At 68.1% G+C, this 110483-nt stretch carries 120 protein-coding genes and 3 tRNA genes (2 of these 123 cut by a window edge); 66 read left to right on the top strand and 57 right to left on the bottom strand.

All coding sequences use genetic code 11. The features are described 5' to 3' along the window. Positions 1–622: the 3' portion of a diphthamide biosynthesis enzyme Dph2 gene (gene dph2 / locus U5918_RS00920; RefSeq protein ID WP_335998776.1), read on the top strand. The gene continues 434 nt to the left of window position 1, outside the view; only the last 622 of its 1056 coding nucleotides appear in the window; its start codon lies beyond the left edge, outside the window; the stop codon is at positions 620–622. 156 nt (positions 623–778) lie between these two features. Then, entirely contained in the window at positions 779–1852 is a 1074-nt protein-coding gene (locus tag U5918_RS00915) for a hypothetical protein (protein WP_335998774.1), read from the top strand. A 9-nt stretch (positions 1853–1861) separates the two neighbouring features. On the opposite strand, the gene U5918_RS00910 is transcribed toward U5918_RS00915, so the two are convergent. Next, positions 1862–2797, bottom strand: coding sequence for an alpha/beta hydrolase (locus U5918_RS00910; RefSeq protein ID WP_335998773.1), 936 nt, complete (start codon positions 2795–2797; stop codon positions 1862–1864). A gap of 154 nt (positions 2798–2951) precedes the next feature. Between U5918_RS00910 and U5918_RS00905 the strand changes: the two genes are divergently transcribed. Then, positions 2952–3839, top strand: a complete 888-nt coding sequence (locus U5918_RS00905) for a hypothetical protein (protein ID WP_335998771.1) — start codon at positions 2952–2954, stop codon at positions 3837–3839. Positions 3840–3881: 42 nt separating this feature from the next. On the opposite strand, the gene U5918_RS00900 is transcribed toward U5918_RS00905, so the two are convergent. Then, on the bottom strand, positions 3882–4583 hold the full coding sequence (locus U5918_RS00900; RefSeq protein WP_335998769.1) for an SOS response-associated peptidase: 702 nt from the start codon (positions 4581–4583) through the stop codon (positions 3882–3884). Positions 4584–4644: 61 nt separating this feature from the next. Beyond that, positions 4645–5586, bottom strand: coding sequence for an alpha/beta hydrolase (locus U5918_RS00895; protein WP_335998768.1), 942 nt, complete (start codon positions 5584–5586; stop codon positions 4645–4647). A 215-nt stretch (positions 5587–5801) separates the two neighbouring features. Between U5918_RS00895 and U5918_RS00890 the strand changes: the two genes are divergently transcribed. Next, positions 5802–6425, top strand: a complete 624-nt coding sequence (locus U5918_RS00890; protein ID WP_335998767.1) for an METTL5 family protein — start codon at positions 5802–5804, stop codon at positions 6423–6425. Here the strand turns inward: U5918_RS00890 and U5918_RS00885 are convergent. Together U5918_RS00885 and U5918_RS00880 are read right to left on the bottom strand one after the other, a co-directional pair. Further along, on the bottom strand, positions 6422–8104 hold the full coding sequence (locus U5918_RS00885) for a rhomboid family intramembrane serine protease (RefSeq protein WP_335998765.1): 1683 nt from the start codon (positions 8102–8104) through the stop codon (positions 6422–6424). The two genes, U5918_RS00890 and U5918_RS00885, sit on opposite strands and share 4 nt — an antisense overlap. A 43-nt stretch (positions 8105–8147) precedes the next feature. After that, positions 8148–9368 carry an acyl-CoA dehydrogenase family protein gene (locus U5918_RS00880; protein WP_335998763.1) on the bottom strand — a complete coding sequence of 407 codons (1221 nt, stop codon included), beginning with the start codon at positions 9366–9368 and terminating at the stop codon, positions 8148–8150. Positions 9369–9564: 196 nt separating this feature from the next. On the opposite strand from U5918_RS00880, the gene U5918_RS00875 reads away from it, so the two are divergent. Further along, positions 9565–10641 carry a phosphotransferase family protein gene (locus U5918_RS00875; RefSeq protein ID WP_335998762.1) on the top strand — a complete coding sequence of 359 codons (1077 nt, stop codon included), beginning with the start codon at positions 9565–9567 and terminating at the stop codon, positions 10639–10641. Positions 10642–10670: 29 nt separating this feature from the next. Here U5918_RS00875 and U5918_RS00870 read toward each other — a convergent pair whose 3' ends face one another. After that, positions 10671–12005 (bottom strand): outer membrane protein assembly factor BamB family protein, encoded by a 1335-nt coding sequence (locus U5918_RS00870; protein WP_335998760.1) that lies wholly within the window; start codon positions 12003–12005, stop codon positions 10671–10673. A gap of 62 nt (positions 12006–12067) precedes the next feature. Between U5918_RS00870 and U5918_RS00865 the strand changes: the two genes are divergently transcribed. From U5918_RS00865 to U5918_RS00855, 3 genes are read left to right on the top strand one after another with little or no spacing between them, the layout of a single operon-like run. Continuing rightward, complete coding sequence (locus U5918_RS00865; RefSeq protein ID WP_335998759.1) at positions 12068–14428, top strand: PAS domain-containing sensor histidine kinase; 2361 nt, start codon at positions 12068–12070, stop codon at positions 14426–14428. Then, positions 14425–14868 (top strand): response regulator, encoded by a 444-nt coding sequence (locus U5918_RS00860; protein WP_335998758.1) that lies wholly within the window; start codon positions 14425–14427, stop codon positions 14866–14868. Before U5918_RS00865 ends, U5918_RS00860 begins: the two co-directional genes overlap by 4 nt. Before the next feature lie 2 nt (positions 14869–14870). Further along, positions 14871–15977 (top strand): hybrid sensor histidine kinase/response regulator, encoded by a 1107-nt coding sequence (locus U5918_RS00855; protein WP_335998756.1) that lies wholly within the window; start codon positions 14871–14873, stop codon positions 15975–15977. Between the two features lie 4 nt (positions 15978–15981). On the opposite strand, the gene U5918_RS00850 is transcribed toward U5918_RS00855, so the two are convergent. After that, positions 15982–16401, bottom strand: coding sequence for a DoxX family protein (locus U5918_RS00850; RefSeq protein ID WP_335998755.1), 420 nt, complete (start codon positions 16399–16401; stop codon positions 15982–15984). A 139-nt stretch (positions 16402–16540) separates the two neighbouring features. On the opposite strand from U5918_RS00850, the gene U5918_RS00845 reads away from it, so the two are divergent. Next, positions 16541–16894 (top strand): winged helix-turn-helix transcriptional regulator, encoded by a 354-nt coding sequence (locus U5918_RS00845; protein WP_335998754.1) that lies wholly within the window; start codon positions 16541–16543, stop codon positions 16892–16894. Positions 16895–17123: 229 nt separating this feature from the next. Here the strand turns inward: U5918_RS00845 and U5918_RS00840 are convergent, their stop codons facing one another. After that, positions 17124–18320 (bottom strand): MFS transporter, encoded by a 1197-nt coding sequence (locus tag U5918_RS00840; protein ID WP_335998753.1) that lies wholly within the window; start codon positions 18318–18320, stop codon positions 17124–17126. Positions 18321–18406: 86 nt separating this feature from the next. Further along, positions 18407–18781 carry a tautomerase family protein gene (locus tag U5918_RS00835; RefSeq protein WP_335998751.1) on the bottom strand — a complete coding sequence of 125 codons (375 nt, stop codon included), beginning with the start codon at positions 18779–18781 and terminating at the stop codon, positions 18407–18409. 168 nt (positions 18782–18949) lie between these two features. Here U5918_RS00835 and U5918_RS00830 point away from each other — a divergent pair, with 168 nt between their 5' ends. Continuing rightward, a complete protein-coding gene (locus tag U5918_RS00830; protein ID WP_335998750.1) occupies positions 18950–20773 on the top strand; it encodes an SLC13 family permease in 1824 nt (607 codons plus the stop codon). A gap of 270 nt (positions 20774–21043) precedes the next feature. Here U5918_RS00830 and U5918_RS00825 read toward each other — a convergent pair whose 3' ends face one another. Both U5918_RS00825 and U5918_RS00820 read right to left on the bottom strand, forming a co-directional pair. Further along, positions 21044–21517 (bottom strand): universal stress protein, encoded by a 474-nt coding sequence (locus tag U5918_RS00825; RefSeq protein WP_335998749.1) that lies wholly within the window; start codon positions 21515–21517, stop codon positions 21044–21046. Between the two features lie 50 nt (positions 21518–21567). Beyond that, positions 21568–22599 carry a tyrosine--tRNA ligase gene (locus tag U5918_RS00820; protein WP_335998748.1) on the bottom strand — a complete coding sequence of 344 codons (1032 nt, stop codon included), beginning with the start codon at positions 22597–22599 and terminating at the stop codon, positions 21568–21570. 104 nt (positions 22600–22703) lie between these two features. Here U5918_RS00820 and U5918_RS00815 point away from each other — a divergent pair, with 104 nt between their 5' ends. After that, positions 22704–23165: a DUF7960 family protein gene (locus U5918_RS00815; RefSeq protein WP_335998746.1), complete on the top strand. Its 462-nt coding sequence runs from the start codon at positions 22704–22706 to the stop codon at positions 23163–23165. A gap of 54 nt (positions 23166–23219) precedes the next feature. Here the strand turns inward: U5918_RS00815 and U5918_RS00810 are convergent, their stop codons facing one another. After that, positions 23220–24326, bottom strand: a complete 1107-nt coding sequence (locus U5918_RS00810; RefSeq protein WP_335998745.1) for an Mrp/NBP35 family ATP-binding protein — start codon at positions 24324–24326, stop codon at positions 23220–23222. 137 nt (positions 24327–24463) lie between these two features. On the opposite strand from U5918_RS00810, the gene moaA reads away from it, so the two are divergent. Beyond that, positions 24464–25444, top strand: coding sequence for a GTP 3',8-cyclase MoaA (moaA, locus tag U5918_RS00805; RefSeq protein ID WP_335998743.1), 981 nt, complete (start codon positions 24464–24466; stop codon positions 25442–25444). Between the two features lie 13 nt (positions 25445–25457). On the opposite strand, the gene U5918_RS00800 is transcribed toward moaA, so the two are convergent. Continuing rightward, positions 25458–26249 carry a hypothetical protein gene (locus tag U5918_RS00800; protein WP_335998741.1) on the bottom strand — a complete coding sequence of 264 codons (792 nt, stop codon included), beginning with the start codon at positions 26247–26249 and terminating at the stop codon, positions 25458–25460. 298 nt (positions 26250–26547) lie between these two features. Here U5918_RS00800 and U5918_RS00795 point away from each other — a divergent pair. From U5918_RS00795 to U5918_RS00715, 17 genes are all read left to right on the top strand, one after another. Continuing rightward, positions 26548–26632: transfer RNA gene (locus U5918_RS00795), tRNA-Ser, on the top strand. Positions 26633–26652: 20 nt separating this feature from the next. Further along, positions 26653–27192, top strand: coding sequence for a 30S ribosomal protein S13 (locus U5918_RS00790; RefSeq protein ID WP_335998740.1), 540 nt, complete (start codon positions 26653–26655; stop codon positions 27190–27192). Further along, entirely contained in the window at positions 27192–27722 is a 531-nt protein-coding gene (locus U5918_RS00785) for a 30S ribosomal protein S4 (protein WP_335998739.1), read from the top strand. Before U5918_RS00790 ends, U5918_RS00785 begins: the two co-directional genes overlap by 1 nt. 3 nt (positions 27723–27725) lie before the next feature. Next, positions 27726–28118, top strand: a complete 393-nt coding sequence (locus U5918_RS00780; protein ID WP_335998737.1) for a 30S ribosomal protein S11 — start codon at positions 27726–27728, stop codon at positions 28116–28118. 3 nt (positions 28119–28121) lie between these two features. Further along, entirely contained in the window at positions 28122–28889 is a 768-nt protein-coding gene (locus tag U5918_RS00775; RefSeq protein WP_335998736.1) for a DNA-directed RNA polymerase subunit D, read from the top strand. A gap of 117 nt (positions 28890–29006) precedes the next feature. Next, a tRNA-Leu gene (locus U5918_RS00770) sits at positions 29007–29091 on the top strand. A 122-nt stretch (positions 29092–29213) separates the two neighbouring features. After that, positions 29214–29564, top strand: coding sequence for a 50S ribosomal protein L18e (locus U5918_RS00765; protein ID WP_335998734.1), 351 nt, complete (start codon positions 29214–29216; stop codon positions 29562–29564). After that, positions 29561–29998, top strand: coding sequence for a 50S ribosomal protein L13 (locus tag U5918_RS00760; RefSeq protein ID WP_335998732.1), 438 nt, complete (start codon positions 29561–29563; stop codon positions 29996–29998). Before U5918_RS00765 ends, U5918_RS00760 begins: the two co-directional genes overlap by 4 nt. Beyond that, on the top strand, positions 29992–30390 hold the full coding sequence (locus tag U5918_RS00755) for a 30S ribosomal protein S9 (RefSeq protein ID WP_335998731.1): 399 nt from the start codon (positions 29992–29994) through the stop codon (positions 30388–30390). The genes U5918_RS00760 and U5918_RS00755 overlap by 7 nt, the downstream gene beginning before the upstream one ends. A 12-nt stretch (positions 30391–30402) precedes the next feature. Next, complete coding sequence (locus U5918_RS00750) at positions 30403–30597, top strand: DNA-directed RNA polymerase subunit N (protein ID WP_335998730.1); 195 nt, start codon at positions 30403–30405, stop codon at positions 30595–30597. Positions 30598–30600: 3 nt separating this feature from the next. After that, on the top strand, positions 30601–30777 hold the full coding sequence (locus tag U5918_RS00745; protein ID WP_092658968.1) for a DNA-directed RNA polymerase subunit K: 177 nt from the start codon (positions 30601–30603) through the stop codon (positions 30775–30777). Beyond that, the gene (eno, locus tag U5918_RS00740; protein WP_335998729.1) at positions 30774–32024 is read left to right on the top strand and encodes a phosphopyruvate hydratase; all 1251 of its coding nucleotides are present in this window, start codon (positions 30774–30776) and stop codon (positions 32022–32024) included. The genes U5918_RS00745 and eno overlap by 4 nt, the downstream gene beginning before the upstream one ends. After that, complete coding sequence (rpsB, locus tag U5918_RS00735; protein ID WP_335998728.1) at positions 32021–32860, top strand: 30S ribosomal protein S2; 840 nt, start codon at positions 32021–32023, stop codon at positions 32858–32860. The genes eno and rpsB overlap by 4 nt, the downstream gene beginning before the upstream one ends. Positions 32861–32936: 76 nt before the next feature. Then, positions 32937–33308 (top strand): DUF5518 domain-containing protein, encoded by a 372-nt coding sequence (locus tag U5918_RS00730; protein ID WP_335998726.1) that lies wholly within the window; start codon positions 32937–32939, stop codon positions 33306–33308. Positions 33309–33347: 39 nt separating this feature from the next. Further along, a complete protein-coding gene (gene mvk / locus U5918_RS00725) occupies positions 33348–34343 on the top strand; it encodes a mevalonate kinase (protein ID WP_335998724.1) in 996 nt (331 codons plus the stop codon). Further along, complete coding sequence (locus tag U5918_RS00720; protein WP_335998722.1) at positions 34340–35095, top strand: isopentenyl phosphate kinase; 756 nt, start codon at positions 34340–34342, stop codon at positions 35093–35095. The genes mvk and U5918_RS00720 overlap by 4 nt, the downstream gene beginning before the upstream one ends. 138 nt (positions 35096–35233) lie before the next feature. Beyond that, entirely contained in the window at positions 35234–36271 is a 1038-nt protein-coding gene (locus tag U5918_RS00715) for a hypothetical protein (RefSeq protein WP_335998721.1), read from the top strand. Positions 36272–36419: 148 nt separating this feature from the next. On the opposite strand, the gene U5918_RS00710 is transcribed toward U5918_RS00715, so the two are convergent. Both U5918_RS00710 and U5918_RS00705 read right to left on the bottom strand, forming a co-directional pair. Beyond that, positions 36420–39059: a hypothetical protein gene (locus U5918_RS00710; RefSeq protein WP_335998720.1), complete on the bottom strand. Its 2640-nt coding sequence runs from the start codon at positions 39057–39059 to the stop codon at positions 36420–36422. Positions 39060–39296: 237 nt separating this feature from the next. Further along, positions 39297–40430 carry an acyl-CoA dehydrogenase family protein gene (locus U5918_RS00705; RefSeq protein ID WP_336003266.1) on the bottom strand — a complete coding sequence of 378 codons (1134 nt, stop codon included), beginning with the start codon at positions 40428–40430 and terminating at the stop codon, positions 39297–39299. Between the two features lie 142 nt (positions 40431–40572). Here U5918_RS00705 and U5918_RS00700 point away from each other — a divergent pair, with 142 nt between their 5' ends. The 14 genes from U5918_RS00700 to U5918_RS00635 all read left to right on the top strand — a co-directional run bounded on the left by U5918_RS00700 (position 40573) and on the right by U5918_RS00635 (position 54496). Then, on the top strand, positions 40573–41382 hold the full coding sequence (locus U5918_RS00700; protein WP_335998719.1) for an SDR family oxidoreductase: 810 nt from the start codon (positions 40573–40575) through the stop codon (positions 41380–41382). Positions 41383–41700: 318 nt separating this feature from the next. Continuing rightward, the gene (locus U5918_RS00695; protein WP_335998717.1) at positions 41701–43050 is read left to right on the top strand and encodes a ribonuclease J; all 1350 of its coding nucleotides are present in this window, start codon (positions 41701–41703) and stop codon (positions 43048–43050) included. Beyond that, positions 43047–44090, top strand: coding sequence for a geranylfarnesyl diphosphate synthase (gene idsA3 / locus U5918_RS00690; protein ID WP_335998716.1), 1044 nt, complete (start codon positions 43047–43049; stop codon positions 44088–44090). Before U5918_RS00695 ends, idsA3 begins: the two co-directional genes overlap by 4 nt. A gap of 54 nt (positions 44091–44144) precedes the next feature. Beyond that, positions 44145–44669, top strand: coding sequence for a DUF8173 domain-containing protein (locus tag U5918_RS00685; RefSeq protein ID WP_335998714.1), 525 nt, complete (start codon positions 44145–44147; stop codon positions 44667–44669). 42 nt (positions 44670–44711) lie between these two features. After that, positions 44712–45437 carry an MBL fold metallo-hydrolase gene (locus tag U5918_RS00680; protein WP_335998713.1) on the top strand — a complete coding sequence of 242 codons (726 nt, stop codon included), beginning with the start codon at positions 44712–44714 and terminating at the stop codon, positions 45435–45437. Between the two features lie 62 nt (positions 45438–45499). Then, the gene (locus tag U5918_RS00675; RefSeq protein ID WP_335998712.1) at positions 45500–47215 is read left to right on the top strand and encodes a glutamate--tRNA ligase; all 1716 of its coding nucleotides are present in this window, start codon (positions 45500–45502) and stop codon (positions 47213–47215) included. 112 nt (positions 47216–47327) lie between these two features. Beyond that, complete coding sequence (locus U5918_RS00670) at positions 47328–48029, top strand: hypothetical protein (protein WP_335998711.1); 702 nt, start codon at positions 47328–47330, stop codon at positions 48027–48029. A gap of 72 nt (positions 48030–48101) precedes the next feature. Continuing rightward, a complete protein-coding gene (locus U5918_RS00665; protein WP_335998709.1) occupies positions 48102–48431 on the top strand; it encodes a 4Fe-4S dicluster domain-containing protein in 330 nt (109 codons plus the stop codon). Between the two features lie 140 nt (positions 48432–48571). Further along, entirely contained in the window at positions 48572–49432 is an 861-nt protein-coding gene (locus tag U5918_RS00660) for an electron transfer flavoprotein subunit beta/FixA family protein (RefSeq protein WP_335998707.1), read from the top strand. Between the two features lie 2 nt (positions 49433–49434). Beyond that, positions 49435–51096, top strand: a complete 1662-nt coding sequence (locus U5918_RS00655; protein ID WP_335998706.1) for an electron transfer flavoprotein subunit alpha/FixB family protein — start codon at positions 49435–49437, stop codon at positions 51094–51096. Next, positions 51089–52756 carry an FAD-dependent monooxygenase gene (locus tag U5918_RS00650; protein ID WP_335998705.1) on the top strand — a complete coding sequence of 556 codons (1668 nt, stop codon included), beginning with the start codon at positions 51089–51091 and terminating at the stop codon, positions 52754–52756. Before U5918_RS00655 ends, U5918_RS00650 begins: the two co-directional genes overlap by 8 nt. A gap of 16 nt (positions 52757–52772) precedes the next feature. Next, positions 52773–53168, top strand: coding sequence for a DUF8055 family protein (locus U5918_RS00645; protein ID WP_335998703.1), 396 nt, complete (start codon positions 52773–52775; stop codon positions 53166–53168). Positions 53169–53221: 53 nt separating this feature from the next. Then, entirely contained in the window at positions 53222–53641 is a 420-nt protein-coding gene (locus tag U5918_RS00640) for a DoxX family protein (protein WP_335998701.1), read from the top strand. A gap of 120 nt (positions 53642–53761) precedes the next feature. Next, entirely contained in the window at positions 53762–54496 is a 735-nt protein-coding gene (locus U5918_RS00635; protein ID WP_335998699.1) for a GNAT family N-acetyltransferase, read from the top strand. Here the strand turns inward: U5918_RS00635 and U5918_RS00630 are convergent. From U5918_RS00630 to tmcA, 3 genes are all read right to left on the bottom strand, one after another. Further along, on the bottom strand, positions 54493–54648 hold the full coding sequence (locus U5918_RS00630) for a DUF8014 family protein (RefSeq protein ID WP_335998698.1): 156 nt from the start codon (positions 54646–54648) through the stop codon (positions 54493–54495). The genes U5918_RS00635 and U5918_RS00630 overlap by 4 nt on opposite strands. Positions 54649–54718: 70 nt before the next feature. Beyond that, positions 54719–55231 carry a DUF456 domain-containing protein gene (locus U5918_RS00625; protein WP_335998697.1) on the bottom strand — a complete coding sequence of 171 codons (513 nt, stop codon included), beginning with the start codon at positions 55229–55231 and terminating at the stop codon, positions 54719–54721. Next, positions 55228–57465, bottom strand: coding sequence for a tRNA(Met) cytidine acetyltransferase TmcA (gene tmcA, locus U5918_RS00620; protein WP_335998695.1), 2238 nt, complete (start codon positions 57463–57465; stop codon positions 55228–55230). The genes U5918_RS00625 and tmcA overlap by 4 nt, the downstream gene beginning before the upstream one ends. A gap of 91 nt (positions 57466–57556) precedes the next feature. Between tmcA and U5918_RS00615 the strand changes: the two genes are divergently transcribed. The 6 genes from U5918_RS00615 (at position 57557) to U5918_RS00590 (ending at position 60760) form a co-directional block, all read left to right on the top strand. Continuing rightward, complete coding sequence (locus tag U5918_RS00615; RefSeq protein WP_335998693.1) at positions 57557–58585, top strand: NAD(P)H-dependent flavin oxidoreductase; 1029 nt, start codon at positions 57557–57559, stop codon at positions 58583–58585. Positions 58586–58767: 182 nt separating this feature from the next. Continuing rightward, on the top strand, positions 58768–59130 hold the full coding sequence (rpl7ae, locus tag U5918_RS00610) for a 50S ribosomal protein L7Ae (protein WP_335998692.1): 363 nt from the start codon (positions 58768–58770) through the stop codon (positions 59128–59130). 10 nt (positions 59131–59140) lie between these two features. Then, a complete protein-coding gene (locus U5918_RS00605; protein ID WP_129070490.1) occupies positions 59141–59371 on the top strand; it encodes a 30S ribosomal protein S28e in 231 nt (76 codons plus the stop codon). Beyond that, positions 59371–59778, top strand: a complete 408-nt coding sequence (locus tag U5918_RS00600) for a 50S ribosomal protein L24e (protein WP_335998690.1) — start codon at positions 59371–59373, stop codon at positions 59776–59778. Before U5918_RS00605 ends, U5918_RS00600 begins: the two co-directional genes overlap by 1 nt. Continuing rightward, positions 59779–60258: a nucleoside-diphosphate kinase gene (gene ndk, locus U5918_RS00595; protein WP_335998688.1), complete on the top strand. Its 480-nt coding sequence runs from the start codon at positions 59779–59781 to the stop codon at positions 60256–60258. Between the two features lie 73 nt (positions 60259–60331). After that, complete coding sequence (locus U5918_RS00590; RefSeq protein WP_335998687.1) at positions 60332–60760, top strand: hypothetical protein; 429 nt, start codon at positions 60332–60334, stop codon at positions 60758–60760. Positions 60761–60779: 19 nt separating this feature from the next. On the opposite strand, the gene U5918_RS00585 is transcribed toward U5918_RS00590, so the two are convergent. Continuing rightward, positions 60780–61391 carry a metal-dependent hydrolase gene (locus U5918_RS00585; protein WP_335998685.1) on the bottom strand — a complete coding sequence of 204 codons (612 nt, stop codon included), beginning with the start codon at positions 61389–61391 and terminating at the stop codon, positions 60780–60782. A 115-nt stretch (positions 61392–61506) separates the two neighbouring features. Here U5918_RS00585 and U5918_RS00580 point away from each other — a divergent pair, with 115 nt between their 5' ends. Next, entirely contained in the window at positions 61507–61890 is a 384-nt protein-coding gene (locus U5918_RS00580; protein ID WP_335998683.1) for a hypothetical protein, read from the top strand. Positions 61891–61919: 29 nt separating this feature from the next. On the opposite strand, the gene U5918_RS00575 is transcribed toward U5918_RS00580, so the two are convergent. Beyond that, on the bottom strand, positions 61920–62141 hold the full coding sequence (locus tag U5918_RS00575; protein ID WP_335998681.1) for a hypothetical protein: 222 nt from the start codon (positions 62139–62141) through the stop codon (positions 61920–61922). An 84-nt stretch (positions 62142–62225) separates the two neighbouring features. Here U5918_RS00575 and rbcL point away from each other — a divergent pair, with 84 nt between their 5' ends. Continuing rightward, on the top strand, positions 62226–63479 hold the full coding sequence (gene rbcL, locus U5918_RS00570) for a type III ribulose-bisphosphate carboxylase (RefSeq protein WP_335998680.1): 1254 nt from the start codon (positions 62226–62228) through the stop codon (positions 63477–63479). 12 nt (positions 63480–63491) lie between these two features. On the opposite strand, the gene U5918_RS00565 is transcribed toward rbcL, so the two are convergent. The 3 genes from U5918_RS00565 to U5918_RS00555 all read right to left on the bottom strand — a co-directional run bounded on the left by U5918_RS00565 (position 63492) and on the right by U5918_RS00555 (position 66961). After that, the gene (locus U5918_RS00565; RefSeq protein WP_335998679.1) at positions 63492–64376 is read right to left on the bottom strand and encodes an ATP-dependent ribose-1-phosphate kinase; all 885 of its coding nucleotides are present in this window, start codon (positions 64374–64376) and stop codon (positions 63492–63494) included. Positions 64377–64388: 12 nt separating this feature from the next. After that, on the bottom strand, positions 64389–65345 hold the full coding sequence (locus U5918_RS00560) for a ribose 1,5-bisphosphate isomerase (protein ID WP_335998678.1): 957 nt from the start codon (positions 65343–65345) through the stop codon (positions 64389–64391). Positions 65346–65416: 71 nt separating this feature from the next. Further along, positions 65417–66961 (bottom strand): alkaline phosphatase family protein, encoded by a 1545-nt coding sequence (locus tag U5918_RS00555; protein WP_335998676.1) that lies wholly within the window; start codon positions 66959–66961, stop codon positions 65417–65419. Between the two features lie 119 nt (positions 66962–67080). On the opposite strand from U5918_RS00555, the gene U5918_RS00550 reads away from it, so the two are divergent. Genes U5918_RS00550 through U5918_RS00535 form a run of 4 tightly spaced genes read left to right on the top strand, consistent with a single transcriptional unit; the run spans position 67081 to position 69974 of the window. Continuing rightward, positions 67081–67755 (top strand): glycosyltransferase family 2 protein, encoded by a 675-nt coding sequence (locus U5918_RS00550; RefSeq protein ID WP_335998674.1) that lies wholly within the window; start codon positions 67081–67083, stop codon positions 67753–67755. 2 nt (positions 67756–67757) lie between these two features. After that, a complete protein-coding gene (locus tag U5918_RS00545; protein ID WP_335998672.1) occupies positions 67758–68108 on the top strand; it encodes a DUF2304 domain-containing protein in 351 nt (116 codons plus the stop codon). Then, the gene (locus U5918_RS00540) at positions 68101–68949 is read left to right on the top strand and encodes a polysaccharide deacetylase family protein (protein ID WP_335998670.1); all 849 of its coding nucleotides are present in this window, start codon (positions 68101–68103) and stop codon (positions 68947–68949) included. The genes U5918_RS00545 and U5918_RS00540 overlap by 8 nt, the downstream gene beginning before the upstream one ends. Next, a complete protein-coding gene (locus U5918_RS00535) occupies positions 68946–69974 on the top strand; it encodes a lysylphosphatidylglycerol synthase transmembrane domain-containing protein (RefSeq protein WP_335998668.1) in 1029 nt (342 codons plus the stop codon). The genes U5918_RS00540 and U5918_RS00535 overlap by 4 nt, the downstream gene beginning before the upstream one ends. A gap of 7 nt (positions 69975–69981) precedes the next feature. On the opposite strand, the gene U5918_RS00530 is transcribed toward U5918_RS00535, so the two are convergent. The 24 genes from U5918_RS00530 to U5918_RS00415 form a co-directional block, all read right to left on the bottom strand. Beyond that, a complete protein-coding gene (locus tag U5918_RS00530; RefSeq protein ID WP_335998666.1) occupies positions 69982–70827 on the bottom strand; it encodes a formate/nitrite transporter family protein in 846 nt (281 codons plus the stop codon). A gap of 85 nt (positions 70828–70912) precedes the next feature. Next, the gene (locus U5918_RS00525; protein WP_335998665.1) at positions 70913–72706 is read right to left on the bottom strand and encodes an ArnT family glycosyltransferase; all 1794 of its coding nucleotides are present in this window, start codon (positions 72704–72706) and stop codon (positions 70913–70915) included. Positions 72707–72751: 45 nt separating this feature from the next. After that, positions 72752–73816 carry a methionine synthase gene (locus tag U5918_RS00520; protein WP_335998663.1) on the bottom strand — a complete coding sequence of 355 codons (1065 nt, stop codon included), beginning with the start codon at positions 73814–73816 and terminating at the stop codon, positions 72752–72754. Next, complete coding sequence (locus tag U5918_RS00515; RefSeq protein ID WP_335998661.1) at positions 73813–74808, bottom strand: 5-methyltetrahydropteroyltriglutamate--homocysteine methyltransferase; 996 nt, start codon at positions 74806–74808, stop codon at positions 73813–73815. Before U5918_RS00515 ends, U5918_RS00520 begins: the two co-directional genes overlap by 4 nt. A gap of 59 nt (positions 74809–74867) precedes the next feature. Next, positions 74868–75455, bottom strand: a complete 588-nt coding sequence (locus tag U5918_RS00510; protein ID WP_335998659.1) for a HemK2/MTQ2 family protein methyltransferase — start codon at positions 75453–75455, stop codon at positions 74868–74870. Beyond that, a complete protein-coding gene (locus tag U5918_RS00505) occupies positions 75452–76750 on the bottom strand; it encodes a mechanosensitive ion channel family protein (protein ID WP_335998657.1) in 1299 nt (432 codons plus the stop codon). The genes U5918_RS00510 and U5918_RS00505 overlap by 4 nt, the downstream gene beginning before the upstream one ends. Further along, positions 76747–77622 (bottom strand): 16S ribosomal RNA methyltransferase A, encoded by an 876-nt coding sequence (locus tag U5918_RS00500; protein WP_335998656.1) that lies wholly within the window; start codon positions 77620–77622, stop codon positions 76747–76749. Before U5918_RS00500 ends, U5918_RS00505 begins: the two co-directional genes overlap by 4 nt. 34 nt (positions 77623–77656) lie before the next feature. Next, positions 77657–78253, bottom strand: coding sequence for a DUF655 domain-containing protein (locus U5918_RS00495; RefSeq protein WP_335998654.1), 597 nt, complete (start codon positions 78251–78253; stop codon positions 77657–77659). 106 nt (positions 78254–78359) lie between these two features. After that, positions 78360–78716 (bottom strand): RNA polymerase Rpb4 family protein, encoded by a 357-nt coding sequence (locus U5918_RS00490; protein WP_335998653.1) that lies wholly within the window; start codon positions 78714–78716, stop codon positions 78360–78362. After that, positions 78713–79003, bottom strand: a complete 291-nt coding sequence (locus U5918_RS00485; RefSeq protein WP_335998651.1) for a 50S ribosomal protein L21e — start codon at positions 79001–79003, stop codon at positions 78713–78715. Before U5918_RS00485 ends, U5918_RS00490 begins: the two co-directional genes overlap by 4 nt. Before the next feature lie 113 nt (positions 79004–79116). After that, a complete protein-coding gene (locus U5918_RS00480) occupies positions 79117–79383 on the bottom strand; it encodes an elongation factor 1-beta (RefSeq protein ID WP_335998649.1) in 267 nt (88 codons plus the stop codon). 49 nt (positions 79384–79432) lie between these two features. Beyond that, the gene (locus U5918_RS00475) at positions 79433–79612 is read right to left on the bottom strand and encodes an HVO_2753 family zinc finger protein (RefSeq protein WP_335998647.1); all 180 of its coding nucleotides are present in this window, start codon (positions 79610–79612) and stop codon (positions 79433–79435) included. 49 nt (positions 79613–79661) lie between these two features. Then, entirely contained in the window at positions 79662–80312 is a 651-nt protein-coding gene (locus U5918_RS00470) for a DUF2391 domain-containing protein (protein WP_335998645.1), read from the bottom strand. Positions 80313–80317: 5 nt separating this feature from the next. Beyond that, entirely contained in the window at positions 80318–81217 is a 900-nt protein-coding gene (locus tag U5918_RS00465) for a 3-hydroxyacyl-CoA dehydrogenase family protein (RefSeq protein WP_335998644.1), read from the bottom strand. 51 nt (positions 81218–81268) lie between these two features. After that, entirely contained in the window at positions 81269–82702 is a 1434-nt protein-coding gene (locus U5918_RS00460; protein WP_335998642.1) for a zinc ribbon domain-containing protein, read from the bottom strand. After that, positions 82699–83880, bottom strand: a complete 1182-nt coding sequence (locus U5918_RS00455; RefSeq protein WP_335998640.1) for a thiolase domain-containing protein — start codon at positions 83878–83880, stop codon at positions 82699–82701. Before U5918_RS00455 ends, U5918_RS00460 begins: the two co-directional genes overlap by 4 nt. A gap of 128 nt (positions 83881–84008) precedes the next feature. Next, positions 84009–84866 (bottom strand): DUF8054 domain-containing protein, encoded by an 858-nt coding sequence (locus U5918_RS00450; protein WP_335998638.1) that lies wholly within the window; start codon positions 84864–84866, stop codon positions 84009–84011. Positions 84867–84915: 49 nt separating this feature from the next. Continuing rightward, the gene (locus U5918_RS00445) at positions 84916–85287 is read right to left on the bottom strand and encodes a Cdc6/Cdc18 family protein (RefSeq protein WP_335998636.1); all 372 of its coding nucleotides are present in this window, start codon (positions 85285–85287) and stop codon (positions 84916–84918) included. A 111-nt stretch (positions 85288–85398) separates the two neighbouring features. Next, on the bottom strand, positions 85399–86499 hold the full coding sequence (locus tag U5918_RS00440) for an Mrp/NBP35 family ATP-binding protein (protein ID WP_335998635.1): 1101 nt from the start codon (positions 86497–86499) through the stop codon (positions 85399–85401). 52 nt (positions 86500–86551) lie between these two features. Beyond that, entirely contained in the window at positions 86552–86788 is a 237-nt protein-coding gene (locus U5918_RS00435) for a hypothetical protein (protein WP_335998634.1), read from the bottom strand. After that, positions 86788–88113, bottom strand: coding sequence for an NrfD/PsrC family molybdoenzyme membrane anchor subunit (gene nrfD / locus U5918_RS00430; protein WP_335998632.1), 1326 nt, complete (start codon positions 88111–88113; stop codon positions 86788–86790). Before nrfD ends, U5918_RS00435 begins: the two co-directional genes overlap by 1 nt. Next, on the bottom strand, positions 88110–89354 hold the full coding sequence (locus tag U5918_RS00425; protein ID WP_335998629.1) for a 4Fe-4S ferredoxin N-terminal domain-containing protein: 1245 nt from the start codon (positions 89352–89354) through the stop codon (positions 88110–88112). The genes nrfD and U5918_RS00425 overlap by 4 nt, the downstream gene beginning before the upstream one ends. A gap of 241 nt (positions 89355–89595) precedes the next feature. Beyond that, on the bottom strand, positions 89596–90885 hold the full coding sequence (locus U5918_RS00420; RefSeq protein WP_335998628.1) for a sensor histidine kinase: 1290 nt from the start codon (positions 90883–90885) through the stop codon (positions 89596–89598). A gap of 66 nt (positions 90886–90951) precedes the next feature. After that, complete coding sequence (locus tag U5918_RS00415) at positions 90952–91611, bottom strand: helix-turn-helix domain-containing protein (protein ID WP_335998624.1); 660 nt, start codon at positions 91609–91611, stop codon at positions 90952–90954. Positions 91612–91771: 160 nt separating this feature from the next. On the opposite strand from U5918_RS00415, the gene U5918_RS00410 reads away from it, so the two are divergent. From U5918_RS00410 to U5918_RS00390, 5 genes are all read left to right on the top strand, one after another. Continuing rightward, positions 91772–92659: an NOP5/NOP56 family protein gene (locus tag U5918_RS00410; protein WP_335998622.1), complete on the top strand. Its 888-nt coding sequence runs from the start codon at positions 91772–91774 to the stop codon at positions 92657–92659. After that, positions 92652–93287, top strand: a complete 636-nt coding sequence (locus U5918_RS00405) for a fibrillarin-like rRNA/tRNA 2'-O-methyltransferase (RefSeq protein ID WP_335998620.1) — start codon at positions 92652–92654, stop codon at positions 93285–93287. Before U5918_RS00410 ends, U5918_RS00405 begins: the two co-directional genes overlap by 8 nt. A gap of 59 nt (positions 93288–93346) precedes the next feature. Further along, a complete protein-coding gene (locus tag U5918_RS00400) occupies positions 93347–94429 on the top strand; it encodes a glutamate--cysteine ligase (RefSeq protein WP_335998618.1) in 1083 nt (360 codons plus the stop codon). A gap of 49 nt (positions 94430–94478) precedes the next feature. Then, entirely contained in the window at positions 94479–95000 is a 522-nt protein-coding gene (locus U5918_RS00395) for a winged helix-turn-helix transcriptional regulator (RefSeq protein WP_335998617.1), read from the top strand. A 61-nt stretch (positions 95001–95061) separates the two neighbouring features. Next, positions 95062–95559: a phosphopantetheine adenylyltransferase gene (locus tag U5918_RS00390; protein WP_335998616.1), complete on the top strand. Its 498-nt coding sequence runs from the start codon at positions 95062–95064 to the stop codon at positions 95557–95559. Position 95560: 1 nt separating this feature from the next. On the opposite strand, the gene U5918_RS00385 is transcribed toward U5918_RS00390, so the two are convergent. Next, positions 95561–95869, bottom strand: a complete 309-nt coding sequence (locus tag U5918_RS00385; RefSeq protein ID WP_335998615.1) for a transcription initiation factor IIB family protein — start codon at positions 95867–95869, stop codon at positions 95561–95563. A gap of 142 nt (positions 95870–96011) precedes the next feature. Between U5918_RS00385 and U5918_RS00380 the strand changes: the two genes are divergently transcribed. Further along, complete coding sequence (locus tag U5918_RS00380; RefSeq protein WP_336003265.1) at positions 96012–96476, top strand: MOSC domain-containing protein; 465 nt, start codon at positions 96012–96014, stop codon at positions 96474–96476. A gap of 2 nt (positions 96477–96478) precedes the next feature. Here U5918_RS00380 and U5918_RS00375 read toward each other — a convergent pair whose 3' ends face one another. Continuing rightward, complete coding sequence (locus U5918_RS00375; RefSeq protein WP_335998614.1) at positions 96479–97840, bottom strand: DolP-mannose mannosyltransferase; 1362 nt, start codon at positions 97838–97840, stop codon at positions 96479–96481. Positions 97841–97962: 122 nt separating this feature from the next. Here U5918_RS00375 and U5918_RS00370 point away from each other — a divergent pair. Beyond that, positions 97963–98047 (top strand) — tRNA-Leu (locus U5918_RS00370). Positions 98048–98323: 276 nt separating this feature from the next. Here U5918_RS00370 and U5918_RS00365 read toward each other — a convergent pair. Continuing rightward, entirely contained in the window at positions 98324–99085 is a 762-nt protein-coding gene (locus U5918_RS00365) for a LamB/YcsF family protein (protein WP_335998613.1), read from the bottom strand. A gap of 175 nt (positions 99086–99260) precedes the next feature. Here U5918_RS00365 and U5918_RS00360 point away from each other — a divergent pair, with 175 nt between their 5' ends. Next, positions 99261–99884, top strand: coding sequence for a universal stress protein (locus U5918_RS00360; RefSeq protein WP_335998611.1), 624 nt, complete (start codon positions 99261–99263; stop codon positions 99882–99884). An 88-nt stretch (positions 99885–99972) separates the two neighbouring features. Continuing rightward, the gene (locus tag U5918_RS00355; RefSeq protein ID WP_335998609.1) at positions 99973–101040 is read left to right on the top strand and encodes an mRNA surveillance protein pelota; all 1068 of its coding nucleotides are present in this window, start codon (positions 99973–99975) and stop codon (positions 101038–101040) included. A 16-nt stretch (positions 101041–101056) separates the two neighbouring features. Here the strand turns inward: U5918_RS00355 and U5918_RS00350 are convergent, their stop codons facing one another. Then, positions 101057–101833: an MBL fold metallo-hydrolase gene (locus U5918_RS00350; RefSeq protein WP_335998607.1), complete on the bottom strand. Its 777-nt coding sequence runs from the start codon at positions 101831–101833 to the stop codon at positions 101057–101059. Between the two features lie 63 nt (positions 101834–101896). After that, entirely contained in the window at positions 101897–102691 is a 795-nt protein-coding gene (locus U5918_RS00345) for an HpcH/HpaI aldolase family protein (RefSeq protein WP_335998605.1), read from the bottom strand. Positions 102692–102791: 100 nt separating this feature from the next. Here U5918_RS00345 and U5918_RS00340 point away from each other — a divergent pair, with 100 nt between their 5' ends. Both U5918_RS00340 and U5918_RS00335 read left to right on the top strand, forming a co-directional pair. Beyond that, the gene (locus U5918_RS00340) at positions 102792–105584 is read left to right on the top strand and encodes an ATP-dependent helicase (RefSeq protein WP_335998604.1); all 2793 of its coding nucleotides are present in this window, start codon (positions 102792–102794) and stop codon (positions 105582–105584) included. A 169-nt stretch (positions 105585–105753) separates the two neighbouring features. Continuing rightward, the gene (locus U5918_RS00335) at positions 105754–105888 is read left to right on the top strand and encodes a DUF7331 family protein (RefSeq protein ID WP_335998603.1); all 135 of its coding nucleotides are present in this window, start codon (positions 105754–105756) and stop codon (positions 105886–105888) included. Between the two features lie 255 nt (positions 105889–106143). Here the strand turns inward: U5918_RS00335 and U5918_RS00330 are convergent, their stop codons facing one another. The 5 genes from U5918_RS00330 to U5918_RS00310 all read right to left on the bottom strand — a co-directional run. Continuing rightward, entirely contained in the window at positions 106144–106485 is a 342-nt protein-coding gene (locus U5918_RS00330; RefSeq protein ID WP_335998601.1) for a hypothetical protein, read from the bottom strand. A gap of 151 nt (positions 106486–106636) precedes the next feature. Next, on the bottom strand, positions 106637–106960 hold the full coding sequence (gene sugE / locus U5918_RS00325) for a quaternary ammonium compound efflux SMR transporter SugE (RefSeq protein ID WP_335998600.1): 324 nt from the start codon (positions 106958–106960) through the stop codon (positions 106637–106639). 39 nt (positions 106961–106999) lie between these two features. Further along, positions 107000–108238, bottom strand: a complete 1239-nt coding sequence (locus tag U5918_RS00320; protein WP_335998599.1) for a lactate racemase domain-containing protein — start codon at positions 108236–108238, stop codon at positions 107000–107002. Between the two features lie 47 nt (positions 108239–108285). Continuing rightward, positions 108286–108858, bottom strand: coding sequence for a hypothetical protein (locus U5918_RS00315; RefSeq protein WP_335998598.1), 573 nt, complete (start codon positions 108856–108858; stop codon positions 108286–108288). A 49-nt stretch (positions 108859–108907) separates the two neighbouring features. Then, positions 108908–110483, bottom strand: partial view of an AAA domain-containing protein gene (locus U5918_RS00310; RefSeq protein WP_335998597.1) — the 3' portion only. The gene runs 1187 nt beyond the window's last position; the window shows 1576 of its 2763 coding nt (coding positions 1188–2763); its start codon lies off the right edge, out of view — the gene reads right to left on this strand; its stop codon occupies positions 108908–108910.

Here is a 110483-nt window from a genome sequence, read left to right as displayed (position 1 = left end):
GCTCGTGACGACGGCCCAGCACATGAACAAGTTCGAGGAGATGCGCGAGTGGCTGGAAGACCGCGGCTACGAGGTCCACACCCGCCGCGGCGACGACCGGCTGACCCACGAGGGGCAGGTCCTCGGTTGCAACTACGCGAGCGCGGACGTCGACGCCGACCAGATCCTCTACGTCGGCGGCGGGAAGTTCCACCCCCTCGGGCTGGCGATGGAACACCCGGACAAACACGTCGTCATCGGCGATCCGGTCAACAACGTCGTCACCGTCGCCGACCCCGAGAAGTTCCTGAAACAGCGCTACGCCTCGGTCCACAAGGCCATGGACGCCGAGGAGTGGGGTGTCATCTTCTGCACCAAGATCGGGCAGGGCCGCTGGGACCAGGCCGAGGAGATCGTCGCGGAGAACGACAACGCCTACCTGATCACGATGGACGAGGTGACGCCCGACCGGCTGACGAACTTCGGGTTCGACGCCTACGTCAACACGGGCTGTCCGCGGATCACGACCGACGACGGCCCGCAGTTCAAGCGGCCGATGCTCACCCCCGGCGAGTACGAGATCGCGATCGGCGAAAAGCCCCTCGACGAACTCTCCTTCGACACCTTCCACGGGACCTGGTGAGGCACGCGCGCGAGCGGGGCGGCTGAGGGAGCGGAAACCACTCGTAGCCAGGTCGCGACCAATCGAGTTCCGGCAGGCGAGAGAGCGACGGGGAGTTACGACGACGGCGACCCAGCCGGCAAGAGCGCCTACACCGCTGGCCGTGGCACGCCCGCCGTGGTTCGCACAGGAATACTCTGCGTGGTCGTCCTGCTCGCGGTCGGCGGGGTGGCCGCCATCGGATCGGCAGCCGAGCAGCCGGTCGCGGCCGGCGACGACCTGTCACGACAGGAAACGCCCGACGAAACGCCGACGGATGCTGCGGAAGCGGACGAGGAGGACCCGCTCGCGCCCCTCCCCGAGGAGACCGTCGAGAACGGATCGGTCAACCTGACGGCGCTATACGAAACCCACAGCGAGGAGTTGCGATCGGAGGGCTACCGGGCGACCGAGAACGGGACCCTCGAGACGAACGGTACGATGACGCACTCGATGAACGTGTCCTCGGCGGCGACGGCCGGCAACCGCTCGCTGGTCGTCACGAACACGACGATATTCAACCAGACGAGACAGACCGCGGTCTGGACCGACGACGACGAGCGGTTCGTCCGCATGGTGCGGGACGGCAACGTGACGTATCTGACGATGCCGACGCGGAACGCGAGTGCGGCCGGGAACGGTAGCCAGCAGGGCCCGAACGGCACGGCACAGCCGATGCAACCCGGCGGGATGGCCGGGGCCGGCCACGGAGCGATGGGTCCCGGACAGGACGTGCCCGGGAGCGTCCTCCTGGCGCTCGAAAACGCCACTGGCGAGTTCACCGTCGCGGAGGAACCCCTCCCCGAGGCCGACACCGGACCCGATACGGTCACGCTGACGGCGCCGCTCGAGATGGAAGGCCCCAGCATCGACGCCACCGGGAACGTCACGCTCGCCGTCGACGACCGTGGCGTCGTCAGGGCCGTGAACGCGACCGGCGAGGTCCCGGCCCGAAACGCGACGATGTCATACCGGCTCACCGTCGAGCAAGTCGGCGTGACGAGCATAGACGAGCCCGACTGGCTCTCCGAAGCGCGAGACGAGGCACGGACGCCCGCCGGACCGGGAATGCCGGGACCAGGGATGGGCCCGGGGATGGGACCGGGAACTGATCGCGGCCCAGGACCGGAACGGGGTCCAGGACAGGGACCAGGACCGGGAACTGATCGCGGGCCTGGTCAGGGGCCCGGACCGGGGCCCGGCGGACGGTAGGAGAGCGGACTAGAACGCGTCGGCGAGGTCAACGCCGATCCGTTCGACGACGTCAGCCGCCGCGTCGACCATGCCGACCATCCCGAGGAAGCCGTGGATCATGTCCTCGTAGTGGTAGTGGTCGGTCGGGACGCCGTTCGCGTCGAGGTGGTCGGCGTAGGCGACCCCCTCGTCCCGGAGCGGGTCGAAACCGGCGGTGACGACGGTGGCGGGCGGCACGTCAGAGAGGTCCCGCGCCAGGAGCGGCGCGAAGTACTCGTTGCGGAGGTCCCGCCGATCCGTCACGTAACAGTCGACGAACCACTCTATCGCCGCCGACTCGAGGAAGTAGCCCTCGGCGTTCTCCGCGTAGGAGTCGAAGTCGTGCACCGCCGGCGAGGCGACCATGGGATAGGCCAGTAACTGGTGGACGACGTCTGGACCGCCGCGGTCCTGGAGCACGAGCGTCGTCGCGGCCGTCAGATTGCCGCCCGCGGAGTCGCCGCCGACGGCGATCCGATCGGTGTCGAGATCGACCTGCTCGCCGTGTTCGGCGACCCACTCGACCGCGGCGTAGGCGTCCTCGACCGCAGCGGGGAACGCGTGCTCGGGTGGGCGGCGGTAGTCCACGGACAGGACCGCACAGTCCGCGGCGTTGGAGAGGCTGCGGCACTGGTTGTCGTGGCTCTCGACGTCGCCGAGGACCCAGCCGCCGCCGTGGAAGAAGACGAGCACGGGGTGGGGACCGTCGCCCTCGGGCAGGTAGAGACGGACGGGGAGCGCCCCGCCCGGGCCCTGGATCTCGAAGTCCCGGACGTCGTCCACGTCGGGGCCGTCGGTGAGGGTCGTCGCGCCGCGGAACTGCTCGCGGGCGTCGGCGACGGAGAGCGCGTGGACGGGCGGGATCGGTTCGCCCTCGATGATGTCGAGGATGTTCTGCGCGTGCTGGTGGGGCGCGTCTGCCATGCCTCCACCGTCTCTCAGCCCTCATTTAAAGATGAATCACTCCGAAACGTGTCGCGTTCGACCCCAAACCGACGAGGATCCCGCAACCAGCTAGCGAGGAGTCGGCGGCCGACACGCAGAATGTCATTCAACCTCGGGGCTTTTGTTATCGAACGTGTCACGGACGCCACTCGTAACGGTCGGCATCGTCGTGCTCGCCGCCCTGGCCGTCGCGGTCGTGCTCGCGGCCGGGACGGCGCTGGTGGCCGCGGCGGGGCAGCTCGCCGGGGACATCGCGCTCGACGAGTCCGCGGTCGACGACGGAGCGAACGACACCGATCCGGCGAACCGCACGATCCCGGGGATCGAAGACGACGGGACGGCCAACGTCTCGTCCGTCCTCGAATCCCACCGCTCGATCCTCGTCGACAGCGGCTACCTCGCGGTGACGAACGCGACGCTCTCCAGGAACGGGAGCGTCGTCGCCACGGAGGACCAGTCGATTCGCTCGTCTCCCAACGCCTCTCGCGTGCGCGTGGAACGGGATCGACGGGGCAACGACGGCGCTGACGCGACCACCGGCGACCCCGCGGCCAGCACCACCGTCTGGTCGAACGACAGCTACACCGTCACGCGCGAACGCAGCGACGGCCGGGAACGGGTCAACGTCGAGGGACGGGTCCCGATGGGCGCCGTCCCGCCGACTGCCGGGCCCTTCACCACCGCCTTCGGTCGCGTCGACGGGGAGTTCACCGTCACCGACGACCGCGTGATCGACGGCCACCGTCTGGTCACCATCGAAGCGCCGCTCGAACCGACGACGAACGACACCGACCCCGGTCGGCTCCGGCTGACGGTCGACGATCGCGGCGTGGTTCGCAACGGCAGCGCGACCTGGGAGCGGCCCGACGGCCGGATCGAACTCTCCTATCGCCTGGTCTCGCTGGGCGTCGAGGACGTCTCGAAGCCCGGCTGGGCCGAGACCGTCATGAACGAGTCCGATCACCCGACGAACGGGACCGCGACCGCCTCGGAACGGGAGTCGCCGATCGCGGCCGGGTGACGCACGGGAACCGACGGCCGGCGATTCGGTCGCCCGAGACGGTCACTCCGACCCGAACTCGCCCAGTCCCGACTGCTCGTGTCCGAGGGGCTCGATCACGCCCGGATCGTCGTTCCCGGGGTTATTGACGCGCGTCGAGATCTCGTACGCCGCGAGGTCGTCGTCGGGATACGGACGACACAGTTCCTCTCGTTCGTCGGGCCCAGCCTCTAGCCACTCGGACTCCTCGTTTGCGGGGAGGACCACCGGCATCCGGTCGTGAATCGGCGCCAGCAACTCGTTGGGATCGGTGGTCAGGATCGTCACGCAGGAGACGGTCTCGTCCTCGCTCTCGCCGTCGCCCTCCCAGACCTCCCAGAGCCCGGCCATCGCGAACGCCGGGTCGTCCTCGCGGTGGATCCGGTAGGGCCGTTTTGGCCCGCCGTTTCGCGCCTGCCACTCGTAGAACCCCGACGAGAGGACGAGGCAGGGCCTGGACTCCCATGCCTTCTGGAACGCGGGCTTCTCCGACGCGGTTTCGGACCGGGCGTTGATCATTCCCGTCTCGGGTTCGTCGGCCCACGACGGAATCAGCCCCCAGTGGAACCGCCGGATCTCCCCTGCATCGTCGTTCGCGATGACTTCCAGGCCGTCCCCGGGCGCGATGTTGTACCGCGGTTCGTAGCCGCCGTCGGCGACGATCCGCGCGTCGAAGCGCCGCTCGAGGTCGTCCCGGTCGACGAAGAGGGAGGTTCGGCCGCACATACGTCCCGTTTCGGGGAGCGGGGCCTTCAACCTTCGACCGTTCGGGTGCGACGCGATCGGGCTAGAAGGATTCCTGCAGATCGGCCGCCAGAGCCTCGACGGCGTCCTCGGCGGCGTCGACCACGCCGATCATGGTCGCGAAGCCGTGGATCATGTCGTCGTAGTGGTGGCTGGAGACCGCGACGCCCTCGTCGTCGAGGCGGTCGGCGTAGGCGTAGCCCTCGTCGCGGAGCGGGTCGAACTCCGCGGTGACGATCGAGGCTGGCGGTACCCCCGAGAGGTCGTCTGCGAGCAGCGGGGCGAAGTACTCGTTGCGGAGGTGGATCTCGTCCTGGACGTACCGCTCGACGAACCACTGCATGCTCTCGGTCTCGAGGAAGTAGCCCTCGGCGTTCTCCTCGTACGATTCGAATTCCGGTCCGACGTCCGGCGAATTCACGGCCGGATAGATCAGGGCCTGGTGGGCGAGGTCGGGGCCGTCGCGGTCCTGCGTCATGAGGGTCACCGCCGCGGAGAGATTCGCGCCAGCGGAGTCGCCGCCGACGGCGATGCGATCGGTGTCGACGCCGACGTGCTCGCCGTGCTCGGCGATCCATTCGACTGCGGCGTAGGCGTCCTCGACGGCTGCGGGGAAGGGGTGTTCGGGCGCGAGGCGGTAGTCCACGGACAGGACGGCACACTCCGCGGCGTTCGCGAGCGACCGGCAGAGCGCGTCGTGAGTCTCCAGGCTCCCGATGACGAACCCGCCGCCGTGGAGGTACACCAGGACCGGATGCGGCCCGTCGGCGTCTGGTTGGTAGAGCCGAACCGGAAGCGCGCCGTCAGGGCCGCCGATCTCGAAGTCCTCGACGGTAGCCACGTCCTCGGCGTCGCCGCGCATCGCCGCCATCGCCTCGAGCTGGTCTCGGGCTTCCGCGACCGACACCGCGTACGTCGGCGGCACCGGCTGGTCGTCGATCATCTGCAGCACGGCCTGTACCTGTGGATGGGGCTCGTCTGCCATGCGGGTGCGAACACACCCCGTGACTGTTAACGTTATCCCGATCTGAGCTTACGTCGTAAGTCCGAGCGGGCGATGGGGGACCGACTGTTTCCCGGACGATACCGGCGGAATAACTATTGCGCATAAACGAAAACTTTTCAATGAACGCAGTGTATCTGACTGGTAGCGATGTGCACAGGTGTCTGCCGGACGGACGAGCGAGGTGAGCGGCCCCCATGAGCACGAAGAGCGGGCTGGCCCAGCGGCTGGCGATCGTCGCCGGGTTCGAGAACCCGTCGGCCTCGCTGGAGCAGTACCGGACGCCCCCGGAACTCGCCGCGCACCTGGTCCACACGGCGGACCTGCAGGGCGACGTCGAGGGCCGGACCGTCCTCGATCTCGGTTGCGGGACTGGGATGCTGGCCCTGGGGGCCGCGCTGCGCGGCCCGGACCGCGTCGTCGGCGTCGACGTCGACCCCGCGCCCCTGGCGACCGCCCGGGAGAACGAGCGGAAGGTCGCCTCGACCTCCGCCGTCGAGTGGCTCCGCGCGGACGCGACCCGTCTCCCGCTCCGACCGGACGGACCGACGACAGTCGTCATGAACCCGCCGTTCGGCGCGCAGGCGGGCAACGAGCACGCCGACCGCGCGTTCCTCGAAACCGCCGCCGAGGTCGCGGACGTCTCCTACTCGATCCACAACGAGGGCAGCGACGAGTTCGTCGAGGCCTTCGCCGCCGACGAGGGCGGCGAGGTCACCCACGCCTTCCGCGCGACCTTCGAACTCCCCAACCAGTTCGACCACCACACCGACGAGTCGCGGACCATCGACGCCGAAGTGTTCCGCATCGACTGGACCTAGCGCTTCCCGGCGATTCGCACCCGCGTGTCGTTCCGATGGGCGTAGAGGTCGCCCCCGGCCGTGCGGTTGAACCGCAACCCGCCAGCGGTGCGGTTCGCCCCGACCGAGGGGAGCGGAGTACGTCCTAGCTGATCGCCGTCCGCGGTGACGGTCAACCCGAACCCGTCTCTCCCGGAGCGGAACGTGACGTGGCGGCCGTCGATCCGCGGTCGCGCCGTCGACGGATCGGACGCGAAGGCCAGCCGGCGGTCGCCCTCGTGGCGCAGGAACACGGCGTAGACGGAGTCGTTGCCGACGGGGTTCCAGCCCGTCCGGTTCGCGACGACTTCCTCGCGAGTGCCCGGGCTCCCGAGGACGACCGTCGCGCGACCCCGCGAGGCTAGCTCGCGTTTGCCCACCACAGTGTAGAAGATGTGCCGGCGCTCGCTGGTGACGACGACGCCGCTCGTGTTGATCGTCCCACCGTCGCCGAACGGCCCGACGGCGAAGGAGGACGCGTACTCGTCGGTGATCCCCTCGGCGTAGGTGACCTCGTACCCGTCGACCGATACCTCGCCGTCGACGCCCTCGTCGAGGACGAAGAAGCCGGACCAGACCGCCAGCAGGGCGAGGGAGACCACCAGCGCCCCGAGGACGATCGCCGCCAGTTCGTGCGTCCGCAGGTCGACCGGTAGTTCCCGGTCGATGGCTGGAAGTCCGAGCGCGTCCACGAGCGGGTCCGGTCGGCGGTAGGCGACGCTCGCGACGACGAGCGCGGCCAGCAGGAAGACGAATACGACGCCGGCGGCCCGGAAGAGCACGAACCGCTCGCCGCCCAGGGGGGCGTAGAGCTGCCAGAGGCCCTGCACGACGGCGAAGACCAGGAACGCGAGCCAGAGCCGCGCGGGCCCGGGCAGCCGATCGCGCCGGGCCGCGAGGTACCCGCCGAGACCCACGCCGAGGAGGACCCCGAACAGGTGTCCCTGGATCGCGACGTTGGCCCAGCCCGGCGAGGTGAACACCTCTCTCGGCCCGGACACCGTGACGGGGTTCTGCACCGCCTGCATCACCACTCCGACGACCGACCTGGCGACGAGGGCGACGATCGTCGCGACGGGGTACGACACCAGCGCGAACCCGGCGACGGCGAACACGACTCCCGAGAAGCCGATCGTGGGGCCGAAGGCGAAGACGCCGGTCAGGAGTCCGACGGCGACGGCCGCGGCGGGGACCGCAAGGACGCGCACGAGCGGATGCTCCCGGAGACTGCCGAACGATTGGCTCCCGCGCTGTCGGGGGAAGTGCCCCCACGCGTACTCGGCGATGGGTCCGAAGAGCAGGGTCGCGAGCAGGTTCGACGTGACGTGGTTCAGATTCGCGTGGGCGAACGGCGAGGTGACGATCCCGAGCGGGTAGAAGTACGACCAGCTGATGAACGGGATCGCGAGCGGGTCGTTCGGGTGGGTGGCTCCCGCCTGGACGAGGAGGTAGAACGCACCGACGCCGGCGACCGTCAGCAGGGTCCCCCACGGGACGCCCAGGACGAAGCGGCGGCGGAGCGCGTGGCCCCAGCGACCGCGGGGGCCTTCGAACCTGATCGCGAGCCCGAGCGAGAGCAGTGCGGCCACCAGGACGGAGAGCGTCCACGCCCATCCCGGGACCGCCGACACCGACGAGAGCTGCGCGACGGCGGGCGACATATACAGCATCTGACGCGGGCCTCGTTTAGGCCTACCGGACGCCTCAGAACCGCGGCAGGTTCTCCAGTTCGCCCTCGGGGACGTTCTCGTCCTCGAAGGCCTCGCGGGCGATCGAGCGCTTGTGGACCTCGTCGGCCCCGTCGATGATGCGGAACGCGCGCACGGACTCGTAGAAGTCGGCCAGCGGGAGGTGGCGCGAGATGCCCGAGGCACCGCAGGCCTGGACCGCCAAATCGATCGTGTCCTGGACCACGTTCGCGGTGTAGTACTTGCTCATGGCGACCTCGATGCGGGCCTGTTCGCCCCGGCGGATCTTCTCGGCCGCGTGCCGGGTCATCGTCCGCGCCGCGTGGAGTGCGGTCTCCTGCTCGGCGATGGCGAACCGCTGAGCCTGTTTCTCCGAAAGCTGCTCGCCGAAGGCCGACCGCTCGCCCATGTACTCCTTGGCGATCCCGAGCGCGCGCTCGGCCATCCCCGAAAATCGCATGCAGTGGGTCAGCCGCGCGGGGCCGAGTCGCTCCTGTGCGATGGCGAAGCCCTCGTTCTCCGGGCCCAGCAGGTTCTCTTCCGGGACTCTGACGTTATCGTACCGGATCTCCGCGTGGCTCTCGTGGACGACCGACGGCCCGAGGTGGGGCGTCGCCTCGACGATCTCGACGCCGTCGGCGTCGATGGGCACCAGGATGATCGACGTGCCCGAGTAGGGGTGGGCGTCCATGTCTGTCCGGGCCATCAGCAGGAGGAGGTCGGCCTCGTCGCCCTGCGTCGTCCACCACTTGTGGCCGTTGATGACCCATTCGTCACCGTCCTTCTCGGCGGTGGTCTGCATCATCTTGGGGTCCGAGCCCGCGCCCTGCATCGGCTCGGTCATCGAGAAGCCCGAGCGGATCTCGCCAGCGACGAGGGGTTTCAGCCACTCCTCTTTCTGCTCCTCGGTGCCGAACATCTCGAGGGTGTGCATGTTCCCCTCGTCGGGCGCGTCGACGCGCATGGCCGCCTGGCCGAGCAGGCTCTTGCCGGCCTCCTCGAACAACGGGAGCACGTCGCGGAAGTCGTATCCGCCGCCACCGTACTCCTCCTCGATCTGCGGGCAGTAGATACCGTACTCTTTGGCCCTCTCGCGAAGGGTCGCGATTCGCTCCTCTGGGACCGGGCCGTCGCCCAGGTACTCCCGCTCGACCGGAATGACTTCCGTCCTGACGAACTCGCGTGCTTGCTCCCTGAGTCGCTGTGCCGTCTCCGAATCCTCGTACTCGACAACCATACCACCCCTTTCGGACACAACAATGTAAAACATCCCCAAGCGGCCGGAGATCGAACCGCACCGGTTGTCCCCCGGACAGATGCACGGGTGGGACGCCCGCCCTCCGCCAACCCCCACTTATTCATACGTGGGCCGCAATCGCCCTAACAATGTTAGTACACGAGATCGAGGCGACTGGCGACGGGGTGACGGCGCAGTGAGCGACGAGAGCGACGCGTACTTCGACCGGATCGTCGACGTGAACGCGCTGGCCGAGTTCCTCGAGGACGAACTCGGCCCCGTCGAGGACTACGACGTGCGCCGCCACCAGGAAGGCCACTCCAACGAGACGCTGTTCGTGACCTGGGGCGACCGCGAACTCGTCATCCGCCGCCCGCCGCCGGGCGAGACCGCCGACAAGGCCCACGACGTGCTCCGGGAGTTCGAGGTCGTCGACGCCCTCCAGGGGACGGACGTCCGCGTGCCGACGACGGTGGCCGCGACCGACGATCACGCCATCATCGGGTCGGACTTCTACGTGATGGAGCGGGAGGACGGGACCGTCCTCAGGGGCGCCGAGCCAGACCGGTTCGCCACGCCCGAGCACCGGGAGGCGATCGGCGCTGAACTCGTCGACCGCCTGGCCGAGATCCACGAGGTGGACTACGAAGCCGTGGGCCTCGGCGACTTCGGCTACCCCGAGGGGTTCACCCAGCGCCAGGTGAAACGCTGGAGCGAGCAGTTCGAGTGGGCCTTCGAGGTGACGACCGACGAGCGCGAGGTGCCCGTGATCCGCGACGTGATGGCGTGGCTGAAGGACAACGCGCCCGAGGACCACCCGCAGACGCTGGTCCACGGGGACTACAAGCTCGACAACGTGATGTACGCGCCCGGGACGCCGCCCGAGATCGCGAGCATCTTCGACTGGGAGATGTCCACGCTGGGCGATCCCTTCACCGACCTCGGCTGGATGCTGTCGTACTGGTGGGAGGCGAAAGATCCCGAGCCGCCGGAGTCCCTCGACACGCTGTCCTCGACCTTCATGGCCGAACCGGGCTACCTCACCAGGGAAGAACTCGTCGACCGCTACGAGGACGCGACCGGATTCACCTTCGAGAACGAGCGCTTCTACCGGGCGCTGGCGGTCTACAAGCTGGCGGCGCTGGGCGAGATGTTCTTCCGCCGGTACCTCGAGGGCAACAGCGACGACCCGATGTACCCGAAGATGCGCGACGGCGTCCCCGCGCTGGCCGCCCGCGCCCAGCGGATCATCGACGGCGACGAACAGCTGTAGCGGCGAGCGCTCACCGTCCTCCGGTTTCCCTACTCGAGTGCCAGTAACGCGTACGTCTCCTCGGCCACTTGCGCTACCACGTAGAGCGTCCCGTCGTCGAGTACCGGTCCGGGCCCGACGCGCCCGATGAACTCTCGCTCGAAACGCAGCGCGGGACCGCCAGCGGCGCTGTCACCCGGTGTGGGGTCGAGCGCCCGGAGCCGATCACCGCCGACGAACACGGTGTCCCGCCCGAAGGCCGGAGCGGTGTGTCGCCAGTCGCCGATCTCCAGTTCCCACCGTTTGTCACCGGACTCGGGGTCGACCGCGAGAATCTGAAATCCGTTCGCCGCGAGCACGAGGCCGTCCACGAGACACAGTCCCCGCTCTACCATTCTCGTCTCGGCCTCCCAGCGAACGTCCCTGGCAGAACCCTCCACGTCGAGTGCGTAGGTCGTCCCGTCGCGGCAGGGGACGTATATCGAATCGGTGTCGGTGGTCGGCGGCGCGGTCGGTGGGGCGGGTAGCTGCCACCGCCAAACGCCGGACCCTCCGTCGCCGAGCAAGTAGACCATCCCCGCTTCGGTGGCGAGGACCGCACCGTGACCCATCCAGACTGCCGCGTGGTCGCGAACCCCTCCGAATACCTGGCGTCGCCACAGGACGTCGCCGTTCGCAGGGTCGAGTGAGAAGACCCGTTCACCGGCTCCACAGACCAGTTCGTCTCCGGCATGCGTGGAGGGCGCAGAAACACGCCCTCGACCCTCGGGCCGGCGCTCCCAGAGACGGTCGCCGCTCTCGGCGTCGAGCGCCCGGACAGCGTCGCCGGTGGAGACGTACGCGACTCCGCCCCGAACCAGCGGAACCGTCTCCGCGTCTGGGTCCGTCCATAGCTCAGATCCGTCACTCGAGTCCAGGACCTGCAACGCTTCGGGATTGACCTGAAACACCCGACCACCGGACACGACGGGTTCACGGTACGTGGTCTGAGGCACCTCGACGCGCCACCGTTCCGTCACGTGGTCTACGGGCGCTCGGCCGTCCCCCACAGATCGAGTGTTCGCGGCGTTACAGCCGAAACTCGACCACTCGCCGTTCGCTCCCGAAACGCTGTCCTCGGGATTCGGGAGCTCGTCCACACCGGAGGGCGGAGGGTCGTCGGGGTCGGGAGATCCCAGTAGCGACGAGCAACCGGCCAGCGACGCGGCAGCGACGGCGACGCCGGTCAGATAGGTTCGCCGGTCACGAGCCATTTTCCCGATAATGTAGGCATAGTAATAAAAAGACGGCGGATTAGCGTATACGGGTGCACAGACGAAAGAACACCGCAGCCAGAGGCACGAAAAGAGATCGCGACGAACTGTGCCCGCTACGAACTCGCCCATCCAGTTATCACATCCTGATATCGGTGCGGTAGAACGTTGTATAACGAGATTGAGGGGAGCCCATGGACCAGCACGAAGTGGACGAACAGACCGGGCCCGCCTCCGAGGGGCGGCCGGCGCGGGACCGGCGGCTCGAGGCGGTGTTCGAGGCGACGGGGACGTTCATCGGGGTCCTCGACCCGTACGGGACGATTCTCAGAGTGAACAAGGTCGCCCGGGAGTTCGCCGCCGTCGAACCGTCGACGTACGTCGGCGGACCGTTCTGGGAGGGCCCGTGGTTCGAACACGACGACGCGCTGCAGGAGCGGATACGGGCGGCGATCGAGCGCGCCGGCGAGGGCGAGGACGTCGAGTTCGAGGCGACGCAGATCTCGCCCGACGGCGAGCAGATAGACATCGACGGCACCGTCAGTCCGGTCACGGACGAGGACGGGCGGGTCGAATCACTCGTCGCGCAGGGCATCGACGTGACCGAGCAGCGGCGACGCGAGGAACGACTGGCGGCCCAGCGCGAGCGCATGAACACGCTACTCAACAACGCGCCGGTGGTCCTGTTCGCGCTCGACCCGGACGGTGAGTTCACCTACTCCCGGGGCAACGCGCTCGACAAACTGGGACTCGAACCCGGCGAGGCCGTCGGACAGTCGGTGTTCGAGATGTTCGCGGAGGCACCCGACGTCATCGACGCCGTCGAGCGAGCCCTCGAGGGCGAGCGCGTCGAAACCCAGGCTCAGCAGGGAGACCTCTACTTCCACACCGTATACCAGCCGGTCTTCGACGACCGGGGGGAGCTCGAACAGGTCATCGGCATCTCCCGGGACGTCACCGAGCTTCGCGAGCGCGAGCGGGAACTGGAGGCGTGGACCGACCGCCTCCAGACGGTCCTCGACAACGTGCCGCTGGCGCTGTGGACCGCCGACACCGACGGGATGATCGAGATGTCGCAAGGCCAGGGGCTGGCCGGCATCGGCGTGGAGCCCGGGGAGCTGGAGGGCCAGAACATGTTCGAGGTCTTCGCCGGGCAGGAGGCGTTCCTCTCGGACTTCGAGGCGGCGACCGCCGGCGAGGAACACACAGCCGTTCACGACATCGGTCCGGTCATCGCGCGGACGTGGTACCGACCGATCGTCCGGGACGGCGCCGTCGAGAAGGTCATCGGGGTGAGCATCGACATTACCGACGAAAAACGACAGGAGCGGCGCATCGAGGCGGTCAACGAGGCCACGAGCGAACTGATCGCAGCCGAGTCCCAGCGAGCGGTCGCGGACATCGTCATGACGCTCGCGACGGAGCTGCTCGACATGCCCCTCTCGGGGATCTACGCCACCGACGACGGGAGCGACGACCTCGTCCCGGTTGCGGCGACCGACCGCGTCCAGACCATGATGGACGCGGAGACCCCGACCGAGGCGCTCCCGAACGTCACTCCCGGTTCCGTCGAGATGGAGACGTTCCGGACGGGGAGCGCGCGCGTCGTCGAAGACTACGCCACGCTCGAAAACTCCGAGATGCCGGATAGCCCGCTCGGAACGCTCGTCATCGTCCCGCTGGGCGAGTACGGACAGCTTCACGTCGGCACGCCCGAGGTGTCGGTCCCGACGGAGGCGGAGCTGAACATCATCGAGATCCTGGCCCGGAACGCCGAAGCCGCACTGGAACGGGCGGAACGCGAGGCGGAACTCGAGGCCTACCGGGCGGAGCTCGAACAGTCGAACGAGCGGCTCCAGGAGTTCGCCCACATCGCCTCGCACGACCTGCAGGAGCCGCTCCGGATGGTGTCGAGTTACGTCGACCTGCTCGCGGTCGAGTACGGGGACGAACTCGACGACGAGGCCGACGAGTACATCGACTTCGCCGTCGGCGGCGCGAACCGGATGCAGTCGATGATCGAGGACCTGCTGCAGTACTCCCGGGTCTCGACCGACGCGGACGAGTTCGAGACGGTGGACGCGGCGGCCGTGGTCGAGGAGACGATCCAGAGCCTGGAATTCGCCATCGACGACGCGGACGCGACGGTCGACGTCGAACCGCTGCCGACGGTCGAGGCAGATCGCGACCAGCTCGGACAGGTGATCCAGAACCTCGTCAGCAACGCCCTCAGCCACGCCGGCGAGTCGCCGACAGTGACCGTCCGGGCGACGGAGGCGGACGATCACTACCGGTTCGAGGTCGCGGACGACGGCCCCGGCATCCCTGAGAACCAGCGCGAACGCATCTTCAAACTGTTCCAGCAGGGGAGCCGCGACGGCGACGGCGGCACCGGCATCGGACTGGCCGTCTGCGACCGGATCGTCTCTCGCCACGGCGGCGACATCTGGATCGAGTCCGAGGAGGGCGTCGGCGCGACGTTCTGTTTCACCATCCCGAAGAGAGGAGAGACCGAGGACCGACTGGCCGCGGTCGCGGGAGGTGACGCGCGATGACGCCGGAGCAGCAGACGCCAATCGAGGTGTTGCTGGCCGAGGACAACCCCGGCGACGTCAAACTCACGGAGAAGGCCTTCGAGCGGGGCAACGTCATCAACAACCTCAACGTCGTCAACGACGGCGTCGAGGCGATGTCGTACCTCCGCCAGGAGGGGGAGTACGAGGACAGTCCGCGTCCGGACCTCATCCTGCTCGACCTGAACATGCCCCGGATGGACGGCAAGGAGGTCCTCGCGGAGATCAAGGAGGATCCGGATCTGAAACGCATCCCGGTCGTGATCCTCACCAGTTCGGAGGCGGAAGAGGACATCATCAACTCCTACGACCTGCACGCGAACGCCTACCTGACGAAGCCGGTCGACTTCGACGGGTTCCTCGAGGTCGTGAACACCATCGAGGACTTCTGGCTGACCGTCGTGAAGGTCCCGCCCGAGTGACGATGTCCGGCACCAGCACCCAGCCGACGGACGTCCTCGTCGTGGAGGACAATCCCGGTGACGCCAAACTGCTGCGTCACCACCTCCGGGAGAGCACGCTCACCGGCGACGGCACCGGCCCGGAGATCACCCACGTCGAACGCCTCGACGCGGGCTTCGCGGAACTGGCCGAGGGGAGTTACGACGTGGTCTTCCTGGACCTCGGACTGCCCGAGAGCGACGGCATCGAGACGCTGGAGCGGTTCGTCGACCGCTACGACGCGGTCCCGGTCGTCGTCCTCACGGGCCTGAACAACCACGAACGGGCCGTCGAGGCCATCCAGCGTGGCGCGCAGGACTACCTGGTCAAAGACGAGATCGACGGGGACGCGCTCGCCCGGTCGCTCCGGTACGCCATCGAGCGCAAGAAGAGCGAGCGCGAACTCCGCAGGCAGAAAGAACAGATGGAGTTTTTCAATTCCATCCTCCGCCACGACATGCTCAACGGGCTGGAGGTGATCAAGATGCGGGCGGAACTCCTCGAACGCCGCAACGAGGGCCAGGTCACCGAGGACGCCGGCACCATCGTCGAGTGGACCGACAACATCATCGACCTGACCCGGAAGGTCAAGTCGGTGCTGGACACGCTCACCGACGACTCCGATCCGGAACTCCAGCCCGTCGACATCGTCCCGATCGTTCACTCCCAGGCCGAGCGCGTCCGCGGGATGGACGGCGACGTGACCATCGACGTGGACGTCCCCGACGACGCCCGGGTCGTCGCCGACGACCTGCTCTCGGAAGTCGTCGGCAACCTCCTGAGCAACGCGGTGGAACACGGCTCGACGAGCCCAGACTCCGAAACGCATCGGCGATCCGTCCGCATCGAGGCCGACGTGACGACCGCCGACGGCTGTGTGGTCCTCGAAGTGCGCGACGACGGCCCGGGCGTCCCGGACGGGACGAAAGAGCGCGTGTTCCGGCGGGGCGAGACCGGTGACCAGTCGGGCGGGACCGGCTTCGGCCTCTACTTCGTCCACTCGATGGTCTCGGTCTACGGCGGCGAGGTCGACATCGAGGACAACGAACCGTCGGGCACCGTCGTCAGGGTCGAACTCCCGACGGCCTGAGGACCTAGAAGAGGCCGACGTTCAGCGCGTAGGGCCAGTTCGCGCTCCCGAGCGCGAGGAAGACCAGCGCGCCGCCCAGCAGCGCCACGTTCTTGAGGAAGTTGATCATCTCGTCCTGCTGGTCCTCCTCGGCGGCCGCCCAGAAGTCGTGCATCGTGGGCGTGGTCACGAGCAGGAACAGCACGAGCGCGCCGGCGCCGAGGACCGGGTACGCCCCGAGCACGAGGGCCAGTCCACCGAACAGCAACATCCCACCGGTGAACGGTACGGCGAGTCCGGGCGCCGGGATACCCTTGAACTCGGCGTAGCCGCTCATCTCGTCGGCGTTCGTGAAGTGGTTGAGCCCCATGAACGCGAGCACCGCACCGAAGAGGACGCGGCCGACCAGGAACGCCTCGGCGGCGCCAGCCGTCTCGAAGACCATCAGACCGTCACCGCCGTCGTCGCGGTCAGTTTCGATCCGATACTCGATAACATCGTGTTACCTGATTTCGCCACACTACCTGGTTTCGATGCGAACCTATTTAGCCGTTCCCGGACATAGGAGTTAGCAGGTAACACCGATGTCAGGAGAAGACCACCCTGGTCCGTGCCCCATCGTCCGTTCCATCGAACAGATCGGTTCCCAGTGGCGACTGGTCGTCCTCCACGACCTCCGCGAGGGGGAGAAGCGGTTCAACGAACTCAAGCGTTCGACCGGTGCCAGCTCCCGCACGCTCTCGCGCGTGCTCGACGACCTGCAGGAGACGGGCTTCGTCTCCCGGCGACTCGAAGAGGACGCGCCCGTCGCGACGTACTACGAACTGACGGAGAAAGGCGAGTCGCTGTGTCCGGTCTTCGACGAGATCGAGAACTGGGCCGACGAGTGGCTCGTCCCCAAGGCCGACCCCGACGCGGACCCCGCGACCGCCGATTGACGGCTGACAGCCGTCAATCGAGCCCTCGGTCGCTTGGCTCCCGAGGACGCCGACTGACGAACGAAGTGAGCCAGTCGAGCCCCGTCTCGCTTGGCTCGACGGGACGCCGATTGACGGCCAACGGCCGTCGATCCAGCCCTCGGTCGCCTGGCTCCCGGGGCCGGGCTCGACTGAGGCGCTTCGCGTCCGGTATCCCGCGATTCGCGACCGGACGACGCTGTCCCCGCTTTCACTCGCGCATCGCCGTCTCGTCGCTCGCGGGTTCCAGTCGAACGCTGTGCGCGAGGAATCCGGTCGCGGCGACGGTCCCGGCAGCGAGTAGCCACCACGATCCCCGATAGCCGACGGTGTCCGCGAGGTAGCCGAACGCCGGTGGGGCGACGATCGAGCCGACGACGAGCGCGAGCTGGCCGCCGGCGGTCGCACCGCCCATCTCGTCGGGCCCGACCAGCGTCGCCATGTAGGAGTAGTAGACCCCGGTATTGCCGAGGACGAAGAAACCGAGCGCGGAGAAGGCGACGACGGCCCCCCACGCGCTGTCGGTCGCGGGGACGACGACGAACAGTCCGGCGCCGGCGACTGCCTGTCCGAGCAGGATCGCGCCGATTCGCCGCTGCGGGTCGCCCGGTAGATTGTCGCTCAGCCACCCACCGACGAGACGGCCGGCGCTGCCGAACAGCTGGACCAGCGCGAGCACAACGCCCCCGAAGGCGATCGAGGCGCCGATCGCCTCGTGGACGTAGAGGACGGTGTACCCTGTCGTCGTGAACAGCGCTGCGCCGAGGAAAAAGCCCGCGGCGACGAGCGCGCGGTACGGCCGGTTGCGCGCGAGGGCTCGAAAGTCCGGGTACTCCGCCGTTCCACCGCCCTCTGTGCCGCGATAGGCGAGCGCGAAGACGGCCGCGACGACGAGTCCGAACCCGGCGGCGAGGAGGAACCCGGCCTGCCAGAACAGGACGCCCGCGAGGCCGGTCACGAGCAATGCGCTGACGCCGCTCCCGGCGGTGACGCCGACCTGTTTGACACCCATCGCCAGGTTCTGGCGCCCCGCGGCGACGGCGTCGTAGACGGCCTTGTTCGTCCCCGGGATGGCCGTCGCGTACGTCGACCCGAGGAAGAAGGCCGCCGCGAGCAGGAGGCCGTACGTGGGAGCGCCCGCGACCGCCGCGGCCCCGGCGGAGAGCCCGACGAGACCGATCACGAGGGCTCGCTTCTCGCCGAACCGGTCGATCAACGAGCCGACGGGAAGCAACCAGACCGCGTACCCGAGCGTGAGCGCCGCCAGCACGAATCCGACCGTGAACCGCGTGAGGCCGAAGGCGTCCCGGAAGAACGGCGTCGCGGCGAACACCGTGTAGTAACAGATACTCGCCGCGACCTGCCAGAGCGACACGAGCGAGACGGTCCACCAGTAGGACCGGTCCATCGACTACCACGACCGTTCTCGACGCCTTTCACTGTCCCGGAGACGGCGATCGGTTCCGGGTGGTGCTCGTCCGGTGCCCGACTCGATCACTCGCCGTCCCACTCCCCACCGACGCGGTCGACGCCCATCATCGACTCGCCGGGGTGCTCGGTGAACACGGCCTTCAGGTTCTCGTCGGGCACGTCGAAAGTCTCGCCGAGGTACGCGAACGTTTCGAGGGCGAACGCGCGCTTGCGGTCGAACGACCGCCCCTGCCGGATCTCGGCGTCGAGGAACAGGAGCGGGCCGTCGACCGCACGGCCGAGGTGGAGGTCGGCCGGCTCGCGCTCGCGGATCGTCACCGCGACGTGACCCGCGGTCGTCGCCATCTCCTCGGTGTAGACATCGGTCACCCGCTCTGCAAGGGCTGACTTCTCCGCGGCCGACAGCGAGAGGGTCGTGTCGAACTGGAGCAGCGGCATACCCTACCATGTGCCGATCGCGGAGTAAGCGTTCCGACGGCGGGCCCCGCGAGACGTGGATCCGGGCGGTCCCCTCGGCTCGCCGACCAAGGCTCGGGGCACCCGCGGACCGTCACGCTCCGGGGGGTGGCAGTACTGTTTTCACCGGCATCAACGAATCATACGCTCATGGCAGACTCGCAAGGGTACGCCGAACGATTCTGGAACTACGTCTGGCGGCTCGACCGAGACACGAGGTCCGCCCTGCGAATGCGCCCGACTGCCCTGCTGGATCGCTCGAAACTCTCCCCCGAGGAACGGAAACTCGCCGACCGCCTCGCGAGCGACGGCGGCCTGGAGCCAAACCCCGGAGAATCCGACGGCGCCGGATCGAGAGGGAGCGGTGCCGGCGACGGCGGCGGTGGCGGTCCGCCCGACGGCGGCGGAGACGGGGACAGCGGGGACGGTGACGACGGCTCGGCGTTCGACGTCGGCGGCACGTACGAACGTCGGCAGAAGGTGGGACTCGTGCTCGGACCGGTCCTGTTCGCGGCGATTATGCTCCTTCCGTCCCCGGAGGGGCTGTCCCCGGCCGGGCAGGCGGTCGGCGCGACCACGGCCTGGGTGGCGGTGTGGTGGATCTCCGAGGCCATCCCCATCCCGGCGACGTCGCTGCTCCCGATCGTTCTGTTCCCGCTGACCGGGGCGCTGGACGTCGACGCGGCCACCGCGCCCTACGCGAACGACCTGATCTTCCTGTTCATGGGCGGGTTCTTCATCGCGATGGCGATGCAGCGCTGGGATCTCCACCGGCGGATCGCGCTGCGGACCATCAAGGTGATCGGGGGCGGCCCGAAGCGGATCATCCTCGGGTTCATGATCGCGACGGCGTTCCTCTCGATGTGGGTCTCGAACACCGCGACGGCGATGATGATGACGCCGATCGGGCTCGCGGTGATCCTCCAGACGAGCGACCTCGTCGACCGGACCGACGCGGACGTCCCCACGGCCCAGGGCGAGTTCCGGTTCGGCACGGCGCTGATGCTCTGTATCGCCTACTCGGCCTCGGTCGGCGGCGTCGGCACGATCATCGGCACCCCGCCGAACCTCGTGCTGGTCGGGGCGATCAACGAGACGTTCGGCCAGTCGATCTCGTTCGCCCAGTGGATGCTCTACGGCGTCCCCATCGCCGCGCTGGGGGTCGCGATCATCTGGGTGTACGTCACCAGGTTCCTGCTGCCGCCGCGGATCGACAGGCTCCCCGGCGGGATCGACGTCATCGACGACGAACTCGCCGCGCTCGGGCCGATGGATCGCGAGGAGAAACTCGTACTCGGCGTCTTCACCCTGACCGCGGCGGCCTGGATCTCGCGGTCGTTCGTCCTCGAACCTCTCGTGCCCGGGATCTCGGACAGCGTGATCGCCATCGCGGGCGCGCTGGTCCTGTTCCTGATCCCTGCCCGCGAGGACGACGGGTCGTTCACCTTCTTGCTCGACTGGGACACCGCCGTCGGCATCCCGTGGGGGATCATCCTCCTGTTCGGCGGTGGACTGTCGATCGCGGCCGGGTTCGAGGAGTCGGGACTCGCGGTGTGGATGGGCCAGCAACTGGGTGCCCTCGAGGGCGTCTCGATGCTCCTGGTCATGGGCGTCGTCGTCGTCCTGACGATCTTCATGACCGAAGTCACCTCGAACACGGCGACCACCGCGATGCTGATGCCGATCATGGCCTCGCTCGCGGTCGGCCTCTCGATCCACCCCTACGGGATCATGATCGGCGCGGCGACCGCCGCGTCGTTCGCGTTCATGCTCCCCGTCGCCACGCCTCCGAACGCCGTCGTCTTCGGCTCGGGGTACATCACGATGCCCCAGATGGCCAAGACCGGGTTCGGACTCAACCTCATCGGCATCCTGCTCGTCATCGTGCTCTCGCTGACCTGGCTCCCGCTCGTCTGGGGTATCGACGTCGGCCAGCTCCCGCAGTGGGCCGGACTGATGATCCCGTCCTGGTGACCGGACCACACCGCCGGTCGTCCGCCGGGTGCCCCCGAGTCAGTCCGGATGGCTCTGTTTGAGGTGATCGTCCCGGGCCACCTCGGTGTCGAAGGTCTCCCCGCACACGGGACAATCGAACCCGCCGTCGGATCCGTCTGCGTCGGACATACACGGAAGATGCGACCCGAACGGAAAAACGTCCCTCCGAATCGGTCGACAGCCGCCACCCGGTCGCCGCCCCTCGCGGTCTCCGTTCCGGTACCCGGTCTACTCGTCGTCCGCTACCGCCTACGACTCCGTTACCCGCTCCGGCACCACGGTGACCGGTCGGTCGCTGTTCAGCATCACCGCCTGTGCGACGCTGCCGAACAGCACTTTCCCGACCAGCGACTGTCCGCCGACCCCGAGGACGATCGCGTCGCTGTCGAGTTGCGCCGCGAGGTCGAGGATCTCCTCGGCCGGGTCGCCGGTCCGCTCGTGGACCGCTACCTCCACGTGGCTCGATTCGAGGCGGTCGACGGCGGTTTCGACCGCCGATGGGAGCCGATCGGTCTCGCCGACCTTCTCGGCCATCTCCTCGGCATAGGTCTCGCTGAACGTGTCGCCGGCGGCCCACTCGGTATCGGCCGTCGACACGTCATCGTGGACGTGGACGACATCGACGGCCAGGTCGCTCGCCGCCGCGGGGAGTTCGAGGACGGTCTCGACCTGTGCACGCGCTCGCGACTCGTCCGTCGCGATCGGGAGCAGTACGCGGTACATGCCTCGCAATTCGGGCCTCAGCAGTAAAGGCGTTCACCGCGCGTCGGTCGTCACTCGTCGTTCTCGGGGTAGGCCTCGGCCAAAAGTTCCGGCCGGTCCGTCAGGCGCTCGCGGATCGGCGCGATGGCGTCGTCGATGGCGTCCGCCGCCGCGTTCTTGAGGTCCTGTGGGTGGAGGTCGCCCTCGACGTAGTCCGATTCGAGGGCGTCGTACGTCTCGAAGACCAGATCCCCGCCGTACTCCTCGGGCCGCTCGACGACGAAGTCCTCGCCGCGCTCCTCGAGGATGGGGAAGACCAGGTAGCGCACGTACTCCAGCACGCCGTTGTCCTCGACTTCTCCCTGCGGGCAGTACGCGCCGTTGATCTTCTCGGCCACCTGCTCGGGGTCGTCGGTGAGGTTGATCTTCGAGGTCGCGTCGGAGGCGCTCATCTTCCCGCCCGAGAGGCCGGAGAGGAGCGGCGCGAACAGACAGACCGGCGCCTCGCCGCCGTGCTCGGGGAGGATCTCGCGGCCCAGCATGTAGATGCCGCGCTGGTCGATCCCGCCGTAGGCGATGTCGGCGTCGAGGAACTCGACGTCGAGGTTCTGCATGAGCGAGTAGATGAGTCCGCCGAGGTTCGGGCTCTCGCTCTCGCGGACGACCTCGCTGCCGGCCCGCTGGGCGCGGGCGACGGTCGTCTCGGCGGCCATCCGGTACATCTCCATCGTGTAGTCCTCGTCGAGCTGGAAGTCCCGGCCGCGGACGAACTCGACCGTCTCGGGGTCACCGCCGGCGGATTCGAGCATGGCGCGGATGGACTCCTCGTAGTACTCGCTGCGGGCGTCGAGCAGGTCCCAGGGCGACTTCTCGCTATCGAGGTGGGCATGCAGGTCCGCGATGAGGACCGTGACGTCGACGCCGGCTCGCTGGAAGTCAGCGAGTTTGCGGATCGTGGTGAAGTGGCCGATGTGCATCTCGCCGGTCGGGGCGTAGCCGATGTAGGCCGTCGGCTCCCCCTCGAGTAGTTCCGCCAGTTCGTCTTCGGTGACGACCTCCTCGGTGTAGCGCGTCAGCAGGTCGAGCCGGTCGGCCGTGTTCATACCCACGAGTCCCGGTGCCGGCGATTAAAACCTTGTCAGTCGGCGCGGTGGCGGTCCGGTTCGGACGGGACAGACACAAGCAGGCCCAGCCCCTAGCCGGCGGTATGTACACGGGGAAGACGAAGCAGCCGTGCTGTCTGTGCGGGAACCCCGACACCGCGTCGCGGCTAGACCTGCCGCCCCGGGCGGTGCAGTTGCTCGACAACAGCGGCCCCATCGCCTGGCAGGACATCGTCGGGGAGGTGTCGATCCACTTCTGTGCAAGCGACTGGGAGACCGTCGTCGATCTCGTCCTCGACGCAGGCATGAGTCCGCTCTCGCGGTGTAACGCCGCCCGAGCGGACTTCGACCTGCGCGAGGACTTCGAGGCGCTGCTCAACGAGGTGCGCGACGAACCCGACCAGGCCCCGCTGGAGCGGGAGATGCGTGAGGAGAGCCGCCGCGTGATCGAGGCCTACGACGAGGACGATCACCTCGACGTTCGCGATCTGGTGGAGGCCCGCGTGATATCGTGGGCGCTGGCGGACCTCGCCGACGGAGCGAATCGCGCGGCGGCGGACGACTGAGCGGCGGTCGTCCGAAATTGCCGCCGTCAATGCCCGTGATTGTCCTGGTAGCCGTCAGTGCCCGTGATCGTGCTGGTGGTCGTGACCGTGTTCGTGATCGTGTTCGTGATCCGGCGTCGAGCGTTCGACGGAGAGGCCGCGCCGGTGGACGATCCCCTGCATGTTCGCGGTGTCGGCGGCGAACTCCCGGAAGGCCTCCCCTGTCTCGCTGTCCTCGTCCAGAACCGTCGGTTCGCCGTCGTCGCCGCCCTCCCGGACCCGCTGGTCGAGCGGGATCGATCCCAGGAATGGCATCTCGGCCTCGTCGGCGAACTCGCGGCCGCCGCCCTCGCCGAAGATGTGGTGTTCTGAGCCACAGTCCGGACACTGATAGGAGGCCATGTTCTCCACGATGCCCAGCACGGGCGTGTCGTGCTTGCCGAACATCTCGAGGCCCTTGCGGGCGTCGTCGACGGCCACGTCCTGGGGCGTCGTGACGATGACGGCGCCGGTGACGGGGACGCTCTGGAGCATCGTCAGCTGGGTGTCGCCGGTGCCCGGCGGCAGGTCGATCACCATGTAGTCCAGCGCGCCCCACTCGACGTCCTCCCAGAGCTGGGTGAGCACCTTGTGGACCATCGGGCCGCGCCAGATGACGGGGTCGTCCTCGCCGACGAGGAAGTCCATGCTCATCAGCTTCATCCCGAACTTCTCGACGGGGACGAGCTTCTCGTCCTTCGTCGCCTTCGGGCGCTCTTCCGTGGCGACCATCCGCGGGACGTTCGGGCCGTAGACGTCTGCGTCGAACAGGCCGACGCGGGCGCCCAGTTGCGAGAGCCCGGCGGCCAGATTGACGGCGACGGTGCTCTTGCCGACCCCGCCCTTCCCGGAGGCGACGGCGATGACGTTTTTCACCTGGGGCAGGATCTGCTCCTCGGGGTCGATGCCGCTGTCGACCTCGGCCGAGAGTTCGATCTCGAGGCCCGTGTCCGCGAGGGCCTCTCGCACGTCGTCGGCGATGGCCGTCTCGGTCGGTGAGTACGGCGCACCCAGCGCGAGCGAGATGTGAACCGTCTCGCCGTCGAGCGTAATGTCGTTGACCAGCCCGAGCGAGACGATGTCGTCGCCCAGGTCCGGATCCTCGACCGAGCGCAGGCGGTCGCGTACGTCGGCTTCGTCCATACCCCGTGAGACGGGCCGGTGCGTCGATAAGAGTTGTGAACTCGGGAACCGAATCCGCCGATCGCGTAACGGAAACCAGTTACATGAGCCCCGCGATCGACGGCGGATTTAAGCACGCGGCCGACCGAGCCCTGGACATGCTGGTCGACCAGTTCGGGCGCGAGGTGTCGGGGGTCCGTGTGTCGCTCACGGACCGGTGTAACTTCGACTGCGTCTACTGCCACAACGAAGGACTGGGTGACACGCGCGGCCCGATGGACCCGCGGGACGACGAGATGACGACCGACGACGTGGTCCGCTTTCTGGAAGTCGCCGCCGAGTTCGACGTCGAGGCCGTCAAGTTCACCGGCGGCGAGCCGATGTTGCGCGAGGACCTGGAGGAGATCGTCCGCCGCACCCCCGACTCGATGGAGACCTCGCTGACGACCAACGGCACGTACCTCCCCGGCCGCGCCACCGATCTGGTCGACGCCGGTCTCGACAGGGTGAACGTCTCCCAGGACGCCCTCGACCAGGAGGCGTTCAAGCAGGTCACCCAGAGCGGCGAATACGCGGCCGTGATCGAGGGGGTGGAGGCCGCCCTCGACGCGGGTCTGGACCCGGTGAAGCTGAACATGGTCGTCTTCGAGGCGACCGCCGGCTACGTACCCGAGATGGTCGACCACGTCGCCGAAAACGACGGGCTCCAGCTCCAGTTGATCGAGTACATGCCCGAACTGGCCGGCCGCCCGGAGTGGGCGATCGACATCGACCGCGTCCACGGCTGGCTGGAAGAGCAAGCGACCGTCGTCGAACACCGGGACATGCACGACCGACGGCGCTACTGGATCGGGGGCGGTCCCGACGACGACGAGGGCGGTATGGTCGAGATCGTCGACCCCGTCGGCAACGCGGAGTTTTGCGCCAACTGCCATCGCGTGCGCGTCACGCACGAAGGATACCTCAAGGGCTGTCTGAACCGGAACGACGACCTGCGGTCGATGGGCGAGATGACCAAGCCCGAGATCAGGGAGACGTTCCGCGAGACGGTCGCAGAGCGCGTGCCCTACTACGGCGAGTACATGATCGAAGGGGAGGACGGCGAGTGGACGATCAACGAGGAGTACATCGGCGTCTGACCGCCCATCGTTTTCAGACCGGTCTGCGATCGACGTAGAGGAATCCCAGCGCGACGGCGAACAGCCACTTGCAGACCTCGTAGCTCACGCGCCGGGCGAAGGGGTAGTTCAGCGTCGGCCCGGTGCCCTGGGAGAGCCACGTCAGGAGCGCGAAGACGGCGACGAGGGCGCCGAGGAGGGCCATCGCGAGCGCGCCGGCCCAGAACAGCGCGCCGACGACGGTCCAGCGGGCGGTTTTCACCGCGCGCCAGCCGAGGCGACCGGCGAAGGTCGGGCGAGCGCGGTCGATCACCGTGGCGGGGACGACGAGCGTCGAGGACACCAGCAGGTAGATGAGCAGCGGATACAGCGGCACGAGATAGAGTTCGAGGTGCCCGGTCGTCTGGACGCCGGGGACGACCGACGCGACGTCGCCCCGGAGGAGGGCGGAGAGCGTGACCGCGCCGAGCGCGATCGGCAACAGAGGGACGGCGACGACGACCGAGCCGACGACGGTCCCCTGGACGAATCCCACCGGCGTCTGCGGCGCTGCACCGGTCCAGTCCGCCATGGTCAGGTAGGTGACGGCGAGCACCGGGCAGGCCAGGCAGAACTCGGCGACGAGCAGTTCGAGGGGCGACAGATAGGTGGCGGCCACCGCGGTCAGGACGCCAGTCGCCAGGTAAAGCGTCGACAGCGCCGGCACGTCGACGAGGAAGCGACCCGTCCGCACGCCCAGCGAGGCCGCGTGCACGGCCGGGTCCGGCAGCGACGAGACGGCGGTGCGGTACCAGGTCCAACACGTCTCGGCCAGGGGCGCCGTCATGGTCGGTCGGCGGCGGGTTCGGGCGCCACCCCGGTGTGCGTGCCCGTTCGAACCCCAGTCATCGACTGGCGATTCGATCCGATTCCGTATAAGAACGTTCCTTCAAATAACAGGTCACTGAAGGAGAGTGCCGGACGCCGCGGGTCGGGACCGTACCGTCGGGTGCCGTCCGTGGTGGCGATCCGTTGCGTTTAAATAGACCCTCGAATAACCTCCGGGTACAGATCGTGTAGGGGCAGCGGCCCCGAGTCCGTTTCGAGACCGGAGGTCTCGCGGGCGGCAGTACAAAAGACAGCGGGTCGTGGTAGCCAAGTCTGGCCCAAGGCGCAGGGTTGCTAACTCTGTGGCGTCAAGCCTCCGGGGTTCGAATCCCCGCCACGACGCTCACCGTAAACGGTTACACATGAGTGCAGAAGACCCACCCGAGGACGAGAACGCGGAGGAAGAGGAGGAGGACATCCGCTACTTCGTCCGTATCGGACAGACCGACCTCGACGGGACCAAATCCGTCGAACGAGCACTGACAGACATGAACGGCATCGGCCACCGGGCCGCCCGGATCATCATCGAAAAGACCGACATCGACCGCCGCGAGGTCTTCGGCAAACTCGAAGACGAGGAGATCGAAGAGATCGTGGGCCTGGTCGAGGGCTACGCCGACGAGGTGCCCGAGTGGATGACCAACCACCAGTCGGACTACTTCTCGGGGGAGACGACCCACGAGATCGGCAACGAACTCGGCATGACGCGCCGGCAGGACATCAACCGGATGAAGATGATCGACTCCTACCGGGGCGTCCGCCACAAGCGCGGGCAGAAGGTCCGCGGCCAGCGCACGAAGTCCACTGGACGTACCGAGGGGACCATCGGCGTCAACGTCGAGGCTATCAAGGAAGAGCAGGCCGAGGAGGCCGCCGCCGAAGAGGAGGGAGGTGAAGAGTAATGCCACTCGGAACGAAGACCAAACTCTACGAGACGCCGAACCACCCCTTCCAGGGTGAACGTATCGCCGGCGAGCACGACCTCGTCGCCCGCTACGGGCTCAAGAACAAAGAAGAGCTCTGGCGCGCCCAGTCGGAACTGCGTTCCTACCGGCGCGAGGCCCGCCAGCTGCTCAGTGCCGCACAGGGCGACACCGAGGGCGACGCCGAGGCCGCCGAGAGCGCGGAATTCCTGGCCCGCCTGAAGAAGCTCGGCATCCTCGACGAGGAGGACGGGCTCGACGACATCCTGTCGCTGGACGTCACCGACGTGCTGGAGCGCCGGCTCCAGACCGTCGTCTACCGCAAGGGCCTGGCCAACACGGCCCGGCAGGCGCGGCAGTTCATCTCCCACGGACACGTCACGATGGAGGGCAGCCGCGTCACGGAGCCCTCGTGCAAGGTGGCCGTCGCGGAGGCCGACACGGTCGAGTTCGACAGCACGAGTCCGCTGACGGACGAACTCCACCCCGAACGCGCGGAGGAACAGTAAACCATGGCTGAGGAAGGACCTGACGACATCTGGGGCATCGCCCACGTGCACGCATCGTTCAACAACACGATCATCACGATCACCGACCAGACCGGCGCGGAGACGCTCGCGAAGTCTTCGGGCGGGACGGTCGTCAAACAGAACCGCGACGAGGCCTCGCCGTACGCGGCCATGCAGATGGCCGAGACGGTGGCCGAGGACGTCATCGCGCAGGGCGTGGAAGGCGTCCACGTCCGCGTTCGCGGTCCTGGCGGGAACCAGCAGACCAACCCCGGTCCGGGCGCGCAGGCGACCATCCGGGCGCTGGCTCGCGCCGGCCTCGAGATCGGTCGGATCGAGGACGTGACGCCGATCCCGCACGACGGAACACGCGGCCCGAAGAACAGCGGGTTCTAACACATGGCACCGGACTACGACGTGGAGTTCATCGACCGGGGCGACCGCGACAGGAAGGCGCGCTTCCTGGTCCGCGACGTGAGCCCCGCGTTCGCGAACGGAATCCGGCGGGCGATGATCGCCGACGTGCCGACGCTCTCGATCGACGAAGTGCGGGTCATCGAGAACTCGTCGGTCATGTTCGACGAGCAGATCGCGCTCCGACTCGGGCTGGTCCCGCTGACCACGCCCGACGATTACGAGATCGGTGAGACGGTCACGCTCGCGCTGGACGTCGAGGGACCGGGGACCGCCTACTCTGGCGACCTGGTCAGCACCGACGACCGCGTCGAGCCGGCCGACAAGAACGTCCCGATCATCGACCTGAAGGATCCCGAGGGCTCGGAGACGCCCCAGCGCCTGGAGATCGAGGCCGACGCCGTCTACGACGTCGGTCGCGAGCACGCCAAACACCAGGGCGGTGTGGCGGTCGGCTACCGCCACCTCCAGACGGTGGAGGTCGTCGGCGACGCCGACGAGTACGGCGACGACGACCCGCACATCCTTCGCGGCGTGATCGAGGAGGACGGCGAGTTGATCCCGACGGAGGAGTTCGACCACGACCTGACCCAGCGGTATCCGGGGAAGGAGGTCGAGGTGACGGACGTCCCCAACGCCTTCGTGTTCCAGGTCGAGACCGACGGTTCGATGTCGGTCGACGAGCTGGTGACCCAGGCGGTGGACACGCTCCACGGCCGGGCTGCGGAACTCAAAGACGCGGTACAGCTATAATGAACGACACTGCCCCTTCCACCCGACATGACGCCCCCCGTCCCCTGAAGAGCGGCCGGGCCGATCAGTGGACAACCGAAAGCGGTTTGAAGGGGCAGTCGGAACTGACTGACGCGAGCAGGGATAGCCAAGTCAGGCCAACGGCGCAGCGTTCAGGGCGCTGTCCCGTAGGGGTCCGCAGGTTCAAATCCTGCTCCCTGCATTGTTCGGCTCGCCAGGATCGGCGAGCCGTGATAACGCGCGGAGGGGATTTGAGCCTCGAGAGACCGTCGGTCTCTCGGTGGTTCAAATCCTGCTCCCTGCACTTCTCTACGGAGGTAGGTTATGAGTAAGACGAACCCGAGACTCAGTAGTCTCATCGCCGACCTGAAGTCGACCGCCCGCGACGCGGGCGGCGAGGTCTGGGGCGACGTCGCGACGCGACTCGAGAAGCCGCGTCGGACGCACGCCGAAGTCAACCTGGGCCGCATCGAGCGGTACGCCAGGGAAGACGAGACAGTCGTCGTGCCCGGGAAGGTTCTGGGCAGCGGCGTTCTCCAGAAGGAGGTCACGGTCGCTGCCGTGGACTTCTCCGGCACGGCCGAGACCAAGATCGACCAGGTAGGCGAGAGCATAACGCTAGAACAGGCACTCGAACGCAACCCCAACGGCGCAGACGTGCGGGTGATTCGATGAGCGTCGCCGAATTCGACGCGGACGTCGTCGTCGAAGCTCGCGACTGCATCCTCGGCCGGGTCGCCAGCGAGGTGGCCCAGCGCGCGCTCGACGGCGAGCGCGTCGCGGTGGTCAACGCCGAGCGAGCGGTCATCACGGGCAACGCCGAGGACACGATGACGACCTTCCGCAAGCGGCGGGAGGTCGGCTCGGACCGCGGGCCGTACTACCCGAAACAGCCCGACCGGATCCTCAAGCGCTCGATCCGCGGCATGCTGCCGTACAAGAAAGACCGCGGGCGCGAGGCGTTCGAGAACGTCCGGGTCTACATCGGCAACCCCCACGACGAGGACGCGGAAGTCGTCGAGGGGACGTCGCTGGATCGGCTCTCGAACATCAACTTCGTCCAGCTGGGCGAGGTCAGCGAAGAACTCGGAGCGAACGTCACATGGTAACCAACACGTCAGGCAAGAAGAAGACGGCCATCGCACGCGCGACGGTCACGGACGGCGAGGGCCGGGTCCGGGTGAACGCCCAGCCCGTCGAACTCGTCGAGCCGGAGCTGTCGCGACTGAAGATGCTGGAACCGTTCCGGATCGCCGACGACGACCTGCGCGACGACGTCGACATCGACGTCCAGGTCGAGGGCGGCGGCAAGAGCGGCCAGGCGGACGCGGTGCGGACCGCCATCGCTCGCGGACTGGTCCAGTACCACAACGACGCGGAACTCCGGGACGCCTACATGGAGTTCGACCGGTCGCTCTTGGTCAACGACGTGCGCCAGAGCGAACCGAAAAAGTGGGGCGGCCCGGGCGCTCGGGCGCGCTACCAGAAATCATACCGCTGAGGTGATCCAGATATGATGGTACCGGTCCGGTGTTTCACCTGTGGTAACGTGGTCGGCGAGCACTGGGAGGAGTTCAAGGCCCGCACCAGGGAGGACGACGAGGACCCGGAGATGGTCCTCGACGAACTGGGCGTGGAGCGACACTGCTGCCGTCGCATGCTCGTCTCGCACAAGGACCTCGTCGACATCGTGGCACCGTATCAGTAACACATGGCGGGACAGGACAACAGATACGAGAAGGCACGCATCATCGGCGCGCGAGCGCTGCAGGTGGCCTACGGCGCACCGGTGCTCATCGACACGGAGCAGACCCAGCCGATCCTCATCGCGGCCGAGGAGTACGACGCCGAGGTCCTGCCGTTCACCGTCAGGCGGGGTGAACAGTGACGGTGATCGCCGACGTGTCGCTGCGCCGGATCCTCGACTCCCGCGGGAACGCGACTGTCGAGGCCGAGGTCACGACCGAGAGCGGCGGGTTCGGCCGCGCGGCCGCACCCAGCGGCGCCTCGACCGGCGAGTACGAGGCCATCGAACTCGAGGCCGGCGAGGCCATCGCGTCGGCGCGCGACCTCGCGGTGCCGCGACTCGTCGGCGAGACCTTCGCCGGCGACCAGCGCGGCGTCGACCAGGCGCTGCACGGCGCGGACGGCACGGACGACTTCTCCGAGATCGGCGCCAACAGCGCGGTCGCGATCAGCATGGCCGCGGCGAAGGCGGGCGCGGACACGCAGGGAATCCCCCTCTACCAGCACCTCGGCGGTGCGTTCCGGGGGCGGAACTTCCCGATCCCGCTGGGCAACGTGGTCGGCGGCGGCGAACACGCCGCTGACGCGACCCACATCCAGGAGTTCCTGGCCGCACCCGTCGGCGCGCCGAGCGTCGCCGACGCGGTGTTCGCCAACGCGGCGGTCCACCAGGAGGTCCACGACATCCTGACCGAGCGGGACCTGCCCGCCGGGAAGGGCGACGAGGGCGCGTGGGCGCCCTCGGTGGACGACGCCGAGGCCTTCGAGATCGTCGACGAGGCCACCGATCGAGTGACCGACGAACTCGGCTTCGAGGTCCGGATGGGGCTCGACGTCGCCGGTGCGGAGCTGTACGACGCCGACGAGGGCGTCTATCGCTACGGCGATCGCACGCGCGACACGGCCGAACAGATCGACTACGTCGCGGATCTCGTGGACGAGTACGAACTCGTCTACGTCGAGGACCCGCTCGACGAGAACGACTACGAGGCCTTTGCCGACCTGACCGATCGGGTCGGGGATAGCGAGGCGCGCAGCGCCTCGGGAAGTCGAGCGGCGAAGCCGCGAGACCAGACGCTGATCTGCGGCGACGACCTGTTCGTGACCAACACGGACCGGCTCGCCGAGGGCATCGAGCAGGGTGCGGGCAACAGCATCCTGATCAAGCCCAACCAGATCGGCACGCTGACGGACGCCTTCGACGCCATCGAACTGGCGGTCGAGAACGGGTACGCGCCGGTCGTCTCCCACCGGAGCGGAGAGACCGAGGACACGACGATCGCACACCTCGCCGTGGCGACCGATGCACCGTTCATCAAGACGGGCGCGGTCGGCGGCGAGCGCACCGCGAAGCTGAACGAGCTGATCAGAATCGAGGACAACGCATGAGTGGAAACGACGAAGAGGGTCTCGACGCCGCCGAGTCGGAGGTCGACCCGGAGCCGACCGGCGAGGCCGGTGCGGAGCCGGAACCCGACCCCGACGCGGCCGACGCCGAGGCCGACGACGAGGAACAGACCCCCGACACCGAGTCGGGCGAATCCGAGGACCCGGTCGAGGACGCGGCCGACGCGGCGGCCGACGACGAGACCGAGGAGGCAGAGGCGGAGCCGAGCCTTGACGAGGACGTCATGCCCGACGAGGAGGCGGACCTCCTCATCCCGGTCGAGGACTACCTGGCGGCTGGTGTCCACATCGGGACCCAGCAGAAGACGAAGGACATGGAGCGGTTCATCCACCGCGTCCGGACCGACGGGCTGTACGTCCTGGACGTCTCGATGACCGACCAGCGGATCCGCACGGCCGCGGACTTCCTGGCGGGCTACAACCCCGAGCAGGTGCTCGTGGCCTCCTCGCGCCAGTACGGTCGCTTCCCGGCCGAGAAGTTCGCCGACGCCGTGGGCGCACGCGCCCGCACCGGCCGCTTCATCCCGGGCACGCTGACCAACCCCGACTACGAGGGCTACATCGAGCCCGACGTCGTAGTCGTGACCGACCCCATCGGCGACTCGCAAGCTGTGAAGGAGGCCATCACGGTGGGCATCCCGGTCATCGCGATGTGTGACTCCAACAACCAGACGAGCAACGTCGACCTCGTGGTCCCCACGAACAACAAGGGGCGCAAGGCGCTGTCGGTCGTCTACTGGCTGCTGGCCAACGAGACGCTCGACCGCCGCGGTGCCGAACCGGCCTACGCCCTCGAGGACTTCGAGAGCGAACTGTAGATTTCGTCGCGAGACGGCCGTTTTTCCGATCCGTCGGTTCATCAAGAGCTTTGAGGCAGCCATTCGAGCACCAGGTATGGCCAGCGATCAGACGATGAACGCCATCATCGGTGGCGTCGTCACGATAGTCCTCTCGTTCACCGGCTTCTCACCGCTGCTGGGCGGCGCGGTCGCCGGCTACCTGAACCAGCGAGACGGCGTGCGCGTCGGCGCGCTCGCCGGAGTGGTCGCGCTCGTTCCCTTGCTTCCCCTGCTCTTCATCGTCGGCGGGTTCCTCGGGATCTTCTCGCTGGCCGGCGGCATGGGACCGGGATCGATGGGTGGCATGGGCCTGATCGGCCTGTTCTTCGGTCTCTTTGCCTTCGCGTTTTTCTCGGCCGTGGTCGTCGGTATGTCGGCGCTCGGGGGGTACCTGGGCGAGTACCTCTACGCCGAGGACGTGCTCTGAACCCGGTAGTTCCATTACCCGAGAGTGGAATGGGCGGATATGGTCGTTTCCAGCGCACCGGGGAAGGTCTACCTCTTCGGGGAACACGCGGTGGTGTACGGGGAGCCGGCGGTGCCCTGCGCGATCGAACGCCGGGCCAGGGTCACGGTCGAGGAACGCGACGACGACGCCCTCCGCGTTCAGGCGACGGACCTGAGCCTGGACGGGTTCACCGTCGAGTACAGCGGCGAGTCCAGCGACCGGCCCGATATCGACGTCCCGGAATCGCTCGTCGATGCGGCGATCGGGTACGTCGACGCCGCCGCGGCGCAGGCGCGCGACGCGGCCGATCGGCCGGACGCGGGCTTCGACATCACGATCGAGAGTGAGATTCCGCTGGGGGCGGGGCTGGGCTCGTCGGCCGCGGTCGTGGTCGCGGGGATCGACGCGGGGACGCGCGAACTCGGCGTCGAACTCTCGGCGCGCGAGATCGCCGAGCGCGCCTACAGGGTCGAACACGACGTGCAGGACGGGCAGGCCTCGCGGGCGGACACGTTCTGCTCGGCGGTGGGCGGCGCCGTCCGGATCGAGGGCGACGACTGCCACGCCATCCGTGACGTGCCGAATCTTCCGTTCGTCATCGGCTACGACGGCGGGGCGGGCGACACGGGCGAACTGGTGGCCGGCGTCCGCGCGCTGAAGGACGAGTACGACTTCGCGGCGGACACGGTGTCGGCGATCGGTGACGTCGTGCGCCAGGGCGAACGGGCCCTGCAGGCCGGCGATCTCGAAGAGCTCGGTCAGCTGATGGACTTCAATCACGGCCTCCTGGAGGCCCTCGGCGTCTCGTCGCGTTCGCTGGACGAGATGGTGTGGGCGGCCAGGGAGTCCGACGCGCTCGGGGCGAAACTCACCGGCGCCGGCGGCGGCGGGTGTATCGTCGCCCTGGACGAGAGCGAGGAGGCCCGCACGGCGCTGTCGTACACGCCGGGCTGTGAGGAGACGTTCCGGGCGGAACTGGACACCGACGGCGTCCGCGTCGAGGAGGGAGCGTGACGGTCGTCGTCAAACTCGGCGGCAGCGTCGTCACCGTCAAGGACGACCCCGAGACGCTGGACGAAGGAGCGATCGAACGTGCAGCGGCCGCCGTCGCGGGCACCGACGAGGACGTGGTCGTGGTCCACGGCGGGGGAAGCTTCGGCCACCACCACGCGACTCGCCACGGCGTCACCCGGACCGAGGGGACCGGGGACGCGAACGCCGTCCGGGAGATCCACGGCGCGATGAACCGATTGAACGACGCGATCGTCGACGCGCTGGCCGACGCCGGCGTCCCCGCGGTCCCGGTCCATCCGCTGTCGGCCGGGAGCCGTGACGAGGCCGGGGGACTCGGACTGGAGACCGAACAGGCCGGGACGATGCTCGGCGAGGGCTTCGTCCCGGTGCTCCACGGTGACGTGATCGCTCACGCGGGATCGGGGGCGACCATCGTCAGCGGCGACGAACTGGTGGTCGCGCTCGCGATGGGGCTGGACGCCGACCGGGTGGGCCTCTGTTCGGCGGTTCCGGGCGTCCTCGACGCGAACGACGACGTGATCGACCGGATCGACGCGTTCGAGGACGTCGCGGACGTACTCGGCGGCAGCGACGCGGCCGACGTGACCGGCGGGATGGCGGCGAAGGTCCGGACGCTGCTCGACCTGGACACGCCCGCCTCGGTCTTCGCGCTCGACGATCTCGCGGACTTCCTGGCTGGCACCGACCCCGGGACCCTCATCGCGGGGGCGGACGAACCGCCCGACAGCTAGCCGGTTACGGGAGACGTGTTTCTCCGATGAGACGCGGTCGAATCGACGGGCGAATCCGACCGATGGCCGGACGGCGCGCCCGTACGGGGGTCGAAACGTTGCGTACTCTTATTGGAGATTGGTACCAACTGGAGCGACATGACAACTGTCAGAATCGTCGACGGGCTCGCGTACGGGTTCCGGCTCGTGGGCCTGGTCTTCGCGCTGCTGGTAGTCAGCGGCGCCCTCGTCGCCCTCGGCGGGTTGCTGGCGACCGGTGGCGAGGTCGCGCTGTCGGCGACGTCGCTCGCCCTCGGGCAGCCACTCTTCCTGGCCGCGGGCGGGTTCTTCTCGCTGGCCGGGCTCGTGGTCCTCTACGCCGGGTCGGTCGGCCTCGTCCACAAACTGATCGCCGACAGTGTCACCGCAGGCGTCGAGAACTCCGAGGGATCGTTCGCAACGGCCGGCGCGGCGACCGAGGTCGAGGAGGTGACGGAGTCGACGGTCGACGAGGGTCCCGCGGCGCCTGCTGACTCGACGGACGAAGAGACCGCCGCCGAGGGGGGTTCCTCAACGAGCGACGAGCCGGCGACGACCGCGGACACGGGGTCGGCCGCCGACACGGCGTCGACCGACGACGGAGTCGAGACCGAACCAGCCACCGACGAAGGGGAAGCAACTGCGGTGGACGAACCGGAACAGGACCCCGCACCGGAGCAGTCGGCCGAGAAGGTGGATCCGGCCTCGATCGACCTGGTGGACGACTCGGGAGGCTCCGATCCCGAGCCGGCACGGGACGAGCACGCCGAGTCCGCCGGTGCGGCGACGGCCGAGGACCCCGACGACGGCGGGCGCGAGCCTCCGACTTCCGAGGACATCGACCGGGCCGTCAGCGAGGCGACGGAGGCCGACACCGACTGGGAACCGCCCGCCGAGCCCGACGAGGAACGGATCGACGACTCGGACGATCCCTTCGGCGAGTCCGGGGATGCCTTCGAGACGGGGGGCGCGGACGCCCACGACGTGATCGAGGACGCTTTCGAGGAACAGTCCGGCGAGGACGCCTTCGAGCCCGCCGACGCGGACGACGAGCCGACGGTCATCGACGACGCGATCGAGGACGGGGACGTCGAGGACACGACGGACGAACCCGGCGACTGGGAACCGCTCGACGAGAGCGACCTGAAAGACGACTGAGCCGGGCAGTTCGGACCTGCGGTGGCTGTGGCTATTCTGGGTTGGAACGGACACCGAGTAGCGCGGGCGGTGTCGGCGACAACGAAAACGAGCGTCGAAAGTCGATCAGCGTCGGACGAGGCGCTGGCGGGAGCGACCTCGTGCGGGATTACTGGTTCGTGATCACGTGGTAGAGGCAGTCCTCGTGGATCACGGCCCCGTCGACGGTGAGCTGTGCGCAGTTCTGCACGCCGTCGGAGCCGCCGGGGAACTGATTGGCCGGCGCGACGTCGACGGTCAGCGTGAGCACCGGGAGACAGTTCCCGGGTGCGATCCCGCCACTGTTCGGGTGCGTCGCTGTGACGACCCCGTTGGTGACGGAGACGCTCCAGCCGCTCCCGCTCCCCGAGACGAACGTCATGCCGTCCGGGAGGTCGTCGGTCACTCTGATCCGACTCTCACACTGCTGGTTGCTCGGGTTGCAGACCCTGATCTCGTAGGTTCCCTGGTTCCCGTAGGTGAACTGGTTCGGCGCGACCTTCTCGACCTCCAGTTCGTCACAGCCGACGTTCGTCTGGGTGACCGGCACCTGGACGCAATCCCGATCGAGGTCCGGATCCACGTTCTCGCCTTCGAGTCTGGCGCAGTTGCGGATGGCGTCGCCCGTCTCGTCCATAGACCCGACCGCGACCTCGAGGGTGACGGTCGGCAGACAGTCGCCGGGCGCGAGCCCGGCGGCGTTTTGATGTTCGAGTTCGACGAGCCCGCTGGACGGGCTGTCGAACGTCCAGCCGTTGCCGGACGCACCGACGTAACTGGTCCCGCCGGGCAGTTCGTCGACGACGCGCACGGGCTCGGTACAGCGACCGTCGCCGTCGTTGCAGACGGTGATCTGGAACTGGGTCGTGTCCCCCGGTGCGACCTCCGAGCCGTCGTGGCGCTTGCGGATCGAGAGGAGGCAGTTCCCGCTCCCGTCCGGATCGATCGGAACCTGCACGCAGTCCCGGTCGAGGTCGGGGTCCGCGTCCTCGCCCTCGAGCCAGGCACAGTTGCGGACGGCGTCGCCGACTTCGTCGATCGAGCCGACCTCGACCTCGATGGTGATGGTCGGCAGACAGTCGCCTGCCGCCAGTCCGCCCGCGTTCGCGTGCTCGGCTTCCACGACGCCGTTGTTCTCGGTGACCGACCAGCCGGTGCCGGAGGCACCGACGTAGCTGACCCCGTTGGGCAGGTCGTCGACGACCCGCACCGGGTTGACGCAGGGGCCGTCGCCGTCGTTGCACACGTCGATCAGAAATTCGGTCGTGTCACCGTGTGCGACCGCGGCGCCGTCGTGACGCTTGCGGATCGAGAGGTCACACTTCCCGTCGCCGTCCGGATCGATCGGGATCTGCACGCAGTCCCGGTCGTTGGCTGTGTTACTGTCGCCGTATTTGAGATGGGCGCAGTTGCGGATCGCGTCACCGACCTCGTCCATCGACCCGACCTCGACTTCGACCGTGATCGACGGCAGGCAGTCGCCGGCGGCGAGGCCGCTGGTGTTCGGATGCTCGGCCGTCACGACGCCGCCGGTCTCGGTGACGCTCCAGTCGGTTCCGGACGCGCCGACGAACGTCACGCCGTTCGGGAGGTCGTCGACGACGGTCACGATGCCGCGGCAGAGCTCGTCGCCCTCGTTGCAGACGTCGATCTGGAACGCCGTGGTGTCGCCGGGTGCGACGGCGGCGCCGTCGTGGGATTTTTCGATCGACAGGTCACACGGCTCACCGAGCGGGGGCCTGACGGGAACCCTGACGCAGTCCTGCTTGTAGGCCGCGTCGGCGTCGCCCTGCCGGACGGTCGCGCAGTTCTCGATGACGTCACCGGTCTCGTCCATCGATCCGACCTCGACCTCGACGGTGAGCGTCGAGAGGCAGGCACCGGGTGCCAGCCCGTTCGCGTTCGGGTGTTCGGCGGTGACGGTGCCGCCGGACTCCGAGGCGGTCCAGTCGGTGCCGGACACGTCGACGTACGTCGTGCCGCTCGGGAGCGCGTCCTCGACGGTGACGGCCTCCTCGCAGTCGCCGTCGCCCTCGTTACAGACGGTGATCTGGAACTCGGTCGGCTGTCCGGCCGTGGCGGCGTCGCCTACGTGTTCCTTCCTGATCGAGAGGTCGCACTCGCCGTCGTCCACGGGCTCGTCGCAGTCACAGAACAGGTCCGCGTGGACGAGCAATCCGCTGACGGTCGCGTTGTTCCGAACGTTCGCACGGAGCGTGTACTGTCCGGCGGTCACCGGCTCGATCACCGGGCCCTTCAGCGTCGTGTGGCCGGCGCCCTGATCGAGTTGCGTCGTTCCGGACGGGCCGTCGAGTTCGATCGTCGCCTGGTCGTCGACGGACCAATTGTGAATGCGAAGCTCACACTGTCCCTCTTCCCAGGTGTCCGGCACCTCGAAGTCGATCTCGTAGACGTAATCCCCGTTGGGATCGACAGTGGTCGGCCAGCCGCCGGTCCCATAGGGGTCGATCCAGTTCGCACTGGTGAGCGTGACCCACTGATTGACCGGCTGGACGCTGATCGCCTGGCCTGTCGTGTTGTCGGGTGACGCCGTCACCCGCCAGTCGGTGTCCGTCACGCCGAACGCGTCCTTCGTGAAGTCGGTCGTCCCCGTGCTGAGGTCCACGTGACGATCCCGGCACGGCGGATCGTCGTGGATACAGCCGGCCAGCGCCAGCGCACCGCCCGCCCCGACCGTCTGGAGCGCGCGACGGCGCGTGATCCGGTCCCCCGGGGAGTCCCGACCGTCCGGTGAGTCTCGGTCACTCATCGGTTACCCATCCCCCGATCCGTCCGAGCGTTGCCCCGGGACGATTCGGGTGCGGCGTCGTCTCGTCGCTGTACACCTGCTGTCCGCTATGTGCGTATATCATCGAATACCTACGATCAGTCAATCTCGTGCCGGACGCCCGAGCATGACGAAAGACCGATACCTATTATTGTCTACCTTGCTATATAAATGTATCTGAAATATTCTTTCTCCGACCCATCCTTGTCTTGCGGGGAGTCACAGATCCAGTAGCTCTTTCGCGATGATGTTGCGCTGGATCTCGCTGGTCCCCTCGCCGATCTGGTAGAGTTTGGCGTGGCGATACTGGCGCTCGACCGGGTAGTCGCGGGTGTAGCCGTTGCCGCCGTGGAGTTGCATCGCGTCGCTGGCCACCGCCTCTGCGACCTCGGAGGCGTAGAGCTTGGCCATGCTGGCGAGTTTCGTGGGTTTCTCGCCGCGGTCGATGCGCGCGGCGGCGTCGTAGGTCAACCGCCGGGCGTTCTCGACCTGGATCGCCATGTCCGCTACTTTGTGCTGGACGGCCTGGAACTGCTGGATCTTCCGGTCGAACTGGCGTCTTTCCCCGACGTACTCGACGGCCTCGTCGAGACAGCGCTGGGCGATCCCGAGCGCCTGGGCGGCGATGCCGACCCGCTCCTCCTCGAAGAACTCCATGAGCTGGTAGAAGCCCGCGTCCTCGTAGCCGACGAGGTTCTCCTCGGGGACTCGGACGCCGTCGTACCGGAGCTGGACCGTGTTCGAGGCGTTCCAGCCCATCTTGTGGATCTCCGACTCCACCTCGAACCCGTCGCGGTCGGTCTCGACGATGATGGCCGAGATGCCAGCGTGACCCTCCACGCCGGTCCGGCACATCGTAAGGACGTAGTCGGCGATGCCGCCGTGGGTGATGAAGGTCTTGACGCCGTCGATCACGTACTCGTCGCCCTCCTTCTCTGCGGTAGTCTCGATGCTCGCCGCGTCGCTCCCGTGGTCAGGTTCGGTGTTTCCGAGCGCGCCGATCAGTTCGCCCGAGCAGACGCCTTCGAGGATCCACTCTTTCTGTGCCTCGGTACCGTACTCGGCGATCATGCGCGTGCCGAACTCCGTGCCGATGGCGGCGAGCATCCCGGCGTCGGCGCGGGCGATCTCCTCGGCGAAGATCGAGGCCTCGACCTGCCCCATCCCGGCGCCGCCGTACTCCTCGGGGATCGAGACGCCGATCAGGCCGGCGTCGACGGCCGTCTCCCAGACGGCCTCGGGCCACTCGCCGCTCTCCTCGTGCTCGCGGGCCACGGGTTCGATCTCGTTCTCGGCGAACTCGCGGGCGGTCTGTCGGACGGCCCGTTGCTCCTCGGTCAGGGAGAAATCGATCATAGGCACGCGACGGCAGTAAGTGTGTTAACTGTTTCCGAGTGTCAAGAACTGGTGCGGCGTTCACGCGGCCTGTCGCGTGGAAACGTATCACAAGGAATTAGAAATGCATTTACCGTGTGTCTGCGGGGATGGAGAGGAGATGACAGGGTTCGATCCGACGCCGCCCAGTACCGACGTGTTCGCCGACGACCTGCTGGCGGGCGAGACGGCGCTGATCACCGGCGGGGGGACGGGCATCGGCGAGGAGATAGCGCTGGCGATGGCCGACCACGGCGCGGACGTGGCGGTCGCCAGCCGGGACATGGAGCACCTGGAACCGGTCGCGGCGGAAATCGAAGCGAGGGGCCAGCAGGCCTGTGCGACGACGGTCGACGTCCGCGAGGAGGAGCGCGTCGACGCGATGACCGAGACGGTGCTCGACGAACTGGGCGAGATCACGATCCTTGTCAACAACGCGGGCGCGAACTTCGTCACGCCGACCGAGGAACTCTCGGCCAACGGGTGGCGGTCCGTCGTGGGAACCATCCTCGACGGCACGGCCTACTGCTCCTTCTCGGTCGGCGAGCACATGATCGAGAACGGCGGGGGGTCGATCGTCTCGATGGGCGCGACCAACTCCGTCTTCGGCGCGCCGTACCACGCACACTCCGGGGCCGGGAAGGCCGGCGTCCACAACCTGATGCAGTCACTGGCCAGCGAGTGGGCGAAGTTCGGCGTCCGCGCGAACACCGTCGCCCCGGGGATCATCGAGACCGAAGGCATCGCCGGCGCGGTCGGGGGATCGCTGCCCGAGCAACTGCTCGACGATCTGGCGGCCGACCGGTTCGGCCAGCCCGCCGACTGCGTGCCGCTGGTCCTCTTTCTGGCGAGTCCCGCGGCGAACTACGTCACCGGCAGTTACTACGCGGTCGACGGCGGGCACCTCCTCCACCAGTCGCCCCTGGAGTGAGCGCGCCGGGAGTTCCGACAATTTCTGTGGGCCAAACCCAACAGTTTTAAAAGCAGGCGTCAAAAGGCCGAGTAACCGAGCGCACGGCCGCCCTGTTACGGACGCGGCGGCCGGCAACACATCGAGCGGTTCGGTGTGTCCGGAACGGGACTCTCTCCCGACCGTCGGCGCGCGGCGGGGGCCACGAACGTGGCCCGCCGCCGGACGGATCGCCGACGGTACGGGAAGTCGCTAGCTTTCGGACCCTTTCGAACGGCCGTGGTTTGCCGGTCGGCGCAGTCGTCCGTGTTCGCGGCGGCACGTCTCGGAGACACAACCATGGAAATCGAAATTGCGACAATCGGCGGCTACCAGGAAGTCGGCCGGCAGATGACTGCGGTCCGGGCGGGCGACGACGTCGTCGTCTTCGACATGGGTCTGAACCTCTCGAAGGTCCTGATCCACGACAACGTCGAGACCGAGCGGATGCACAGTCTCGATCTGATCGACATGGGCGCCATCCCGGACGACCGGGTCATGTCCGACCTCGAGGGCGACGTGAAGGCCATCGTGCCGACCCACGGTCACCTCGACCACATCGGCGCCATCTCGAAACTGGCCCACCGCTACGACGCACCGATCGTGGCGTCACCGTTCACGATCGAACTGGTCAAACAGCAGATCGAGGGCGAGCAGAAGTTCGGCGTCGAGAACGACCTCCAGAAGATGGAGGCCGGCGAGACGATGCAGATCGGCGAGCGAAACGAACTCGAGTTCGTCAACGTCACCCACTCGATCATCGACGCGATCAACCCCGTCCTCCACACGCCGGAGGGCTCGATCGTCTACGGACTCGACAAGCGCATGGACCACTCGCCGGTCATCGGCGACCCCATCGACATGAAGCGCTTCCGTGAGATCGCTCGCGAGGACGGCGGCGTCCTCTGTTACATCGAGGACTGTACCAACGCCGGCAGCAAGGGCCGCACCCCGAGCGAGGCCGTCGCTCGCCGACACCTGAAGGACGTGATGTACAGCATCGAGGACTACGACGGCGGCATCGTCGCCACGACGTTCTCGAGCCACATCGCACGCGTCTCCTCCCTCGTGGAGTTCGCCGAGGACATCGGCCGCCAGCCGGTCCTGCTGGGCCGTTCGATGGAGAAGTACTCGGGCACCGCGGAGCGCCTGGACTTCGTCGACTTCCCGGACGACCTTGGGATGTACGGCCACCGGAAATCCGTCGATCGTACCTTCAAGCGGATCATGAACGAGGGCAAGGAAGACTTCCTGCCGATCGTGACGGGCCACCAGGGCGAGCCGCGCGCGATGCTCACCCGGATGGGCCGCGGCGAGACGCCGTACGAACTGGAGGACGGCGACAAGGTCCTGTTCTCGGCACGGGTCATCCCGGAGCCGACCAACGAGGGCCAGCGCTACCAGTCCGAGAAACTCCTCGGGATGCAGGGCGCCCGGATCTACGACGACATCCACGTCTCGGGCCACCTCCGGCAGGAGGGCCACTACGAGATGCTGGACGCGCTCCAGCCCCAGCACGTCATCCCCGCTCACCAGTCGCTCGAAGGGTTCGCGCCGTACGTGGACCTGGCGGAGAACATGGGCTACAATCTCGGGCGCGACCTGCACGTGACCCGTAACGGGAACCTGATCACGCTCGTCGACGAATGACGACCCCACGCGCGGACCAGGCGGCGGTCGAGCAGGCGATCGCGACGCGCCGCGAGCGCGTCAACGACGCCATCCCCGAGCAACTGCCGATCATCCGCCCCGAGCGCCTCTACGAGGCCTCGCGCTACCTGCTGGACGCGGGCGGCAAGCGCCTGCGCCCGACGATCCTCCTGCTCGCGGCCGAAGCCATCGCCGACGCGGAACCCCTGGCCGAGGACTACCAGGCGTTCCCCGCCCCCGACGGCCCCGTCGACGTGATGTCGGCCGCGGTCAGCATCGAGATCATCCAGTCGTTCACCCTGATCCACGACGACATCATGGACGACGACGACATGCGTCGCGGCGTGCCGGCCGTCCACCGCGAGTACGATCTCGAAACCGCGATCCTGGCCGGCGACACGCTCTACTCGAAGGCCTTCGAGGTCATGCTGGAGACGGGCGCGCCCGACGAGCGATCCGTCCGCGCGCTGTCCGAACTGGCGACGACCTGTACCAAGATCTGCGAGGGCCAGGCCTTCGACATCGACTTCGAGTCCAGGAACGCCGTCGAACCCGACGAGTACCTTGACATGGTCGAACTCAAGACCGCGGTGCTGTACGCCGCGGCCGCCAGCGTCCCGGCGATGCTTTTGGGTGACGACGACGCCGTCGACGCCCTCTACGGCTACGGGCTGGACATCGGCCGCGCGTTCCAGATCCAGGACGACCTGCTGGACCTGACGACGCCGAGCGAGAAACTCGGCAAGCAGCGCGGGAGCGACCTAGTCGAGAACAAGAAGACCCTCGTCACGCTGCACGCCCGCGAGAACGGCGTCGACGTGGACGGCCTCGTGGACGCAAACAGCGTCGAGACCGTCGACGAGCGGGAGATCGAGGCCGCCGTCGAACAGTTGCGGGCCGCGGGCAGCATCGAGTACGCCCGCGAGACCGCACACGGCCTCATCGACAGCGGGAAGGCCAACCTCGAAGTGCTGCCCGACAACCCCAGCCGCGACCTGCTGGGCGGGATCGCCGATTACCTGATCCAGCGGGAGTACTGAGCGCCGACGCCCCGGCGACAGCTTTTCTTTCGGGCGCGACACGATAGACGTACGATGAATCTCGTCGCGACGGCGTCGTGGCTGCTCTTGCAACTGGGAGACCTGACGAACGCGGTCTCGGTGGACGTCGACCTCGATCCGGCGGTCGGACTCCTCTCGAGCGCTGTCGGGAGCTTCCTGCTGACGGTCGCCGTGGGCGCGATCATGGTGGCGCTGGCCCCGGCGTTCACGGAGTCGAAGATGGAGCGTATCCGCGCCGAACCGCTCGGCTCCTTTCTCTACGGGTTCACCTGCCTGGTCTTCGTCGTCCTGGTGACCATCGTCCTGGTGATCACGATCATCGGCATCTTCGTCGCGATCCCGTTCCTGCTGGCGACCATGGCCATCTGGGCGGTCGGCTCGGCCATCGCCTTCCTGGCCATCGCCGAGCGACTCGTCGATTCGGAGGACGGGTGGCTCCGGCCGCTGCTGGTAGCGGGCGCGCTCAACGGGGCGTTGGCGCTCTCCGGCATCGGCTGGCTGCTGTCGTTCTGCGTCGGCGCGGCCGGGTTCGGCGCCGTCCTGCGGGATTACCTGTGAAACCGTCGGCGGAATTATACCGCTTCGCCACTGCGGAGACGTATGGCTTCGATCCGACTCCTGCGACACGCGACGCTGCTCGTCGAACTGGACGGGACGACGCTCCTCGTCGATCCGATGTTGAGCAGCCCCGGCGAGATCCCGCCGATCCCGAACTCGCCCAACGATCGCGAGAACCCCCTCGTGGCGCTCCCCGAGGTCGACCTCGATTACGACGCCGTCCTCGTCACCCATCGGCATCGGGACCACTTCGACGACGCCGCGGCCGAACAGTTGCCCGCCGACGTCCCGATCCTCTGCCAGCCGGTCGAGGCCGACGCGTTCGAGAACGACGGGTTCGAGGACGTCCGACCGGTCGAGGATTCGATCTCCTTCGAAGGTATCGAACTCGTCCGGACGCCGGCCCGACACGGCCACGGCGACCTGGCCGAGCAGATGGCTCCGGTGTCGGGGTTCGTGCTCGCAGGGGAGGAGACCCTCTACCTGGCGGGCGACACGGTCTGGTACGATGCGGTCCCGGAGACGATCGACGCGCACGACCCGGACGCGGTGGTCGTGAACGCCGGGGCGGCCCAGTTCGTCGAGGGGGAGCCGATCACGATGACACCCGAGGAGGTCGGCGAGGTTCGGGCGCACGTCGACGACGACGTGCCGGTGATCGCCGACCACATGGACGCGATCAACCACTGTCTGGCGACCCGCGAGGATCTGGCGGCGGCGGTCGACGACGTCACGATCCCGGCGGACGGCGAGCGGATCGAGCTCTGAGGCCGGGCGGAGTCGGTTCGGAACGGCGGAGTTTTGAGGGGCGCCGCCCGAATCTGGAGCAAATGGACGACGAGGTACGCGAGCGAGTGAAAGAGGAGGCCGAGAAAAACGCCCTCTTCAACGCGCTCAAACACGACAGCGATCCGCAGGTCGGTGCGATCATGGGGCCGCTCATGGGGGAAAACCCCGAGTTCCGCGAACACGGCGACGAGATCCCCGAGTTGATCGGCCCCGTGGTCGGCAAGATCGGAGGGATGTCGACCGACGAGCGCCGGGACCGCCTCGAAGAACTCGATCCCGACCTCGTGGCGGAACTCGACGCCGATGACGAGGAAGACGAACACGACCTCCCGGATCTACCGAACGCCGACGACTACGACGAGATCCGACTGCGCGCCGCCCCGAACCCGAACGGCCCGTGGCACCTCGGTCACGCCCGGATGCCGTCGGTCATAGGCACCTACAAGGATCGGTACGACGGATCCTTCCTCGTCCGGTTCGACGACACCGACCCCGAGACCAAGCGCCCGGACCTCGACGCCTACGACGAGATCCTCGACGCCATCGACTACCTCGGCTTCGAACCCGACGACGTCATCCTCGCCAGCGACCGCCTCGAGACCTACTACGACCACGCCCGCGAACTGATCGACCTGGGTGGGGCCTACACCTGCTCCTGTCCACAGGGCGAGTTCTCCGACATGAAGAACTCCGGCGAGGCCTGTCCCCACCGCGAGAAAGGCCCCGAGGCCTCGCTCGAGGAGTTCGAGGCCATGATCGACGGCGAGTACGCGGCGGGCGAGAAGGTCCTGCGGGTGAAGACCGACATCGAACACAAGAATCCCGCGCTCAGGGACTGGGTGGCCTTCCGGATGATCGACACGCCGCATCCACGTGAGGAGGCCAGCGAGTACCGCTGCTGGCCGATGCTGGACTTCCAGAGCGGGATCGACGACCACCTCACCGGAATTTCCCACATAATCCGCGGGATCGACCTGCAGGACTCGGCCAAGCGCCAGCGGTTCGTCTACGACTACTTCGACTGGGACTATCCCGAAGTGATCCACTGGGGCCACGTCCAGGTCGACGCCTACGACGTGTCGATGAGCACGTCGACGATCAAGGAGCAGATCGAGGCGGGCGAACTCGACGGCTGGGACGACCCGCGCGCGCCGACGCTCGCCAGTCTCCGGCGGCGGGGCATCCGCGGGCAGGCCATCGTCGACGCGATGATCGAACTCGGCACCTCGACCTCCAACGTCGACCTGGCGATGTCTTCGGTCTACGCGAAAAACCGCGAACTGATCGACGACGAGACCGACCGGGCCTTCCTCGTACGCGACGGCGAGCGCTTCCCGGTCGAGGGCGGCCCCGACGCCGCGCACCCGCCGGTCCACCCCGAACACGACGACCGGGGCGAGCGCGACATTCCGGTGGGCGAGGCCGTCCTGCTGGAACCGGAAGACGTTCCGGCCGAGGGCGAGCGCGTCTGGCTGAAGGGCTTCGGCCCGGTTCGTCTCGACGACGGAACCCTCCACCACACCGACGAGGACATCGACGTGGTCCGCGAGGGCGACGTGCCCGTGATCCACTGGGTGCCGGCCGACGAGAGCGTCCCCCTTACCCTCCGGACGATGGACGGCGACGTGTCCGGCCGGGCCGAACCCGGTATCGTGGACTACGACGCCGGCGAGACGGTCCAGTTCGTGCGGATCGGATTCGCACGGATCGATAGCGTCTCAGCAGAGGACAGCGTCGCGTACTACGCCCATCCCTGAGCGGCGAGCGAGTCCGCCGGATCGCCCTCGGAAGCCGGTCCCGATCTCGCTCACCATTCGTTTCGATCCGTATATTTATAACGTAACACAGGTCAATCTTTCAACTAGACACATGTCGACGCGAGACGTCGGAACGAAGTGGGATCGGTGGCTGGACGTGGCACTCGTCGGCTGGCCGGTCGGGTTCAGTCTCATGGCGCTCGCCGGAATCGTCTACGGGGTGGCCATCGCTGGGGACGGAAATAGCGTCCTCGGTGGCATGGCCGGCATCATGGGCGTGCTCCTCGTCGGACTGCCCGTCCTCGGGGTGGCGTTGGGGGTCGTCCTGGCGGTGAGCCTGTACATGGACGCGAGTAGCCTCGGGGAGACGGGGATCGAGTGGGTTCCCTCACCCGTGCTGTACGCCATCGGCGGGCTCTTGATCCCGCTGGTCGGGTACAACTACCTCTGGCGTCGCTACAAGTATCTGCCGCGGAAAACGCACGAATCCGTCTGGTGGTACGCGACGGTGATCCTCGGTGGGATCAGCGCCGTCCTCTCGCTCGTCGGTCTCGTGGACGGTGTCGGGATCGGGATGGCAGTCGGCTTCCCCGCGGCGATCGTGCTCTCGGGGCCGGTCGCTGCGACGATCTACATGGACGCGCGATTCCTCCACGAGAAGGCGGCCAGAGAGCAATCCGGCAAACTCAACCCCGCAAACTACCTCCTCGGGATGTGGTTCGCCACGCTGATCGGCACCGCCCTGCTTCCGATTCAGGTGCTCGTCCTCGGGTACTACGCGTACAAGCGCCAGCAGATCGCGGGTCTGCGCTGATCGCTGGACCCGCCACGTGGCGTTCGGTCTAACCTTTAAGTACTTGCCCGCGAAGCTAGCCATTAGATACCAATGGCCATCGATCCGGAGTTCGAACAGAACAGGGAGGTAGCGGAGGAACACGAGGGCCACCAGGTGTGGGGACCCGTCGAAGAGCCGGAGACGCTGGGCATTCACGGGACACACGTCGCCGTGGACTTCGACATCTGCATCGCGGACGGCGCCTGTCTCGAGGACTGCCCGGTCGACGTGTTCGAGTGGGTCGACACGCCGGACCACCCCGAGAGTGAGATCAAGGCCGACCCCGCGAAGGAAGAACAGTGCATCGACTGCATGCTCTGTGTCGACGTCTGTCCCGTCGACGCCATCGACGTCGATCCCGGTCGCGCCGGTCGCATCTGAACGGACACCCTGCCGCCTCGTTTTCCCCCCGGAGAGCGACTGATACACCCTTCTACGGTTCTCAATGGGCCGGAAAAAGCACAATACCAAAATAGCAGGAAGACAGTGGTAGAGATGTTCACCCAACAGGCGCGATATCTATGCACACACTAGTACTCACGAAAGGCGTCCCGGACTTCCGGGAAGGACAGGTGTCGTTCGACGAGGACGGACACCTCGAGCGCGGGAAGACACCGACGGTGATGAACCCCAACGACAAGCACGCGCTGGAGGCGGCCCTCCAGACGAAGGTCCGTCACGGCGGCACCGTCTCGCTGATGAGCATGGGCCCGCCGGGCTACAAGGAGGTCCTCGAAGAGGGCATGCGTGACGTCTACGCCGACGACCTCTACCTCCTCTCGGACCGCGAGATGGGGGCGGCCGACACCTGGGCCACCTCGATCACCCTCTCGACGGGGATCGACCACCTCGACGAGGAACCAGACGTCGTGTTCGCGGGGTTCAAGACCGCGGACGGGGAGACGGGCCACACCGGACCCCAGACCTGCTGGTGTCAGGACTGGCCCATCGTCACTCACGTCGTCGCGCTCGACATCGACGAGGAGGAGGGAACCCTGCGGGCCAAACGGCTCGTCGAGGGCGACGTCGAGGAGATCGAGACGGTCGAGGCGCCCCTGCCCTGCTTCGTCGTCGCGGACCCGGAGTTCGAGCCGACCTACCGGAAGGCCGATCACCGGCTCCGGCACAAGGACCTCCGCGCGGAGACCGAGCAGCGCGCCGAGGCGCTGGATCTGGACGAGGACGTCACGGTCTGGAACCAGGAGGCGCTGAACCTCGACCCGGACTTCATCGGCCTGGACGGCTCGCCCACCATCGTCTCCGGGGTCGACCCGATCCCGAAGGCGCCCTCCGAGCGGGAGGCCACGGTGATCGAACCCGGTGACGAGGAGGGGATGGAATCGCTGTTCGAGGAACTGCAGCCCTACGCGGAGGCCGACTGACCATGGAGATCGATCCGACCGAACACGACATCGCCGACCTGGGACCGAAGATCAAAGACGTCGACGACGCCGACGAACTGCGCGCGATGCTCGAGGCCGAGGAGGACGGCGAGGACCGCGCGCCAGTGAAGACGCTCATCGAGGACCGCCTCGAGAAGGTCGAGGGAGACGACGAGGACGTCGATCCGAGCGACGCCGACCTCGACGACATGACCGTCGCCGACGTGGCGAACATGGTCCGGGACATCGAGGACGTCGAGGTCCTCGAGGACCTGCTGGAACGCGAGGAAGCGGGCCAGGACCGCAAGACGGCAAAGAGCCAGATCGAGGGTCGCATCGACGACTTGCAGGGGAGCGACGACGGCGAGAGCGAGGAAGTGGTGATCGAGGACCCCGAGGAGAAGTACCCGGAACTCGACCACCCGACGGCGGACAAGAAGCACGTCCGCGCGCTCGAAGGCGGCGACTATCGGGACATGTGGGTCTACTGCGAGACCCAGCAGGGGCAGTTGATCGACGTCTCGAAGGAGATGCTCGGGAAGGCCCGTGAACTCGTCGACGGGTACAACGAGCAGTACGACGAATCGGAGTCAGTCATCGCGGTCCTGATCGGCGACGGCGTCGGCGACCTGGCCGAGGAGTGCATTACGTACGGCGCCGATCGGGTGCTCTACCACGAAGACGAGCGCCTGACCAGGTTCCGACACACGCCCTACACGGAGATATTCTGTGACATGGCGCGCAACGGCGGCCACCCGTTCGGCCGCGAGGACAGGGCCGAGGACGACTGGCGCGAGTACGACGAACCGCGCTACACGGTCTTCCCGGCGACCAACAACGGCCGGGACCTCTCGGCGCTGGCCCAGGCCGAATTCGACTCGGGGCTGGCCTCTGACTGTTCGGACCTGTTCATCGAGGCCGCCAACATCTCGAACCCGGCGAAGACCGGCAAACCCGGCGAGACGGTCGAGTTCCAGCGGGTGCTCCACATGAAGCGCCCGGACTTCTCCGGGTTCGAGTACTCGACGATCCTCTGTCTGGACAAGCCCGGCCGGGAGTTCCACCCGCAGGGGGCGTCGGTGATTCCCGGCAGTTTCGACGTGCCCGATCCCGACCCCGAACGGGAGGGAGAGGTGATCGAACACGAGATGCCCCTCGACGAGGACTGGTTCCAGGTCGAGGTCACCGACCACGACCAGCTCGAGGGCGGCGTCGATCTCACCGGGAACGACGTGATCGTCGCGCTGGGCCGTGGTATCGGCGACCGGCCGACCGAGGGGATCGAACTGGGCCTGGATCTGGTCGACCAGTTCGAGGAAGCGGACCTCGGACTCTCCCGGGGGGTCATCACGGCCTCCTACCAGTTCGCTGGCCACGTCGAGCAGTACGTGGCCGAGGAGCGACAGATCGGCGAGTCCGGCCAGGAGGTCGAACCGGACGTGTACATCGCCGCGGGCATCTCCGGGGCCGTCCAGCACAAGGTCGGGATGGACGAATCGGACACGATCATCGCGATCAACACCGACCCCGAGGCCGACATCGTCGGCTTCTCGGACTACTTCGTCGAGGGCGACCTCTTCGAGATCCTGCCCGAGCTGACCGACTCCCTGGAGAAAGGCGAACTGGACCTGAAGGCGCTGGCTGGAGGTGCATCTGATGACTGACGACTACGAACACTACGAAGCCGTCGTCGTGGGAGCCGGTCCCGGCGGCGCGGCCGCGGCGGCGACGCTGGCACAGAACGACGTGGAGACGCTGGTCCTCGAACGCGGGGTGGAGGCGGGCTCGAAGAACGTCTCGGGCGGCCTGCTCTACGCCGAATCGTCCGCGCCGTACACCATCGACGGCCTCTTTCCCGAGTTCCGGGCCGAGGCGAGCGAACGGCCCGTCACGGAGTACTACCTCCACAACGTGGCTGGCCGCAAGGTCGAGACGATCGACCTGACGGACCTCCACGAACACGACACGGAGTGGTCCGACGCGGTCCTCCGCCGCCAGATGGACGGCTGGCTCGAAGACCGGGTCCACGAGATGACCCGCGAGACCGGTGGCGGCCTGCTGACCGACGTCCGCGTCGACGGCCTGCTCCGGGAAGCCGGCGAGATCGTCGGCGTCACCTGCGAGGAACTGGATCCGATCAAAGCCGACACCATCATCGCCGCCGACGGCGTCAACTCCGAACTGGCTCGCGACGCCGGCCTGATGGACTGGGAGGACCCCGAGGAGTGGTTCCAGGGGGTCAAGGCCGTCGTCGACATGCCCGAGGACGCCATCGCGGAGCGGTTCGGCGTCGACGAAGACGAGGGCGCGGCCCACCTGTTCTCGGGCGACCTCTTCGAGGACGTCCGGGGCGGCGGCTTCTGCTACACGAACGAGGACTCGCTGTCCATCGGGACCGTCTTCCACCTCGATTCGCTGGTCGCCGAGGCGGCCGAACCCCACGAACTGCTCGACGCGCTGCTCACCCATCCGTTGCTGGACCAGTGGCTCCAGGGCGACTACGAGGAACTGGAGTACGGGGCGAAACTCGTCCCGGACTCGAAGAAGGTGGCCAACCCCTCGCCCCACCGGGGGCGGCTCATGCTCGTCGGCGACGCCGCGGGGCAGATGCAGGCCCAGGGGCCGATCATCAAGGGGATGAACCACGCGGTGTCGGCGGGCGCGCTCGCCGCTGAGGCGTACGTCGAGGCCGACTCCCGTGGCCGAGCGACCGAGGCCGGCCAGCGCTACGAGACGAAACTCCGCGACGAGGGCGTCATGAAGAAGCTCCGGCCGACGCAGTACACGGCCGCGAGCGCCGTCGCCGAGCGGGGCGCGGTCGCGTCGGTGACCGACCGGCTCGTCGACTCGGCGGTCGGTCGGCTGGGAATCAGGGCGGCAGACCGGCTGGGCGTCCTCAAGCGCGCGTTCAACTCGCCGTTCGTGATGGCGGTCATGCCCGACACGAAGACGCCGTACGTGACCGCGCCGACGGTGATCGCAGAGACGCTCGGGACGCCGGTCGACGGCGACAACGAGATCGAGCCGCCGGACCTGGCCGACCGCATCGGCGACCTGACCTACGACGTGGGCGACCCCCACATCGAACTCCTCGACAACTCCTTCGAGGCCAGCGGGGCGGCCGTCGCGGCGTGCCCGGTCAGCGCCAAGGACTTCGGTGGGGGCTGCTACCGCGACGAGAAGGTGCAGACGAACGGCCACGAGGAACACCTCGTGAGCCTCGACACCCAGCCCTGCGTCGAGTGCGGCACCTGCGCCATCGTCGCCGACACGGAGTGGGAACACCCCGCCGGCGGCAAGGGCGTCGAGTACAACCAGGGCTGAGGTTCGATCTCGCTCGATGGCAGACCAGCACTCGTCGTATCACCGCCGCATCGAATCGGTCGTCGAACGCTATCGGGCGGACCGGGCCGCGTTCGAGCCCCCGACCGACCCACCGGCCGCCGACGCGGCGATGGAGTACTGCCGCGAGGGGGTCGGCCCGGCGGTCATGGTCTACGTGGACGCCCGCGCAGGCGACGAGGACGTCCGCTTCACCGAGCGGGAGTTCGACCTGCTCCACGAGGCGCTCAACGGTTACCTCTCCCTGTACGCGGCCTGCTACGGCGTCGAGACGGCCCCCGACACGACCGTCCGCGAGGCCGCGGAGTTGCTGCTCGACACCCACAACGTCGGCGACGTGGCCGCGGTGCTGACGGGCGTTCCCGAGCGGACCGGGTCCGGAGACGGGGAGTGAAGACCCGAATCGAGATGCGAAGACCCAAACCCGAACGGTCGCGATGACCTGACGTGTCGACGTCGACTATCGGGGTCGGGCGGGCGAAAACGCCGCTCGTCTACCTCATGGGGACCGCCTACGTGATCGCCGGGGTGTTGCACTTCCTCGTTCCGGAGCTGTACGTGCAGATCGTCCCGCCGCAACTCCCGTGGCCCACTGGCCTGGTGTACCTCTCCGGCGTGGCCGAAATCGCGCTCGGGATCGGCGTGATGGTTCCGCGAACGCGCAGGATCGCCGCCTGGGGGCTCGTGGCCCTCCTGCTCGCCGTCTTCCCCGCGAACGTCTACATGGCGATGTCGGGCGTGGTGATCCAGGGCGCGCCCGGGCCGATCGCCGATCCGTCGACGCTGGGTCGCTGGGGGCGACTCCCGCTGCAGGTAGTCCTGATCGCGTGGGCCTGGTGGTACACGCCCCCCGAACCCACCGCCTGAACGCTCGAATCGGGCGATATCGGGGCGGTTCGCTCCTCGTGTTGGCCGCCGGAAAACTCGTAACCGCGGAGACTCGTAGCCGCATCAACAGTTAAGTACTGCGGGCTGGTAACAGCCCACATGGAGCTTACGGAGCAACTGGAGTTCGATCACCGCGGGCGCAAGGACGTATACGAGTACGTGGAGAGTCACGGGGACGTCGCACAGGAGGAGGCACGAGACGCGCTGAAGATGGATCCACGGGAGTTCGGGCACCACGTCGCGATCCTGAAACGCGACGGGGTCCTCGAGGAGGCCGAAGACGGCCACCTCCAGATCGCATACGACGAGGCCGCCGAGGAGGAGTACGCGGTCGAGGATGTCGAGTACACGATCAGACAGGCCCGGCAGGCGGACATGACGGGCATCGTCGGCGTGATGCGGTCGGCCATCGACGCGGGGACCTACGTCGTCGCCGAGAGCGTGGCCGACATGATCGACCACGAGGAGGTCCTCCTGCGGCACAACGAACTCGAATCGCGGATGTTCTTCGTCGCCTGTGTCGAGGGCGACGTCGTCGGCTGGGTCCACCTCGAACACCCGGAGATGGAGAAGCTGTCCCACACCGCCGAGCTGACGGTCGGCGTCCTCGACGAGTACCGCGGGAACGGCATCGGCAGCCACCTCCTCCAGCGCGGTCTGGAGTGGGCCGCCCAGCAGGGGTACGAGCGCATCTACAACAGCATCCCCTCGACCAACGAGGGCGCCATCGCGTTCCTGAAGGAACACGGCTGGGAGGAGGCCGCGCGTCGGGAAGACCACTACAAGCTCGGCGGCGACTACATCGACGAAGTGATGATGGAGATCGACCTCTAGCTGTCGAAGTCCTCTAGCGGATCGGCGACGACCCCGTCTTTTTGCGCCCAGACCCGAGCGTGCCCGGCACAGACGACCCGATTCTCGTCCCACGGGATGTGCAGCCGCACGCTCGCTGACTCCTCACAATCCGGTTCCGTACACGCCGCCATACGACCGCTTCGAGGGGCTACCTTACAGCCGTTGCGCTGGGGACCCGACGGCAGTGAGTCCGCTGGCGACTCAGAGCACGACGGCGAGCAGGAACCCCAGGAAGAGCAGGCCCGTCAGCAGGAACTGTGCGACGGTGCTCGCGAACATCCCGACGGTCGTGTACGCGGCAGTGCGGGCGCTCGAACCCGCGTCGCCGGTCCGCCGTAACTCGGCGAGGAAGACCACCCCTGCGACGCCGGCGAAGATGCCGACGGGGCCGGCGACGAAGAAGAGGGCGAACCCCGCGACGCCCGCCAGGACGGTCGTGCCCGTGCCGGCCCCACTGACCTTCGCCGAGATGGCGCCGGCGAACCAGTCGACGGCGATTACGACCAGGCCCAGCGACACGAGGGCGATCAGGACGGGCAGGCTGGGATCCGCGTAGCCGGTCGACCACCAGTAGAGGAGGACGCCCGAGACCGAGAGCAGGGCGCCGGGGACCAGCGGGACGAGGCTCCCGACGACCCCGACCAGCGCCAGGCCGAGCGCGACCCACGCGAGCAGGTCGAGACCGAGGACGGTGGTGAGGACGACGCCGGTCATCGGTACCGATCGGCCTCCGTGCGCGCGGCCGCCGGGCCGAACTCGTCGACGATCGGTTCGAGCGCGTCGCCCAGCGCCCGCATCGCCCCCGCCGTCGAGTGGTAGTCGAGTCGATTTGCGACGGCGTCCCAGGGCCGTCCCTGGAGCGGTTTGGCGACGAGGAGCCGCTCCTCGCGCGCGGAGAGCCCGAGGTCGACGTCGCTCGCGAAGTACGTCAGGGTGAGCCGTCGGTAGGACTCGGGCGCGGCGTCGAACAGGCCGGGACCGAAGGCCGCGCTCGCGACGTGGCGCCACTCCCAGTCGTCGAGTTCCGGGTCGACCGTCCGGTCGAGCGCGTCGAGAGTGGCCCGCGCCACGTCCGGGTCGAGGTCCGCGAGCGGGTCGGCGAGCACGCCACCGATCCGTGACAGGAACTGGTCGGCGTGGCGTTCGAATAGGTCTCGTCCGGCCTCACTCGCGGGATCGAGCATCAGCGCGGAGTACTCCCCGCTCTCGTCGTTACGAGTCGTCGAGAGGTGCACAGGCCGGTACCCGTTCTCGGCCCAGAAGTCGAGCAGGTCGGGGGTCGCGCCGTAGCCCACGCCGAGCCAGTCGACGGAGTCCTCGAACTCGGCGCGGATCTCGGCGAGCAACCGCGAGCCTAGGCCGCGGGATCGGGCCGCGTGGTGGGTCGCGATCCGGAGGACGCGCTGGCCCACAGGAATGCCCGCCGACTCGTCCCGTAGCTGGGTGGTGAGCACGTCCGGCAGCATGTTCCCGCGGATACGCCCGCCGTCGTACATCTCGGCCCGGGTTTCTGCGTCGAGGCTGCCCTCGCGAGCCAGCAGGGCCACGGAAACGACGTGGCCGTCGTGCAGCAGCGCCCGGACGGTGACGTTGGGCGCGTCGAGGACCCGCGCCAGGTCGTCGGGTTCCGTCCGGTAGTGCGCGAGCACGAGCAGCCCGAACGCCTCGCGCAGCAGGTGTTCGTCGGCCAGCAGGTCGGCCGGGGCGAGTCGCTCGTACTCGACGGTCTCCGGCGTCGCGTCGGTCACGAGCGTGTCCACCGGCGGCCCGGCGTCGAGCAGGAGCGCCCGGAACGCCCACACCTCGACCGGATCGCCGGCGGCGTAGCGGATCGGTTCGGCCAGGCGCGTCTCCGTCACCTCGAAGTCGCTCTCGGCCAGCCGATCGCGAAACCGGACCGAGAACCCCCGGCCGGCGCCCTCGTAGCCGTGGACCGTCGTCGCGAACGCGACCGCGGGGGCGTCGAGGAAGTCGGCGAGGAGGTGAACCGGGAGTGCGGCCGCCTCGTCGACGATCACCGCGTCGGGGTCGCCGGGCAGGTCGACCGCCTCGACCGCTCGTCGGAACCGGACCCGGCCTTCCGGAGCACGCAACTCGTGGGGCGTCTCCGGGTCGTCGACGTCGACGAGGGCGTCCGCGTCAGCGAGTCGTTCGCGTGCGCGGGCGAGGACTTCCGCCGCGTTCCTGTAGGCCGGTGCTGTCACCAGGACGTCCCGCCCGGCGAGCGCCAGGGCACCGGCTGCCAGTCCAGCGGCGCTCGACTTCCCGCGACCGCGGTCTGCCTCCACGACGACGGCGCTTCCTTCGGCGTCGAGGGCCTCCAGCGCCTCGACGGCGTTCGCCTGATCTGCGGTCAGGCAGGCGGCGTAGACGGCGTCGGGAAACCGGCGCGTCCCGGCTTCCGGAACCGGCTCGCGAGGGAGTCGGGGAGCGGGGTGGGTCAGCCCGTCGCGTTCGACCCGCTCCTCGTCGGCGTCGACGATGGCGATGCCGGGGTGGACCCGGAGCGTCTCGACGAGTCGCCGTCTGAAGTGGCCGGTGACCGCTGACACCTCGGCGGGTGGGGCCGCCAGCCCCGCGTCGAATTCGTCGCGCCGGTCGGGCCAGTCGTCGAGGGATGGCGTCGAGAGTATCAAAAGTCCGCCGCCGTCGACGGCGCCGACGGCGCGGCCGATGACGTTCGGTCCGCAGGCCGCGTGCAGGTCCAGGACGACGGCGTCGCGAGTGCGCCCGAGCAACTCCGCCGAGCGCTCGGGCGGCAGGTGGTCGCAGTCGAGAACCGGCTCCGGGGCGATCAGCGTCGCGTCGGCCGGGTCCACGGCGGCCGCGTCGAGCGCGTCGGCGGCGAGCGAGCGGGTCCGATCGGGTTCCCCGGCGAGGACGAGCAACCGGCGCTCGCCGGTCTCGCGGGCCTCCTCGCGCAGTCGGCTGACGACGCCGTCGAGCATACGCCCTATCGAGGGGGCTCGGGCTTGTGTCTGGCGGTCTCGGCGGTCTCCGGGCCCGAACACTGAATTGCGCGGCCCCGGAACTGCGTGTATGTCGACGCTACGGACGCCGCTCTGCGACCGGCTCGGAATCGATGTCCCGGTGGTGCAGGCTCCCATCGGGAGCGTCTCCTGCCCCGAACTCGCGGCCGCGGTCTCCGAGGCCGGCGGTCTCGGGACCCTCGCCGTCACGTGGCTCCCGCTCGATGCGACCGAATCGGTGATCGAAGCGACCCGCGAGCGCACCGATCGCCCCTTCGGCGTGAATCTCGTCCTCGATCCGGATACGACGATCCACGAGACCGGGGCCCACCTGGAGACCTGTCTCGACGCGGGTGCCGAGATCGTCTCGTTTTCCTTCGGCGACGCCGCGCCGTACGTCGACCGGGTCCACGAGGCCGGCGGGACAGTGGTACAGACAGTCGGGAGTGCAGCGGAGGCGCGCGAGGCAGTGGACGCGGGCGTCGACGTGCTCGTCAGTCAGGGCTGGGAGGCCGGCGGGCACGTCCAGAGCGACGTGGCGACGATGCCGCTCGTCCCTGCGGTGGCGGACGCCACCGCCGAAGACGTCCCAGTGATCGCTGCCGGTGGCATCGCCGACGGTCGAGGGCTGGCCGCGGCACTCGCACTCGGGGCCGACGGTGCCTGGCTCGGCACGCGATTCGTGACCGCGACCGAGTCCCGGGCACACGCGGACTACCAGCGGGCCGTCAGGGACGCCGACGCGCTCGACGCCGTGCGCTCGGAACTGTACGACGGTGGCTGGCCGGGCCAGCCCCACAGAACGCTGGCAAACAGCACGTACCAGGACTGGACCGAGGCGGGCGAACCGCCCGCTGGGGAGCGCCCGGGCGAGGGCGAAGCGGTCGCTCGGTACGGGGACGGGCACCCGGTCGCGCGGTACGACGACGATCCGCCGCTGGCCGGCATGGACGGCGACGTGGAATCGCTCGCGATGTACGCCGGACAGAGCGCCGATCTGACCGGGGCGGTCCGGCCCGCCGCCGAGATCGTCGACGAACTGGTCGCGGAGGCTCACGATCGTATCGATTCCCTGTCAGCATTCACTCGCGACCCCTGACCGCGGCTCAGTTGGCCCGTAACTCATGTGTGGAGGGCTGACACGGCAGTGACGGCATCGAAAGCGCTTTTAGCGGGGGATAGCCAATGAAGGGATACAGCCTGCGCGGGGTTGATGATGCTCCTAGCCTCTCAGGACTATCAGGCGGGGGAGTGCGAGCCCACGCGCGGGAGGTGAATACAATGTCAGTATACGTCGATTTCGACGTCCCAGCCGACCTCGCCGAAGACGCCCTCGAGGCGCTCGAGGTCGCACGGGACACAGGAGTTGTAAAGAAGGGTACGAACGAGACGACCAAAGCCGTCGAGCGAGGTAACGCGGAACTCGTCTTCGTCGCCGAAGACGTCCAGCCGGAGGAGATCGTGATGCACCTCCCCGAGCTGGCCGACGAGAAGGACGTCCCCTATCTGTTCGTCGAGTCCCAGTCCGACGTGGGACACGCGGCCGGGCTGGAAGTCGGGAGCGCCGCCGCGGCCATCGTCACCGCCGGCGACGCCAGCGAGGACGTCGACGACATCGCAGGGAAGCTCGAGGACCTTCAGTGAGTGATCAGCGATGAGCGCTGAAGAAACCGAAGGCGACGGCGGCTCGACGCCAGCGGAGGTCATCGAAGTCGTCGGCCGAACCGGTATGCACGGGGAGGCCATGCAGGTCAAGTGTCGCATCCGCGAAGGCGAGAACCAGGGCCGAATCATCACCCGGAACGTCCTCGGTCCGGTCCGCGAGGGCGACGTGCTACAGCTCCGGGAGACGGCCCGCGAGGCCGATCAGATCGGAGGACAATAATGCCACGAACTCGCGACTGTGACTTCTGTGGCGACGATATCGAACCCGGCACCGGGACCATGCTCGTGCAGAACGACGGCTCGACCGTCATGTTCTGCTCCTCGAAGTGCGAGAAGAACGCCGACCTCGGCCGCGAGGCCCGCGACGTGGAGTGGACCGCGTCCGGCCGGAGCGCCGGCAGCAAGCGCGCCGCCGAGACAGCGGACGAACCCGCCGAGGACGAGACCGAGGAAGCACCCGAAGCCGAGGAAGAACCCGCCGAATCCGAAGCGGCCGAGGACGAAGCCGTCGAGGACTCGGACGCGGCCCCCGACCTCGAAGACGCCGAATCCGAAGCGGTCGACGAGGACGAGGCGGCCGACGACGGCGACGAGGAAGAGGCCGAAGAGGAGGAGGCCGAGGCGTAAATGAGCCACCACGACGAGCGGACGTTCGTGATGGTAAAGCCCGACGGAGTCCAGCGCGGACTGGTGGGCGAAATCATCGGTCGCCTCGAAGAGCGCGGGCTGAAGCTCGCCGGCGCGAAGTTCATGCAGATCGACGAGGAACTCGCCCACGAGCACTACGGTGAACACGAGGACAAGCCCTTCTTCGACGGCCTTGTCGAGTTCATCACCTCCGGTCCGGTGATGGCCATGGTCTGGGAGGGCGCCGACGCCACCCGGCAGGTCCGACAGATGATGGGAACGACGGACCCCGCCGAGGCCCAGCCCGGAACGATCCGGGGCGACCTCGGCCTGGACCTCGGGCAGAACGTCATCCACGGCTCCGACCACGAGGACCCCGGTGCGAACGAACGGGAGATCGACCTGTTCTTCGACGAGGAGGAACTCGTCGACTGGGAGAAGTCGGACGCGACGTGGGTCTACGAAGACGTCGATCACTGACGCGGGGACCGCAGCCTCACTGTCGGGGCGACCCCACCGAACCTATTATGCGGCGACGTGTACCGATAGCGGAATGACTCTCCTGTCGACACTGCAGCATCAGTCAGTTCGGGCCATCCTGTACCCGCTCGGACTCTGGGTCGTCATGGCCGTCGTCGCGGTCGTCAACGGTGGGATCCGCGAGGTCGTCCTGATCCCCCGTACCGGAGAGTACGCCGGGCACGTCCTCAGCACCGCCGTCCTGGTGACGGCCATCCTCGTCCTGTCGGGGGCGTACTTCTCGTGGACGCCCGTCGAGTACACGTGGGCGGAGTTGCTGCTCGTCGGCGTCGTCTGGACTGTGCTGACGGTCGGATTCGAGTTCCTGGTCGGTTACGTCGAGGGGACGCCGGTCTCGGTGACCGTGGGACAGTACAACGTGCTGGCCGGACAGGTCTGGATCGCGGTCCCGCTGGCGCTCCTCTTCTCGCCGCTCCTGTTCGGCTGGTATCTGTCACCGTGAGCCATCGGAGGCCGATCGCTCACGGTTCCTCGGTCGGCCACTCGCGGACCGGCAGGAACCGCTCGAGCGGTTCCGGACAGATCCGCCTGAGGACGTCGACGACGTCCCAGAGCCGCTTGCGGATCAGGACGTAGCCCGCGGAGAGGGCCAGTGCACCCAGCGCCAGCGATCGGTTCGCGGTGGAGCCGAGCAGGAGCATCGGGAGGGCGGCGACGCCCGCCACCAGGAGGTCCTCGGGGGCGCCGTCGTACCGGATCCAGCGGCGAGCGTCCAGCCAGTTGCCGCGGAGGTGGTCGTAGACGGCCCGGTCGCAGGTGTAGCGCCACGGGCACGGCTCGGTGCTGCCGCCGAAGATATCCGTCGTGGCGTGCACGCCGAGTCCGACCGCGAACGCGGCCAGGGTGATCGTCGTCGGTGACGGCGCGACCGCGGCCAGGCCGATGACGGGGAGGGCACAGAGCGGTGCCAGGACAGGGAAGTGGAAGGTTCGGCGGTGCTCGAAGGCCAGATCGAGGTCCGGGAGCAGGCCACCGAGGAAGCCGGCGGTCATCGCCGCCGGGGCGACCTCGGGAGCGACGAGGACCGTCACGCTGGCCAGGGCGGCACCGACGAACGCGTGCGTCGTCGCCATCATGGCGTCTCGACACACGTAATCGCCCGAGCGGAATGACCTTTGTGGGACCCCTCCGGCAGGCGACCACTCGTCCCGGGGATAGTTATTTGCCGGCAGACGGGCCAGTGAGTCTATGCCCGAGCGCTCGCTGAACGACCTCCACCGGGACGAGCGGGGGACGGTACCGCTTGCAGCGGGGGCCGGATCGACGCTGAGCCTGCTCGTGAGCGTCGTCCTCGGCGCGCCGATCCTCGCGGCGCTCGTCGGCGCGGCCGTGCGACGGGAGCGGGCGTTCGACTACGTCGCCACCGCGGGCGCGTCGCTGGTCGCGGTCTTCGTGCTGACGGGGACGACCGGGTACGCGACGCACTGGACCGTCATCGGGATCCTCGCCGTCCTGGCCAGTCTCGCCGGCCACTGGCTCGGTTTCAGGGACGACCGCGCGAGTCTGCTGATCGTCGGGTGCATCTACGCGGCGCCTGTCGGACTGGCCGTTGCGTTACTGGTCACGCTCTGAACCGACGAAGCGAGGGGACGGCGACGGCGTCAGTTCGTGAAGCGTTCGACGGAGAGCTCGACGAGCCGGGCGACCGTCAGCGCGAAGGCCCGGACCATGCGGTGAAACAGCGTGAAGAAGGCCCGAACGGCCCGCGCCAGGCGCAGCCCGAACCGGTAGACCTGCCAGAGACCGCGCAGCAGGGTGGCCCGCTCCGGGTCGTCGATCTGGCTGAGCATGCGCGAGACGCGGACTGCGGGCGCCGTGGTCATCTCACTTGCACGTTGCTCGAACCTGCTCCTTACCCGTTTCGCTCCCGGCGGTATTTTAAGTCCCACCGCGGTCAACGGTGTGGCATGCCCGGCATCAACTACGAGGACTTCCTGGACCTCGACCACGACCCTCGCGACTCGGAACTCGTCTGTACCTTCGCCGTCGAGCCGGCGAGCGACATGGACCTCGAGGCGGCGGCCGGCCGCGTCGCCTCCGAGAGCTCGAACGGGACGTGGGCCGAACTCCAGGTCGAGGGGTCGATCACCGACCTCTCGGCGACGGCCTTCGAGATCGACGAGGAGCGCGGGACGGTCACCGTCGCCTACCCCGACGCCCTGTTCGAGGCCGGCAACATGCCCCAGGTGCTCTCCTGCATCGCCGGGAACATCCTGGGGATGAAAGCCGTCGAACGCATCCGCCTCCTCGACTGCGAGTGGCCCGAACCCCTGGCGACTTCCTTCCCCGGGCCGCAGTTCGGGACGAGCGTCCGAGAGGAAGTCTTCGGCGCCGGCGACCGACCGATCACGGCGACGGTCCCGAAACCGAAGGTCGGGCTCTCGACCGACCAGCACGCGGAGATCGGCTACCAGGCCTGGACTGGTGGCCTCGACCTCCTCAAGGACGACGAGAACCTCACGGATCAGGATTTCAATCCCTTCAGGGAGCGCCTGACCGAGTCGCTGGCCCAGCGCGATCGAGCCGAGGATGAGACGGGGGAACGCAAGTCCTACCTCGTGAACGTCACGGCCGACGCCCACCGGATGCTCGAACGGGTCGATCTGGTCGCGGAGCACGGCGGCGAGTACGTGATGGTCGACGTCGTCACCTGCGGCTGGGCGGCGGTCCAGCGGGTGCGCGAGCGCTGCGACGAGCACGGCCTGGCGATCCACGCCCACCGGGCGATGCACGCCGCCTTCGACCGGGTGCCCGACCACGGCGTGTCGATGCGCGTCCTCGCGCAGATCACGCGCCTGTGCGGTGCGGATCAGTTGCACACCGGGACCGCCGACCTCGGCAAACTCGAGAACGAGGACACCGCCGGCATCAACGAGTGGCTCTACGGCGACCTGCACGGCCTGCGCGACGTGCTCCCGGTCGCCTCCGGCGGGCTCCACCCCGGACTCGTCCCGGAGTTGATCGATCGGCTCGGGACGAACCTCTGCATTCAGGCCGGCGGCGGGGTCCACGGCCACCCCGAGGGAACCCACGCGGGGGCGAAGGCGCTCCGCGCGGCCGTCGACGCCGCCGCGGCCGGCGAGTCCATCGAGTCGAAGGCCGAGCAGGTGCCGGAACTCGCGACGGCCGTCGAGAAGTGGGGGACCGAGACGCCGCGGTGAGTCAGGAGAATACTAGTTGGCGAGCAGACCCTCGATTCGGTCCCAGGACAGTTCGGCCTTCGCTCCGCGCTCGGCCGCCGCGAGCGCCCCGCAGGCGTTCCCCACGGCGAGACAGCGATCGTAGTCCGGGTCGTCACCGCCGTCGAGCCAGACGGAGAGGAAGCCGGCGGCGAAGGCGTCGCCCGCGCCGGTCGTGTCCACGGCTTCGACGGGGAAGCCGTCGTGACTGGCGTACCGTCCGCAGGGGGTCAGCACCTCCGCGCCGCCCGCGCCGTGTTTCAGCGCGACGGTCTTCGTCAGGTCGTCGGCCGGGCCGAAGTACTCCTCGATGGCCGTCGCGGCCTCGCGCTCGTTGACGAACACGAGGTCGGCACGCGCGAGCGGCGCCGCGAAGTCGCGGGCGTCGATCCGCCGTCCGGGGTCGAAGCTCACGGAGATCTCCTGATCGTGGGCTCGATCGGCGAGCGCGGCGGCCGTGTCCGGGTCCTGGCTCGTCAGGTGGAGGTGATCGGCGGCCCCGAGCGTCTCCGAATCGAGGTCGTCGGCCGCGAACGCCTCGTTCGCCCCCTCGTTGCCGAGGACGGCGACCTCCCCCGCCGGATCGACGACGAGGTACTTCACGGCCGTATCTCCCTCGGAGATCACCAGCGGGCCGCAGTCGACGCCCGAGTCGTCGAGCGAGCGCTCGGCGAGGTGGCCGTGCTCGTCGTCGCCGACGCTCCCGAGGATCGCGGGGTCGTCACCGAGCGCGGCGACCCCCGTCGCGACGTTGCAGGCGCTGCCGCCGCAGGACTGGGCCTGGTCGGCGATGGTGGCCTCGCCGTCGGCCGCGGGCAACCGGTCGACAGAGAGCGTCACGTCCCAGTTGACGTGGCCCGCACAGACGATCCGCGCCACGCTATGCCCCTCTCATGCAGGTTCCTCCCACGGCCGGGCGGTGGCCTCGCCGAACAGTTCGCGCATCAGCGTGACGATGCTCTCGGGCGGGAACTGCCCGCGCTCGGTGACGATGGCGTCCATGTACCGCGGCGGCGTCACGTCGAAGGCCGGATTTTCCACCTCGATCTCGCCGATCTCCGCCCGGCTCTCGTCGTCGATCACCTCCGCCTCGTCGCGGGTCTCGATCTCGACGGTGTGGCCGGTCATCGTGTCCGGGTGGAGTTTGATCGTCTGGGCTGCGGTGACGATCGGGACGCCCCGCTCGCGGGCCGAGACGGCGAGCCCTGCAGTCCCGATCTTGTTGATAACCGAGCCGTCGGCGGCTATCGAGTCCGCGCCCACGAGGACGTGATCGACCTCGTCGAGGTACCGCCGTGCGGCGCTGTCGACGATCAGCGTCACCGGCACGTCGAGTTCCCGCAATCGCTGGGCTGTGATGTGGCCCTGGTTGCGCGGCCGGGTCTCCTTGACGATTGCCGAGAGCTCCTTCCCCTGGTCGAGGGCGGCCTCGATGCACGCCAGCGCGTCCGTCGAGTGGCAGTGGGTCATGACGGTGTCCCCGTCGCGCAGGCGGTTGGCCCCGATCTCCCCGAGGTCGGTCTGGGCGCGTTCCAGTTGCGCGCAGAACGTCTCGGCGGAATCGACCGCCGACTGGCGGAGGCTCTCGACCGTGGTGCCGTCCATCCCCTGAAAGACGTAGCGGAGGGCGTTGGGGAGCGAAACGGCGGTCGGGCGCGTGTCGTGGAGGGTTCGCGCGGCCGCGGTCATCTCGGCCCGGAACTCCGAGGGTGTCTCGGCGTCGCTCTCCCGGGCCTGGGCGGCGAGTGCGTCCGCTGCGGCGCGGGCGATGGTCGCCGCCCCGCGCGTCTCCATCGACGCGATGTCCGCGGCGACGGCCTCCACTTCGGGGGCGACCGCTGTGTCCATGCCCCGCCAGTACGCAGTCGGCGGTGAAAAGTGACGGGGCGGTTTTCGACGCCGTGTCCGCAGTCGGGCGTTCACTCCATGTAGCCCAGTTGCTTGAGCCGTTCCGTGACCTCCTCGTCGTCGCGGCTGTCGTCCTCGTCGGCGAGCGCCAGGGGCTCGCGTTCGTCCCACTCGCGGTCGTCGTCGAAGATCTCGAGTACCTTGCCGGTCATGTCCTCGGGCACGTCACAGCCACTGGCGACCAGCAGGGTGGGCGCGATGTCGAGGATGCTCACGTCCCGGAGCTCCCCGGCGTCGGCGAAGTCGGGGCCGTTCGCGAGGAAGATGCCCTGGGGCGTGTTCTCCGCGGCCCAGCGGTCCGGTCCGGCCGTGATCTCGCCGCCGCCGATCCCGTCGTTGACGTGGACGCCGGGGCGCTGGTCGACGACGATCTCCGGCGCCTCGTCGAGGTAGGGGCCCTCGTAGACCTCCTCGCCGCGGTAGACGTCGGTGAAGATCGGGCCGTGCTCGTCCTCGACCGCTTCGAGGTCTGCGATCAGTTCCTCGCGGAGGGACTCGGTTTCGAAGTCGGGGTTGAGGTAGATCGGGCCCTGCGCGCTGGCGACGGCCTGGGTCTCCTCGAGCACGACGGCTCCGAGTTTCCGGGAGCGTTTGAGGCCCGCGCGCTGGGGGACCAGCTCCTGAATCCGCTCGGGGACGACCGAGGCGAGCAGGTCGACCGCGCCGACGCGTTTCGCCGCCCCGAGGACGTTCTCCCGGTCGATCCCGATCCGCTTGAGGTAGTCGTCGACGGTGCGAGTCCGGGTCTGGTAGCCGTTCTCGGCCAACCACTCGTTGACGTAGAACTCCGTCTGGGTCGGGGCCGCGCCGTGGTCTGACATCAGGACGAGGTTGGTGTCCTCCAGTTCTCGCAGCTTCCCGACCCACTCGTCGACGAGTTCCCAGGCGCGTTTCGTGGGTTCCTCGTCCCAGAAGAAGTGGTGGAGGACGTTGAGGTAGAAGAGCGTGACGTGGACGTAGTCGAGGTCTTCCTCCTCGAACAGGGTCAGGGCGACCTCGAAGCGCTTCTCCAGCAGGTCGAGGATGGCGTCGACCTCGGCGCCGCGCTCCTGGTTCGAGGACAGCAGCGGGTCGGGGTGGACTTGGTAGTCGAACCGCTCTTCGAGGTCCGCGGCCAGCGACTCGGGCGAGGTGTAGCCCGAGGAGATCGATCGGTACTCGCCCTCGACGGCGTCCGGCCCGCCGGCGACGATCAGGTCGTCGATGTCCCGGGGCGGGTACATCGTGGGCATGTTGACGACGCCGGCGGTCTGGCCCTCGTCGTTGAGGTAGTCCCAGAGTTCGACGGTGTCGAAGTCGCCGCCGTTGGCCACCTCGATGGTACCCGCCTCGAGGTCGACGTGCTCGAACCAGAAGACGCCGAAGCCGCCGGGGTCCTTCCCGGAGGAGTAGCACTTCCAGTTGGGGAAGGTCACGGGCGGCAGACAGCTGCGGGTCTCGGCCCAGGCCGATTCCTCGCGGAGGGCAGCGATGTTCGGCAGGTCGCCGGCCTCGATCCAGGGGTCGAGCAGTCGCCAGCTCGCGCCGTCGAGCCCGACGACGAACGTCCGTGTCATGGCTCGACCGTCGATACGGACGCAACTATGTCTTTCCGTCCGTCGCACCTGCGCGACCGTCCACCACACCGCTTGCTCGAACGACAGGAATAAGTAAACCGGTGCGAGCAACACCACCAGTGGACGTCGTCGCCGTCATCCCCGCGTACGACGAGGCCGACACCATCGGCTCCGTGATCGACGGGACCCGTGAACACGTCGACGAGGTCGTCGTCGTGGACGACGGGTCGAGCGACGGCACCGCCCGGATCGCCCGCGACCACGGCGCAGTGGTGATCGAACACGTGTTCAACACGGGCGTCGGCGGTGCCGTCAGGACCGGCTACCAGTACGCCATCCGCCACGACTACGACTTCGTCATGCAGATCGACGCCGACGGGCAGCACGACCCCGAGTACATCCCGACGCTGCTCGAGGCCGCCGAGGACTGCGACATGGTGATCGCCAGTCGCTACCTCAACGAGAGCTTCCAGGACTACTCGCTGACGCGCAAACTCGGGATCAAGTTCTTCACGACCGTGGTCAACGTCCTCGGCGGCATCGACATCACGGACGTGACGAGCGGCTTCCGGGTCTATCGCGTGTCGGCGCTCGCGACCATCCTGCACCGATCGGACAAACACTGGGCGGTCGAACAGACCCTCGAGGCCGCCAAACGGGACTTCCGGATCAAAGAGATCTCCATCGAGATCCCGACCAGAGACGAGGGCGAGTCGCAGTTCTCGCTCGACACCTTCGTCCTCTACCCGATCCGGATGACCGACGTGATCCTCAGGGTCCTGCTCTTCCGATAACGATGGACTTCACAGTCGTCAACCTGCTCGCGCTGCTCGTCGGGATCGGCTTCCTCGCCAACGGTTACTTCCTCGTCAAGTCCGGCCGCGAGGCGCTCGCCCTCTTCGTCATGTCCCTGATCGTCGGGGCCGGCCTCATGTTCGTCGCGATATTCCCCAACGTCTTCGAGGTGCTCGCGACCGTGCTGGGACTGGAGTGGAAGGCGCGGGCCATCCTGGTCGTCTCGAACCTGACGCTGTTCGTGCTGGTGACGTACCTCGTCAACCGCATCGGGAAGCTCTACGACCGGCTCTCGCGGCTGAACGAGGAAGTGAGTCTGCTGCGTAGCGAACTCGAGGAGCTGGATGAGTAGTCGCGCCGTCCTCTCGATCGATTTCGAACTGTTCTCCCAGACGCCCGCGTACCGGTCCGCGAGTGGCGAGATGGACGAGTCGGGCTTCGGTCTCGACGGCGGCCGTTTCCTCCGCCGCACCCTCGCGGACGCCGACGCGAGCGCAACCTGTTTCGTCGTCTCGTCGGTCGCCGAGGAGTACCCCGAAGAGGTGCAGGCCCTCGCCGATGCCGGCTTCGAGATCGGATCCCACACCCACAGCCACCGCCTGCTCTCGGAGCTCTCCGCGAGCGAACGCCGCGAGGAACTCGGACGATCGCGGGAACTCCTGGCCGACGTGACGGGCGCCGACGTCGCGGGCTTTCGGGCACCGGCGTTCGATATCACGGCCGATCACTTCGACCTGCTCGCCGAGACGGGCTACAGCTACGATTCGAGCGTCGTCGCCAGCCGTGCGATTCCGGGCTGGTACGGCGGCGAGTACGATCTCGACCGCCCCGCCCCAGCCACGGACGTCGATCCGGACGCGCCCGACAGGCTACTGGAACTCCCCGCCAGCGTGATGCCGGGCGTTCGCCTCCCGCTGACGGGCACGTGGCTGCGCTTTTTCGGCCCGCGCTACACGATCCTCGGGATGAAGTTACTCGCTCGTCGGGGCATCGCACCCGTCCTCTACGTCCACCCCTGGGAGTTCGTCGACCTCCCCGAGGTCGAAGGGGTCCCCAGCCGCGTCTACTACCACACCGGCGAGTGGATGCAGCGGGCGGTCGAACGGATCCTCGCTCAGGACTTCGAGTTCACGACGGCGCGGACCGTCGTCGAGGACGCCCTGGCCGAGGGTAACGGGGGCGAGCACGCGTGAGCGGCCGGTCACGTCGCGGTATCGCGGTCACGATCCTGCAGTACGCCCTCGGTCTGGCGGCGCTGGCGTGGCTGCTCTCCCAGGTGGATCTCGGTCGCGTCGTAGATCTGCTCGCGACTCTCGACGCGACGACGGTGCTCGCGGTCCTGGCAGTGAGCGTCGCCGGCCTCCTCGCGCGTTTTTACACCTGGTACGCGGTGATCGATCCTCGCGGCCCGGTGCGGTTCAGGGAGGCCGCGAACACGGACCTGATCGTCAACTTCGTCAACCAGTTGCTGCCCTCGCGACTCTCGGGCCGGGTCGCGGCCCCCTTCGTCCTCCGGAGCGAGACGGGGATCGCCTACACCGACGCCACCGCGATCGCTGGCGTCCACACCGGGATCTACGCGGTGCTGTACGGACTCACCGCCGCGGTCGGCGTGCTCGCCGTGCTCGGTCGGCTCCCGTTCGGCCTGATCGTCCTGCTCGCCGGTTCGACGGGGCTGTACCTCGCCGCCGGCGCGTTCGTCCTCCTCGCGGGGACGAACCTCGAACTGCTGGACGTCCTCCTCGACCGGATCGCTGGCCTCGCCGCCCTCGTCCCGCGAGTGGGATCGGCCCTGGCGGATCGGATCCGCGGGCTGACCGAATTCACGACGGACTCGACGGACGCCTTCCGCGCGCTGGCGGCCTCACCGGGGGTCTGGCTGCGGTACGCGCTCGGGTGGACCGGCGCGCTCGTGCTCGCGCCCGCGGCCCGCGTCGTCCTCCTCCTGGGGGCCTTCGGCGCTGCCTTCGAACCGGCGATCCTGCTGCCGGTGGTGCTGGTCGCGGCCTACAGCGTGACGCTGCTCCCACTGACGCCCGGCGGCATCGGCGTCACGGAGGCGACGGCGACGGCGGTGTTCGTCGCGCTCGGCGTCCCCGGTGAGATTATCGTCCCCGTGGTCTTCGTCGACCGGTTCCTCGGGACCTACCTCCCGGCCGTCGCGGGGTGGTACCCGTCGCTCAAGATCGACACGTCGTCGCTGGCGCCGGACTCCTGATCGACGCTCACTCCTCCTCTGAGCCGGTCTCGGCCTCGAAGTCGACGTCGGCCTCGTCGCCGGCGAGTGCGACGTGGCCGTAGTTGAGCAGGCCGACGAAGACCGAGCCGCCGATGGTGTTGCCGACGGTCGCGAGCGCGAGGAACGCGCCGAAGGTGGCGGGACTCACGCCCTGTCCGAGCAGCATGGCCGTCAGCAACTCCGTCGTCCCGAGGATGACGTGGTGGAACGGGCCGAACCCGATCGTCGCGGTCACGAGCAGCACGATCAGGACCCGGCCGACGGTGTCGCGGCTGGCCGCGGCCAGCCAGGTCGCAAGCCCCATCAGCCACCCGGCCACGACGGCGCTGGCCAGGACGACCCACCACCGGAGTCCGGTCAGCGCGTCGGCCAGCGTCCCGGCAGCACCAGGGTCGACGATGCCCATCGGCGGGCCGACCGTCGCGATCAGCAGCGAAAAGCCCGCACAGCCGAGCAGGTTGGCGACGTAGATGATCCCCCAGAGCCGCCCCAGTGCCCGGAGTCCGATGCGGCCGTCCAGAACCGGCAGGATCGCCATCGTGGCCTGGGCGGTGAACAGTTCGGTCTGGCCGATGACGACGAAGAGGAAGGCGATCGCGGAGACGGCGGCCAGCACGGCCTGCTGGACGAGATCGGACGCGAATCCCCCGCTGAAGGTGAGCGCCATCGCCATGAACAGCGCGCCGAAGCTCAGGTTCAGCCCCGCTGACAGCCCCGAGAGGAACAGCCCCGTCCTCGGCCGCCCGACCTCCTGCAGGGCGTTCTCCATCTCCCGTTCGAGGATGTGGCGGTACGAGAGCGTCGCGCCGCTGGGTTCTGCGTCCGTGGACATTCAGGAACAGTGCGAGAGTGTACGCCGAGGACGCCCATAAACACGGTCACGGGACGCCGGGTCGGCCGGGTGCATCACGACGGCGTCAGAACGGCGCGATGCGGTAGCCACAGCCACCGGTCTGGCGGAGGATCACCGTGTACTGGTTGGCGGCGAGTTCCTGCTCGTCGGCGAACTGGTCGGTCTGCGGGACCAGCCCCAGCCGGAACAGCTCCGTGAGCGACCCGGGCGTCGGCCGGTCGGGGACGAAGTTCGGCGGCCGAGGCCCGAACTCGGCGGCGATCCGGTAGTTGTACTCGCCGGAGAGCAACTCCCGGATGTACCGCTTCTGGGCCTCGCCGTTGCGGAAGTACGTGTCGTCTTTCAGGTAGAGCAGGTCGCGGTAGCCGAGCTGGATGTACTCTGGGCAGGGATCGACCGCCGCCGCCTCGGCCTCGTCTTCCTCCCCGAAGAGGTGGTTGACGCGCATGCCGTGGGGAATCGCGGCGTCCTGGAAGTCCCGACGATACACTTCGAGGGTCGCGTTTTCGTCGGCATCGTCCTCCAGCCACGCCTCGGCCTGGTCGCGGGGCATCGAGGCGAACCCGACGGTCCCGTAGCCAGCGTAGATGCCAGTCGTCACGAGCAAGAGCGCGATCACGGGTGCGGCGATCTTCGGGTTTCGCTCCCGGAACCGGACCAGCGAGACGGCGAGCAACACGGCGATGAACGGGAAGGTCGGCAGGAGGTGGTGAACCCGGAAGTCGTGCCACCGGGAGAAAAGCAGGAGATACGTCGTGAGCGCGGCGAACGCGAGCGCGACCGCGTGGGTGCTGGTGGCCCGGTCTCGCACCGATTCGAGACTCGCGACGACGCCGACGAGGGCCGCGGCGAAAAGCGGCAGTGAGAGCGCGCTGAAGTACCCGCGGAGGAACCACCACCAGATCGGCGCGTCGGGGCCCGTCGGGTGGTTCATCCGCCCGGCCGACCCTTCGAAGACGCGGGCGACGAACAGATCGACGCCGCCGACGAGGAAAGTCGGGAAGCCCAGCAGGATGGCGACCAGTCCGAACACCGCGCCGCCGAGCAGGAGTTTCGGCTGGAGGAGGACGTCGACCGGATCCGCATCCGCGCTGTGCGCCCGGAGGAGGTAGGCCAGCCCGATCAGGAGAACGACCGGCGCCGCCGTGAGTTTGAACGCGATGGCGACGCCGCCGGCCGCGCTCCCGGCCAGAAAGGCGGTCCCGTCGCCGGTCTGGACGTACCGCAGGACCAGATACAGCGCGAGCAGTGTGAAAAAGAGCGCGGGCATGTCCTCGCCGCCCTCGTGGGCGATAGTCAGGAAGCCGAAGGTAAGCGTCAGGAGGAGGGCCGCCAGCCGACCCGTCGCCCGGTCCCGGGCGGCCGTTCCGATCCGGTAGGTCAGATAGACCGCGCCGATGGCGAACGCGACGTTGAACAGGCGGACGAACGCCAGACTCCAGGTCCAGATCCACTCGGGCGTGGCCGCCCACGCCGGGTAGAACCCGAACTCGTAGCTGGGATAGCCCAGGTCCGTGAACGCCGAGAGGTCGCCCACGAGCGCGGCGACGATCACGACGGGGAGGAGGGCAAGCGCGTTCAGGTAGAGCGTCGCGCCGAAGGGGACGCGGCTCCACTCGACGCCGTTCTGGAGGCTCTCGATACTGGGTTCGGCCAGCACGCGCCCGATGGGGACCATCGCGTCGAACAGGCGGCTCTTCTCGTCTCTGGTCGCGAAGTTGGGGATGCGGTGCCAGAACCAGAAGCTACAGAGTACCACAGCTAGCAGGAGGACGTAGGGGAGGTACGGGTCGGCCCGGAGGTCGTCCGCGACCGTACCGCGGACGCGTCGGTACAGGGCGCGACTGCGGGATACCATGTCAGATCCAACCGCCGATGGCGGTAAAAATGTAGCTGAACGGACTCAGTCGCTCGTCGGCGCGGCGAGGCCGACGTCGATCTCGCCGGCGTCCAGTTCGGCCTCGACCTCGCGGGCGGCCTGGACCATGTTCTCCATCTTGCCGTAGGCGACCTCGCGGGGCAGGAGCTTCAGCCCGCAGTCGGGCGAGACGGTCAGGCGCTCCGGCGGGACGACCTCGAAGCCCTTCAGGATGTTCTCCTTGATCTCCTCGACGGGTTCGACCTCGGCGACGTGGGCGTCGACGACGCCGAGCGCGAGATCCTTCGTGAACTCGTCCTCGACGAACACGTCGAGTTGCTCGTAGTTGCCGTTGCAGAGTTCCAGGTCGTACTCGTCGACGGGGTAGTCGAGCATCTCGGGGTAGATGCGCGAGTAGTCGCCGTAACAGACGTGGAGGCCGACGCGCACGTCGTCGGGGATCTCGTCGACGATCCGGTCGAGACACGCGCCGACGATGGCGTGGTCGTCGGGGGTCGTCGCCAGCGCGGGCTCGTCGATCTGGATGTACTTCGCGCCGGCGTCGACGAGGCGTTCGATCTCCTCGTTGACGAGGTCGGCCAGGTCGTAGGCCAGCTGCTCGTCGTCGTCGTAGACCTCGTTGAACGACCAGTTCGCGAGCGTGTAGGGGCCGGTGATCGGCACCTTCACGGGGCGGGAGGAGACGGAGTCGGTGAACTCGAACTCGTCGACGAGCCACTCCTGGTCGTACTCGACCTCCTCGACGACGGAGGGCTTGTCGAAGTAGTTGTGGCCCCAGACCTTGACGCGGCCGTTGAACTCGTAGCCCTCGATCAGGTGGGCGAAGTACTCGACCATCTCGTTGCGCCGCATCTCGCCGTCGACGACGGCGTCGAGGCCGGATCGCTCGTGTTCCTCGGTGATGAGGCGAGCGGCGTCGTCGGTCGCTTCCGCCCAGTCCTCCTCGTCGAAGCTCGCCTCCTCGTCCTCGAGAAGTTCGCGGGCACGGTCGAGCCACTTGGGCTTCTTGTAACTGCCGACGACCGTCGTCAGCAGGAAGTGGTCGTGCGGGTGGTTCTCCGGGCGGAACTGGTCGCGGTTGTTGCTCATGCCTCGATCACCTCTTCGGTGACTGCGGCCAGCGCGTCGAGTTTCTCCTCGAAGCGGTTGACCGGCAGGTAGAACGTCTCCGTGTTGATCGTCGCGTAGACCGTCTCGAAGTCCGAGCCGGGCGTGTTCTCGTCGACCCAGTCGATGCGCTCGGCGATGGTCCCCGGATCCTCGACGCGGGTGTTCTGCCCGTCGACGAGTCCGAGGGCCACGTCCGACTTGGTGCCGTACTCGCTGATGTTGTATAGGTTCGCCTCGTGGTCGGCCACGAAGTCGAAGCCGATGGCGTCGACGTCGGCGTCCATCAGGTGCGCGTAGACCTTCTCTTCCAGCGCGCCCCAGTAGGTGTGGGCGACGACCTCGGCGTCGGCCGCGTCGGCCACCGCGTCGATGGCCTCGCTGGCGCGGGCGTCCTCGCCGTCGTCCGGTGCGTTCTCGACCAGCGACGGTTCGAGCAGGAAGAGCGTCTCCACGTCGGGGAACTCGGCGATCTCGGCGGCGAGGAAGTCGGCGACGGCCTCCAGGAACTCGGCGTCGTCGCCGTAGTGCTCGTCCGTCGCGAGGTCGGCGAGCGAGTACGGGCCGGGGAGAACCGCCTGCAGGCCCTCCTCGACCTGTTCGCCGGCGGACTCCAGCTCGGCGGCGACGTCGCCGGTCGCCTCGAGGTCGTCGGTGACGACCGGCTCCCGGTAGAAGTTGTTGTTGTCGTAGTAGCGCACGATGCCGCGCGTCTCGACGGCGTCGGCGACCGCGAGCGGGTGGGCGATCATGTCGTCCCAGCGGCCCTGGCCCTCGACGATCCGGTCGAGGCCGGCGTCCTGCTGTCGCTCGACGTACTCGCTCCGGACGCGACCGTAGGCGTCCTGCACCGCCTCACCCTCGGTCCCGTCGATCAGGTCGGCCTTCTGGTGGCCCTTCAGATCGGAGAGCTCGTCCTTGGCCCAGTCGGGCAGGGGATACAGCCCCGGCGTCGTCGTAACTACCTCTGGCATTGCACCACTCTACGAAATGACGGCCTTTAATATTTGCTAATCCGTTTGATGCGCCCGAGTTATTCGCCGTCCTTCCCGCGGGGGGTCAGCCGGAGGACGAGGAGGCGCTCGAAGGCGTGTTTCTCGCTCGCGACCTCGGCCGCGTCGAGGCCGCGGTCGGCGGCGTAGTCGGCGACGGCGTCCGGGTCGGTCAGCGACGAGATCAGGAGGTAGACCGCGCCGTCGGGGGCGAGGACGCGACCGACGTCGTCGAGGAAGGGTTCGATGACCGCCCGGCCATCGTCACCCCCGGAGAGGGCGTACTCCATCCAGTCGTTCCGCTCCTCCTCGGGCGGCGTCGGCAGGTAGGGCGGGTTGAACAGCACGGCGTCGAAGACGGCATCCCGAAAGGGTTCGCTCAGGTTCGCCTGCACGACGGGCACGCCGTTCTCGCGGGCCGCCTCGCAGGCCAGCGGACTCACGTCCGACCCCACGACGTCGGCCCCGGCGTCGGCTGCGACGCTGGCGACGTAGCCGCTCCCGGTGCCCACGTCGAGGACCAGGTCGCCCTCGCCCACGTACTCGCCGACCGTCTCGGCCAGCAGCCGCGAGTCCTCCGCGGGGCCGTACACCTGATCGAGGTCCCGACGCTCGGCGAGGTCGGTCATCGCCCCTCCGACCCCGATTCCGACTCCGACTCCGACCCCGATCCCGACGCCGACTGTCCGTCCGCGGATTCCCCATCGGTTTGCGGGTCCTCGGCCTCGTCGCCGTTCGTCGAGGCCCGTTGGCTCTCCACCGAGGACCGCTCGCCGTCCACGGACACCGAGTCGCCGTCGGTGTCGCTTGACCCGGAGTCGCCGGTCGCCACGTCGACGCCGTTGCCCGCGAGGCGGAGGCCGCCGTCCTCCTCGCGGCCGAGCAGTTCCCGCTGGGGGAAGGGGATCTTGATCCCCTCGGCGTCGAAGGCGTTCTTGATGGCCTCGATGACCGCCGTCTGGGTCTGCCACTTGCGCGGCGCGCTCGGGTTCGAGATCCAGAACCGACACTCAAGGATCACCGCGGAGTCGTCGAACTGCTTGCCGACGACGACGGGTTCGGGCTGGGTGAGCAGCGGCTTCACCTCGCAGTCGCGCATGGCCTGCTCGGCGACCTCGGCCGCGCGCGTCACGTCCGCGTCGTAGTCCACACCGACCTCGACGGACACCCGGAGCCGCCCCGACTTCGAGCGGTTGACGACCTGGGTAGCGGTCACCTCGTCGTTCGGGAGCAGGACGTGTTCGTCGTCGTAGGTCCGCAGGCGGGTGTTGAACAGCGAGACGTCGGTCACGACGCCCTCGCGGTCCTCCACGACGATCCAGTCGCCCACCTCGAACGGCCGGGCGAAGATGAGGACGAAGCCGGCGAGCACCGCGCCGAGGGTCTGCCGTGCAGCGAGGCCGACCACGAGACCGATGACGCCAGCCCCGACCAGCAGGTCCCCTGGGTTGACGCCGGCCAGCGACATGACGAACACGGCCGCGAAGAGGTAGACCGCAAGCTGGATGAGGTGGTGGATCACCTCGCGCCGGTGGGCCGTGAGCACGTCGCCGCCCCGGGTCTCCAGCAGCCCCTTGCTGACGCGCGTGATCGTGTAGGCCACGATCAGCGTCAGCACGCCGACCAGCGCCAGGACGCCCTGTGTGGGGCCGACCTTGACCGTCTCGAAACTCGTCTCGACGTCGTCGACGGCGTGCCAGACGATCACCAGGAACGCGCTGGCCGCCGCCGCTGCGAGGCTGAAGGCGACGGCCTGGATCGCATCCGTGTCGTCCGCTGAGAACCGCCGTTCGAGCAGTGGCCCCACCCGACGGATCGCCAGGCCGACCGCCGCCAGCCCGAGCAGGACGGCCAGGCTCGCCAGCAGCCGGCTCGTCCGCGAGACGAACGCGTTCTGGACCCCGTCGATCAGGAGGGCGCTCACGTCGGCTCACCCACCTCCCACGCCAGAGTGGCCAGTTCGGCGAACTGGGCGGGCGTGACGTTCCCGGCACGCATTCCCATCAGGTCCTCGTCGGCGGCGTCGACGACCGCGTCGGGGTCCCCCAGCCCCGAGATGTGGGCCGTGTTCCGGACGGCGTTGCGCATCGTCTTCCGGCGCTGGGTGAACACGGCAGTCACGAAGTCGAGGAAGAAGTCGTCGTTCGGGACGTCGTACTCGGGGTCGCGCGGCCGGGTCCGCACCACGGCGCTGTCGACCGCGGGCGGCGGCGAGAACGCACCCGGCGGCACCGGCTCGACGACCTCGACGTCGGCGTAGTGGCCCGCGGTCACCGAGAGCCGGCCGTACTCGTCGGTTCCCGGCTCGGCGGCCATCCGCTCGGCGAACTCCTGCTGGAACATGAGCACGAGCGGCCGGTCGTGGGGCAGCAGGCGAAACGCGATCTCGCTCGACGCCCCGTACGGCAGGTTCGAGACCGAGAGGGAGAAGTCGGGCAGGTCGACGTCGAGGGCGTCCCCCTCGATCACGGTCAGTCGGTGGTCGCGGATCGCGTCCGCGAACTCCTCGCGGAGGAAGGCGGCGAGGTCGGGGTCCCGTTCGACGACGGTCACGCGGTCGGCGACGGCCAAGAGGCGATCGGTCAGCGCGCCGGTCCCGCCGCCGATCTCGAGGACGTGGCGCAGGTCGGCGTCGATCTCCGTGGCGTATCCGGGGAGGCGGTCGAGGACGCGGTCGTCGACGAGGAAGTGCTGGTCCCGGGCGGGGTCGCCGCGCACGCCGGCGCGGGCGAGCAAGGCGTCGGGGTCGCGTTCGCCGGCCGTCGGCGCGGCGTCGTCTGCGGGGCCACCGGTCATTGGCGGGACTCGTCGCTCGCCGACCAAAAACGTGTCAGTCCTGATCGTCCGTGCCGACGAACGTGCGGTACTTCAGGTCGTCCTCGCGCAACTCCTCGAGGATGCGCTCGACCAACACGTCTCTGGGGTTGTGAAGCCCGCTGACCCGTGCTTCCAGATCCTCGAAGTTCTGGAACGGCCGCCGGTCTCGCTGGTCGAGGATGTTGTTCCGGAGTTTCTTCCCGATGCCGGGCAGCAGGTTCAACTGGTGGAGCCGCAGCGTGATCGGCTGGGCCTCGTTGTAGAAGTCGACGAACCGGTCCTCGTCGGTGGTGACGATCTCCTCGACGACGTACTCCAGTTCGGAGCGGGCGCCGCTGGGGAGGTCGTCGTGCTCGATCGTGCGGATGCGTTCGACCGGGCTCTCCGGGCCGCGCTGGACCGGGATCCGGTCGCCGATCTGGACGTCGGCGTCGGAATCGACCTGGATTTCGAGCAGTCCGAACTCGGACTCGGTCAGGACGTACGCGAGCGGCGACTTCTCGTACTGCGGTCGGTCGTCTTCCGTGCGACCGTGTGGCAGGTAGTCGAGGACGACACCCGTCTCCTGGTCGGTCTCGGGGGTCGGGTCGCCGCTCTCGGAGTCGCTCATACACTTCGATACGGCGACGGGATACATAAAAGCCCCAGCCGATTCGCCGACCGCGACGCGATTTCGGTTCCGGTTCCGGAGCGGCCGACCGGCCGCGGGCCCCGGGTTAGACGTACTTCGCGACGACGTCGAGGATGTCGTCGAGTTCCTCGCCCGAAAGCGAGAAGCGCTCCTGGGCGTAGATGGCGCGGAGTTCGTCGCGGTCACGCGGCGTCGTGTTGGCGATCTTGTAGGCGGTCGCCTCGTCGACTTTCTCCTGTTCGAGCAGTTCCTCGACGAACTCGCGGGACTCCTCGGGCTCGAGCGTGGCGAAGCGGTTGACGTGCTCGATGGCTCGCGCCAGCTCGTAACGCATCTCGCGCTCCTCGTCGGCGGCACGTTCTTTCTCCAGGCCCTCGAGGATCTCCTTGGTCTCGGCGAGGGTCAGGTACTCCTCTCCGACCTTCTCCTTGAAGATCGTCATTCCTGGAGCGAGATGTGGGCGGGCTTCGTGATGAGCGTCTTCTCCTTGCCCTGGTCGTCGACCAGGACCTTGTAGGCCTCGCCCTGTTTCCCGGCGATCGTGCCGGTGAGCCCGTTGAATCGCGGGTGGAAGCGACCGTCGTCGACCGACGGGTCGATCTTCAGGTGGACGGACTGGCCGTCCTCGAACTGCTGGACGGAGCGCTGGGGCGGGGAGGTTCCCCGGTCGCGGGGGTCGTTCGAGAGCTTGTTCCGCGTGTTCTTGAGCGGACCGTGCGAATTGGGCATTCGTGGGTGTCGCTTGTGTGGTCGACCTTATAAAACGTGCGTTCCGTCACGGGCGCGCCTCGCCGGGACAGACGGGACTCGACGGTCGCGACGGGCGGAAAAACTCGGGCGGCCTACAGGCGACCGACGGAGTCGACGGAGACGGATTCGACGCCGTCGACTTCGGCGAAGGCCTCCTCGACGGCTTCGGTCCCGCCTGCGTCGTCGGGGACGACGACGGTCGGGAAGAGGGCGACGAGGCCGAAGGCGACGTCGTCGCGCTCGATGCCGTTGATCTTCGCTCCCTCGGGGAGGGACTGTTCGAGACGTTCCTGGAGGGCGTCGAGATCGACGTCCGGGCTCTGCGGCATGACCTTGATCTTGGCTGCAACTTTTCCCATGGGTAGTGATTGCGGTGGTGGTTGATTGGGGTTGCGATTGCGACGCGATTCAGGGACCGGTGAACCCGCAGTCGGGGCACTCGTAGAGGTTGCTCTGCTTGCGGCACTTCGAGCAGCGGTAGATCTGGTGGCCACAGTCCGGACACTTGAACGCGGCCGCGTTCGTCCCCGAGATGTTGATCCCGCAGGAGATGCACTTCTGCTTTCGCTTTTGCTGACTCTCGCTCATACCTACCGCGAAGACAGCCCGACATATAACCCTTAACAAAGTCCGTCGGTCACGACCCCGGAAGGATGTCGCCCAGGGCCGCCCCGATGACCATCGGGACGAAGGCGACGACGCAGATACAGAACGCTAGCCAGGGCTCGGCCCAGTCGACGCGCCCCCAGGCGGTGCTCATGGCGAGCGAGAGCAGCAGGGAGACCCCCACCACCCCGACGAGTCGACGGGGCACGATACCCAGGATCGGATTGCGGACCCGGACGTCCTGGAAGTCCGCGACGTAGAGGATGCCGATGGCCATCGCGACGGCGAAGCCGAGTGTCCCCACCAGGAAGACCGGGTGGGAGGCGACGAACGCGCCGACCTCCTGGGTGCCGCCCTCGACCATCATCGGGATCCCGAACAGCAGCGCGCCGAGCGTCGCCTCCATCAGGTCGGCGCGGTCGAAGCCGACGATCGTCCGGCCGAACACCGCTGGCTCTTCCACCTCGGTCGCGGTCTCGATGATCTCCGAGATCCGCTCGCGGCGCTCCGTGTCGGTCAGCGACTCCTGGTAGGCGTCGAGTTCGTCCAGCAGGTCGCCCAGCGTCGGCGGTTCGTCGTCCGCCGTGGCCCCCTCGCCCGCGTGCCGCTCGTCGGGATCGAACTCGTCGGCGTCCTCGCCCGTGTGATCGTCGGCGACCGCTCGATCGGTGTGGTCCGCCATCGCCGTCAGATCACGTCCTCGATGTCGTAGTCCTCGTCGTCGGCCACGTCCTTGGGTTCGCCGCCCTCCCAGACGTAGAAGCCGCGCCCGACCTTCTTGCCGGTGTCGCCGTTCTCGACCTTCTCCCTGAGGATCTCCGGCGGTTCGAACCGATCGCCCAGCTCCTCGTAGAGGTACTCACAGATGTCGAGGCGCACGTCCAGTCCGACGCGGTCGGTCAATTCCAGCGGGCCGACCGGGTGATTGTAGCCCAGTTCCATCGCTGCGTCGATGTCCGCGACGCTGGCGACGCCGTTCTCGACCATGCGCATGGCCTCGACGCCCAGCGCGACCCCGAGTCTGGAGGAGGCGAAACCGGGCGTGTCCGTCACCACGACCGGTTCCTTCCGGAGGCCGTCGACGAACTCCTCGGCGAGGTCGGCGGTCGCCCCGTTCGTCTGCTCGGCCAGGACGACCTCGACGAGGTCCATCTTGTGCGGCGGGTTGAAGAAGTGGAGCCCGACCGCTCGCTCGGGGTGCTTCAGCGCGGCGGCGATCGACGTGACCGACATCGACGAGGTGTTGGTCGCCAGCACGGTCTCCTGGTCGACCACGGCCTCCGCGTCGGCGAAGAGTTCGCGTTTGAGGTCCAGGTCCTCGGGCACGGCCTCGATCACCAGTTCGGCATCCTGCAGCGCGGAGTCCAGGTCGGTCGTCCCGTCGAGGTCGTCGATCGCCTGCTCCTTCTCGGATTCGGTGAGATAGCCCCGGTCGACCCCGGCGTCGAGTCGGTTGGTGATCGTGTCGATGGCGTCCATCACGATGTTCGGATCGACGTCGCGGACGCTCACGTCGTGGCCCGCGGCCGCACAGACGTGGGCGATCCCGGCGCCCATCGTGCCGGCCCCGATGACTGTGACTCGCATGGAGAGAACCGGGAGTGCCCACGGGTTAAACCTTTACGCGGGCGTCTGACGCTACGCCCCGTCCTCGGCCCGCGCCTTCCGACCGTAGCGGATCACGCCCTCCTGCTCGTAGATCCGCCGGATCACGGTGGTCACCGGATCGCCCACGGCCGGCGACGTGTCGGCGCCGACGACCTGCAGCGGCATGCTGACCGACTCGTCCCCCGCGTCGAACGAGGCGATGGCGACGCCGTACTCCCCGCTTTTCTGTTGCTGGACGGCGAACTCCGGGGGTTCACCGCCCCGGGAGACGCTCGTGACCGCTTCCACATCGCCGGTTCGCGGGAGTTCGACGGGCTCGAACTCGACCAGCGCACGGCAGTCGGGACAGGCGCCCTCGGGCGGGAACGCCAGCGCACCGCACTCGGGACAGCGGCCGGCCACCAGTCGGTGGCGCTGGGGGATCGATCGCTGCCAGGTCGGTACGGAGACGTACGCCGCGCCGCCGGAGGGTTCGCCGCCGGTCACGTCGCCCCGTCGCCGGAGGTACTCGGCGTAGCTGAGGTCGGTCTCGCCGTCGAGGTCGACGGTTGCGGGGACCTCGCCCTCGGCTGCGACGACGAAGGCGTCCGCGCCCGCACCGCTGCCGTAGGCGGCCCCCAGGATCGACTCCTGCCCGTCCGCCAGGGCCGTCGCCAGGGAGAGCGGGACGCTCGCTGCCGCGGTGTCGCCCAGGTCCTGCACGGTCGCGCACGCGTAGACCGTCTCGTTGTCCAGACCCAGCGCACCGGCGGCGCGGTAGGGCAGGCCGCCGTCGGGCGCCTGAACCGCCGCCGCGTCGAGGTCGTCGGGGGCGTCCACGGACTCGACCGCGGCCGCGAGCGTCTCGCGGAAGGCGCCGCGGTCGTAGCTGGTCACGTCGATACCCTCGACGTCGTCGCTACCGGCCCGGCGGAAACGGGTCCCCGGGTACGGTTCGGCGTGCTCCGCGCGGTCGGTGATCGGTGCCGGGGCGTCGGGACCGACGAGGAACGCCGCCGCGCCAGCCCCGGCGGCGTGCTCGCGCTCGTCGCTGGGCTCGCCCCGGGGACAGTCCGCGGTCACGACCAGCGCGAGGCCGTCGGTCTCAGCTTCGAGCGCTGCGTACAGCGCTCGCGTGCCCGCCCGCGTGCTCCCGGTGAAGGTCTGCCGGGCAGCGTCCTCGGGCACGTCGAGGAACGAGCCGAGTCGAACGGTGGGGTCCTCCTCGGCCATCGGCGGGTTCGTCGTCGCGAAGCCGAGCCAGTCCACGTCGGCCGCGTCGACGTCTCCGACTTCGAGCGCGCGTCGGGCGGCCTCCCAGCCCATCGTCAGCGCGTCCTCGTCGGCCTCGGGGACCGCCTTCGCCTCGATCCCCGACGCCTCGAAGTTCCCCCAGGCGTCGGCGAACTCCTCGGCCGAGATGCGGAGCCGCGGCGCGTACGCGCCGACGGCGTGGATGCCTTCGTGGGAAGAATCTCCACTCATGCCGCATCACCTCCCATACCTCGTTCGAAGACGTGGACGACCGCCGCACCACCGGAGCCGCCGACGTTGTGCGTCAGCCCGATCTGCGGGTCGTCCAGTTGCCGCTCGCCGGCCTGCCCGGTGAGCTGTTTGAACGCCTCGACGACCTGACCGGCCCCGGTCGCACCGATGGGGTGGCCCTTCGACTTGAGGCCGCCGGAGGTGTTGACCGGCATCTCGCCGTCCCGTTTCGTCTTCCCGCTGGCGACGAACTCGCCGGCCTCCTCCGGTTCGCACAGGCCGAGGTCGGCGTAGGCCATGAGTTCCGCGATGGCGAAGCAGTCGTGGACCTCGGCGAAGTCGAGGTCGTCGGGGCCGTACCCGGCCATCTCGTAGGCCCGGTCGGCGGCGTACTGCGATGCCGGCACCGAGGTGTAGGTGTCGCGCTGGAAGAGGCCCACGCGGTCGCTCCCGGCGCCGACGCCGGCGACGCGGATCGGGTCGTCGGTGTAGTTCTCGACGACGTCCTCGCTGGCGAGCAGGACGCAGGCCGCGCCGTCGGTCGTCGGACAGCAGTGATAGAGATTGAGGGGGTCGGCGACCGTGGGCGCGTCCATGGCGTCCTCGAGCGAGCACTCGAAGCCCAGTTGCGCGTGGGGGTTCTTCGCCCCGTTCTCGTGGTTCTTGACGGCGACGTGGGAGAGTTGCTCCCGGGTGGTGCCGTACTCGCGCATGTGGCGGCTGGCCATCTGGGCGTAGACGCCGGCGAAGGTGGTGCCCGAGAGGCGCTCCCACTCCGTTTCCCCCGACACGCCGAGCCAGTAGCGCACGGCGTCGCCGGAGACGTCGGTCATGATCTCGACGCCGCTCGCCAGCACCACGTCCGCCATCCCGCTGCGGATGGCCTGGACGCCCTGCCGGACGGAGTAACCGGAGGCCGCGCAGGCGTTCTCGACGCGCGTGACGGGGATGCCGTGGAGGCCGACGTGCTCGGTGACGGCGGGGCCGGACAGTCCGAGCTGTCGCCCGCCGACGCCGAGGGTGCCGACGACGGCCTCGTCCACGTCTCCCGGTTCGATGCCGTCGGGAACGCTCTCGCGGGCGTTCTCGAACGCCGTCCGGAACAGCGATCGGTAGCTTTCCTCGGGGAAGGAGCCGTAGTCCGACTGGCCAGCCCCGATGAGGTAGGCGTCTCGCATGGCCGGACGTGGAACGCGACGGGCCATAAACGTGTCACTCCGGACTCGGCGTTTCCGCGCGAACCGCGACGTCGAGGGCTCCTGCTGCGAAAACTCGACCGACGACGAAGCGGTGCCGGAGCCCCGCGTCAGGTCTTGGCCGCCACGTCTGCGGCGTCGGCCTCGAACAGCCGGTCGCCGCAGTCGTCGCAGGTGACGGCGACGACGTCGACCGTCCGACAGCAGGAGGCCACGACCTCCTGCCCGAAGCGGACCTCGCCCTCGCAGGCCGGACAGCGATCGACGAACAGGCGGAGGCCCGCGAGCAACTGGCCGCGGACGGCGGGTTCGACCGACGCCCAGTCGTCGACGTAGTCAGGCAGGACTCGGCCCGCCGCCACGTCGGCCAGGAAGGCGGCGCGGGACTCCCAGCGACCGACCTGCTCGTCACCCCGGTATGCCACGAAGGCGTCGCCGTACTCCTCGAATTCGAGGTCGTCTGTGTCGATCCCCACGATCGACGCGACGACCGCCCGATCGGCCGTCTCGTCGCGTTCCCGCTGGACCTGTGCGTCGAGGTCGGCGGCGAACGATCGCGTGAAACCGAGGTCACCGTGGGGTTTCTCCTCCAGGACGTCCGCGCCCACCAGCGTCGCCTCGACGTCGATCTCCGCGGGTTCCTCGCCGCCGCCGACCGCGCCAGCCGAACTGGTCCCCGTCTCGGCTTTGTCGAACCAGGCCAGCACGCGGTCCGGGAAGTAGCGTTTCGTCAGCGTCGGCGTCCCTGGCACGAGATATCCGCGCAGGGCGATGGCCGCGACGCAGCAAAGCAAAACGACACTCCCGGCACCTGCTGCGACGGCGAGTCCGTCCGTGGCGGCGCGCACGGCGACGACGGCCGCCGCGCTCACCCCGACAGCGATCACCAGATTCACCGCCGTGCACGGCACGCAGCGATTCTCCCCCGTGTACTCGGGCCGCCGGACCCGATCGAGTACCCCTCGCATATACCCTACTGCAGGGAGAGGGGGCGCAAATGATTGTCGGCCTGACCGGTCAGTCGCGACGCTCGCGGACGGCCTGGACGGCTGGCTCGAAGCGGTCGTCGCCTTCGAGGCGCTCGAGCACCTCGTCCTCGGCGATGTCGAGCGAGTAGGCCGGGCGCCCCTTTCCGGTCGGCGACTCCTTTCGTTGCTCTCCCAGCAGGCCCGCGTCCTCGAGTTCGGTCAGGGCGTTGATCACCCGCTGGCGCGTGACGCCCCCGGGAACCATCCCGTCGAGGTCCTCGTACTCCGAGAGGAGGTCCTCGCAGACGCCGGTGACGTCGAAGGAGTGGACGGGCACGTCGTCGCGCGCCCGCAGGTCGATGACCGAGAGCAGTACGAACCGGTGGAACGGCTCCACGCCGTCGAGGTCCCCAGTTGCCATGGTTCGATATTTCAACCATCGACTAATGAACCTGTGGACTCGTCGCGCGAGTGACGAGTGCCGAGCGCTCGGGTCGAAGCCGTCGAGAAGGCGGCCGGCTCCGCCTGCTTCTCAGGCCGATTCGGCGTCGGTCGGGATGGTCTCGCCTTCCACCTCGGCGGTCCCGACGTGTTCGGCGACCGTGCGGCGGTTGATGGCGCCCACCCGATCGGAGACCGAATCGACGAACTCGAAGAGGTCGTCCTGGATCGCGCTGTCCCCGTTCCTGATCGTCGGCCCGTGGCTCTCGGCGCTGTCGAAGTCCGGGTGGACGGGCAGTTTCGACAGGACGGGCACGTCGTAGTCGTCGCGGATCTCGTCGGCCCCACCGGAACCGAACACCTCGTGGGTGTCCTCGCAGTTCGGACAGTGGTAGCCGCTCATGTTCTCGACGACGCCCAGGACCGGCGTGTCGTGTTCGTCGAACAGCCGGAGGCCCTTCCGGGCGTCCGCGACGGCCATCTCCTGGGGCGTGGTGACGATGACGACGCCGGCGACGGGCAGCGTCTGGAGCAGGTTGAGCGAGGCGTCGCCGGTCCCCGGCGGGAGGTCGACGACGAGGTAGTCCAGGCGACCCCACTGGACCTCGTTGATCAGCTTCATCATCACGTTGTTGACCATCGGTCCGCGGAGGATGGCGGGGTCGTCGTTGTCCGGCATGAGGTGGTCGGTGCTCATCACCATCACGCCGTCCGATCGCGGTGGGACGATCTCTTCCTCGGGCGTGACGCCCGGTTCGTCCTCCGTCGGGAGGATGCGCGGGACGTTCGGGCCGTGGACGTCGGCGTCGAGGATGCCGACGCGCGCCCCGCGGTCGTTGAGGCCGGCCGCGAGGTTGGCCGCGACGGTGGTCTTGCCGACGCCGCCCTTGCCGGAGGCGACGGCGATCACGTTCTTCACGCCCGGCAGGATCGATTCGTCGAAGCCGTGGTCGGCCTCGACGCGGGCGCTCAGTTCGGGTTCGAGGCCGGCGTCTTCGATCACGTCGCGGATCGCGTTGCCGATGTCAATCTCGGCCGGTGAGTACGGGGCGTTGAACGCGAGCGACACGGAGGCGGTATCGCCGTCGATCCGGACGTCGTTCACGAGGCCCATGGAGACGATGTCGTCGTCGTTCTGGGGGTCCTCGACGGTCGCGAGCTCGTCGCGCAGTTCGGTTTCGGTGAGCGTCATTGGTGTGGTGTCTCGGTCCGCGGTCGGTCGAAAGCCGATGCGCCGGCCGCCCTCAGAAGAACAGCAGTTTGATCACCATCGTGGCCACGAACAGGCCGCCCCACAGCGACGTCGTGAGGCCGGCCACGTAGACCACGCCGAGCAGTGCCTTCCTGACGTCGCTGGGTTCGCCAAGGAACCACGCGGCGATCATCAGATACACCGGCATCAGGACGATGCCGAAGATCAGGTACGTGCCCGGCCCCACGAAGGGGAGCGTGTACTCGGGCGCGCTCGCGAGCGGCAGCATCAGTGGTCACCTCCGTCGTCGTGCTCCTCGATCGCGTGCAGTTCGACCACCGGGATCACCTTCGAGATCAGCAGGAAGAAGAGAACGACGATCCCGACGGTACCGAGCAGCGACGACAGTTCGACGGCCGAGGGGACGTAGGCACCGGGGACGCCCTCGTACAGCGCGAAGTGGGCGTGCTGGAGCCCCTCGACGACGAACAGCGTCTTCTCGATCAGCGTGCCGACGAGGACGGCGACCGAGAAGCCGACCATCGCCCTGATGCTGAACAGGTGGGGCTTCAGTGCCGACGCGAAGATGTACAGCAGCGTGATTCCCACCAGGCCGAGCGCGACCCAGTACAGCGGCGTGCTGATCTTGACCTCCGTCGCGTGCTGGAGCGTCGTCGGCGCGGCGAAGATGCCCGTCAGCACCTGCTGCAGCTGGAGCCACAGGAAGATCACGCTGAAGAAGCCGAGCCACTTGGCCAGCCCCTGGAACACCTCGAGCGGGATGAGGTCCTCCCAGCCGTAGACCCAGCGGAACATCGCGGCGATGATGATGATGCCGGAGACCGCCGAGGTGAGGGCGATCGAGAGGAAGGATGGGCCCTGCACCCCGCCGGCCCAGCCGGCCATCGAGGGCAGCGTCGAGAACAGCCACGGAATGACGCCGCCGTGGAGCAAGAGCGGGGCCATGATGATGATCGCGAACGCGATCCACCAGACCATCCGCTCGACGATCCGATCCTCCGTCTCGCTGTAGCCGATCATCAGCAGCTTGTAGATCGGCTCGAAGCGGTCGGGGAGCCGATCCCGGAGCCGGTGGATGTCGTACCTGATGGTGAGTAGCAGGTAGGTCGCCGTCAGCACGAAGTAGGCCGTGATGACGGTGACGTCCCAGGCCAGCGGCGACCACTGGACGCGCCAGGGCCACGCGGGCAGGACGCTCGTGACCAGCCGATCGGGCCGACCGACGTGGATCAGGATGTACAGGCCGGCACAGGTCAGCGCGGCGATGGTCAGCAGTTCGGCCATCCGGGCCACCGGCTGGTAGGTGTCGAGACCGATGAGCCGGACCGCCGCCGACAGGATGATCCCGCCGTGGGCGATGCCGACCCACCAGATGAACGCGCCGATGTAGAGGCCCCAGGGGACGCCGCCGCCCGACCCCCAGTCGGCGAGGTTCGTGACGATCAGCCCCTCCTGGAGCTGCTGGACGTAGAAGAACAGCCAGACGCCGATGGCCGCCAGCGCGACCAGCAGCGCCAGGACGTACTTCTTCGACGTGGACTCTATCGGGCGGACGAGCGTGTCCTCGCCGACGTCGGTCACGTCGGTGCTCACGCGCTCTCACCTCCGCTCTCGTTGGCCATCGCACCGTTGTCCAGCACTTCCTTGCGCTCGTCGACGAGGCCCACGTCCTCGTACGTGACGGGGCCCTCGACCTGCCGGGCGTGCTGGGACGGCTCGTTGCCGACGTAGTGGATGTTGGGGTTCGTTCCCCGCTCTTCCATGAGCTTGAACGTCGAGACGGTGTGGTCCTTCCGGTCGGGGAACGTCGAGGTGTCGTTCTCCTGTGAGCTCCGGTACTGCTCCAGATGCTGGTTGGGCGCGCTCTCGGGGTCGTTCAGGTCCCCGAAGTGGATCGCGTCCATGGCACAGGCCTCCTCGCACGCGGTGGTGCCGATCTTGTCCTCGCCCATCTGGCCGTCCTGGCGGTCGACGCAGAAGGTACACTTCCCCATCGCGCCCTTGGGCGGGCGGGCCCCGACCCAGCGGTCGCGCTCGTCGTACTGGTGGGCGTCGTCGATCTCGGAGTCGGGCGTATCGGGTTCGCCCCACTGGAAGTAGTTGACCCCGTAGGGACAGGACACCTCGCAGTACCGGCAGCCGATGCAGATCTCGTAGTCGGTGAGTACGAGGCCGTCCTGCTCGCGGGTGTGGCGCGCCCCGACGGGACAGACCTTCGTACACGGCGAGTCGGTGCAGTGCTGGCAGGGCCGGACCAGGAAGTTCTCGTCGTCCTGGTCGTCGTCCTCGTAGGTGAAGACGTACATCCAGTTTGCCCCGCGGGAGGTGCCGTGTTCCTCCTGGCACGCGACGACGCAGGCCAGACAGCCGTCGCAGTTGTTCAGGTTGATCGTCATCCCGTAGCGGGTGCCGTCGCCGCCTCCCTCCTCGGCGGCCGAGGCCCCGCCGCCGCCCGCGCTCGTGATCATCCCGAGCGCGAGCGCGGCCGCACCGCCTTTCTTCATCACTTCACGCCGCGAGAGGTCTTCCCCGTCGGCGAGGTCCGTGAGTCGATCCGAGAGCGTGCCGTCCTCGGCGGCCTCGTCGAGAGTGTCGGCTTCGAGTCCCTCCAGCAACTCGTCGAGTTCGCGGTCGTCCTCGCCGAACTCCTCGAGGATTCGCTCGTGGTACTTCCGGTAGAACTCCGCTTCGTTCAGTTCGCCTGCCGTGACGCGCTGGGCGTCTTTGGCCATCTCCATCCCGAGTTCCGTGTCGTACTCGGTGTCGTCGAGCAGGCGCTCCATGCGCTCTTCTTCGTCGTCGTCGAACGATATCGGTGCGTCGTCTCCTGTCATAGTGAACCCCGATCACGCGTCCGCCGAGTCGGCCCGCGAGGGACTCGATCCGGACCCCGCGAGCGCCCGGCGCGGTACTCGATCCGTTGTTCGACCGTCGGACGGAACTGCGGAACCGACAGACATGAACGCAGAGGCGCATTTTCACGGTCTGAGATTCGACACGAATATGTTCGACCGGGTGTAGATATACTGCGACGTCGACGGAGACGAGCGGAAGACCGACAGCCGCGACGACCCGTCAGTCCGTGCGGGAGTCCTGGGCCGTCTCCGCACCGACGGTCTCGGAGCGCAGGAGATCCGGGTTCAGCGTCGACTCCGTCGACCGGTCTTCCGGTCCGGCCGGGGCGTCCGTAGACTGGCCCTCGGCCGGGAGCGTGACGGAGAAGGTCGATCCGGACCCTGGTTGGGACTCGACCCGGACCTCGCCGTCGTGGCGATCGACGATCCGCTTGCACAGCGCCAGCCCGATCCCGGACCCGGCGTGGTCGTCGACGGAGTGGAGCCGCTGGAAGATCTCGAAGATCCGGTCGCGGTCGTCGCCGTCGATGCCGATCCCGTGGTCGCGAACCGAGACGGTCCATTTCTCGTCCGACGCCGTGGCGGTCACGTCGATTCGCGGCGGCTCCTCCCCGCTGTACTCGATGGCGTTCGAGAGCAGGTTCTGGAACAGTTGCTGCATCTGGCGGGGATCGCCGCACACTGTCGGGAGCGGTTCACGCGTGATCTCGGCGCCGGACTCCTCGATCCTGAGCTTGAGGTCGCTGAGCACGTCGTCGAGGACCGCGTCCAGGTCCACGGCCCGCAACGACTCGCCCTGCATGTCGACACGCGAGTACTCGAGCAGCCCGTCGATCATGCCGCGCATCCGTTCGGCGCCGTCGACCGCGAACTCGACGAACTCCGTGCACTCGTCGTCGAGTTCGTCCCCGTAGCGATCGTCGATCAGTTTCAGATAGCTCGTCACCATCCGGAGCGGTTCCTGCAGGTCGTGCGAGGCGGCGTAGGCGAACTGCTCCAGCCGTTCGTTCGACGCCTCCAGTTTCTCGACTGCCTCCTCCAGTTTTTCTTCAGTTCGCTTCTGGGTCTCGTACTGCGCTTCGAGCGCTCGAGCGTGCGTGAGCGCCTGAGCCTTGTTCACGCCGATCCCGAGCCCCGCGATCGAGCCGATCGACAACAGGACGGCCTGGGTCCCGAAGGTGAACTGGACGTCGACGCCCGGGTGTGCGACGCGGAGCGCCAGCACGACGCCCATCAGGACGATCCCGCCGACGGTCCAGGCCGCGATGCGCGGGTAGAACGCGCGGTCGACGTCCGAGTTCGGTAGCCAGAACGCGGCGTACAGTAACACCAGGCCGGGAACGGCGAGCAGGAGCAGGTTCAGCGCCGCCTCGAGGAGCCCGCCACTGGTCGAGAGCGCGGTGATCGACCGCCCGAGCGCAGTGAGGAGAAACACCGTACCGAGCACCGGGAACACCAGGATCCAGGGGCCCGTGCGGTCCGAGAGTGCGTCGCGAAAACGACCGTTCATACCGTTCGAAGAGGTCGGCGGTGTGGTTCAGACGCACTGTTGAGTAGACAACCCCTTTTTATACGGTCAGGGCGAGGGCGGCGCCACGGCGGAGAGCGTCTCGCCGAGGACGTGGTTGGTCCCGCGCCGGATACGGGAGGCGACGGCCTGCTGTGAGATGCCCAGTTCCGTGCCGAGGTCGGCCAGCGTCACTTTGCGCGGGGATTCGAAGTAGCCGCGTTCGTATGCCAGGACCAGCGCTTCCTGCTGCGGGCCGGTGAGCGCCGTCTCGGTCCCCGTCTCGATGGGGGTGAGCGCGTGGAGCGCGGTCAGGGTGATCGGGATATCCAGTTCGCGACAGCGAGCCTGGAAGGCGGCGATGTCGGCCCGGTCGTCGCCCCTGATCTCGAAGGTCCAGTGGCTGTTCGTGCCTGTCGCCTCGATGAGCGCGATACGGGTCTCCGTCAGCGTCGTCAGCACGTCGTCGTAGTCCATCGCCCACTCGACGCGCAGCAGGTGCTCGTGCGCGACCGAGTCGACAAAGTCGATTCGCTCGATGCCGGGATGCTCGTCGAACGCGCCCTCGATGTCGTCGACGATCGTCCCCCGGACCCAGAAGTAGGGGATCACCACGTCGCGCGCGGGGATGATCCGCTCCAGTTCGACCGTAACGTCCGGGAGCCGCTCGAATATAGTCCCGAGCGGGAACTGATCGGCGGGTACCGTGAAGGTCGCCTCTGTGGCCATGTCCGCTAGTCGTCGCCCGTCCGGAAAGGGGCCCGGACGCGGGCCTTCCGTGACAGGTCCGGGGACCTCCATGCCGTCGACCGTCGGAGGGCGCGACCTGCCCGTTCTCGCCCCGTCCGTTCGGGAACGCATATACGAGGCGGGTCACAAATACCGGCCAATGACCGACACGAGCGACACCCCGGAATCGGGGTGGTTCGCCGGCCTGGAACCGGAGGACGGCGACGGAGCCGCCGAGGCCATCGCCGATGGCACGGCCGACGAACCGCGGGACTGGCCGGCGCTGGCCGTCGAAGCCGGCTTCGCCGCCGACGAAGAGGAGTACTACGAGCGCCTCCGGACGGCGACGCTGTCGGCCGCCCGGGACGCCGTCGCCGAACGCGAGGGCGCCGTCGACCAGCAACTCGTCCACGCAGTGCGGGCCATGGACGACTGCCGACGACAGGCCAACGAACTCGCCGAACGCGTCGCCGAGTGGGGCGGCAGTCGCTTCGAGTCGGCGGGCACCGGCGTCGACTACGCACGCGAACTCGCGGACCGTAACCCGGAGACCCCGGGCGACCAGCGGGTCGTCGCGCTCGCCCGGCGAGTCGTCGCGCTCGACGAGGAGGCCGACGCGCTCAGAGAGTACGTCGAGACGACGACGCCAGACGTGGCCCCGAATCTCTCGACACTCGCCGGCCCCGTCCTCGCGGCGCGCCTGCTCTCGCTGGCCGGTGGCCTGGAGACGCTGGCGAAGAAGCCGAGCGGCACGGTGCAGGTGCTCGGCGCCGAGGACGCCCTGTTCGCGCACCTCCGGGGCGACGCGCCGTCGCCGAAACACGGGATCATCTACACCCACGACGCGGTCCGGGGGACGCGCCCCGAGGACCGCGGCTCTGCGGCCCGGGCGCTCGCCGGGAAACTGTCGATCGCCGCCCGGATCGACCACTACAGCGGCGACCGCCGACCCGAGTTACGCGAGGACCTGGAGGACCGGATCGCGACCATCCAGGCGCGGGCGGACGGGGAGGAGGCAGACCAATCCCAGGGGGGCGACGATGAGTGACCTGCCCGAGGGCGTCGAGCGCAGACCCTTCGACGGCGAGGAGGCGCTAGCGACGCAGGGGCCGCCGGCCTACGGCGAGCCGACGGACGACGAGGGCTGGCGGCGCTGGGACGCCCGGCGCTCGAAACTCGGCGCGATGCTGGAGACGGGGATGGACACCGGACTGGCCGGTGGCGAGACGGTCCTCTACCTCGGCGCAGCCGCGGGGACGACTGTCAGCCACGTCGCGGACTTCGCCGGACCGACCTATGCCGTCGAGTTCGCGGCCCGGCCCGCGCGGGACCTCCTCGAGGTGGCCGAGGACAGAGAGCGCTTGTTCCCGCTCCTGAAGGACGCCAGGAAGCCCGAGACCTACGCGCACGTCGTCGAACCGGTGGACGTTATCGTGCAGGACGTGGCGACCCGTGGCCAGGCCGAGGTGGCACTGGCGAACCGGGAGTTCCTCCGCGAGGACGGTCGGCTGCTGCTTTCGATCAAGGCCCGGAGCGAGGACGTGACGGCCGAACCGGAGACGGTGTTCGACGACGCCGTCGAGACGCTGGCCGAGGGGTTCGAGGTCCTCGAACGGGACCGGCTGGAGCCGTACCACGCCGATCACCTGGCCGTCGTCGCGCGCCCACGGAAGTGAGGCGCGCGCTGGGGTCAGAGGGGAAGGTTTAGGCCGAGGGCAATTGTAGCCGCGGAGAGATGGACCGGAGGGGCTCCGCCGAGACGTTCACCCGGATGGGCACGCTGGGCATCGAGGAGGAGTTTTTCGTCGTCGACGACCGGAACCGACCGACCTCCGGCACCGACGAACTCGTCTACGAGTCCGACCCGCCCGAAATCCTCGAGGGCCGCCTCGGTCACGAACTGTTCAAGTGCGTCATCGAGACGCAGACGCCGACCATCGGCGCCGACAACCTCGACGAGGCCGGCGAACAACTGGACGCGGTCCGCGACGCGCTCGTCGAGCACGCCGAGAGCCACGGCTACGGCATCGCCGCGGCAGGGCTGCACCCGGCCGCGAAGTGGCGGGAGCTGGAACACGCCGAGAAGCCCCGGTACAGATCGCAACTCGACCGGATCCAGTACCCCCAACACCGGAACACGACCGCGGGCTTGCACGTCCACGTCGGGGTCGACGACGCGGACAAGGCGATCTGGATCGCCAACGAGCTCCGCTGGCACCTGTCGATCCTGCTGGCATTGTCGGCCAACTCGCCGTACTGGTGTGGGTTCGACACCGGGCTCCACGCCGCGCGGGCGAAGATCTTCGAGGCGCTCCCGAACACGGGTATCCCCACCGCGTTCGACTCTTACGCCGCGTTCGACGAGTTCGAGCGGACGATGATCGAGACGGGATCGATCGAAGACCGGGGCGAACTGTGGTACGACGTGCGACCGCACTCCGGGCTCGGGACCGTGGAAGTGCGGACGCCGGACGGGCAGGCCGACCGCGAGAAAGTGATGGCCTTCGTCGAGTACGTCCACGCGCTGGTCACGGACTTCGCGGCGCGCTACGAGGACGGCGAGACCGGCCAGAAGCACCGACGGGAACCCCTGGACGAGAACAAGTGGCGCGCGATCCGTCACGGCCACGACGCCGAGCTGCTCTCCCGTGACCTCTCGGAAGCGGTCGACCTCGGCGAACTGGTCGACCGGGAGTGTCAGCGTCTCGGCATCGACGGCATCGCCGACGTGTACGACGGGGAGAGCGGGGCCGAGAGACAGCGCCGACTCCGCGACGAGGGCGGCATGGACGCGCTCTGTGCGGCACTGCGCCTCTAGCCAAGGGTTTTTACCCGCCTGCGGCCTTCCGTCGGAATAGAAACGACTCATGTCGACAGACGAGACACCGGACGGGGAGGAGCCGGAACCGGGGCGGGAAACGGCCGACGAGGACGAGGACGAGGAGGGCGTCCGGGAGCGGCTGGAGGCCGAGACCGACCGGGCGGTCGAGCGCTTCGACGATGGCGTCGTGGACCTGCTGTCGTGGGTGCTCGACACGGAGACGCGAGCACGCATCTTCGTCTACCTCCGCCAACACCCCCACAGCACGAGCGACGAGGTGGCGGAGGGGACGGGGCTGTACCCCAGTACGGTGCGTGAGGCGCTCGCGGAACTCCACGAGGAAGAACGAGTTAGCAGGCGCAAACGCGAGAACGGCGGTGCCGGAAACAACCCCTACGAGTACACGGCCATCGCTCCGAGCGAGCTGGTCACGAGCATCGCGGGCGAGGTCCAGGCCGAGCTGAACACGGTGTTCAACCTGGACGATCACCTCGGCGACGAGGAGGCAGAACCGACGGACGACGCCGACGAACCGGTGACGATCACGGTCGAGGAGTCCGAGGAGTGATGCCGGCGGTCGGCGGGGAAATCCGAAGCCACTAAACCCTGAGGGGACCATGCACGGAGATATGAAGGTCGCGCTGGGCGGGACGTTCGACCCCGTACACGATGGGCACCGTGCGCTGTTCGAGCGCGCGTTCGAGCTGGGCGACGTCACCGTCGGGCTGACGAGCGACGAACTCGCACCGAAGACCCGCGACGAGGATCGCCACGTCCGGACGTTCGAGAAGCGCCGGCGCGATCTCGAGGCCGAACTCGCCGCGTTCGCCGAGGACTTCGACCGCGAGTACGAGGTCCGGAAACTGACCGAGCCGACCGGGATCGCGACCGAACCGCAGTTCGACTTCCTCATCGTCTCCCCGGAGACGGAGACGGGCGGCCGCCGCATCAACGAGATCCGCCGCGACAACGGCCACGACCCACTCGAGATCGAAGTCGTCGAGCACGTCTACGCCGACGACGGCGAGATCATCTCCTCGACGCGGATCGTGAAGGGCGAGATCGACGAACACGGCAACCTCACGCCCGAACGCGACGGCCGGCCCAAGCGCGAGACCGAAACCTGAGTCACCAGTCCGGGGCGTCCAGTCCTGTCTCTTCTAGCAGATCCTTCCAGCGCTGCTGGACGGAGAGTCGCGAGACGCCGACGGCGTCGGCCACCTCGCCCTGCGCACGTCGATCGCCGCCCACCAGCGTCGCGACGTAGAGACTCGCGGCGATCGCCGCGCGCTTCGAGCGGTCGTCCGCTGGGACGGTGGAGAGGAACAGGTCCGCCGCGCGCGAACGGACGGCGTCGTCGAGGTCGAGTCGATCGGCGGCCGCTTCCAGCTCGGCGAGCCACTCGGCGTGTTCGACCTCGTCGCTGGCGCGGTACACGTTCGCAGTAGCTCGCCCGGCGATCAAAACGCTGTCGCCGACTCGCTGGTTCGCCGCGAGACTTTTCGACGCCCGGACTGTAGGGCGACACGTGACGCCCACCGTCGAACGCCTCTGGGTGACCGACGAGGGATCGGCCCCGATGGAAGCCGTCGAGTCCGTCCGTGCCGTCCAGGGCGGGCTCGAAGGCGACCGCTATCGCCGCGGGAGCGGCTATTACTCGGGCTACGACGAGTGCGAGGTGACGCTGCTCGATGCGGCGGCCATCGAGCGGATCAGATCGGAGCACGGCATCGACCTGCGCGACGGCCGCCACCGCCGGAACGTGGTGACGCGCGGGGTCGACGTCTACGACCTCCTCGAGACGCGGTTCGAGATCGGTGACGCAGTGCTGGAGGGGACCCGCCCGCGACCGCCCTGTGCGCACGTCGAACAGGTCGCCGGCGAGGAGGGGGTCGCCCGATCGCTGACGGACGGCCGCGGCGGGATCTGCGCCGACGTCGTCGAACCCGGGGAGATCGCGGTCGGCGACGCGATCGAGATCGGCGACTCGACCGCAGCGGATCCGGACGCACTGGCCGACGCGATCAGGGATCGGCGATCCTGACGTCACCAGGGAGTGACTCTGTCGAAGATCCAGGGGACCGGCGGCTGGTCGAACGGCCACTCGCCGCAGGTCGGTTCGAGGAGGGTCCCGCCGGTCTGGAAGACGAAGGCGCGTTGCTTGTTGTCGAGTCGGTAGTGGCAGGTGTCGGGTTTCAGTTGCTCCCAGTAGATCGTCTGCATGTCCGGCACGCCAGGCGGTTCGGCCGCGAGCGGGCCGTAGTCGATTTCGCCCCAGGACTCCTGCTGCTCGCCGATTCGGTCGCGGATCGGCGTGACGGTCCCGTCGGCGTTCCAGTAGTAGCTCCCGGCGACCAGGAGGACGACGAGCCCCAGTAGCAGCGTCCGTCGGGACGGGGTCGGCGTGTCGGCGATCAGCGCACCCACGCCGAGTCCGGCGAAGGGGATCGCCAGCGCCGCGTCGATCGCGCCGGCCATCTCGACGAAGAAGAGGACCTGGTAGGTGATCCCGCCGACGGCGACCCACCAGTAGCGGGACCAGTCGCCGTCTGCAGCCCTGAACCAGCCGTACATGCCGATCGGGAAGAGGAGCACACCCCAGCCGACCTCGTAGATCGGCTCGATCAGCCGGCTCGCGAGGGGGTACTCACCGGCCCCGTAAAGCGGCGTGAGGACTACTTCGACGAACAGCGGGACGAGATTGTCCGTCAGCACGAACGGGAGGAGCACCAGCGCCGTGACCAGCGCGGCGCCGCCGACGGCGCGAAGCAGGCCCGCTCGCCGCCCGTCGTAGTACGACATCGCCAGCACGAGGGCGGCGAGGGGCGCACCGAGGTGCCAGAATCCGGCGGCGACGGCGGCGGCAGCACCGCTCGCGAGCCAGCGCTCGTCGTAGGCCAGCAGTAGCGCCACCATTCCCACGCAGAAGGTCATGTACTTCGGTCGGATCCCGGCGTAGGGGTAGGTGAACAGCGTGGTCACGGCGAAGACCGACCAGCCGGCCGCCACGCTCGCGAGGCCGTCACCCGTCAGGCGGTAGTTGAGCACGCCGACCGCGGTGACGCCGGCGGCGATTGCACCAATGGCGGCCAGAACGCTGAGGACGTGGAGGACGGCCATGTTGCCGCCGGAGAGGACCGCGAGGACGGTCGTCACGGCGTAGATGAGCGGCGGTTTGAGGTCCCAGAAGTCGACGTACGGCGTCGCGCCCTGGGTGATGTACCAGCCCCCGTGCTGGAAGAGGGCTGAGTCGCTGCTGACGTGCCAGGGGTTGTCGACCGCCTGGATGAGTGTCCCGACGAGGACGAGCGCGATGGCACCCCCGGCGAGGAGGGGGAACCAGTGGGCCTCGATCCAGTCGTGGAGGTCGCTCCGCGTTCGCGGGACCGTCGCGGGAACCACCTGCATCTCTCGGTCGTGGGTTCCGCCTGTTCGTATAAGTTAGTTCGCAAATAGTCCGGGTCGTGGCGGTTCCGTGGGTCGGTCTCGCTCGTGACGTTTATACGGAGGCGCTGGAAAGAGAGGACTGGGCGCGGGTTGCCGAGCTAGGCCAAAGGCGCAGCGCTTAGGACGCTGTCCCGTAGGGGTCCGCCGGTTCAAATCCGGTCCCGCGCATTCTGCTGCGAGCAATCCGCGAGCAGCAGAATCGCCAGCGGATTTGAACCAGAGGAAGGAACGCGCAGCGAACGTAGTGAGCGAGCATTTCTTCCTCTGGTTCGAATCCGCTCCCGCGCACTACCGCCCGTTCGGTGAGAAAAGGCGGCGGGAAGCGACGGCGTCGTGCGGTCGACTCGGGCGGGCTTCCCGTTCGGACGAATCGTTGTACCGGTATCCCGGCGGTCGTCGACCCCGGGAGCGGCGGCCGCCGAAACTGATGGAAACCGATCCGTGTCAGACGATGTCGGCGACACCGGTGAGTTCGATATCGGTGTCGTCGAGGCGGTCGTGAATCGCCGCCAGAATCTCGACGATGTTCGGGGTGTCCCCGTGGACGCAGATGCTCTCGGCCGGGATGTCGAGCTGCTCGCCGGACGGCGTCTCCACGACGCCCTCGGTTGCGATGCTGATGAATCGGTCGGCGACGAGTTCCGGGTCGCGGGCCGTCTTCTCTTTCGGGATCACGACGCTCCGATCCGACCGGTAATCCAGGTCGACGTAGCCCTCGAACGCGGTTCGAATGGAATACTCCTGTGCGACCTCGTAGATGTTCATATCCGTCGCGAGGTAGATCAGATCCTCGTCGACCTCCAGGATGCCCTCGATCACCGCTCGGGCGTGATCCTCGCTCTCGGAGAGCATCGTGTACATCGCCCCGTGGGGTTTGACGTGCTGGAACGGGACGCCGAGTTGGTCGGCGAACGCTCGCAGTGCGCCGAGTTGGGAGACGACGTAGTCTCGAACCTCCTCGGGTGAGGCGTCCATCGTTCGACGCCCGAAGCCGAGTTTGTCGGGAAGGCCCGGATGGACACCGACATCGACGTCGTGGTCGTCTGCGAGCGCGACCGTTCGCCGCATAACGTGTGGGTCACCCGCGTGATACCCGCCGGCGATGTTCGCAGTGGTGATGTAGGGCATCACCTCGGCGTCCCGGCCTTTGGTGTACTTGCCGAAACTCTCGCCCATGTCGCAGTTGATGTCGATGTGGTGAGCCATGACCGATCGATGGTCGGAGAGATGTCCTCTGAGGGATTAAGTCACCGGGCGGATCGGCCAGATAATGCCCGATCCGACGAACAACGGACTCGTCGAGAAGTGTGGGTCGAGCGTTGTTCCCGTGGATTGGGAACGTGGCTGTGGTAATATACGGCCCAAAGTCGTTCGATCAGGTGTGTACGAACGCATCCTCGTTCCGACGGATGGGAGTACAGGGACGGCCCACGTCGCCATGCAGGCGATCGACCTGGCCGAACAGTACGGCGGGACGGTCTCGGTCTTCCACGTGGTCGACGAGACGGCGAGTTCGTTACTGGAGGCCACGGGGTCCCGGGACCAACTCGAGGAGCAGGGCCGGCGGGCGGTCGAGCGGATCGAGCGGATGGCGCAGGTCCACGGCGTCGACGTCGAGACGGAGATCCGGACGGGCGATCCGGCGACGGCGATCCTCGAGTACGCCGAGGAGATCGACGCGGACCTGATCGTGGCGGGCACGCACGGGCGCTCCGGGGTCGAGCGACGGCTGATCGGGAGCGTCGCGGAGCGACTCGTTCGCCACGCGGACTGTCCGGTCATGACGGTCCGGCTGCCCGAGAGCGACGAGACGGTGACCGACGCCGCGGACGCGCGGGCCATCGCCGAGGACGCGCTCGCGGAGAGCGAGTACGGCGACGGGGAGATCACGGGCGTCGAGCGACAGGTCAGTGTCTGGGTGGTGGACGTCGACGCCGACGGCGAGTCGCTGGTGGCCTACATCGATCCCGTGACCCAGCGGACGAGCCTGGTCGCCCGGCACTGATCCCGTCGGCCGTCCGAACGAGAAGAACGGGGACCGATCGGGTCGCGAAACCGGAGGGCACTTACCCGACAGCCCCGCACCGGCGGGTATGCGTATCGCCGACCGGGTGCGGGTCGAGGGCGGGAAGGAGCGAATCACCGTCGTTCCGGAGACGCTCGACGACCTCTGGCACCTGACCTACGTCCTGGAGCCCGGCGATCTCGTCGGCGGGGACACCACGCGTCGCATCCAGCGCAACGACGACCAGATGCGCGACACCGGCGGGGAGCGCGAGCACATGTACGTCACCATCGCCGTCGACGACGTGGAGTTCGCCCGCTTCGCCAACCGGCTCCGGGTCGGCGGCGAGATCGTGGATTGCTCCCGGGAGGACCAGCTGGGCCACCACCACACGCTCAACGTCGAGGAGCGCGACGAACTGGAGGTCGAGAAGCGCTGGAAATCGGATCAACTCGAGCGCCTGAACGAGGCCGTCGAGGCCTCGGAGAACCCCGACGTCGCCATCGCGACGGTCGAGGAGGGGCAGGCCTACGTCCACACGGTCGCCCAGTACGGGACCGAGGAGCGAGCGAGCATCAACGCGCCGACCGGGAAGGGGGAGTACGCCCGCCCCCGCGAAGAACTGTTTTCGGACCTGACGGACGTGCTGGGACGGATGGACGTCGCGGCGATCATCCTCGCGGGCCCAGGGTTCACGAAGCAGGACGCGCTCGATTACATCGAGGACGCGGCCCCCGAGGTGGCCGAGTCGATCACCACTGTCGACACCAGCGGGGTGGGTGATCGCGGGGTCCACGAAGTCCTCAAGCGAGGGGCGGTCGACGAGGTCCAGGAGCAGACCCGGATCGCCGAGGAGGCGGACCTGATCGACGAACTGATGGAACAGATCGGCGAGGGGCAGAAGGCGGCCTACGGGCCCGAACAGACGGCCAAGGCAGCCGATTTCGGTGCGGTGGAGCACCTGCTCGTGCTGGACGAGGCGCTCCGGCGCGAACGCGGCCCGGACGGCGAGTGGGACGTGGACGTCGACGACGTCGTCGAGTCGGTCGAACAGCAGGGCGGCACCGTGACGGTGTTCTCGAGCGAGTTCGATCCCGGACTGCAACTGTCGAACCTCGGTGAGATCGCGGCCGTCCTGCGGTACCGACTCGAGTGAGTAGCGGGGGGTGCGGTCAGGCTATCTCGACCGACAGGCCGTCCCTGGCGAAGCGGACGTCGCCGTCGTAGCGCTCGCCCAGCGAGTCGAGCATCGCGTCGTGTTCGCCCTCGGTGTGGGGATAGAGGTGGGTGAGGTAGACCCGGCCGATTTCGGCGTCGGCCGCGGCGAGCGCGTCGCCGAGCGAGGCGGGCGTCGGGTGGTTGGAGACGTCCACCTCGTCGGGGAACGAGCAGTCGTGGGCCAGGACGGGACAGCCGTCGAAAAAGTCGATCAGCTCGGGGAACGCCTCGCTGTCGCCGCTGAAGCCGAAGGCCGGCGGCTCGGTGTCGCCGTCGCGGTCCGCATCGTGAGCGAGACGGTAGGCCAGACAGGGCATCGAGTGGCGGGTTGCCTTCGCTCGCCCGGAAAAGCCGGCGACCTCGAAGGACTCGCCGTCCTCGACGGTCCGGAGGGTGAGGTCGAGGCGGTTCTGCATGTACTCGTGGACGGAGAGCAGGTCGCGGACCAGGTCCGGCGTGCCCGGCGGGCCGACGATTTCGAGCGACTCCGCGCCGGCGAGCCACCGGGCCTTCATGAGCGGGAGGAGGTCGGCGAGGTGGTCGAGGTGATGGTGCGTCAGGAGGACGGTGTCGACGCCCTCGTAGCCGACGTCGGTGGTCTGGAGGGCGTGGATCACGCCGCTGCCGCAGTCGAGCAGGAGGCGATCCCCGCCGGCCTCCAGCAGGATGCCGGTCTGGAACCGCTCGCCAGTGGGCATCGCACTCCCGGTGCCGAGGAAAGTGACGCGCATACCACAACGGCGACGCCCGGCGACTTCAAGCCACGGCACTGCCGCCTGTGGGGAATCGCTCCCTTAGCTCCGGTCGCCGTCGTACGCGTCCAGCCAGTCCGAGACCGCAGCCTGGAGGGCGCCGGCGGTGCTCCCGAGGTTGAGCAGTTGGTACCCCTCGTCGACCTTCTCGTTGACGTCGTCCATGCCGAAGCCGAGGCCGCCGACCGGGACGCCGGCGTCGACGGCCTTCGACCGGACCATCTCGACGGCCTCGCGGACCTCCGGGTGGTCGAGTTCCCCGGGGTGGCCTAACTGGACCGAGAGGTCCAGCGGGCCGATGAACACGAATCCGAGATCCTCGATGCCCAGGATCTCGTCCAGGTCGTCCAGCGTCTCACGAGTCTCGACGGTGACGCCGACGACCGTCTCGGCGTCCTCTGTGACGACGTACTCGTCGGCCATCCCCCAGCGACGGGCACGCGGGGCCGCCAGCCCGCGCTTGCCGGCGCCGCCCCCGTACCGGAACCGCGCGGCCTCGACGGCGCGTCGCACCTCGTCGGCCCCCTCGGCCCTGGCGAGGAACAGGTTGCGGACGCCGGCGTCGAGGGCTTTCCTGATCTGTGCCGGTTCGCTCGTCGGGACGCGGACCAGGAGTTCCGTGTCGGTCACCTCGGCCGCGCGCAACAGGTTCTCCATCGCGCCGGCGTCCCAGGGGCTCGGGCCGCCGTGTTCCAGGTCGATCCAGACGAAGTCGAGACCGAGGTCGCCGTACAGTTCCACCAGCGTCGGACTGTAGGTGCTGTCGAGGACGCCGAGGGCCACCTCGTCGGCGTCGAGTCGGGCCTTCAGCGCGTTCGATCGCTGACCGTCGGGCATGGACGTACCTCGTGTGCGAATTCAATAAACGCGGCGGGCGGTTCCACTTTCACCGCGCTCTCCCAACCGACTTGAGCGCGACGCCCCAAGGGTGCCCAGGATGGGAGAGCGCGACCTGCTCGCCGCCGAGTCGGTGGACTTCGACCCCGCGGCCGTCGACGTCGACGACGAGCACGTCCTGGACCTGCTCGACCCCGTCGTCCGCGAGTGGTGGGTCGAGCAGTTCGGCGAGTACGTCCCCCAGAACGGCGGCTACTTCACGCCGCCCCAGAAGGAGGCGATCCCGCTGATCCACGAGGGGACGAACACGCTCGTCGCCTCGCCGACCGGGAGCGGCAAGACGCTCGCCAGTTTCACCGGTATCATCAACGAGCTGTTCGCCCGCGAACGCGACGCGGGCCTCGAAAACTCCGTCTACTGCCTCTACGTCTCGCCCCTGAAGTCGCTGGCCAACGACATCCACCGCAACCTGGAGGTCCCGCTGGAGGGCATCACCGAGAAGCTCGACGCGCGGGGCGAGGACGTGGAGATCCGCCACGCGATCCGCCACGGCGACACGCCCGACAGCGAGCGCCAGCGGATGCTCGCGGAGACGCCACACATCCTCAACACGACGCCGGAGACGCTCGCGATCCTCCTCAATTCCCCGAAGTTCCGGGAGAAACTCCGGACCGTCGAGTACGTCATCGTCGACGAGATCCACAGCCTCGCCGAGAACAAGCGCGGCACGCACCTCTCGGTGTCACTGGAACGGCTGGAGGGGCTCGCAGCGCGTTCGCCCACCCGGATCGGCTGTTCGGCGACGGTCGAGCCCCTCGATACGATGGCGGAGTTCCTGGTGGGACAGACCGACCCCGGGGATAGCGAGTCGCGCAGCGACTCGACGACTTCGAGCGGCGAGGCCCGCGAGCCGCGAGAACCCCGCGAGTACGAACTCGTCGACACCCGGTTCGTCCGGGAGTTCGACGTGGAACTGACCTGCCCGGCCGACGACCTGATCAACACGCCGCGGGACCTGATCACCGATCGGTTCTACCGGGACCTGCACGAACTGATCGACGACCACACCACGACGCTCGTCTTCACGAACACGCGCTCGGGGGCCGAGCGGGTCCTGCAGAACCTGCGGGAGCGCTACGATCACTTCGACGGGGACAACTCGGCCTGTCACCACGGCAGCCTCTCGACCGAGGAGCGCCAGCGCGTCGAGGGCATGCTCAAGGCCGGCGAACTCGACGTGGTGACGACCTCGACGAGCCTCGAACTGGGAATCGACATGCCAGACCTCGACCTCGTAGTACAGGTCGGCTCGCCGAAATCCGTCGCCGCCCTGCTCCAGCGGGTGGGCAGGGCCGGACACCAGCTCGGGGAGACGGTGACCGGGCGCGTGATCGCGCTGGACCGGGACGAACTGGTCGAGTGCGCGGTGATGCTGAAGAAGGCCGAGGAGGGGTTCGTCGACCGCGTGTTCGTCCCCGAGAACGCACAGGACGTGGCCGCCCAGCACGTCTACGGTATGGCGATCAACGGCCCCCGTCCCGAACGCGAAGTGAAGGGAATCCTCCAGCGGGCCTACCCCTACCGTGGGTACGGCGACGACGAGTGGGAGCAGTTGTGCCGCTACCTGACCGCCGACTACGAGGGGCTGGAGGACCGCAACGTCTACGCGAAGATCTGGCGCGACGAGAACGATCCGCCCGACGGCGAACACCACTACGAGGATTTCCCGGTCGGCGAGCCCCTGATCGGCAAGCGCGGCCGACTGGCACGGGTCATCTACATGACCAACATCGGGACCATCCCGGACTCGTTCACCTGTGACGTGATCACCCGGAGCGACGACCGGTGGGTCGGACAGCTCGACGAGTCCTACCTCGACACCCTCGAGTCGGGCGACGTGTTCGTCCTCGGCGGGACCAACTTCGAGTACCGCTACCGCCGGGGCTCGAAAGTGTACGTCGACCCGACGAGCGCGCGCCCGACGGTTCCGTCGTGGTTCTCCGAGCGACTGCCCCTCTCGTACGACCTCGGCCGGGAGATCCTGGCCTTCCAGCGCGAACTGGTCGCGAAGCTGACCGATCGCGGCCCGGCGGCGGTCCGCCACTGGCTGCGGGAGTTCCCGCTCGACGACGACAGCGTCCGCGCGATCACCCGGATGTTCGAAGAGCAGGTCGCCTTCGCCGGTCCCGAGAGCGTCAGCACGGACGAGCGACTGGTGATCGAGACGGAGATGGATCGCAACGAGTACGAACGTCGCTACTACGTCCACTCCAACTACGGGCGGCGGTTCAACGACGGGTTCTCGCGCGTGCTGGCTTACCGGGTCGCACAGACCGCCAACGCGAACGTCCAGGTCGCCGTCGCCGACCACGGCTTCAGCCTGTCGATGCCCCTCAACCGGAAGGTGGACCTGGCGGGCATCATTCGAGACCTCGATCCAGACCAGGTCAGGGCCGACCTCAGGGCCAGCCTAACGGGGACCGACCTCTTGAAGCGGTACTTCCGGATCAACGCGACGCGGTCGCTGATGATTCTGAAACGCTACAAGGGCTACGAGAAGTCGGCGAGCCAGCAACAGGTCTCTAGTGAGATGCTACTCGGGTTCGCCGAGGACCTGCCGAACTTCGCGGTGATCGAGGAGACCTATCGCGAGATCCTCTCGGACAAACTCGACGTCGCGGCCATCGAGCGCGTCCTCGAGGACGTCCAGAGCGGTGATCTGGCGGTGGTCTCCCATCGCGTCCAGACGCCCAGTCCGCGGGCGTTCGGACTGGCGACGCTGATGGCCTCGGACGTGGTCCTCGCCGAGGACGAGAGCGAGGTCCTCCGGGAGTTCCACGAGCGCGTGCTCGACGAGATCGGTGAGGATACCGGCGTCGCGACGGGCGGCTGACCCCGCCAGATTTCACCCCAGGTGACACCTCGACGAGCCCGCGATCGCGAACGCCGCGAAAGCGAACGTTACCCGGCCCGAAGCCCGAGCGTACGGCCACGTCAACGCCTCGACGTGTCGCGAAATCCCCGATTAAGCTCTTATAGGCATCGTCTGTTACTCCCAGGTGATGCAGCAAAGAGAAAACACTGGACGGTTCGTCGAGGAAGAGGCCCCCGACGGAACCGTCGTTATCTACGACTCACAGAACCGCCGCGCGTGGCTCCAGTCCGACGCAGCCGTCGATCTCGGCCGACAGACCTGAACCGGGAAACCGGGTCCTACTCCGCGTAATCGGCGACTACCTGCCGATATCTCGCCGGAATATTCCGCGCCAACGATCTGCCCCCCGCTCACACTGTCCCGGAGACGGGTCGAGAGGCCGGTCCGCCGTCGCATCGCAGGACGACGAGCCAGACGACGGGTCACCGGTGCAGGCGACGCGGGACGGGGGTCGCTGAAGCGATCGCGTCGCCCGAGGTCGGTTTTCGTCAGCCCCCGTGAGCAACTCCGGCGACCGTCAGCCGGACATTCCGTCGCCCATCCCGTCGTCGGTCATCCCACCCTCGGTCGTTCCGGTAGCGTCCATTCCATCGTCCCCCATTCCGTCGTCGCTCATTCCGTCCTCGGTCATGCCGTCGTCCATCCCATCCTCGGTCATGCCGTCGTCCATCCCATCCTCGGTCATGCCGTCGTCCATCCCATCCTCGGTCATGCCGTCGTCCATACCATCGTCGTCGCCCATCTCCTCCTCGGTCGGGGTCCCATCGGAACCGCCGTCCAGACAGCCCGCCACCCCCGCAACCGCGAGTCCGCCTGTCACCTGCACGATGCGCCGTCGCGTGAACGTGTCGTCCGTCATATTGCGATCGAAGGGTGCAACTATCGGTACAAGAGGATTTTTCGAGATTCGGCCGAACTCCACCTCGGATCGGCTCGGAGTGGGTCCGGAGTCTCTCTAGAATTCGGGTCGGATCGAGTATCGGTGTGAACGGCTGCGAGCGTGGCGTGTGCTAGTGCCCGCCGGATACTGCGTGGAGGCCGACGATTCCGACGACGATCACGCTGATAAACGCGACGCGGGCGATGGTGGCAGGTTCGTCGAAGAGCACCACGCCGAGGGTCGCCGTCCCGACGGCGCCGATACCGGTCCAGACGGCGTAGGCCGTCCCGATGGGGAGGTCACGGACCGCCCGCGCGAGCAGGATCATGCTCACGAGGAGGGCGATCCCGGTGGCGATCGTCGGCACCGGTTTCGAGAACCCGTCCGAGTATTCGAGGCCGATCGCCCAGCCGATCTCGAAGAGTCCCGCGAGAATGAGGATGTACCAGGACATTCGACTCGGGAGACGCGCCCGATCGGGCTATACCTTCCCCTATCGAGTCGCACCGTCGACCAGGAGGGTGTCGAGCGCGTCCGGGACGACGAGCACCGAACTCCCGGGGTCGACGGCGTCGGCCACGGATTCGCGGGCGTGCATGAGGCAGTCCTCGACGACAGCTGGATGGTCGCTGTTCGTCACGTATACGTCGTGGTCCAGAAGCGTTCGGGCCACGACGAACGCCCGCTGTGCGCCGGGTTCGTACCCTTCTCGCATCTCCTGGTAGAGGCGGTCCGCGCTCTCGGCTTCGCGCAATCGGTCGTAGAAGCGCCGCTCGCCAGTTCCCTCGCCCGCCCCCTCCGGGAGGGTTGCCGGAAGCACGATCCGGCCCCCGGAACGGAGCGGATCGCGCGCGCCGAGGGCGACGTACGTCGCCGCACGGGTGGCCTGGTAGAGATTGGCATCCTTCGGCGCGCCGACCCCCGCGACCACCGCGTCGTACTCCTCGCTCACCGGGACGGAGAGGGCTTCCCGGCCCGCGGCAGCGAGGTCGGTCACGACCGCTCGTGGCTGGCCGGCGCTGGCGTCGAGGATTCCCGATGGCCCGTGCGTCACGTTTAGACAGAAGTCCAGCCCGATCTCGTCGCCAGCGCGGTCGACGGCCTCGCGGAACGGGTTGTTCTCGACGCGGCCCAGCCGGACGCCGTCGCGGGCCAGCATCTCGGGGCCGTGGGTGTACCGGATCAGCGACTCGCTGCCCGCGCCGATAGCGACGGTCTTGGCCCCGCCGGAGAAACCGGCGTACTGGTGGGGTTCGACCATTCCGGTCGAGACCACCAGGTCGGCGTCGGCGACTCGCTCGTGGACTTCGACCGGACAGTCGTCGACGGTCCCGACCGCGACCGTCTCCTCGGGATCGTGGTTGATCGTCAGGTCGGCGTGGTCGCCCAGGCCGGCCTCGATCTCCGCGTCGGTCATCGGTCTGTGGAGGCCGAGACCGATGAGGACGGTGACCTGCTCGCGGGCGACGCCCGCGCGTTCCAGTTCCCCCAGCAGGACGTCGACGAGCACGTCGTCTGGCGTCGCGCGGGTCACGTCCGTCACGACGATGGTGACGATGTCGTCGGGATCCGCGAGCCGGGCGAGTTCGGGGCCCTGGGAATCTGCGACGGCTGCTTCGGCGGCTTCCCGGGGGTCGACCGGTTCGCCTCCCGGCGGTTCCGCGACGGTCACGTCGCAGTCGGGGAGCGAGACCGAGATCTCCGACTCGCCGAGCGGGAGCGTGAACGGCATTGCGTGATTCGAGGGCGCACAGGCCGGAGTAGTTGTCGGTGACCGGATCAGGACGTGGCGTTCGCCCAGGTCCGCTCGGGCGGGTCGGCGAAGCGGTGGCACTCGTCGTCGATCGGGCTGGTCACGCTGCTCGAACAGCCGGTGTACTCTCCGTTCTCGAGCCAGAGGACTCTCGTGCCGTGCGCGTCGGAGAAGATCCCGGCGGGCGCGCCGCCGCTCGTGGTCACGGTGATCCGGTACTGCACGCCGTACTCGCAGGACGCGTTCGATTCCTCGGCGCCGTGGGAGTCCACGTGAACGCGGAAGGAGCTCAGGTCCGCACCGTGGGGCGAGGTACGTTCGACGCTGGCCGACAGCGACGCGTTCGGGCCGCCGGTCTCGACGAACGACGTCTTCGTCAGTTCGCCACCGGAGATCGAACCGCCGCCGTACGTCGCTATGTCGTCGGCACAGCCCGATTCGAGGCGCTCGAACCCGGTGACCGAGGCGTTCGTCGGCCCGGTCTGATCGGAGACGCCAGGGAGCGCGGTCACCGACGGCTGGACGAGTCCGACAAAGGCCACGGCCAGGACGCAGATCGCGAGGAGGACGGCTGGCCTGGGGAGGGAGGCGGGGAGCATTCTGGGAGACTTCAGCCGGGGCCGGCAAATGAGTGTCGGTCCGGCTACACTACCGCGCCCACTCGACCATCCGGCCGTAGACCGGGTCGGTCGCGAGGGCGTCGGCGTCGCCCACCAACACGAGAGCCTTCTTCGCCCGCGTCAGGGCGACGTTGATCCGGCGGTAGTCCTCGAATATCGGGCCGTCCAGCGTGTCGGAGGCGACGAAGGAGACGACGATCACCTCCTTCGAGGAGCCCTGGAAGCGGTCCACGGTGTCGACGGTCACCCCGGCCGGCGCGCGCTTGTTGATCTCCGCGACCTGGGCGCGGTAGGGTGCGATTACTCCGATCTCGTCGGCCGGAACGCCGGCGTCGAGGTAGGCCTGCACGGTGTCGACGACCGCCTCGGCCTCGACGGGGTTGGTGTTTCCCACCGCTCGCCCGTCGGGGTCGACGAACGCCACGGAGTCCCGGAGGTGGTCGGGGAGCGCGTCGGTCGTCACCCCCTCCAGGTCGTCGATGCGCTGGCCGGCGACCGCACCGGTCGCGGGGCGCAACTGCCCGTCGTAGAACTCCTGCGAGGCGAAGGCCTGGATGCGCTGGGACATCCGGTACTGGCGATCCAGCATGACGCCCGCCTCCGGGTACTCCTCGATCAATCGCTCGAATAGCGAGGTCTCGAGCGGCGCAGCGGGGCCATCGGGGTCATCATCGGCTGCCTGCACGACCGGCGGGAGTTGCTGGTGGTCGCCCACGAGCACGGACGTCTCGGCGAGCCGGACCGCCGCCAGCGTCGCGGGTTCGGTCAACTGCCCGGCCTCGTCGACCAGCGCCGTGTCGAAGGACTGCTCGCGCATCACCGTGGAACCACAGGAGGCCGTGGTCGCCGCGACCACCGAGGCGTCCCGCAACTCGCCGGCCAGCTCCTCGGGGTCGCCGCTGTCGGCCAGCCGATATTTCTCCATGTCCGGCCGGACCCCCGTTTCGGTGCCGACCCGGACCACGTCCGTGAACCCTTGCTCCTCCAGGGCCTCGATGGCGTTGTCGACGGCCCGATTCGTGAAGGCCGTCAGCAGCACGCGGTCGCCGCGCTGGACGAGGGCGCGGACCGTCCGCGCGAGCGTGTAGGTCTTCCCGGTCCCGGGCGGGCCGTGGATCAGCGCCACGTCCTCGGCCCGCATCGCGAGTGAAACCGCCTCGTTCTGGGCCGCGTTGTTGTCGATGTACGTCGCGTCGTCCTCGCCGAAGCGGGGCTCGCGGCGGCCGAACAGGACCGCCTTCTTCTCGGGAGACTGCTTGAGCACGGCGTCGTGGAGTGCGGTTAGCATCCGGTCGACGCCGATCTCGGAGGGGTAGACGTCCAGCCGCCGGAGTTCGACGGGTTCGTCGGTCGTGACGACCACCTCCTCGCCGAGTTCCTCGACTCGCGCCATCTCCGCGCGGCCCCTGATCGGGTGGCCGTCGCTGGCCAGCACCACGTCACCCTCGCGGATCTTCGAGACCGCGCCGGTCCCCTTCGCCCGGAGTTCCCAGCGGCCGCCCTCGCGTTCGGTCTGGCCCAGCGGTTCGAGGTCGATCAGCGCCCGGTCGTCGGCGGCCCGTTCCTCGGCGGTCTGGCGCCAGAGCTTGGTGTACTCGCGGTGG

Origin of the sequence: Halorientalis sp. LT38 (assembly GCF_037031225.1) — an archaeon.
GTDB lineage: Archaea > Halobacteriota > Halobacteria > Halobacteriales > Haloarculaceae > Halorientalis > Halorientalis halophila.
Note: the sequence above shows the minus strand (reverse complement) of the source record. Positions and strands in the feature narration are given on the sequence as shown.

Excerpts from the sequence above, each read along its gene's own strand:
- U5918_RS00320 (WP_335998599.1), bottom strand. The coding sequence starts at position 108,238 with ATGCCGTTCACGCTCCCGCTCGGCGAGTCGGAGATCTCGGTCTCGCTC.
- U5918_RS00345 (WP_335998605.1), bottom strand. The coding sequence starts at position 102,691 with ATGCCCGACGGTCAGCGATCGAACGCGCTGAAGGCCCGACTCGACGCC.
- U5918_RS00455 (WP_335998640.1), bottom strand. The coding sequence starts at position 83,880 with ATGCGAGACGCCTACCTCATCGGGGCTGGCCAGTCGGACTACGGCTCC.
- U5918_RS00815 (WP_335998746.1), top strand. The coding sequence starts at position 22,704 with ATGTACACGGGGAAGACGAAGCAGCCGTGCTGTCTGTGCGGGAACCCC.
- U5918_RS00375 (WP_335998614.1), bottom strand. The coding sequence starts at position 97,840 with ATGCAGGTGGTTCCCGCGACGGTCCCGCGAACGCGGAGCGACCTCCAC.
- U5918_RS00415 (WP_335998624.1), bottom strand. The coding sequence starts at position 91,611 with ATGGCCACAGAGGCGACCTTCACGGTACCCGCCGATCAGTTCCCGCTC.
- rbcL (WP_335998680.1), top strand. The coding sequence starts at position 62,226 with ATGCCCGGCATCAACTACGAGGACTTCCTGGACCTCGACCACGACCCT.
- U5918_RS00615 (WP_335998693.1), top strand. The coding sequence starts at position 57,557 with ATGTCGACGCTACGGACGCCGCTCTGCGACCGGCTCGGAATCGATGTC.
- U5918_RS00445 (WP_335998636.1), bottom strand. The coding sequence starts at position 85,287 with ATGGCAACTGGGGACCTCGACGGCGTGGAGCCGTTCCACCGGTTCGTA.
- U5918_RS00335 (WP_335998603.1), top strand. The coding sequence starts at position 105,754 with ATGCAGCAAAGAGAAAACACTGGACGGTTCGTCGAGGAAGAGGCCCCC.
- moaA (WP_335998743.1), top strand. The coding sequence starts at position 24,464 with ATGCTGGTCGACCAGTTCGGGCGCGAGGTGTCGGGGGTCCGTGTGTCG.
- U5918_RS00845 (WP_335998754.1), top strand. The coding sequence starts at position 16,541 with ATGTCAGGAGAAGACCACCCTGGTCCGTGCCCCATCGTCCGTTCCATC.
- U5918_RS00450 (WP_335998638.1), bottom strand. The coding sequence starts at position 84,866 with ATGCGAGGGGTACTCGATCGGGTCCGGCGGCCCGAGTACACGGGGGAG.
- U5918_RS00865 (WP_335998759.1), top strand. The coding sequence starts at position 12,068 with ATGGACCAGCACGAAGTGGACGAACAGACCGGGCCCGCCTCCGAGGGG.
- U5918_RS00485 (WP_335998651.1), bottom strand. The coding sequence starts at position 79,003 with ATGCCCAATTCGCACGGTCCGCTCAAGAACACGCGGAACAAGCTCTCG.
- U5918_RS00460 (WP_335998642.1), bottom strand. The coding sequence starts at position 82,702 with ATGAGTGGAGATTCTTCCCACGAAGGCATCCACGCCGTCGGCGCGTAC.
- U5918_RS00580 (WP_335998683.1), top strand. The coding sequence starts at position 61,507 with ATGCCCGAGCGCTCGCTGAACGACCTCCACCGGGACGAGCGGGGGACG.
- U5918_RS00695 (WP_335998717.1), top strand. The coding sequence starts at position 41,701 with ATGGAAATCGAAATTGCGACAATCGGCGGCTACCAGGAAGTCGGCCGG.
- U5918_RS00790 (WP_335998740.1), top strand. The coding sequence starts at position 26,653 with ATGAGTGCAGAAGACCCACCCGAGGACGAGAACGCGGAGGAAGAGGAG.
- rpsB (WP_335998728.1), top strand. The coding sequence starts at position 32,021 with ATGAGTGGAAACGACGAAGAGGGTCTCGACGCCGCCGAGTCGGAGGTC.
- U5918_RS00800 (WP_335998741.1), bottom strand. The coding sequence starts at position 26,249 with ATGACGGCGCCCCTGGCCGAGACGTGTTGGACCTGGTACCGCACCGCC.
- U5918_RS00520 (WP_335998663.1), bottom strand. The coding sequence starts at position 73,816 with ATGAGCAACAACCGCGACCAGTTCCGCCCGGAGAACCACCCGCACGAC.
- U5918_RS00330 (WP_335998601.1), bottom strand. The coding sequence starts at position 106,485 with ATGACGGACGACACGTTCACGCGACGGCGCATCGTGCAGGTGACAGGC.
- U5918_RS00785 (WP_335998739.1), top strand. The coding sequence starts at position 27,192 with ATGCCACTCGGAACGAAGACCAAACTCTACGAGACGCCGAACCACCCC.
- U5918_RS00825 (WP_335998749.1), bottom strand. The coding sequence starts at position 21,517 with ATGTACCGCGTACTGCTCCCGATCGCGACGGACGAGTCGCGAGCGCGT.
- U5918_RS00355 (WP_335998609.1), top strand. The coding sequence starts at position 99,973 with ATGCGTATCGCCGACCGGGTGCGGGTCGAGGGCGGGAAGGAGCGAATC.
- U5918_RS00660 (WP_335998707.1), top strand. The coding sequence starts at position 48,572 with ATGCACACACTAGTACTCACGAAAGGCGTCCCGGACTTCCGGGAAGGA.
- U5918_RS00810 (WP_335998745.1), bottom strand. The coding sequence starts at position 24,326 with ATGGACGAAGCCGACGTACGCGACCGCCTGCGCTCGGTCGAGGATCCG.
- U5918_RS00665 (WP_335998709.1), top strand. The coding sequence starts at position 48,102 with ATGGCCATCGATCCGGAGTTCGAACAGAACAGGGAGGTAGCGGAGGAA.
- U5918_RS00870 (WP_335998760.1), bottom strand. The coding sequence starts at position 12,005 with ATGGGCGAGTTCGTAGCGGGCACAGTTCGTCGCGATCTCTTTTCGTGC.
- U5918_RS00885 (WP_335998765.1), bottom strand. The coding sequence starts at position 8,104 with ATGTCGCCCGCCGTCGCGCAGCTCTCGTCGGTGTCGGCGGTCCCGGGA.
- U5918_RS00895 (WP_335998768.1), bottom strand. The coding sequence starts at position 5,586 with ATGGCAGACGAGCCCCATCCACAGGTACAGGCCGTGCTGCAGATGATC.
- U5918_RS00835 (WP_335998751.1), bottom strand. The coding sequence starts at position 18,781 with ATGCCGCTGCTCCAGTTCGACACGACCCTCTCGCTGTCGGCCGCGGAG.
- U5918_RS00625 (WP_335998697.1), bottom strand. The coding sequence starts at position 55,231 with ATGACCGGCGTCGTCCTCACCACCGTCCTCGGTCTCGACCTGCTCGCG.
- U5918_RS00490 (WP_335998653.1), bottom strand. The coding sequence starts at position 78,716 with ATGACGATCTTCAAGGAGAAGGTCGGAGAGGAGTACCTGACCCTCGCC.
- U5918_RS00395 (WP_335998617.1), top strand. The coding sequence starts at position 94,479 with ATGTCGACAGACGAGACACCGGACGGGGAGGAGCCGGAACCGGGGCGG.
- U5918_RS00775 (WP_335998736.1), top strand. The coding sequence starts at position 28,122 with ATGGCACCGGACTACGACGTGGAGTTCATCGACCGGGGCGACCGCGAC.
- U5918_RS00525 (WP_335998665.1), bottom strand. The coding sequence starts at position 72,706 with ATGGTATCCCGCAGTCGCGCCCTGTACCGACGCGTCCGCGGTACGGTC.
- U5918_RS00470 (WP_335998645.1), bottom strand. The coding sequence starts at position 80,312 with ATGGCGGACCACACCGATCGAGCGGTCGCCGACGATCACACGGGCGAG.
- tmcA (WP_335998695.1), bottom strand. The coding sequence starts at position 57,465 with ATGCTCGACGGCGTCGTCAGCCGACTGCGCGAGGAGGCCCGCGAGACC.
- U5918_RS00540 (WP_335998670.1), top strand. The coding sequence starts at position 68,101 with ATGAGTAGTCGCGCCGTCCTCTCGATCGATTTCGAACTGTTCTCCCAG.
- U5918_RS00575 (WP_335998681.1), bottom strand. The coding sequence starts at position 62,141 with ATGACCACGGCGCCCGCAGTCCGCGTCTCGCGCATGCTCAGCCAGATC.
- U5918_RS00340 (WP_335998604.1), top strand. The coding sequence starts at position 102,792 with ATGGGAGAGCGCGACCTGCTCGCCGCCGAGTCGGTGGACTTCGACCCC.
- U5918_RS00410 (WP_335998622.1), top strand. The coding sequence starts at position 91,772 with ATGACCGACACGAGCGACACCCCGGAATCGGGGTGGTTCGCCGGCCTG.
- U5918_RS00900 (WP_335998769.1), bottom strand. The coding sequence starts at position 4,583 with ATGTGCGGCCGAACCTCCCTCTTCGTCGACCGGGACGACCTCGAGCGG.
- U5918_RS00765 (WP_335998734.1), top strand. The coding sequence starts at position 29,214 with ATGAGTAAGACGAACCCGAGACTCAGTAGTCTCATCGCCGACCTGAAG.
- U5918_RS00420 (WP_335998628.1), bottom strand. The coding sequence starts at position 90,885 with ATGAACGGTCGTTTTCGCGACGCACTCTCGGACCGCACGGGCCCCTGG.
- U5918_RS00670 (WP_335998711.1), top strand. The coding sequence starts at position 47,328 with ATGTCGACGCGAGACGTCGGAACGAAGTGGGATCGGTGGCTGGACGTG.
- U5918_RS00890 (WP_335998767.1), top strand. The coding sequence starts at position 5,802 with ATGAGCACGAAGAGCGGGCTGGCCCAGCGGCTGGCGATCGTCGCCGGG.
- ndk (WP_335998688.1), top strand. The coding sequence starts at position 59,779 with ATGAGCCACCACGACGAGCGGACGTTCGTGATGGTAAAGCCCGACGGA.
- U5918_RS00760 (WP_335998732.1), top strand. The coding sequence starts at position 29,561 with ATGAGCGTCGCCGAATTCGACGCGGACGTCGTCGTCGAAGCTCGCGAC.
- U5918_RS00405 (WP_335998620.1), top strand. The coding sequence starts at position 92,652 with ATGAGTGACCTGCCCGAGGGCGTCGAGCGCAGACCCTTCGACGGCGAG.
- U5918_RS00600 (WP_335998690.1), top strand. The coding sequence starts at position 59,371 with ATGCCACGAACTCGCGACTGTGACTTCTGTGGCGACGATATCGAACCC.
- U5918_RS00645 (WP_335998703.1), top strand. The coding sequence starts at position 52,773 with ATGGCAGACCAGCACTCGTCGTATCACCGCCGCATCGAATCGGTCGTC.
- U5918_RS00850 (WP_335998755.1), bottom strand. The coding sequence starts at position 16,401 with ATGGTCTTCGAGACGGCTGGCGCCGCCGAGGCGTTCCTGGTCGGCCGC.
- U5918_RS00435 (WP_335998634.1), bottom strand. The coding sequence starts at position 86,788 with ATGCTGCCGCTCGCGAGCGCGCCCGAGTACACGCTCCCCTTCGTGGGG.
- U5918_RS00855 (WP_335998756.1), top strand. The coding sequence starts at position 14,871 with ATGTCCGGCACCAGCACCCAGCCGACGGACGTCCTCGTCGTGGAGGAC.
- U5918_RS00635 (WP_335998699.1), top strand. The coding sequence starts at position 53,762 with ATGGAGCTTACGGAGCAACTGGAGTTCGATCACCGCGGGCGCAAGGAC.
- U5918_RS00480 (WP_335998649.1), bottom strand. The coding sequence starts at position 79,383 with ATGGGAAAAGTTGCAGCCAAGATCAAGGTCATGCCGCAGAGCCCGGAC.
- U5918_RS00685 (WP_335998714.1), top strand. The coding sequence starts at position 44,145 with ATGAATCTCGTCGCGACGGCGTCGTGGCTGCTCTTGCAACTGGGAGAC.
- U5918_RS00630 (WP_335998698.1), bottom strand. The coding sequence starts at position 54,648 with ATGGCGGCGTGTACGGAACCGGATTGTGAGGAGTCAGCGAGCGTGCGG.
- U5918_RS00820 (WP_335998748.1), bottom strand. The coding sequence starts at position 22,599 with ATGAACACGGCCGACCGGCTCGACCTGCTGACGCGCTACACCGAGGAG.
- rpl7ae (WP_335998692.1), top strand. The coding sequence starts at position 58,768 with ATGTCAGTATACGTCGATTTCGACGTCCCAGCCGACCTCGCCGAAGAC.
- U5918_RS00680 (WP_335998713.1), top strand. The coding sequence starts at position 44,712 with ATGGCTTCGATCCGACTCCTGCGACACGCGACGCTGCTCGTCGAACTG.
- U5918_RS00755 (WP_335998731.1), top strand. The coding sequence starts at position 29,992 with ATGGTAACCAACACGTCAGGCAAGAAGAAGACGGCCATCGCACGCGCG.
- U5918_RS00495 (WP_335998654.1), bottom strand. The coding sequence starts at position 78,253 with ATGAGCGACTCCGAGAGCGGCGACCCGACCCCCGAGACCGACCAGGAG.
- U5918_RS00750 (WP_335998730.1), top strand. The coding sequence starts at position 30,403 with ATGATGGTACCGGTCCGGTGTTTCACCTGTGGTAACGTGGTCGGCGAG.
- U5918_RS00745 (WP_092658968.1), top strand. The coding sequence starts at position 30,601 with ATGGCGGGACAGGACAACAGATACGAGAAGGCACGCATCATCGGCGCG.
- U5918_RS00425 (WP_335998629.1), bottom strand. The coding sequence starts at position 89,354 with ATGACAGGAGACGACGCACCGATATCGTTCGACGACGACGAAGAAGAG.
- U5918_RS00530 (WP_335998666.1), bottom strand. The coding sequence starts at position 70,827 with ATGTCCACGGACGCAGAACCCAGCGGCGCGACGCTCTCGTACCGCCAC.
- U5918_RS00365 (WP_335998613.1), bottom strand. The coding sequence starts at position 99,085 with ATGGCTCACCACATCGACATCAACTGCGACATGGGCGAGAGTTTCGGC.
- U5918_RS00350 (WP_335998607.1), bottom strand. The coding sequence starts at position 101,833 with ATGCGCGTCACTTTCCTCGGCACCGGGAGTGCGATGCCCACTGGCGAG.
- U5918_RS00840 (WP_335998753.1), bottom strand. The coding sequence starts at position 18,320 with ATGGACCGGTCCTACTGGTGGACCGTCTCGCTCGTGTCGCTCTGGCAG.
- U5918_RS00675 (WP_335998712.1), top strand. The coding sequence starts at position 45,500 with ATGGACGACGAGGTACGCGAGCGAGTGAAAGAGGAGGCCGAGAAAAAC.
- U5918_RS00545 (WP_335998672.1), top strand. The coding sequence starts at position 67,758 with ATGGACTTCACAGTCGTCAACCTGCTCGCGCTGCTCGTCGGGATCGGC.
- U5918_RS00700 (WP_335998719.1), top strand. The coding sequence starts at position 40,573 with ATGACAGGGTTCGATCCGACGCCGCCCAGTACCGACGTGTTCGCCGAC.
- U5918_RS00860 (WP_335998758.1), top strand. The coding sequence starts at position 14,425 with ATGACGCCGGAGCAGCAGACGCCAATCGAGGTGTTGCTGGCCGAGGAC.
- U5918_RS00390 (WP_335998616.1), top strand. The coding sequence starts at position 95,062 with ATGAAGGTCGCGCTGGGCGGGACGTTCGACCCCGTACACGATGGGCAC.
- U5918_RS00605 (WP_129070490.1), top strand. The coding sequence starts at position 59,141 with ATGAGCGCTGAAGAAACCGAAGGCGACGGCGGCTCGACGCCAGCGGAG.
- U5918_RS00475 (WP_335998647.1), bottom strand. The coding sequence starts at position 79,612 with ATGAGCGAGAGTCAGCAAAAGCGAAAGCAGAAGTGCATCTCCTGCGGG.
- U5918_RS00780 (WP_335998737.1), top strand. The coding sequence starts at position 27,726 with ATGGCTGAGGAAGGACCTGACGACATCTGGGGCATCGCCCACGTGCAC.
- U5918_RS00650 (WP_335998705.1), top strand. The coding sequence starts at position 51,089 with ATGACTGACGACTACGAACACTACGAAGCCGTCGTCGTGGGAGCCGGT.
- idsA3 (WP_335998716.1), top strand. The coding sequence starts at position 43,047 with ATGACGACCCCACGCGCGGACCAGGCGGCGGTCGAGCAGGCGATCGCG.
- U5918_RS00730 (WP_335998726.1), top strand. The coding sequence starts at position 32,937 with ATGGCCAGCGATCAGACGATGAACGCCATCATCGGTGGCGTCGTCACG.
- U5918_RS00510 (WP_335998659.1), bottom strand. The coding sequence starts at position 75,455 with ATGACCGACCTCGCCGAGCGTCGGGACCTCGATCAGGTGTACGGCCCC.
- U5918_RS00585 (WP_335998685.1), bottom strand. The coding sequence starts at position 61,391 with ATGGCGACGACGCACGCGTTCGTCGGTGCCGCCCTGGCCAGCGTGACG.
- U5918_RS00715 (WP_335998721.1), top strand. The coding sequence starts at position 35,234 with ATGACAACTGTCAGAATCGTCGACGGGCTCGCGTACGGGTTCCGGCTC.
- U5918_RS00560 (WP_335998678.1), bottom strand. The coding sequence starts at position 65,345 with ATGGACACAGCGGTCGCCCCCGAAGTGGAGGCCGTCGCCGCGGACATC.
- U5918_RS00555 (WP_335998676.1), bottom strand. The coding sequence starts at position 66,961 with ATGACACGGACGTTCGTCGTCGGGCTCGACGGCGCGAGCTGGCGACTG.
- U5918_RS00910 (WP_335998773.1), bottom strand. The coding sequence starts at position 2,797 with ATGGCAGACGCGCCCCACCAGCACGCGCAGAACATCCTCGACATCATC.
- sugE (WP_335998600.1), bottom strand. The coding sequence starts at position 106,960 with ATGTCCTGGTACATCCTCATTCTCGCGGGACTCTTCGAGATCGGCTGG.
- U5918_RS00655 (WP_335998706.1), top strand. The coding sequence starts at position 49,435 with ATGGAGATCGATCCGACCGAACACGACATCGCCGACCTGGGACCGAAG.
- U5918_RS00830 (WP_335998750.1), top strand. The coding sequence starts at position 18,950 with ATGGCAGACTCGCAAGGGTACGCCGAACGATTCTGGAACTACGTCTGG.
- U5918_RS00440 (WP_335998635.1), bottom strand. The coding sequence starts at position 86,499 with ATGACGCTCACCGAAACCGAACTGCGCGACGAGCTCGCGACCGTCGAG.
- U5918_RS00710 (WP_335998720.1), bottom strand. The coding sequence starts at position 39,059 with ATGAGTGACCGAGACTCACCGGACGGTCGGGACTCCCCGGGGGACCGG.
- U5918_RS00465 (WP_335998644.1), bottom strand. The coding sequence starts at position 81,217 with ATGCGAGTCACAGTCATCGGGGCCGGCACGATGGGCGCCGGGATCGCC.
- U5918_RS00515 (WP_335998661.1), bottom strand. The coding sequence starts at position 74,808 with ATGCCAGAGGTAGTTACGACGACGCCGGGGCTGTATCCCCTGCCCGAC.
- U5918_RS00380 (WP_336003265.1), top strand. The coding sequence starts at position 96,012 with ATGGAAGCCGTCGAGTCCGTCCGTGCCGTCCAGGGCGGGCTCGAAGGC.
- U5918_RS00400 (WP_335998618.1), top strand. The coding sequence starts at position 93,347 with ATGGACCGGAGGGGCTCCGCCGAGACGTTCACCCGGATGGGCACGCTG.
- U5918_RS00500 (WP_335998656.1), bottom strand. The coding sequence starts at position 77,622 with ATGACCGGTGGCCCCGCAGACGACGCCGCGCCGACGGCCGGCGAACGC.
- mvk (WP_335998724.1), top strand. The coding sequence starts at position 33,348 with ATGGTCGTTTCCAGCGCACCGGGGAAGGTCTACCTCTTCGGGGAACAC.
- U5918_RS00315 (WP_335998598.1), bottom strand. The coding sequence starts at position 108,858 with ATGCTCCCCGCCTCCCTCCCCAGGCCAGCCGTCCTCCTCGCGATCTGC.
- U5918_RS00880 (WP_335998763.1), bottom strand. The coding sequence starts at position 9,368 with ATGGTTGTCGAGTACGAGGATTCGGAGACGGCACAGCGACTCAGGGAG.
- U5918_RS00590 (WP_335998687.1), top strand. The coding sequence starts at position 60,332 with ATGACTCTCCTGTCGACACTGCAGCATCAGTCAGTTCGGGCCATCCTG.